The organism is Flavobacterium daejeonense DSM 17708 (genome assembly GCF_000425425.1).
GTDB lineage: Bacteria > Bacteroidota > Bacteroidia > Flavobacteriales > Flavobacteriaceae > Flavobacterium > Flavobacterium daejeonense.
The window spans coordinates 57,672-138,452 of sequence record NZ_AUDK01000010.1 but is presented as its reverse complement, the minus strand read 5'-3'; the positions used below and the strand labels follow the sequence as shown (position 1 = coordinate 138,452).

Here is an 80,781-nt window from a genome sequence, read left to right as displayed (position 1 = left end):
ATCTTTACTCATGCTGCTGGTGAAAACTTAGCTTATAGCGTAACGGATGCTAACGGATGTGCTGCCGCAACAGGGACTTTCTCTATTGTTCAGCCTGAAACTTTAACAGTCACAACAGCAACAATAGTTAACAACAACAACTGTGTAGGATGCAGTAATGGTTCTATAAATATCACTGTACAAGGTGGTACTGCACCTTATTCTTACACTTGGTCTAATGGAGCAATTACAGAGGATATTTCTGGTTTACCTAAAGGTCAATATAATGTAACAATAAGTGATAAAAATAGCTGTAGCGTTACTTACACTTATTATATAACTGAATCAGGAATTGAACTTCTTAAAGATGCAGTTTATGTAGATAGTAATAATGATGGAAAAACAAATATAGGAGACAATATTGTTTATAATTTTGTTGTAAAAAACACAGGAAATGTTACTTTAACAAATATTAGTATTACTGACAATAAAGCAACTGTTACAGGAGGACCAATAGCTACACTTGAAGCTGGTGCATCTGACAGCACTACATTTACTGCTACTCATGCAATCACTCAGGATGATATCAATAGAGGGGTGTTTTACAATTTAGCATTAGCTAATGCTAAAGATTCTGAAAACATTAATGTTAGCGATACTTCTTCAGATCCTACCCCTTGTACAACTTGTACTAAAGATCCTGAATGTACTGACTGTACAATTACCGTTTTACCTCAGACTCCAGAATTAACTGTTGACAAAACAGCCGTAGTTAATACACGTGATACAACCAGCGATGTTTATACTTTTGTTGGAGATGTTATTAACTACACCATAACGGTAACCAACACAGGTAATGTTAGTATTTACAATGTTGTAGTAAAAGATCCGCTAACTGGTTTAGATACAACAAATGAACCTTTTGTTTTAAATCCTGGAGAATCCAAAGAATTTACTCAAAGTCATACAATAACCCTGGCTGATTTGCAAGTAGATAGCATTACTAATATCGCTACTGCAAATGGTGTAACACTGGGCAACACTCCTGTTGAAGCTGAAGACAGTGTAATTGTTGAAAAAGCAGGAGTATTAGGCTGTGGAACTATCCTTGTTCACAATGCATTTACACCTAACAACGACGGAACTAATGAACTATTTAAAATTGATAACATTGATGACACACTTTGTTATCCTGAAAATTCTGTTGAAATCTACAACAGATGGGGAATATTAGTTTACGAAACTAAAGGATACAATAACGCAGACAAATCGTTCAAAGGTTTTTCTGAAGGAAGGGTTACTGTAGATAAATCTGCAGGATTACCGGACGGAACTTATTTCTATATTCTAAACTATACCTCTGTAGGTTTACAAGGTGAAATTACAGCTAACAAAAAACAAGGGTATTTATACCTAACTAGATAAGAACTCAAATCTAATTACCAGAGGTTTAACTACAAACCTCTGGTTATAAAAACCAAGTCAGATGAAAACAAAAATACTACTAATCGGTTTGATGTTTACAACATTAGTAAATTATGCACAGCAGGATGCACAATTTACCCAATACATGTACAACACTATAAATGTAAATCCCGCTTATGCCGGTTCCAGAGGTGCAATGAGTATCTTTGCCTTGCATCGTACGCAATGGGTTGGATTAGACGGAGCTCCAACTACTAATACTGTTTCCATTAACACACCTTTCAATAACAGCAGATTAGGTTTAGGTGTTTCATTAGTCAATGATAAAATAGGACCAACACACGAAAACACTTTTTCGACAGATTTGTCCTATACCATTCCTACATCTGAAACCATGAAACTTTCATTTGGTGTTAAAGCATCTCTAAACATGTTTGATTTAGATCCAAGCAGACTAAATCCTGATCAACAAGACCCTAAACTTTATGGATATAATAATGAAATTTCGCCAAATATTGGAGCAGGTATTTATCTACATTCAGACAAAGCTTATGTAGGTCTTTCTATTCCTAATTTCATTCAGTCTAACCGATACGATGATAACGATGTAAAAGTTTATAAAGAAAAAATAAGTTATTATTTAATTGCCGGTTATGTGATGGATTTGAATTACAATCTTAAATTCAAGCCTGCCCTGCTAACTAAAATGGTTCAGGGAGCACCTTTACAAGTGGATGTTTCAGGTAACTTTATGTTTTTTGACAAATTAACTGCCGGTATTGCTTACAGATGGAGCGCTTCGGTAAGTGCAATGGTAGGTTTTCAGGTATCTGATGCCTTATACATTGGATATGGATATGATTTAGAAACTACGAAATTGGATAATTACAATTCTGGTTCTCATGAAGTTTTCTTGAGATATGAAATATTCAAGAAAAATAATAAAATTACAACTCCAAGATTCTTCTAAATACTACTATTATGAAAAAAAATATACTCCTTTGCATAGCTGCGGTAAGTGTTTTTTCATTTAACATTTATTCCCAAAAAACCAAGTTGGCTAACGCCGATAAAAAGTATGACAACTATGCCTACATAGATGCCATTAAAACCTACGAAAAAGTCGCCGAAAAAGGATATAAATCAGCTCCTATGTTTGAAAAAATAGGAAATGCTTATTATTTCAATGGCGAGTTAGAAAAAGCAGTAAAATGGTATGCCGAACTTTTTGCCATGCCGGATACTACCATTGAAGCTCCTTATTACTATCGTTATGCACAATCTCTTCGCGCTATTGGTGATAACGATAAAGCGGATCAAATATTAAAAGAATTTGAAAAGATTTCTGCAAATGACAGCAGAGCAAAACTTTTCAAAGCCAACACCAATTATTTGGATGAAATTAAAGCCAATTCAGGAAGGTACAAAATAGAAAATGCGGCCATAAATTCACAATATTCTGATTATGGTTCCAGCTTTTATAACAACAAAATTGTCTTTACCTCTGCCAGAGATACCGGAAGTTTGGGACAAAGAAAACACACCTGGACCGATCAACACTTTACAAATTTATACAGTGCTGATTTAGGTGAAGATATGACCCCTTCAAATCCTGTAAAATTCAACAGAGATTTAAAATCTAAATTTAATGAAGCTACTCCTGTTTTTACCAAAGACGGAAAAACGGTTTACTTTACCAGAAACAATTACCTAAAAGGGAAAAAAGGTAAAAATGAAAACGGAATTACCTTAGTAAAACTATACAAAGCAACATTAGAAGGAGAAAACTGGACTAACATTCAGCCGCTTTCTTTTACAAGTGATAGTTTTAGTACCGCACATCCAACCTTAAGTCCGGACGAAAAAACCTTGTATTTTGCTTCTGATATGCCTGGCACATTAGGATTATCCGATATTTTTAAAGTACAAATTAACGAAGACGGCTCTTTTGGAACACCGGTTAATCTTGGCCCAACAATCAATACAGAAGGTCGTGAAACTTTCCCATTCGTAAGTCAGGAAAACGAACTCTACTTTGCCTCCGACGGACATCCGGGTGTAGGTGGTTTAGATATTTTTATGTCTAAAATTAATGATGATGGTTCATTAAACAGAGTACAAAATATCGGAATGGATGCCAATTCTCCTAAAGATGACTTTGCTTATATCATTGATACTAAATCCAGAAAAGGATTTTTGTCCTCAAACAGAGACGGAGGACAAGGTTATGATGACATCTATCAATTTTTAGAAACCAGAAAACTCATCTGCGAGCAGGAATTGTACGGAGAAATCACCGACTCAGAATCTAAAATGCCGCTTCCTAATGCCAAGGTTACTTTATTTGACAAAAGGATGAAAGTTTTAAAAACAGTTAATGCTGACGAAAAAGGGGCTTACAGTTTTATGGTAGAATGTAGTAATATGTACACCGTAAGAGCAGAAAAAGAAGATTACAACACTAATGAGAAACAAGTAAGCATTCCTTATGAAAATGGAAAAACATATTTACCTATTGCTTTAGAAAAAGACCAATGTAAAGTAACCATAGGAGATGATTTAGGAAAATGTTTTGGTATTAGAAACATTTATTTTGACCTGGATAAATCTAATATCCGAACTGAAGCAGCTTTGGATTTAGAAAAAATACTAGATGTTTTAAACCAATATCCTAACATGAAATTGGATATTCGCTCTCATACTGATAGCCGTGCTTCTTTCAAATACAATGAAGCTTTGTCTGACAGAAGAGCTAAATCTACAATTGACTGGTTAATTAAAAACGGCGTAAGTCCGGATCGTTTAACCGGAAAAGGTTATGGCGAAATCCAATTAGTAAACAGATGTGCTGATGGTGTTAAATGTACTGAAGAAGAACACCAAATGAACAGAAGAAGTGAATTTATAATTACAGCGCTTTAACTACTTTATTACCTAACCTCGGAAAATGTTTCCGAGGTTTTTTATCTCTCCAAAATTTAAACAAGTACCAACTTATAAAGTTGGAAAAAAAACAATTTCATTAGTAAATATAAAACTACAAAAACTTCTTTTGTAAGTACAATTGAGCCTAAAAATCAAAAAAAGACATTGATTTTGTGTAACATATACTTTTTTCTATTAAATTTAGCGACCATTTGTCAATAATTATTATCAATACGCAAATTTTAAAACAGAAAAAATTACATCTAAATAAAATAGTATGGTTAAATTTTATAAAAATGTAATATGAAAGTAGCCCCAATCTTCTTTTTCATGTTAGCAGCTTTATTCAATAAAGCAAATGCTCAAAATTCAAAAGTTTACATCACTGATAAAATCAGTGATAGTTATGCTTATGTAAATGTAACTAAGACCTACGAACGTGTTGCCGAAAAAGGATACAAATCGATTGATTTATTCCAAAAACTGGGAAATGCCTTTTATGCCGACAGAAATATGGAAAAAGCCGCCCGATGGTACGGAGAATTATTTGCAATGACAGCCGATTTAGAGGCTTTATATTACAACCAATATGCGAACTCTCTTTATGCCATTGGAGAAAATGAAAAAGCAAATTCCATTTTGGAAAGATTAAGTCAAAAGACAAGTCCTACCAGAAACAAATAGTTTTAACTAAAAACTACTTCTCTTTAAAAAAAAACACAAACCAAAATAAATTAACCAAACTTAAAAAGGCTATTTCTACTTTGAAATAGCCTTTTTAAATTATAAGTAACCTATTTTTTTTTCTTCAATCTGCATTTCTTTCTTTAAACTAAAAGAAAAAAAATCTGTAACTTGGGGAAATTACAGACTTTCTTTTTTAATACTTAAGAAGGATAGATTTGGGGCTTATCTTTCTTTTGCATTTTCAAACCAAAAAAACTAATCAATCTTTGCAAAAATATTAGTATAATACAGTTTTCCTGTTGCTGCATCTTTTCTAATAGAAATACCAAAATGAGTATAATTACCTTCAATATTTGCTTTATGAGCCGGACTGTTTAACCAGGCGTTTACAGCAGATTGAGGACTGCTAAAGTTATAAGCGATATTCTCTCCTACCGTTTTAGCACCTAATACTTTCATAATATTATTAGCACGATCAACAAAACCATCATGGCTTGGAGCTTTTTGATCTATCATATAATAATCGTGCTCTTCAGATTTATAAGAAATGTGATTGATTTTTTCTAAAGGATTCAAACCAATACTAATTCTGTAATCATTAATCAATTTCAATGTTTCTAACTCATTATCAGCGTAAGTGTAATTTTCAACAATTACAGAACTTGTAGAATCAGCAGTTTCTTCTGTTGTATCTGAAGAACAAGAATTCATTGTAAATATCACTGTCAATAGTAACATTAACTTGAGTAAATTTACTTTCATAAGCTAGTAGTTTAAGTTTAAAGTAGATGTGGGGCAAACACTTTAAATAAGTTAGTTTTTGTTTTATTTCTTACACAAACATACAACATTTTATCGTTAAACTACAAAAAAAATCGATGAAATACACTTTTTTTAATTAATCAAATTATTTTTCTTACATTATGGTGCTAATCTTTCGATTTTCCAGGAATAATCATTTTGGACAGAATATCGAATTCGATCATGCAAACGATTAGCTCTTCCCTGCCAAAATTCAACTACCACAGGGCGAACTAAATAGCCTCCCCAATGTTTTGGTCTTAGAATTTCTTTTTTATCATAAGCCGCTTCTAATTCCTTTAAATTATGCTCTAAAAATTCCCGGGAAGGAATCACCTCACTCTGATTAGAAACAATTGCACCCAGTTTACTTCCATCTGGTCGGGAATCAAAATAATTATCCGAAACCATATCTGAAGTTTTTTCGGCAATTCCTTTTATGATTACCTGACGCTCGGCAGTGTGCCAAAAAAAAGACAAACAAACATTTGGATTTTGTTCGATTGCCTTTCCTTTTTCCGAATTGTAATTGGTATAAAAAACAAAACCTTCTTCGGTGTATTTTTTAAGAAGCATTACCCTCGCCTTTGGAAATCCATCCAGTCCAAAAGTAGAAACAGTCATCGCGTTTACTTCATTATCACCTCCTAAGTCTTCCACTTCATGAAACCAACTATGAAAAAGATTGATCGGGTCTTCCGGAATATTCGATTCTAATAATTCACTTTTTTCATAAGATCTTCTGTAATTACTTAAATCTTCCATAATATTTCATTTTATACTATTTAATGCTAATTTATAAATCAAATGTTAGTCCGTCATCGGCTAACAGAACATTCGGAAAAACGGTTTCTGCTTCTTTTTTAAACAAATCAATCGAATCATAACGCGTGGAATAATGCCCTAAAATAAGCTGTTTCACTTGAGCTTTTTGAGCAATTGTAGCGGCTTCAATGGCAGTGGAATGCATGGTTTTGGACGCTAAATTTTCTTCCGATTGCAAAAACGTTGCTTCGTGATACAAAACATCTGCATTCTCAATTACAGGAAGCATTGTTTCGTTATAACTCGTATCCGAACAAAAAGCATAACTCTTTGGTTTTTCGGGGTCAAAAGTCAATTCTTCGTTTGGAATAAGCGTTCCGTCTTCTAAATAAATATCTTTTCCGTTTTTGATATTTTGATAATAACAGCGTTCAATTTCATATTCCTGTACGGCTGCAATATTTAATTTTCGTTCTTCTATTTTTTCCTGAAACAAAAAACCATTGGTATAAACGCGGTGTTTTAAAGGAATTGTTTTTACCAATACCTTATCGTCTTCATAAATAACTTCTGATTCTTTATTTTCTAATTCATGAAAATGCAATCCGAAATTTGGCCAGGAATTAGACAAACGCAATTGGAGTTTGATGATTTCTTTGATTCCTTTTGGACCATAAATATATAAATCATTATTTCGATTTAACAATGAAAAAGTAGAAATCAAACCTATTAAACCAAAAAAATGATCTCCATGTAAATGAGAAATAAAAATCTGGTTTATTTTAGAAAATTTGATTTTGTTTTTGCGAAGTTGTACCTGAGTACCTTCACCACAATCAATAAGGAAAAGACGATTTTTAATTTCTAATACCTGCGAAGTAGGATTGGTAAGTGCACGGGGAGTTGCGGCATAACAGCCCAGAATGGTTAATTTCAAAGTTTATTGAGTTAACGGGGTTATTTGCTTAATCGTTACCTGGAACATCATTCGATTAAACCCTAAACGAATAAACAATTAAACTATTTAAAAGCCTAAATCTCTTTCAATTTCTTCCATCTCAATGATGTCATGCGCTTCTAACAAAGAGGGAACAATAGTAAATTTTTCAGGCAATGCATTGTAATCAAAATCAGAAACCACTACCACAAATGATTTTTTGGCTTTTTTATGTTGTTTAGACAAAGGCAAAAACAATTTTAAATCATCTACTTCCAGTTCATTCCTGTAACCTAACAAATCAATAATAATATTATGATTTTCAAAACTTTTATATTGATCGGTAACTTTATTTAAAAAGGAAGTAAAATCACCCTGAGTATCTTTAATTGTAATAGTATGTTCTTTTTGATCTACTTTCATGTTGCCTAATTTTAAGATTACAAGAATCTAAAGTTACTAAGATTTTTTTACTTACTGAATTTTTGATGCCAAAAGATAAATCACCGCCATTCTAATGGCTACTCCGTTTTCCACCTGATTTAAAATTACCGATTGACCAGAATCAGCAACTTCAGAGGTAATTTCAACACCGCGGTTAATGGGCCCTGGATGCATGATGACAATTTCTTTATTCAAAGACTCCAATAATGCTTTATCTACACCATATTGTTGTGCATATTCTCTTGTTGATGGAAAATAGTTCACATCCATTCTTTCATTTTGTACACGCAACATATTAGCAACATCACACCATTCTAAAGCTTTGCGTAAATTAGGTTCTACTTTTACTCCTAATGATTCAATATGTTTTGGAATCAAAGTTTTAGGACCGCACACTTTTACTTCGGCTCCCTGCATTTGTAAAGCATAAATATTAGACAGCGCTACTCTGGAATGCAGAATATCACCCACAATAACCACTTTTTTCCCGGCAACATCGCCTAATTTTTCTCTAATCGAATAACTATCCAATAAAGCCTGTGTAGGATGTTCATGCGCACCATCACCAGCGTTTACAATACTTGCTTTTACATTTTGTGACAGGAAATGAGCCGCACCCGGATTAGAATGACGCATCACCACCATATCCACTTTCATCGAAAGAATATTATTTACAGTATCAATTAGCGTTTCCCCTTTTTTAACCGAAGATTGAGCTGCCGAAAAACTGATTACATCGGCTGAAAGTCGTTTTTGAGCTAATTCAAAAGAAAGTTTGGTTCGGGTACTATTTTCAAAAAATATATTGGCAATGGTAATATCGCGTAACGAAGGTACTTTCTTAATCGGACGATTAATAACTTCTTTAAAATGATCTGCAGTTTCAAAAATAAGGTCTATATCATTTTTGTTAATGTATTTGATACCTAATAAATGATTTACGCTTAATTCTTTCATTCTTTATTTTCTGTTTATTTGTTTATTTGTTTAATCGTTTATCTTTCCTTTTTACGATTAAACAATTAAACGACTTAACGATTAATCTATTAATTGGTAACTAAATATACCGCATCTTCTCCATCATTCTCTTTCCAACTCACCCTTACCTTTTCATCATTAATAGCATCCACCTGTCTTCCGCGATAATCCGGCTGGATAGGCAAATTACGACTAAAACGTCTGTCGATTAATACCAGTAATTCTATTTCTGATGGGCGACCAAAAGACTGTACCGCCGTTAAAGCCGCACGAATGCTTCTTCCGGTATATAACACATCATCAATAAAAATTACTTTTTTATTCTCTAAAATAAAATTAATATTGGTTTTATTAGCTTCTAAAGGTTTTTCGGTTCTTCTGAAATCGTCTCTGAAGAAAGTGATATCCAAATAGCCTAATTTAATCTCGGGAGTTTGATATTCTTTTTCTAAAACTTCTTTCAAACGTTCTGCTAAAAAGGTTCCTCTTGGCTGAATACCAATCAAAACAGTATCTTTAAAATCAAGGTGTTTTTCAATGAGTTGACAAGCCAAACGATGAAGAATGATATTGACTTCCTTGGAATTGAGCAAAACTTTTTGAGTCATAGTAAAGAATTAGGTTGGGTCATGCAAAAATAGCATTTTTTTTAAGCCGTTTTTTAATTCTGTTTAAAAAGCACAAAAAAACCGTCTCAAATTACTTTAAAACGGCTTGCATTATTGTTTGTCAATCAATTACAGATTGTACATTTTCTTTCTTTGTTCCTGGATTTTTTCATCATCCAAATATTCATCAAAAGTCATATAACGGTCAATCACTCCCTTAGGAGTCAGCTCCACTACTCTGTTACCTACCGTTTGTGCAAACTCGTGGTCATGAGTCGTAAAAATCACCGAACCTTTGAAGTTTTTCAAGGAATTATTGAAAGCCGTAATCGATTCCAAATCCAAGTGGTTTGTTGGTTCGTCCAACATCAAAACATTAGCGCGTTCCATCATCATTCTCGAAATCATACAACGTACTTTTTCTCCTCCTGATAAAACGTTACTTTTCTTCAAAGCTTCTTCACCTGAGAAAATCATTTTCCCAAGGAAACCTCTAATGAATACTTCGTCACGCTCTTCTTCTGTTTTAGCATATTGACGTAACCAATCTACCAATGATAAATCATTTTTAAAGAAATCATGATTTTCAGCCGGCAAATAGGCCTGATTGGTAGTAATACCCCAATCATAAGTTCCTGAATCTGCCTTTTGATTACCGTTGATGATTTCGTAGAAAGCTGTCGTAGCACGGGAATCTTTAGAGAATAATACAATTTTATCTCCTTTGGCCATATTCAAATCAATATCTTTAAATAAAAGCTCTCCTTCAATCGAAGCACTTAAATTTTGCACATTCAAAATCTGATCTCCGGCCTCACGCTCCTGATCAAAAATAATCGCAGGATAACGACGGCTCGATGGTTTGATTTCGGCAATATTCAATTTAGAAATCATTTTTTTACGGGAAGTAGCCTGTTTAGACTTCGCCACGTTAGCAGAGAAACGACGGATAAACTCCTCCAATTCCTGTTTCTTTTCTTCAGCCTTTTTGTTTTGTTGCGCTCTTTGTTTAGCCGCTAATTGACTGGATTCGTACCAGAATGTATAGTTTCCGGAATAATGGTTGATTTTTCCAAAATCAATATCCGAAATATGTGTACAAACCGCATCCAGGAAGTGACGGTCGTGCGATACCACAATTACCGTATTTTCATAATTTGCTAAGAAATTCTCTAACCAGGCAATCGTTTCAAAATCCAGGTCATTCGTAGGCTCATCCATAATCAATACATCAGGATTTCCAAAAAGTGCCTGCGCCAAAAGCACACGTACTTTCATCTTTCCTTCCATATCCGCCATCAAGGTATAATGCAATTCTTCGCCAATACCTAAATTCGATAATAATGAAGCCGCATCCGAATCGGCATTCCAACCGTTCATTTCTTCAAATTGCACCTGCAATTCTCCAATTCTGTCGGCATTTTTATCGTTATAGTCTAAATAGAGTTCGTCCATTTCTTTCTTAACAGCATACAGGACTTTGTTCCCCATAATTACCGTTTCCAGTACAGTATGCTCGTCAAACATATTGTGGTTTTGGTTTAAAACCGACATACGTTTTCCCGGTTCTAACTGTACGTGACCCGAAGTAGGATCCATATCTCCGGAAATGATTTTAAGAAATGTAGATTTTCCGGCACCGTTAGCCCCAATAACCCCATAAATATTACCGTGAGTAAAAGTAGTATTTACTTCGTCAAACAAAATGCGCTTACCAAACTGAACTGATAAATTATTTACTGTTAACATGAATAGTTTTTATAAAATTTGCTGCAAAAGTACAAAAAAATAGCTATTTATGAGAATGCTGTTTGAATGGATTTTGAAATTAGTTTTGCTTTATATTTGTAAGAATATTTTAATTATTTTTGAAAAAGATTTAAATATCTATTAAAAACAGAAAAATATTTTGGTTTACACTATATATTTAATAATTAAGAATAAGAAAGTAAAGTGTAATTGAATAAAAAAATAAATTATGAAATTTTAAATAATTATTATGGAAATAAAACCTGGAACATTTACTTTTTATGTTGGAATTTTAAGTTTAGTTGTATCCTTATTGTTGATTTATGTATTAATCTCTGGATGGCAAATTGATGAAAAAGGAGAATTTTTTAGTGTACTTGGTATGTTTATTTTTTTCTTCTTTTGTAGTATTTATTTACTAACTCATCATTATAATTATAGAATATTAATTCACGAAAAATATATGATTATAACGAATGAACGAAAAAAAAGAAAAGAAATCTACTGGAATGAAATAGAAAAAGTTGGATATAACAAATCTTTTAATATGTTTATCATATTCAGTAACGGAAAAAAAACAAGAATTAGTTCAATTTATCCTCATTTCTTAAATTTCATTGATAAATCGAAGTTTTCACCTAAGTTAAAAGAAGTATTAGTTGAAAATAAACCTGATAGCGCGGATTTATAATCCATACCCACAACAATGAGCAACTTTGTTGAATTACTGAATGAGATGCTTCCTTCATCGGAATGACAAGATTGTGGAATTTAGAATAGAAAAAACTGTTTATTTCACCAAAATTAACAACTAGTTTGTCATTCCTGTTGATCCTTAATAGTAAAATATAAAAAAATAAACAAAACAGTTTTGAAAACATTTTCTTATTTTTTACCACGAAAATTTATCTGAAAAACTAATTATTGCTCCTTTATGAAAATCATTTGTTCAAACTGCGAAAACGAAAATGAATCAACTTCTAAATATTGTTCTTTTTGTGGATTTCAATTACCTCTTCCCGAAAAAGAAAATCCACAAATTGAAATCAAACCGACAAAAACTGCTAAACCTAAAAGAAAAGTTGATTTAAAATTCGCAATTGCTTTTGCCGTTTCTTTTATTGTAATGTTTTTTATAACAAAATCTTTTTTTGAACCTTCTATTGATATTCAACTAAGTAAAATTGCAAATGAAATGAATAAGACTTGCCCGATGAATATTGATCAATTTACAATTTTAAATAACGTTGAAGCTTTACCTGACAATACTTTACAGTATAATTATACGATAAATAATATCACTAAAGAAGAAGTAAAACTAGATACTGTAAAAAAATATCTTTTTCCCAGCATTTTACAAAATGTAAAAACTAGTCCGGAAATGAAATCATTTAGAGACAACCAAGTCACTTTAAATTATCGTTATTCAGACAAAAACGGGTTATATATTACGACTTACATTGTAACACCTGAAATGTATGAAGAAGAATAAATCAAAAAACTCGTTTATCTGCAATTTTAGATAAACGAGTTTTTTTTTTAGAAAACAATTGAGTTACAATTCCGCCAACTTCTTCAAACTCTCATAAATGGCCAGTTCCACATCGGCGGAATTACGTTCGTTAAGCAGTTTTAGGTTTTCCTTAATCAGCGTTTTATTGAGCGCTTTTTTATTTTCAATGTTTGCCACTAATTCAACAGCAATGGTGCTTAACTGTTGCGCCATTGGTAAAAGCGGTTGAATCAAAGGTGCTTTTTTACTCATTACAATCAATTCATCATTCATAGTAATCCACTTTTTCAAATAATAAATAATCTCACTTTGCGACAGCTCATCTTTATAAATCAGATATCGATTAACCGCTTTATTAAACTCATAAGCGTCCGAAGCATCAGCATTACAGGCATCGGCAAATAAGGTTAATGGAGAATACATAAAATATTTCTTTCCACCACCATTTCGTTTATAAATTTTATAAGGTTCGCAAATATTGGTAAAATCTTTCAGCGCTTTGGTATCCTGATAATTACTGATATTTCGCAAAATCACTTCTTTATTTCTAATGTGCGTTAAACCAATTTCTTCCAGTCGAAACGAAATTTGTCTCAGCCTTTTGTGCATACTTTCTAAATTTGTCACTGTATCGTTAGACCACAGGCGTTCGGCAATGGCAGCTGTTCGGGGCCAAATTCTGGAATCTATCGTCAATGGCGTTACTAGTTCACTCCACATGGTTGCTTCGCCACCCAGAACTCTTGCTTTTTCTTCTGCGGTAAAATCAACATTTTTCGGCATCGGATCATTCAAATAATGATTATCTACGGAAAGCATTAAGTCGATATAATAACCATTAGACAAAACTGTTTTATAGCCATTTTTCACAGCTTTAACAACAGCCTCACCCGGCTTCATCCCTTCGTTTACGCCTCGCCAGGCATGAATAATCGCTTCTTTAGACATGTCTTGAGTCATGATTTCCTCCCATCCCATTACTTGCTTGCCATATTTTTTTAACATGGGAACTAATTTCATATTGAAATACGTTTGCAAATCATGATTGGTTTTTAAATGATTTTTCTTTTTAAATTCCTGAATTTTAGGATTGGCATCCCATTCTTTGCCATTATTTTCATCTCCACCAATGTGAAAATAAGCATTTGGAAACAACGGACAAACTTCATCAAAAATTTCGCTTAACAATTGATAGGTTTTAGGATTAGTAGGATCAAGCGTGGGATTATGAACTCCTGATTTTACCGAAACAGAATAAGCGGTTTGATTGTCTATTTTACTGCCTATTTCCGGGTAAGCCGTCAGTATTGCCGAAGCATGTCCCGGGACATCAATTTCAGGAATTACCATAATCCCTCTGTCAGCGGCATATTTTACAATGTTTGTAATTTCTTCCTGCGTATAAAAATCGCCATCGGAAGCCAATTCGGTCAATTTAGGATGTTTTTTAATTTCAATGCGCCAACCTTGATCATCGACTAAATGCCAATGAAAAACATTCATTTTCATCGCGGCCATTCCGTCCAGATTTCTTTTAATAACATCTACCGGCTGAAAATGTCTGGCTGCATCAATCATTAAACCACGCCATGCAAACCTAGGATTATCATTAATTTCAACCGAAGGAAAATAAAACTGAGTCCCATTATTATGAAGCAATTGACATAAAGTTTCTAAGGCGTGCATAGCCCCTAAATCGGTAGTTGCATTTATAGTGATTTTATTCGTATTAACTGCTAGTTGGTAACTTTCATTCTCCGTTATGCCTACTTTACCTTCACGTAAACAATTAATTTGCAAATTAGCTTCAGGAAATTCATTGGTTTTAGTGATAAATCCTTGATTGAAAAACAAGCCGGTTCGCTGGTCTAAACGCTTTAAAAACTGAGTAGCAGCTTTAAAAATTCTAGGATTAGGATTACCTGTAATATTGACTTTAAAGTCCTTATTGAGTAGAAAAACAGCATTTGAAATGTCTATTTTTTGAGGCCAGGGCATCAGATTTAATTGGTCTTTTTTTATTTGGGCATTGGAAATAAAAACAAATAATAAAAACGCGGGTAGGTATCTCATAATATTCTAAATTTTGACAATCGTAATTTAATCAAATCTTATCACTTCTTAAGATCAAAATTCAAAATCTCTCCATTGAATTTTTAAAGAAAGTAAAAACTTACTTTTATAAAAACAAAAACATGTACAAATCTGTCGAAAGTATGTACAATTATAACGTTTCGTCGAAAAAGCGGATTTTCAGGGGTAAAAAGGAAATCCAAGTTTTTGAAATGAAAAAATTTAAAAATACATTTACCTAAAAACTTCACATAATAAATAGCATTTAACTAAAAAAAACATCTTAAAAATTATGAATTCCGAAAATTCAAATACAAAATGGGGACAGTTTATTTCGCTGGTATCCGTGTTTTTCTTCTGGGGATTTGTTGGATCAGCCAATGACATTTTAATCCCGGTTTTCAAAAAGGTATTTACTTTATCACAGGTGCAATCGCAATTAGTCGCCTGGGCTTTTTATGCCGCCTATTTTGTGGGTTCGATTATCTTCTTTTTAATCTCATTAAAATCCGATGTTTTACAAAAATTTGGATACAAAAAAACATTAGCTGCCGGATTAACACTCTCAGCGTTTGGTTCCTTTTTATTTGTTCCTGCTGCCACAATGGAAAGTTTTACATTTTTCCTGACCGCCCTATTTACGGTTGGTCTGGGTTTTTCTATCCAACAAATCGTAGCCAATCCATTAGCAATTAAAATGGGAAGTCCCGCCACAGGAGCACACAGATTAACTCTGGCCGGTGGTGTCAATTCATTCGGAACTACTATTGGAGCTATTTTACTAGGAATTGCGTTATTCGGAATGGGAAATAACAAAAAAACAGCCCTTTCACTAGAAGACATTAAACTACCTTTTATCATTTTAGGCTGCGCTTTTATTGTTGTAGCACTTTTTATGCTTTTCTCCAAAATTGAAGATCCTGTAAAACAAGAAGAAGCTAAAATTGAACACGGACACAAAAACTTCAGCATCTTAGATTATCCGCAATTATATTTAGGGATGCTTGCCATTTTTATCTATGTAGGCACTGAAGTTACCATCATCAGCAACCTGCCTGCCTTATTGAAAACAAACGAATTTGGGAATATTTTGGAAGAAGCCATCCCTCCTTTTATTGCTTTGTATTGGGGAAGTTTGATGATTGGTCGCTGGAACGGAGGTGTAAACGTATTTGACACTTCCAAAACCACCAATATGTTGCTTAAATTTATAGTTCCTGCTATAGCTTTTGGCGTAATTATTTTTACCAATATTATTGCCGAACACGAAGTTTCTGCGTTTTATATTTACCCAATCTGGATTTTGTTTTTTATTCTGATGAGTTTTATTGGCGGAAAAAACGCCGGAAAAACACTGATGCTCTTTGGGTTTTCAGGTTTAGCAATGATGTTTATCGGATTAATTTATCCGGATAGGGAAATTGCCAAATTCTTTTTCATTTCCGGCGGATTATTTCTGTCAATCATGTGGCCATCCATTTTTGATTTGGCTATTGCCGGACTGGGAAAAAACACCGGAAAAGCTTCTTCTTTCTTAATTATGATGATTTTAGGCGGCGGGGTAATTCCGTTAATCCAGGGACGAATTTGTGATTTTGATCTCACTAGTCCGGAAGGTATTTTTGGAATTTCCTGGACACATTTCTCGTACATTATTCCACTTTTAGGCTTTGCCTATCTTGCTTTTTACGGTTTTTATTGCCCAAAAATCCTAAGAAAACAAGGAATCACACATATTGAAACCGAAGGTAGCTCACACTAACACGAACATGTTTCAACCAACAAAGCCGTCATTTTTGATGGCTTTGTTGTTTTTAGTTTCTATCGAATTTAACCGCAATTGTTTCAATAAATTAATTTTTAAAAATATATTTGTTCCAAATTAATAAAAATGAAAAAACAACTACCCCTACTCGCTCTCTTTTTCTTTATCCTTTCCTGCGGTGTCAAGCAAACCCGTAACCTACTCACTTCCGGGAATTATGATGAAGCCATCGATAACGCCATCAATAATTTACGCAGCAATAAAGACAAAAAAGGCAATCAGGAATATGTATATTTACTGGAAGAAGCCTTTTACAAAGCTAAAGAAAGAGATTTAAACCAGCTGAATTTATTGGAACAGGATAAAAATCCGGTTAATCTGGAAAGAATATACAATACTTATATTCAGCTAAATAATCGTCAGGAAAAAATCAAACCTTTGCTTCCTTTACAATTATTAAAAGAAGGCAAAAATGCCAAATTTTCTTTTGATAATTACAACAAACAAATCGTTGACAGCAAAAATACTCTTTCACAATATTTATACGAAAACAGTAAAGCACTTTTAAAATCAACCAATAAATTAGATTTCAGAAAAGCTTATGACGATTTGGAATATCTGAACCAAATTAATCCCAACTACCAAAACACTTTACAGCTACAGGAAGAAGCATTAAACAAGGGAAAATACTATGTAAATGTCGTTTTACGCAATCAAACTAACATGCTTATTCCGATGGATTTACAAAACGATTTACTCGATTTTAACACCTACGGAATGAATGACAAATGGACAGTATATCACAGTATTTTGCAAAAACAAATCAAATACGATTACCAAATTATCGTCAATTTTAGAGATATTATGATTAGTCCGGAACAAATTAAAGAGAAAGAATTTGTAAAAGAAAAACAAATCAAAGACGGACTGAAAGACCTTTTGGACAAAAACGGCAAACCTGTTAAAGACAGTTTAGGAAAAGTAATCAAAGTAGATAATTTAAAAACAATTGTGATCAGAATTCGGGAGTTTAACCAATATAAAGCCTGTCAAGTCGCTGCTAATGTGGATTATCTTGATTTTAAAAACAAACAACTTTTAAAATCTTTCCCCATCGCAAGTGAATCGGTTTTTAAAAATGATTATGCCACATACAAAGGCGATAAAAGAGCTACCGAAGAAGCTTATTACCCCTATTTTAGCCGAAAATTAATTCCGTTTCCAAGCAACGAACAGATGGTTTTTGACACCGGAGAAGATTTAAAAGCGAAATTAAAAGGAATTTTAACAAAAAACAGATTTTAATTTCAAATCAAAAACCTAACAATCAATATTTTAACTAAAAATCACAAAAGTTAAAATAAATCATAAAAGCTTACTCAGTTAAAAAAATATGTGTACTTTTGCATCAATGAATTACAAGAGTGCACATATTACCTTTTTGTCACGGTTAAACGGACCGATTACTTCACCCGAAGTACGGATACTATTCTAGTATCTAAAAATCATTCGTTTAATTATTCATTTTTATCAGTACCAAATTGAAATTAGAACCGTTATCCGTTGGATTAACTTATCCCGAAAACAAAAAATCACACATTTTATATTCCCACATTTTTTCTTGTTGGTTTTATTATGTTAATTTTGCAGTCAATTTCAAAAAAGGTTTAGTATTAAATTATCATTATTTCACATTTTTTAACCCAAAATTCATCTTTTGAAATGAATATCTCTATTGTTATAGCTCAGGAAGAACATTTTAAGTATGCACAAATTATTTGTGATACGATAGAAACTTCTGCCTTATTGAGAGGAACCGGAATAGCAAAAAGAACTCCTGAATATATCCAGAAAAAAATGACTAACAGAGATGCTGTTATCGCTTTGGATAAAAATGGGGATTTTGCAGGGTTCTGCTATATCGAAAGTTGGCAACACGGAAAATTTGTTGCACACTCAGGTTTGATTGTACATCCTGATTTTAGAAATCTTGGTTTAGCTAAAAAAATCAAAAGCTTTGTATTTGATTATTCCTTACAAAAATATCCGGGAGCTAAAGTTTTTGGAATTACCACAGGGCTGGCGGTTATGAAAATCAATTCGGAGTTGGGTTACAAACCGGTACCTTTTTCTGAATTGACCAGCGATCCTACTTTTTGGTCCGGTTGTAAAACCTGTACTAACTTTGAAATCCTAAAAAGTAAAGATTACAAAATGTGTTTGTGTACCGGAATGCTTTACGATCCGGCCGAAAAACCAAAAGACCCGCCAAAACATCCTTTTAATGTTAGGATTTGGAATAGATTAAAAAAAATCAAACAGGCTCTTTTTTTAGAAAACAAATAAAACGAACAAAAATAAATTATATAATCAGCTAAATGCGAAGTTCTGTCAAAGGAACCGTTAATAGCCCATAGATCCAGAAAAATGAAAAAAGTTGTATTAGCTTATAGTGGAGGTTTAGACACCTCATATTGCCTTAAATATTTAAAAAATGAAAAAGGATATGAAGTTCACACCGTATTAATTAATACAGGAGGTTTTGATGAAGAAGAATTAGCAGCAATTGAAAAAAGAGCTTACGAATTAGGAAGTGCTCAACATGCTAATTTGACCATTCTTGACAAATATTACGATAAAGCTATTAAATATTTGATTTATGGTAATGTTTTAAAAAACAACACCTACCCGCTTTCAGTAAGTGCTGAGCGTGTTTTTCAGGCTATCGAGGCTATCAAATATGCTAAATCGGTTGGTGCTAGTGCTATTGCTCACGGAAGTACCGGAGCAGGAAACGACCAAATACGTTTTGATTTAATTTTCCAAACCATCGCTCCCGAAATCGAAATCATCACTCCTATCCGTGACTTGAAATTATCAAGACAGGAAGAAGTAGATTATTTGATTAAAAACGGAGTGCACTATTCTTGGGAAAAGGCACAATATTCCATCAACAAAGGACTTTGGGGAACAAGTGTTGGAGGAAAAGAAACTTTGACTTCCAGCCAACCATTACCTGGCGAAGCATATCCTTCTCAATTAACAAAAGAAGGTGAAGAAAAAGTAACTTTAGAATTCAAAAAAGGAGAATTAGTTGCTGTAAACGGTGTAGCTGATAAACCTTCTAACAACATTGTTGTTTTAGAAAAATTAGCTAATGCTTACGCAATTGGTAGAGATATTCACGTAGGTGATACTATTATCGGAATCAAAGGAAGAGTTGGTTTTGAAGCTGCTGCTCCGCTAATCATCATCAAAGCACACCATTTATTAGAGAAACACACTCTTGGAAAATGGCAACAATACTGGAAAGAGCAGTTAGGAAACTGGTACGGAATGTTATTCCACGAAGGTCAGTTCTTAGATCCGGTAATGCGCAACATCGAAACTTTCTTAGAAGACACTCAAAAAACAGTGAACGGAAAAGTATTTGTTTCATTGAAACCTTACCACTTTTCATTAGACGGAATCGAATCTGAAAACGATTTAATGAACACTGGTTTTGGTCAATACGGAGAAATGAACAATGCCTGGACATCAGAAGATGCTAAAGGATTTATTAAAATATTAGGAAACGCTCAAAATATTTTCTCTTCAGTAAATAAGGAGACTTACGAGTAAAGGTTTTACCGCAATCCCGATAACTATCGGGACGCTAAGAAGACACAAAGCACACTAAGCTTTGTGAACTTTGAGCCTTCTTTGAGTTCTTAGCGGTTAATTTATTTACTATAAAAATATTAAGTAATTAAAAGACATTTAGCTTAATGAAACTTAATTTCTTAATGGTTTAAAATACAAAACAAACGATTATGATTACTATTGGAATAATAGGTGGTTCAGGATATACAGCAGGAGAATTAATAAGAATCCTGATGTTTCACCCGAACGCCAAATTAGATTTTGTCTACAGTACAACCAATGCCGGAAAACCACTTTCTATTGCGCATCAGGATTTAATGGGTGATATTGAAATGAATTTTACCGATACTGTAAATCCTAATGTGGATGTGCTTTTCTTGTGTTTAGGTCACGGAAAATCAATTTCGTTTTTAGAGAACAACAAATTCTCTGAAAACACCAAAATTATCGATTTAGGGAATGATTTCCGTTTGACAAAAGATAAAGAATTCGACGGAAAAACATTTGTTTACGGCTTACCTGAACTAAACAAAACCGATATTAAAAAAACCAATTATATCGCTAATCCGGGTTGTTTTGCAACAGCTATCCAATTAGCTTTATTGCCATTGGCAGCAGACGGAAAATTAACCGAAGATGTTCATATCAATGCCACAACAGGTAGTACCGGAGCCGGAGTAGGTTTGTCGGCTACTTCTCATTTTAGCTGGAGAAACAACAACTTCTCGCACTATAAAGCTTTTGAGCACCAACATTTGGGTGAAATCAACCAAAGCATTAATCAATTGCAGGCTTCTTACTCTGATGAATTGATTTTTATTCCAAACAGAGGTGATTTTCCAAGAGGAATTTTTGCAACCTTGTATACAAAATCGGAAGAGAGTTTAGAAGATTTGGTTACCAAATACGAAGCCTTTTATGCCGATCAGCCATTTGTAACCGTGACTACTACTAACATCAACATGAAACAGGTAGTACAAACGAACAAATGTATTATTAGTTTAATGAAAAAAGGAAACCGGGTTTTGATAACTTCAGTTATTGATAATTTACTCAAAGGCGCCTCTGGTCAGGCCGTTCAAAACATGAATTTAATGTTTGGATTGGATGAAACTACAGGATTGCATTTGAAACCGTGTGGATTTTAAAAATAGTTTATTTGTTTAATCGGTTATCTGTTTAATCGATTAAACGAATTAACAGATAACCGATTAAACATAAAAAAATGAACTTATTTGACGTTTACCCATTATACCCTATTACGCCGGTAAAAGCTGTGGACTGCACTATTTACGACGAAAAAGGAATCGAATATTTAGATTTATACTCTGGTCACGGAGTAATTTCAATTGGTCACACCCAGCCTGATTATGTGGCTAAAGTAAAACAACAATTGGATAATTTGAGTTTTTACTCAAATGCGATTCAGAATCCTTTACAGGTAGAATTAGCTAAAAAATTAGGTAAAGCATCAGGCTTAACTGATTTTAGCTTATTCTTATGTAGTTCAGGTGCAGAAGCCAATGAAAATGCTTTAAAATTAGCTTCCTTTCATACCGGAAAATCAAGAGTAATTGCTTTTGATAATTCTTTTCACGGAAGAACTTCTGCGGCTGTTGCAGTGACTGACAACAAAAAAATAGTTGCTCCTTTGAATGCACAACAAGTGGTTACTTTTCTGCCTTTAAACCAAATCGAATTGGTTGAAGCGGAATTGCAAAAAGGTGACGTTTGTGCGGTTATCATCGAACCTATTCAAGGCGTTGGTGGTTTAGATCAGGGAACAACTGAATTCTTTCAGGCTTTAGAACAAGCTTGTAAAGCTAACGATGTAATTTTGATTTTAGACGAAGTACAATCCGGTTACGGAAGAAGCGGAAAATTCTTTGCTTTTCAACACCACGGAATCAATCCGGATATTGTAACTACTGCTAAAGGAATGGGGAACGGTTTCCCTATTGGAGGGGTTTTGATTTCTCCTAAATTCCAGGCAAGTTATGGTTTATTAGGAACTACTTTTGGAGGAAGTCACTTAGCTTGTGCAGCCGGAATTGCCGTTTTGGATGTGATGGAAGACAAAAACTTGATCGAAAACACAAATAAAGTTTCTGAATATTTCTTTGAAGCAATCAAAGTTATTCCTGAAATCAAAAAGGTAAAAGGAAGAGGACTGATGTTAGGAGTTGAATTTGACTTTGACGTGAGTGCTTTGAGAAAGAAAATGATTATCGAAAAATATATTTTCACAGGTGGGGCTAATAATAAAAACTTATTAAGAATCCTTCCTCCGCTTACAATTACGACTGATGCTATCGATACGTTTATCAAAGCCTTACAGGAATCATTAGCTGAATTAAAATAATTATGAAATGTAAAACCAAGTTAACTCTTTTTTTGATAACCATTATTTTTGGTTGGATTTTAAGTGGATTTGGTTTTACAACAAAATTAGGTCATCCTACAAGTACAATTTGTTTTCTATCAGGTTTACTTATGATTCTATTTGGTGTTATATATTTTATTAAAACAAATAAAACAAAATGAATACATTATTATCCATAGACAAAAGAAACGCTGTATTGACCCGAATGGCGGAACTTTTAGAACAGGAAAGAGAAGCTTTGAAAGCCATCAATCAGCAGGATTTAGCCAATTATAACGGTGAAGATTTGGCTATGGAAAAACGCTTGCTTGTTGACGATGCTAAGGTGGACGGAATGATTCTTTCGGTGCAACAGTTGGCTAGTCAGCAAGATCCTGTGGGGCAGATTCGTTATGAATTTACTCATGACAACGGCATGAGAATTAGCAATAAAACGGCTGCTTTTGGAACGATTTTGATTATTTATGAATCCCGTCCGGACGTAACTGTTGAAGCGGGAGGAATTGCTTTTAAGTCTGGGAACAAAATTTTGTTGAAAGGTGGTAAAGAATCCTTACTTTCTAACCAAAAGATTGTAAGCCTTTGGCATCAGGCTTTGGCAGAAAACAGAGTTTCTACAGACTGGGTAGAATATTTGAATTATGACAGAGTGCAAACTCAGGCTTTCTTAGAAAAACCAACGCAAAGAGTGGATTTAATCGTACCACGCGGAGGTGAGAAACTCATCGAATTTACTAAAAAACACGCGAGTTGTCCGGTGATTGTAAGCGGTCGCGGAAACAATTTTTTATACATCAATTCCGACGCTGATTTAGACAAAGCAATGAATATTATCATCAACGGAAAAACCTCAAATATATCGGTTTGTAATGCTTTAGATAAAGTATTGATTGATGTGAATTTACCAAATTGGGAAGCTTTTACTAATGAATTAGTTACTAAATTAAAAAGTTATAACGTTACGGTTTTAGGCGACGAAGCTATTGCAAAAGCCACTCAAATTCCGGCCATTGAAAATGATTTGATTTGGTACGAAGAATTTTTAGATTACAAAATTGTCATCGGAACGGTAAATTCAAATCAGGAAGCTATTGAAATGATTAATAAATATTGTGGTGGACATTCGGCTTCGATTATTACAGAAGACAAAACCATTGCGCAGGAATTTATGGAAAACATTGATGCTTCTTCGGTTTATCACAATGCCTCTACCCGATTCACTGACGGTGGGCAATTTGGTTTAGGAGGCGAATTAGCAATCAGTACCGACAAATTACACCAACGCGGACCAATTGGTTTACAACATCTGGTAACTAACAAATGGTACATTTACGGAGAAGGACAGGTTAGATAGCAGTAATCAGTTGTCAGTTGTTAGTTCGAGCGCAGTCGAGAACTAAATTTGACACAAAACATAAAAAGAGCTTGTAAACTTAGTGCACTTTGCGAAAACTTTGTGAGCTTTGTGATTAAAAAAAGAAAACTTTGCGTTTAAAAAATGGCAAAAAAAAGAATTTTATTAAAATTAGGCAGTAATACCCTAACCAGAGAAACCAATCATATTTCGAGAGGAAAGATTGAGGATATTGGTATGCAAATCGCTGCTTTGAATGATAAATACGAATTTATCATTGTAAGTTCCGGTGCAATTGCAGCGGCCAAACAATTTGTAAAATTAGATAATAATGACAAAGATGTTTTTGTCAAACAGGCTTTGGCTTCTATTGGTCAGCCTCATTTGATGCGGATTTACAACGAAAACTTTAAGGATTTAGGCTTGAATACTTCACAATGTTTACTTTCTTATTCTGATTTTGAAAAAGAACAAACTAAGAAAAACATTGTGAATACTATTAATGTATTGGTCAAAAACAATTACATCCCTATTATCAACGAAAATGATACCGTAGCTACTGATGAAATTAAATTTGGAGATAACGATAAATTAGCGGCTTTAACCGCAGTTTTATTAAAAGTTGATATTCTGATTATAGCCACAAATACCGATGGTTTTTACACCAAAGAATCAATGAGTAATGGTTTTCCTAAAACTATTTTATCGGTAGAGAATCTAAAAGATTTAGAAAAAGAAATTGGTGATTCTAAATCTTCACATGGAACCGGAGGTATGCAGTCCAAAATAGAAGCTGCTGCCATTGCCAAAGAAGCCCAAATTGAAACCTGGGTGGTTAATGGTCTAAATGACAATTTCATTTTAAATGCTTTAGCAAATAAAATAGCATTTACAAAAATTGTCTAGCAGAATTAAACTAAAATTGATTTAAAAACGATAACATATAATCCGCTATAATTCACGTTTCTTTGCACAGCAAATTCGTTATTTAGCATTCAAATACACTCAAAAGATGAACTATATTTCAATTCAGGACATAGATAATTTGTCAGAATGGGTTCAAGATGCTCTTAAAATCAAGAGAAACCCACTTAAGAACAAGAAATTAGGAAAAAACAAAACATTAGGGATGTTGTTTTTCAATCCAAGTTTAAGGACCCGTTTGAGTACACAAAAAGCAGCCTTAAATTTAGGTATGAATGTGATGGTAATGAACTTTACCAGCGAAGGATGGACATTAGAATTTGAAGACGGTGCGATCATGAGTCAGGGCGCTTCGGAACACATTAAAGAAGCTGCCGAAGTAGTCTCTCAATATTGTGATATTATTGCCATCAGAGCTTTTGCCGGATTAATTGATAAAGAAAAAGACAATGCCGAAATGGTTTTGGCAGGTTTTTTAAAATACGCCACAGTACCGGTTGTAAATATGGAAGGCTGCACGGGTCACCCATTACAATCTTTGGCAGATGCCATCACCATGGAAGAATTCAAAACCCCACATAGACCAAAAGTGGTTCTAACCTGGGCTCCGCACCCTAAAGCATTACCACAGGCGGTTGCGAATTCTTTTGTAGAAATGATGCAAAAACAAAACGCTGATTTTGTAATCACACATCCGGAAGGTTACGAATTGAATCCGGAAATCACTAAGGATTCTAAAATTGAATACGATCAGAATAAAGCTTTTGAAAATGCCGATTTTATTTATGCCAAAAACTGGAGTAACTATATTGAATACGGACAAATTACTAATGCGGATACCAACTGGACTGTAACTGCTGAAAAAATGGCTTTGACTAATAATGCCAAATTCATGCACTGTTTACCTGTTCGTAGAAATGTAATTGTAACCGACGAAGTCATTGACAGCGAAAATTCTATTGTTATTCAACAGGCAAATAACAGAACCTATTCGGCTCAATTAGTATTAAAAAAAATATTAAAATCTATTTCTAAAAAGAAGGTAAACGAATAAATTGATTTTTTTAATACGCTTTATTTTTATACTTTTTCAAGCAATAACCCTATATCATGAAACAGCAACTTACAGTAATCAAAATAGGTGGAAACATCATCGACAATCCAACAGAACTGACTCAATTTCTTTCTGATTTTTCTAAAATCGAAGGCTATAAAGTATTAGTTCACGGTGGAGGAAAATCAGCGACTAAAATGGCACAAAGCGTAGGCTTAACACCAAAAATGGTTGACGGTCGAAGAATTACCGATGCACCTATGCTGGATATTGCAGTGATGATTTATGCGGGGCAAATCAATAAAAATGTGGTTGCCGAATTACAGGCAAACGAAACAAATGCCGTAGGGTTTACCGGTGCTGACGGAAATCTTATCCTTTCTGAAAAGAGAAATCACCCTACTATTGATTATGGATTTGTGGGCGATGTCAAAAAAATCAATACACCTTTATTACAAAAACTAATTGAATTAGATATTACTCCTGTGTTTTGTGCCATCACACACGATAAAAACGGACAATTATTAAACACCAATGCCGATACTATTGCCAGTGAATTAGCTATCGGATTATCGGAAGTTTTTGAAGTAACTCTAAATTATTGCTTCGAAAAACCGGGCGTTTTGTACGATGCCGAAGATGATTCTTCAGTAATTGCACAAATAGACTCTCCTTTGTATGCCAAATTAAAAAACGAAGGGGCTATCCATTCCGGAATGATTCCTAAATTAGATAATTGTTTTAACAGTTTGTCAAAAGGAGTTCAGAAAATTAAAATCGGACATCATAGAATGTTGAAAAATGCAGACGCCGTTTGCACCACCATTCAACTGTAAACCACATCATTTGATTGTAAATCAAAGTGATACCGTTTAAAAAAAAATTAGAAGAAAAACTTCTAAAAAAAACTCCAAAAAGCCAACAACTTATTGGAAAAAAAACAAAAAATGAAAAACATCGAAACACTTACTCAAGAAGCAATTAATTTATTAAAGAGCCTGATTGAAACGCCTTCCTTTTCCAGTGAAGAGCAACAAACAGCGCTTTTAATAGAAAATTGGTTTAACCAAAACGGAATACCTTTCAAGAGAGAGAATAACAATGTTTGGGCATTCAATAAAAATTTTGACGAAAACAAACCAACACTACTTTTAAATTCCCATCACGATACGGTAAGACCCAATCAGGCTTACACTAATGACCCTTTCAAAGCCATTGTAGAAGACGGAAAATTATACGGTTTGGGAAGTAATGATGCCGGAGGTTGTTTAGTTTCCCTGTTAGCAACTTTTACCCATTTTTATACCAGTGAAAATTTGCCTTACAACATCGTAATGGTGGCTTCGGCCGAAGAAGAAAGCAGTGGTAAAAACGGATTAAACAGCGTTTTAAAACACTTACCGGAATTAGAATGCGCTATCGTAGGCGAACCTACTTTAATGCAATTGGCCGTAGCCGAAAAAGGTTTACTGGTTTTAGACATAAAAGTAAAAGGTACTGCCAGCCACGCAGCACATAACAATCCGGATAATCCAATTTATAATACATTAGCAGCAATCGAATGGTTCAAAAACTACCAATTCGAAAAAATATCGGAAGTTTTAGGTCCTGTAAAAATGACCGTAACCCAAATCAATGCCGGAAAACAGCACAATGTAGTGCCTTCTGAATGTGATTTGGTTGTAGATATTCGGGTAAACGATTGTTACAACAACAAAGAAATTTTAGCCACAGTTCGTAAAAATGTAAATGCCGAAGTCAATCCCCGTTCGATGCACTTAAATGCTTCTTCTATCCCTGTTTCTCACGGATTAGTTCAGGCCGGAATTGCATTAGGAAGAACCACTTACGGCTCCCCTACACTTTCTGATCAGTCTGTTTTATACTGTAAATCATTGAAATTAGGACCTGGTGACAGTTTGCGCTCTCACTCGGCTGACGAATTTATTTACTCAAACGAAATCGAAGAAGGAATCGAATTGTATATCAAAATACTTTCTGATTTCTTTAAAAATATTTAGTAGCTAATCCCGCTATTCGCTGCAATCTTTTATTTTTTAAAGAAAAAAATAAAAGGATTTTCGCTGCTATCGGGGCTAAAAAATAACTTTGCGAATCTCTGGGTATTCTCTGAGAATCTTTGCGAAACAAAAACATAGAATTATGAAACTTTGGGAAAAAGGAATACCAACTGATAAACAAATCGACTTATTCACCGTAGGAAACGATAGAGAATTAGATTTGATTTTGGCAAAACATGATGTTACTGGAAATATTGCGCAGGCAAAAATGCTTGCAAAAATTGGCTTAATTACTAATCAGGAATGCGAAGATTTATTAGACGCATTGGCAGAAATTCAGGAAGATATTAAAGCCGGAAATTTTACCATCGAAGATTCATTTGAAGATGTACATTCCAAAGTGGAATATTTGCTTACGCAAAAAGTAGGTGATGCCGGAAAAAAAATCCACACTGCCCGTTCCCGTAATGATCAGGTTTTAGTGGATATGAACCTGTATTTAAAAGAAGAAGTACTGCAATTAAAACAACAGGTCAAAGCACTTTTTGATTTATTAATGGCTTCTGCTGAAAAATACCAAAACGTATTATTGCCGGGTTATACGCATTTGCAAATAGCGATGCCAAGTTCCTTCGGAATGTGGTTTTCGGCTTATGCTGAAAGCTTAATTGACGACATGAGTATGTTGAATGCGGCTTTAAAAGTAGTCGATCAAAACCCTTTAGGCTCGGCTGCGGGATACGGAAGCTCCTTCCCTATTGACCGTACTTTTACCACAAAAGAAATGGGTTTTAGTGCCTTAAAATACAATTCGGTTGCGGCACAAATGAGTCGGGGAAAATCAGAGAAGACAGTTGCTTTTGCTATGGCGAGTGTCGCGGGAACACTTGCTAAATTTGCCTATGACGTATGTTTATACATGAGTCAGAACTTTGATTTTATTGGGTTACCAGCCAATTTAACAACGGGTTCAAGCATCATGCCTCACAAAAAAAATCCGGATGTATTTGAATTAATTCGTGGAAAATGCAACAAAATTCAGGCATTACCTTATGAGTTAACATTAATCACCAACAACTTACCAAGCGGTTACCACAGAGATTTACAACTTTTAAAAGAAGGTGTTTTCCCTGCTATTCAAAACTTAAAAGCCTGTTTGGATATTGCTATTTTCTCCATTCCGGATATCAAGGTTAAAGAAAATATTTTAGAGGATAAAAAATACGATTATTTATTTACCGTTGATACCTTGAACGAAATGGTTACAGCCGGAATTCCATTTAGAGATGCTTACAAAGAAGTAGCTTTGCAAATTGAAGCCGGAAATTACCAATCGCCAAAAGCAACCAAACACACACACGAAGGAAGTATTAATAACCTTTGTTTGAATGAGATTAAAGAAAAAATGAATCAGGCTTTCTAAAACGAAAACGCATTTTATAAAAAGCCACGAATTCACGAATTATGATATTTTAATTCGTGAATTCGTGGCTTCTTATTTTTATTAATTTGATTACACTACTTCTGCAAGAACTGAAGCATCAATATCCGAATGCGAAGCATCGTAAACTGATTTTCCGTCTTTAATCACTAATATTTGCGGAGACTGATGTTCTACCTGAAAACGATTGGCAATTTCATTTGAAATTTCGCGATAGTTTAATAAATCCAAAAAATAAGGTGTAACTTTATCCTGTAAAGCAAATTCATTTTCAAATTGCTTCAGAGCCATTCTACTGATACTGCATCGGGTACTGTGTTTAAAAATGACCGCTGGTTTCTCATTCGAGTTAAACATAATTTCAGCTAACTGATTCAAATCGGTTAGATTTTCCCAGTTAATTTTAAATTCCTGTTGTTTCGGAGTTTCATCACTCCCGAAGATATTTTTAAAAAAATTCATATTTTGACTTGTTTTATGACTTTTTGGCATTAAAAACTGATAAAAATTATGGTTTTTATGTCTTTTTGTCTTTAAATTTGATATGGAATATAATTTGTCCCAACGCTTGCAAAGGTAAGTAATAAGTTTAAACCAAATCAATAAAACAATATGAACATTAATAAATTTACAATCAAATCGCAGGAAGCCATTCAGCATTCGCAACAATTAGCACAACGCTATGGCCAACAACAAATTGAAAACGAACATATTTTCAAAGCTATTTTTGAAGTAGACGAAAATGTGGCTCCTTTTATTTTGAAAAAACTCAATGTAAATGTGCCTTTATTTCTGCAAGTTTTAGATAGTACTATCCAAAACTTTCCTAAAGTTTCCGGAGGTGATATTATGCTTTCCAGAGAAGCCAATAAAGCCTTAACCGAAGCTGAAATTATTGCACAAAAAATGAACGATGAATATGTTTCTATCGAACATTTGATACTGGCTATTTTTGCATCCAAATCTAAGGTTGCCCAAATCTTAAAAGATCAGGGCGTTACCGAAAAAGGACTAAAATCAGCCATTGAAGAATTACGTAAAGGAGAGAGAGTAACTTCTGCTTCTGCCGAGGAAACTTACAATTCACTAAATAAATACGCTAAAAACCTGAACGAATTGGCTAGAAGCGGTAAACTGGATCCGGTTATTGGTCGTGACGAAGAAATTCGACGCGTATTGCAAATTTTAACCCGTAGAACCAAAAACAATCCAATGCTGGTGGGAGAACCCGGAGTGGGTAAAACAGCTATTGCCGAAGGTTTGGCACACCGAATTGTTGACGGTGACGTTCCTGAAAATCTAAAAGAAAAAATCGTGTACTCGCTTGATATGGGAGCTTTGATTGCGGGCGCAAAATACAAAGGAGAATTTGAAGAACGTTTGAAATCGGTGGTGAAAGAAGTAACATCAGCCGAAGGTGACATCGTTTTATTCATTGACGAAATTCACACCTTAGTAGGTGCCGGAGGTGGCGAAGGTGCTATGGATGCGGCTAATATTTTAAAACCGGCTTTGGCGCGTGGAGAACTGCGCGCTATTGGGGCAACTACTTTGGACGAATACCAAAAATATTTCGAAAAAGACAAAGCCCTTGAAAGACGTTTCCAAAAAGTACTGATTGATGAACCCGATACCGAAAGTGCGATTTCGATTTTGCGTGGTATTAAAGAAAAATACGAAACACACCATCAGGTACAAATCAAAGACGAAGCGATTATTGCGGCGGTTGAATTATCGCAACGTTACATTACCAACCGATTTTTACCGGACAAAGCCATCGATTTAATGGACGAAGCAGCTTCCAAAATCCGTATGGAAATCAATTCAAAACCGGAAGAACTGGATGTTTTGGATCGAAAAGTAATGCAGCTGGAAATCGAAATTGAAGCCATCAAACGTGAAAAAGACGAAGCCAAACTTAAAATTCTTGGTTTGGAATTGGCCAATTTAAAAGAAGAACGCAATAAGATTTTCGCCAAATGGAAATCAGAAAAAGACATTGTGGATAACATTCAGGCAGAGAAAGCACAAATTGAAAATCTAAAATACGAAGCCGAGCGTGCCGAGCGTGAAGGTGATTACGGAAAGGTTGCCGAAATCCGTTACGGTAAAATCAAGGAAGCTCAGGAACAATTGGATGCCTTGATGAAAGAATTACAGGAAAACCAACATGGTTCTTCGCTTATCAAAGAAGAAGTAAACCGAGAAGACATTGCTGAAGTGGTAGCCAAATGGACCGGGATTCCGGTGGTTAAAATGTTGCAGGGAGAAAGAGAAAAACTCCTGCATCTGGAAGAAGAACTACACCGTCGTGTGGTAGGTCAGGAAGAAGCTATCGAAGCCGTGAGTGATGCGGTTCGCCGTAGCCGTGCCGGATTACAAGATCTGAAAAAACCGGTTGGTACTTTCTTATTCCTTGGAACCACAGGTGTGGGTAAAACCGAATTAGCAAAAGCCCTGGCTGAATATCTGTTTGACGATGAAAACGCCATGACCCGTATCGATATGAGCGAATACCAGGAACGTCACGCTGTGAGCCGTTTGGTAGGTGCGCCTCCGGGCTATGTGGGTTATGATGAAGGTGGACAATTGACCGAAGCCGTGCGTAGAAAACCTTATTCAGTAATTTTGTTGGATGAGATTGAAAAAGCCCATCCGGACACCTTTAACATCCTGTTGCAGGTTTTGGACGAAGGACGTTTGACAGACAACAAAGGACGTTTGGCCGATTTTAAAAACTCTATCATCATCATGACTTCTAATATGGGAAGCCAGATTATTCAGGAGAAATTTGAGAATCTCAAAGGAGGCATCGAAGCCGCTACCGAAGCTGCAAAAACAGAAGTATTGGGATTATTGAAACAAACCGTTCGTCCGGAATTCATTAACCGTATTGATGAAATTGTGATGTTTACGCCTTTGACCAATGCGAATATCGCTCAAATTGTAGGTTTACAATTAAAAAGCGTGACTAAAATGCTGGCACAACAAGGTATTACGATGGATGCCACACCGGAAGCAATTGCCTATTTATCGGATAAAGGATTCGACCCGCAGTTTGGTGCTCGTCCCGTAAAACGTGTGATTCAAAGAGAAGTCTTGAATCAGTTGTCTAAAGAAATTCTGGCTGGTACAATCACAACCGACAGTATCATTCTTTTAGATGCCTTTGACGGTCAATTGGTTTTTAGAAATCAAAGCGAAAAAGCGGAAGTGTAAGCCATAGTCATTACGAGCGATAGCGAAGTAATCTCACTATTAAAGGTTAGTAGCTAAAAACTTAGTGAGATTGCTTCGTTCCTCGCAATGACTGACAAGAAATAATATAATTAGAACACCAGTCCTAACCGATTGGTGTTTTTTTTTTTAGAACTTAACAATAAATTAATTTTTTAAAACTTTATTTCTGTACAAGGATTATCTTTATCAATACCTAATATTCGTTTTACCAATAAAAAAACTGTTGTTGAAGATTCATTAATCGCTGGGTTTTTATGACTTTCTAATTTATTAAAAATTCTTTCTGCTCTTTCAATTGCATGACAAATTCTTCTTTTACCATTCTCACATGAAAGTAATACATCAAAAAAAGCATTAGATATTGATTTACCTCTTTTATCTGAATTATCATCATACTTCAATCCAAATGGCTTCAAAAATTTATTTAAAGCCTTTTTATAAAGATTTCTATTCATTGGCTCTCCTTGATAATCATTAAAATGAAGTAATAGCCAATACTCAAAAGCTTGATGAGAATAAGCCACTTTTATATTATTTTTATTCGCAAGAAAAATTGCTTGATCAAAATTCATCAATTGATTCGGGTTATCTGGCTTCGGATCAGCATCAAAAACACACCACACTTCTTCATAATATCCTGGTTCTTTTTGGTCTCTTAAAGCAATTGTTTTATTAACTAAAGACAACGTATTATCACCTAAACCAACAACCTTTAATTCCAAGCTTGATATTTTGAATTTACAGAAATAATCTTTTTCTGTATTTTTTCCTTCACAAGTTATTAACAGTTTTGGTTTTTCATCCCTTATATTAAAAGTTCTTTCTACAATTGGTTCTTCTTTCTTTCTTCTTTTAGCTTCCTGAAGCTGTTTTCTATGTTTTTCTCTACTTAATTCTTCTATAGATTTTTTGTTTTTCATTTTCATGCTTAAAATCTATTTAAGAATTAAATAAATTGGAAATATTTTCTAAAAATGGAATTCCACCATATCTACCATCCAAATATCTTTCTTCAAAATTTTCCCCTTTCCTAACTTTAAATTCTGCTAATGAAAATAATTTACCTTCCCCATATCTATTTTTTTGAGTAAACCAAACTTGATCTCTTCTAAATAAATTTTCATTTAACAAATTCGTATTATGGGTGTTAAAAATTAATTGAGCATTCTTAGGATTAGTTTCACTTGAATTAAAAAGTTTTATCAAATGTGAAACAATATTTGGATGCAATCTAGAATCTAATTCATCAATAAAAACAATATTCCCATTTACTAAAGAATCATAAATAGGACCTAAAACAGCTAAAAGTTTTTGTGTTCCTGCTGATTCCATATTTGAAAAATTAAAAACTTCATTATCTACATAATTATAATCATTATCATATTTTCTATGAACAGATTCTGTTTCAATAATAATAGTATCTTTATTTTTTTTAATAATTTCATCTATTTTATCTAGTAATTCTTTAGGAGATTTTATTCCATCAGAAGATTTAACCTCTCTTACATTAATATTTGAAATACCAATATCAAATCGTTTAATAGTTTCTATTATTTTTAAACCAATTTCTGTACTTTCAAAAATTTCATTTAAAGAAAAACTTTCATAATGATCTGGCTCATTACCTAATAAAAATCCAATTCTTCTAAAGTAGTTTGATATTTCTTTAGCCTCTTTTACCTTAAATTGATTAGACAGAGATAAAATAAGCGCATTATCTCTTAAAATGTCATCGCCATCTTTCGTAACCCTTTTCATTTTTTGAAATGATTTATGAAAATCTATTTCTAAACCTTCTCGATAAAAAAGCTCAACCTCTTTGGGTTTTAATGTTAATTTCTTTTGAAAAAGCCATTCCGACTTAATACTATTTTTGTCAGCTTCAAAACCATATCTATATTGACATTCATTAATTAAAAAAATAACTTCAAATTCAGAAGGAGCATTTTCTGTTTGTGTACTTAATTTAAAACTATCTACACTAATTTCATCCCCTTCTTGTGTTTTTGTAGAAGAATTAATAACAAACCATCTCATAAAAGCTAAAGCATCAATAAATTTAGTTTTGCCGCTTGCATTAGCTCCATAAACTACTGCACTTTTCAATAATCTATGAGAATAATTTTCTATATCAAAAACATTAGAACCTTCTAAATCAGATTTATCATAATTAGAAGCAACCATACTTAGAGTAACTTTATCCTTAAATGTTTTAAAGTTTTTTATTGAAAATTGTACTAACATTTTATTTAAATTTTAAACAAAGATATTTTTTTAATTAATATAAAAGGATTTTTTGTATACTTATTAACAAAAAATACTTTTATGCACTTAAAAAAAACCTAACCAGCCGCCATAGACATCCCCTAAATATTCTGTTAACGTTAAAACTGTTTACAAATGAAAGCAGAAAATATTAAATGTTTTAATTGCTAAATAGAATGCCCCCCAGACAGCACAAAAATGCTTTCCGTGCCTGCAACAGTATGCAAATAATATCAACCAGTCTAAATCCTGAGGAGATGCTTTCTTCGTTAGCAGGACAAGATTGAGGTAATTGATTAAGGTTTAGTCTGTATTTTTTAAAATTGATAAACAATAAACTTTTAAAATAATTACCTTTACTAAAAACTAAAAATTATGCTTACAGCCATCATTCCTAAATTACCTATGCGGAATAAGACCACAACCAAAAGTTATTACATAGACCAATTAGGTTTTACTCAAATTGGGGATTATGGTGACTATCTTTTACTCAAAAAAGACAACATCGAAATTCATTTTTTTGAATTCAAAAACCTGAATCCTAAAGAAAATTACGGTCAGGTATATATAAGAACTCATGCTATTGAAAGTTTATACCAATCTTTATTGGATAAAAAAGTGAGCATTCATCCAAATGCTCCTTTGCAAAACAAACCCTGGGGACAAAAAGAGTTTGCCCTACTCGATCCGGATAATAATTTATTGACCTTTGGGGAAAGTATAACTTAAAATTTTCATCTGCTATAATCTGCAACATCTGCGTGCCAACGAAACGTTTTTACAACAATTCAGCACTTTCCAGTTCCTAATAATTAGCTTAACTTTGCTGCTATTCAATTCGTAAAAACACCATCATGAATATTTTAGAATTAATTCAGAAAAGATATACTGCCAAACATTACCAATCCGACAAAGCAATTCCACAGGATAAGATAGAAGATTTAAAAGAAATTTTGCGCCTTACGCCTTCTTCTATCAACATTCAACCGTGGAAATTTACCTTTGTACAAAATCCGGAAATGAAAGCAAAACTGGCTTCGGTTTCGATGCACAATACCGAAAAAATCAATCAGGCGCATTTATTGGTAGTTTTTTCTGTGGCAGATGATTTAGATGCTTTTCAAAAAGTTATTGACGCCGAATTACCGGCTGCCCGAAGAGATTGGTACAATAAAATCAGAGCCAATACTCCGGAAGCCGAATTGAAAATCTGGCTGGCAAAGCAAGTTTATATTGCTCTGGGTGTAGGATTGACTGCCAGTATTGCTTTGGGATTGGATTCTACTGCTATGGAAGGAATTGAATCCGACAAATACAAATACATCTTAGAAATGAGTGATTACAAACCTTTATTTGCTATGGCAGTGGGTTATGGTGCGGAAGATGATTTTAACCGTATCGAAGTAACTCCTAAATCAAGAAGAGCTTTAGAAAGTGTAATTGACAGTATCTAATACTTTTACACCAACAACTAACAACTATAAACTAACAACTATTAAATGGCATCAGGATTTTTTGCATTATTAGATGATATTGCAGCTATTATGGACGATGTGGCCGTAATGAGTAAAGTGGCAGCCAAGAAAACTGCCGGAATTTTAGGAGATGATTTGGCGGTAAACGCCGAAAAAGCTTCCGGTTTTGCTTCATCCAGAGAATTACCTGTTTTGTGGGCAATTTCTAAAGGATCCCTTCTTAACAAAATAATTATACTTCCCATAGCCTTTTTACTCAGTGCCTTTTCTCCTATGGCAATTATTGTCATTTTGGTTTTGGGCGGACTCTATCTGGCTTATGAAGGTGCCGAAAAAATATACGAATTCTTTTTTCCTCATCATCACGACAAAATAGCCATCACTGATAAAACTTTTACCGAAGAAGAAATTTTAACTATTGAAAAAGACAAAATCAAATCGGCTATTATCACTGATTTTATTCTATCGGTCGAGATTGTCATTATTGCTTTAGGAACGGTCATTGAAGAATCTTTATCGAAACAAATAGTAGTGGTTTCTATTATTTCTTTATTAGCCACTGTGGGGGTTTACGGAATTGTTTCTTTGATTGTCCGCATGGATGAAGCGGGTTTAAAATTAATCCAATTGAGTTCCAAAGAACAAAGTTTTACAAAATCACTGGGAAATATACTCGTACAGGCTTTACCGAAAGTTATTAAAGCCCTAAGCGTTATCGGAACTATTGCTTTGATACTGGTTGCCGGAGGAATTTTTGTTCACAACATCGAATATTTACATCATTTAGCACCACAATTACCAGCTTTCATCAGAGAATTTGCCTTAGGACTTGTTATTGGATTTGTTGTTTTGGGACTAATAAATTTTTTCAAAAAAATTATAAAAAAATAATTTTACAAAATACATTTAATCAACTATTAAACAACACATTAAACTCCTATTTCAACACAACAGCCTTTATTTTTTTGTAACTTAGTACTTTCACAAAAACAAAAAAAAACAGTACGTTAATTCTAAATCTAAAAGCAATGCCTAAGTATGTTATTGAAAGAGAAATTCCGGAAGCCGGAAAATTAACTCCTGAACAGCTCAAAGCAATCTCACAAACCTCTTGTGGAGTATTGCTTAAAATGGGTTCTGAAATTCAATGGGTTCACAGTTATGTAACAGATAACAAAATCTATTGTGTTTACAACGCACCAAATGAGGAAATGATTCTTGAACATGCCAAACAAGGCGGATTTCCTGCCAATTCCATCAGTAAAGTTTCCACAATCATCGATCCCGTCACCGCAGAATAAAAGTAAAAACAAAAGGCTGTTTCTTAAAAAACAGCCTTTGCTTTTTTTTATCTTCCTGTATAATTAGGACAGCCAAAACATTTTTTATCCAAATTGAACTGATAGGTCAGCGACAATTCATACACTCCTCCTGTTCTACCAATTTTAGTGGTATTCATATCATAAGACAAGCCCAAACGCAAGTGATCGTATTGCAGGCCTGTAAAAAGATTAATAGATGTTAACAAATGACTATCAAGTCCGTTTTTAGCCGGATTAGTGACAGCGGTAACTCCAAAAAACATTTTCTCAAACAAAATAGAACTTCCAATATCCAATCGGTTGTAGCGCCCTTGTTGCATATAATTGGCAGTTACAAACATCTTTGTGGCATAAGGAAAAAACTGAACATCAATATAATCGGCAAGTAGAAATTCATATCCTGTACTCAATGAAAAAAAGGTATTCAAAGGAACATTTCCATCTTTGTTAAAAGCAATATTGGGTTTATTGAGATGTTTCATCGAAAGTCCAATCCATAAATCTTCGGTATTGAAGACCATCCCTGCTCCAATGTCAAAAAAACTTACTTTGTCATTTTGTAAAGCCTGATCAATCGAGGTAGCATTATTAATTCCGGTTCGAATATTAATTTGGTCTTCCAATAATAAATTTCGAAAAGCAAAAGACTTATATCCAAAGCCTACTTCTATAGCAGGTCTGAAATCCCATTCATCACTCACTCGTACCTGATAAGCATAATTAGCATTCAGTTGCGAAAAATTATAATTGGTTACATTTTCTCTTTGATTTAAAAAACTAACACCTAGTCCGGAATTCATATCTTCACTCCATGTATTTAAAAAAGCATAATCGGTAGCGATTTTCAAATTCAAATCCGGCCATTGTTCTCTATGAATAATTCCGGTATAAGTGGTTTCCATAAAGCCGGTAAAACCAGGATTTAAGGTTTCCGGCACTAAAAAATATTGGGTAAAAATAGGATCTTGTGCTTTAACATTCGAATAAAAGAAACACGAAATCAGGATAATAATTAATTTAATTCTCATTAGTTATGTACTTCTTTTATTTGATTAATGTTAAAGCGCCTTCCAGAACAACATCATGTTTGTAAAAAGTCTTACCAATCATTTTGTAATAATAATTTCCGTTTTCAGCGTCTAAACCTTTCACTTTTCCATTCCATCCTTTGATATTTTCTCCTTTTTCAGTGTATATTAAACTTCCCCAAGTATCATAAATATATAGGTTAACTTCAATAAAACCTAAGAATACCGGAGCAAAACTGTCATTAGTACCATCGTTATTAGGTGTAAATGCATTTGGCATTTCTACGCTGTAGCCTTTTTCAATTTTAATCGTTGTGGAATACACGTATTGACAACCAAAAGGATAAGTAACGGTTTGCTTTACGGTATAAGTTCCCACTCTGGTATAAATATGCAATGGATTTTCTTCATCTGAAAAATTGCCATCACCAAAATCCCATGAAATGTTGGTAAAATCACCTGTAGCTAAATTGGTAAACAAAATAGGATCGAAAATCGAATATAAATTATACACATCGTGACCATAAGAAGCATAATTAAAATTAGCTTCTCCTAAAAAGGGAGTATTCACATTAAAAGGGATACTAGCTTCACAACCAAAACTGTCTTTTACACTAAATACAATTAAACCGTTGTTGTTTGTATTCATAATTTGGTTATTACTACCACTAACCACTCCGTCTGACCAACTTAAGGTATAAGGCGGAATTCCTCCCTTAACATGTCCTACGAATGTTTGTTTAACATATTTAGTATCACAATCAAAATCAGTAATAGTTTCAACTGTAGGAGTCAATTGCTCAAAACGAATAATTTTCCAGGAATTAGTTGCTTTACAACCATTAGCATCTGTCACGTTTACGATATAATTATCCGGAGGCAAATTGGCTAAATCTTCTGTATTAGCCCCATTAGACCACACATAGGTAAAAGGCGGTGTTCCCCCTGTTACTACGAGATTAATAGCTCCCGTATTCACATCGTAACAACTCAACGGATTAGAAACATCAGCGTTTAACTCAATTGGTAAAGGCTCATTAATAATAAATTCCTCCTGAATGGTACAATTTTTTTTATCTGTAATTTTTACCGAATACTTCCCTGGTTCCAAATTATTTCGCTCCGTTCCTGCAGTCGAACCATCATTCCAAACTAAGCTTACCGGAGCAACTCCTCCTACTAAATTCAATCGGATATGACCATTTTTTTCACCATAACAGCTTACATCTTTTACATCAGGACTAATTGAAAACTCTGGAACATTGTCAATAGTAATTGGGAATACTTTAGGACAGCCCAGAGCATCTTCAATAGTAATAATATAAGTTCCTGCCGACAAATTATTTTGGACTCTTCCTGAACCTAAATTACTCCATTTGATAATATAAGGTTCTCCTGTTGCAAAAGGGACACCTCCACTAATGTTGGTAATCGTAATTGAAGCATCGCTATAATTATAACAGGCAATTTCGGTTTTGGTATATTCTAATTTAATTTCGGGATTCTGAGTCAACACAACCTCTAAGTCATCTGTACATCCTGAATTGTCTGTTACTCTCAAATGATAAATTCCTGCATAAAGATTTCGTAAATTTTTATTTGAACTTGTAAAACCATTTGGCCCAGTCCAAGAATAATTGTAATTAAAAACACCAGGACTTGTTTGTGTAGCACGTCCTCCTGTTACATCTACATTAATTTCTCCTGTAGCATAACCATAACAAAGTATGTTGGTTTGATTTGCCAAAGTAACATCAAGAACTGGCGGATTTATTATTGTATAATCTCCTTCGAGTATCTCACAATTATTAATTTCAGTAATAGTTACACGATAAACACCTTCAGATAAATTTTGAAGATTATTAGTTCCCGTAAACGGATTCCCATTTTTAGTCCAAACATAAGTATAAGGAGCTGTACCTCCGTTTACATTTAAATTAATTTGTCCGTCATTCAAATCATGACAGGAAATATCTGTTTTAAATCCAGAAAAAGCAAATTTAGCCGGTTGATTTACCTGATAAGTAGCTACAAATGGACAATTCCCATTATCAGTAATTTTCAAAGTATAACTTCCTGCAACTAAATTTGAAATATCCTCATCAGTACTGCTAAATCCGTCTGGCCCAGCCCAGCTAAATTGATATGGCGCTCCGGTTGAAAATGGAATTCCTCCTCTTACTGTAATGTTGATACTTCCATCATTAGCACCTAAACAACTGGTGTTTTTAATAATAGGATTGGTATTAATTAATGGATCTACGGTAACGGTTACAGTAAAATTAGCCCCGGGACAACTGCCCGCTATTGGTGAAACTGTATAAGTAACAGTAGCTCTATTTGAGGTAAGATTAGTTAATATTTGACTGATTTTCGTTTGAGGCAAAGATTGTGCAAATGCACCACTTATTGCTCCGGCAGGCGAAACTGTTGGTGTTGACCATGTGTATGTAGTTCCGGACGGTACATTATCTCCACCTCCTGTAGAAGGAATAACAGTAAAAGAACTTCCGCTGCATATTTGAGCTGTTTTGGGCGAAATGATTGGAGAAAGAACTGTATTTACTGAAAATGTTTGTACCGCTGAAACTGTACCACAGCTGTTAGTTACACTAAAAGTAGCCGTATAATTTCCGCTCCTTGTATAGTTAATTGGTCCGGGATTTAAGGAGTTAGAAGTTGAAGGTGTTCCTCCCGGAAAAGACCAAGAATAAGTTAGTTCAGAACCTGGTGCACAATTTTCTATTATTTTTCCAACCGGATTTATCGTAGCAGAATTACAATAATTAGAAATAGGATCTAAAGAAATAATCGGAGGCTTTTTGACTTCAATCATTTTAGTAATCTCCCGTTCGATACCACAAGAATTTATAGTTCTTAAACGCAGGTAATATGTTCCCGAAATCGTAAAATTAATCACAGGGTCTTTTGAAGTAGAACCTGTTCCGGCAGTAAAATACCAATTCCCTCTTTCATTTTCACAATACGGATCATAATAAGACGTAATTGACCAATAGTAACTCTGATTACCACAGGCAAATCTCGTGTCGGTTGTATTGCTAATCTGAGTATTCGAATTGACACAAGCTTTTGTATAAGTAAAATTGGGTTGTAAAACAGGTTCCACACAAATATCTCTTCTATATTCTACCCCCACACCACAAGGCGTTACAGCATTTAGTTTAATGGTATATGACCCTGGTGAAGTATAAACATGACTTGGATTAACCTGATTAAATACGGGTGTTCCATCACCAAAATCCCAGGTATATACTCCCACTGTACTACAATCATTTTTAAATCCGGCAACAGTGGTATTACTAAAATAAACTGACGAATTCACACAGGCTATACTTGGCGAATTAAAACTTACAGTAGGTTTATCCAAAATAATGATAGGCCCGGCAGATAAACTCGTACTTCCACAAGAATTACTAATAGTCAAAGTTACCGTACTTCCACCCGGACAATTAAATCGCGTAAAAGTATGCGGAATAAGAAATCCCTGTGAAGCAGAAGGATTTGAAGCATTATAATATGCTGAACTTTCTAATTGCGATTGTGTATAATTTTCAATTGTACCATCACCAAAATTCACAGTATATCGTGTATCTGAAGGATTTAATGCCCAGGAACCAATGGCAAAATTCATTGGAGCCACAGGAATACAAAAGTTGGTCGTATTCCCCGGAGCAATCAAAGCTCCTACAGGATTGTTTGAATTTTTTACGATGTACGAAATACTATTATTACAACCTGCACTTCCTACGGCAGTAATAACCATATTAAAAGAACCTAAACGTTGGTAGGTATGTGTCATAGGAAAACTAACATTCGTTTCAGTGCTTCCATCACCCCAATCTATATTGTACGAACTAATACAGGAGACCGAAGCAGAAGCATTACCTACTCTAATGGTATACGTTAAATTCGTATTATTATCACCGCAACGTTCAAAAACTGAAGTATTATCAGCATCTGGATTGACAAACTTTAAATCTGGTTTCTGTTTTACAGTAACAATTTTAGGAACAGAAGTAGTCGAAATACCGTTTCTGTCTTTCACCGTTAATTTTACGGAGAAAGTTTGAGTACCACAACCTAAGGCAGTAAAAGTATGCGTAGGATTACTATTAGTAGAAGTAGTTCCATCACCAAAATCCCACTCATAAGTAAAAGGTGCATCTCCGCTTACTTGAGGAACAAAAGTGATTGGTGTTCCCGAGCAACTGTTGTCATTATTAAAAGTAAAATCAACAACAGAAGCAGCTACCATTCTTTCATCCCCAAAAATTACAGGTTTAGCATTAGCTTGATTAAAGTTCCAAAAAACAAAGAAAACAAGAAAAAAACAGGAATATAGTAGACGTAAAATTTTCACCATAAATTAAAAAAATAATTTTCTGACAAAAATAAATATAAAATTGATTTAATCCACATTTATGTAAGATAAATGTAATAACTACAATTTTGTAACTTATCACTTTTCTAAATCCCAATATTCTTACTCTTCATAAAAATACCTATTTTTGCAGTCTAAAATTTTTAGCAATGCCAAATAAAAAATACAAAATAGCGGTTATTCAGTTAAACCTGAATGATGTAGCCGAAAACAATCTTAAAAAATGTATTAGTTGGGTAAGAGATGCCGTTGCACAAGGCGCTGAGGTTATTTCCCTTCCTGAATTATATAGCAGTCATTATTTTTGTCAAAGTGAAGATGTAAATAATTTTGCTTTGGCTGAACCATTATACAGTACTTCTTTTATCGCTTTTAGCGAATTGGCTAAAGAATTAGGCGTGGTAATTATCGTGCCTTTCTTCGAAAAAAGAATGGCTGGCATCTATCACAACAGTGCTTACATTATAGATACTGATGGAACAGAGGCAGGATTGTACCGCAAGATGCACATTCCGGATGATCCGGCATTTTACGAAAAATTCTATTTCACTCCGGGCGATTTAGGTTTCAAAAACAATCCTACTAAAAAAGGAAACATTGGAACTTTAATTTGTTGGGATCAATGGTATCCGGAAGCAGCTCGTTTAACAGCACTTAAAGGTTCTGAGGTATTGTTTTACCCAACTGCTATTGGATGGCATCCTCAAGAAAAAGAGCAATACGGTGCCAACCAATATGGTGCATGGATGAATGTAATGAAAGGTCACGCGGTAGCTAACGGTGTTTATGTAGCTGCAGCTAACCGAATTGGTCTGGAAAAATATTTACCGGATACTGCCGGAATTGAATTCTGGGGAGCTTCTTTTATTTGCGGACCGCAGGGAGAAATTTTAGCACAGGCTTCTCATGATAAAGAAGAAATCCTAATCGCTGAAGTAGATTTAGATTTACAGGAAAATGTACGTCAAAACTGGCCTTTCTTCAGAGACCGAAGAATTGATGCTTTTGGTGATATTACAAAAAGAGCGATTGATTAACCTCATTTTTGAATAATAAAAAAATGGACTAAGGGATACTTTAGTCCATTTTTTATTTAGTCCTTTTAAATTTACAATTACTAATCTTTTAAAATTATTTCGCTTTATACAATGTCATTTTTTTATTTTCAAGATTAATTTTCACATAACCACCTCTAATTGTAACAAATACATTTTTTCTATCAAGAACAACTACAGAAGTTGGATACAAACCGTCCCAAAATAAATCATCAAAAACGGTCTTTACTTGCCAATTTTTATCAATTGTATAAAACCCTTTATGACCAGCTATATATAAAACACCTTTATGAATATTCATTGCAGAAGGTGAATCTCCCAGTTTTATTCCTTTTGAAATTGAAAATGAATTATGAATACTTTTAAGTTTGAAGAGACTACCATAATTAGTTCCCATATGTGCAACTCCTCCCATAAAACAAATGGAATCATTAAATTTAAAAACAAAATTTGCATTTCCACTTTGGATAAGCTTAGAATCTTTTAACATTTTAGTTAATGGATCTTTATCTAACATCATTAAACCTCCAAAAAATCGGGGACGAATTTCATTGATGTTTTTTCCATTAACAAAAAATTGTTGAGTAGAATCTTTAGGTTTAAAATACAGACCTCCTCCAAACTCACCTCTATTAATTCCTATCAATTTTCCAATAGGAATATCTAAAATCACATTAGGATTGTATTTGTATTTTTCCACTTGAATTTTTCCATTTTTCAAAGTAAAAACAAACTCTTTATCTGATGCATGATTAAATTCATACCATTCTTTACTATCCATTTTTGGTATTGGACAAACTATAAAATCTTTCAATGAATAATTCTGAGCCAAACAAGATAGAGGTTGACTCAATATAATTAGAAGGAGAAATAAACGGAGTGTTTTCATTTTCTATTAAAATATTAAATCAAAGTATTATCAAATATAAACAACTTTCTCTCACAAAACATTTTTAAAAATTTATTTTTCCTACAAAAAAAACACTTCCCTAGCCCAGATCAAAGTGAAAAGCGTATGTCGGGAACGTCTCGTTTTTCTTGTGCCGGGAGAGCGACTAAAAAAAGCTCCTCCCGACACTTGGAAAAACAAGGCTTTCCCAAATACCTTGTAACGGAGAGCTGGAAATTGCTCCTTAAAAAACTATAAGTAATAATGGTCACTCATTTTTATAATCCTTACGAATACGTATATTTGCGGTCTCAAAATAATAAGCCTTTTTTTATGACAACTACTACAAGACGTTTTCCTGCTGAATGGGAAAAACAAGAGGGAATTTTACTTTGTTTTCCGCACAACGGAAACGATTGGCCGGGGAAATATGAAGCCATTCAATGGGCTTTTGTGGAGTTCATTAAAAAAGTGGCTACTTACGAAAAGGTTTTTTTGGTGGTTATTGACCAAAAACTGCAAGCAAAAGTAACAGACATGTTGGATCGTGCGAGAGTTGATTTAGATAAAATTACTTTTATCCAACAAAAAACAAACCGTAGCTGGATGCGTGATTCGGGGCCAATTGTTGTTTATAGAGATGGCAAAAGAGAAGCTTTGAATTTTAACTTTAACGGTTGGGCAAAATATAAAAACTATCAGTTAGACAAACATGTTCCTGCAAAAGTGGCTGATGCTTTACAAATACCATTAACTCAGGTTAGCTACAAAGGAAAGCCTGTAATTGTTGAGGGTGGCGCGATTGATGTAAACGGTCGTGGTACACTTTTAACCTCAGAAGAATGTTTGATGCACCCGAGTATTCAGGTGCGTAACGCCGGATTCACTAAAGAAGATTACGAAGCAGTTTTCAAAGAATATTTAGGCGTAACCAACGTGATTTGGTTAGGCGACGGAATTCAGGGCGATGACACGCACGGTCACATTGACGATTTAGCTCGTTTTATCAACGAAGACACGATTGTTACCATTGTAGAAACGGATAAAACAGATGCTAATTACGAGCCTTTACAGGAAAATTTAAAACGTTTGCAAAACGCCAAATTAGAAAACGGAAAATCGCCTGTAATCGTGACTTTACCAATGCCAAAACAATTGGATTTTGAAGATTTACGTTTGCCGGCAAGTTATGCCAACTTCTTAATTTTAAATAATTGTGTATTGGTTCCTACTTTCAACGATGCGAACGACAGAAAAGCTTTGAACATCCTGGCAGAATGTTTTCCAGACAGAGAAATAATCGGAATTAGTGCGATTGATTTGATTTGGGGATTCGGAACCTTACACTGTTTGAGTCAGCAAATTCCGGAGTAAGATTAATTCTTTCTTACCGGAAAATCTTTTTTCTTACCGCAAAGGGAAAAAGTTTACGCAAAGCTTCGCAAATTTTTTTAAAAGATTTAGCGAAGCTTTGATGTTTTAAATCTGCTGAATCTGCTAAATCTGAGTGCAAAATATAGCAATCAGATGTAGCAGATTTTTTCTTTGTAAACTCTGCAGAATAACTTTCAAAACTTTGCGGTTAAATAAAGCATCGATACAACATCGCACATAAAACCCCAAAACCGAAACTCAACAAAGTTCCTATCAAAATATATTCGGTCAAACGAACGTCTTTGGATTCTTTTAAATCTCCGAATCTAAAAATGGATTTAGCTGCCAACAAAAATCCGATTCCTTCCCAAAAATTGATTACTACAAAAAAGAAAATAAACAATCGCTCCAAAATCCCAATATATTTCCCGGCATTATTCGTTTTTCCGGCATCACTTTTCGTAATTTGAGCACTCCATTTCGACAATAATACTTTCAACACAATCGCACTTACATAAGTCACCAAAACTAATGAAGTAAGCAAAGCCAGACTTTGTTGAGAATACAAATTTTCAATAGGAATTTCATAAGGGAAATAATAATAAACCACCAAGACAATCATCATCAAATGCAGCAATTGATCCGCAAAAAACCATAATTTCTCCGTTTTCTTTTTCCCGAAATGCAATTTAGCACCGTCAATTATCAAATGACTCCAGGCTAAAAAAAGCACCCCTAACAAATACTCTTTATTGAATTGGGTAGCAATTAAAAGCAATCCCAAATGCACTCCGATATGGTAATACAAATATTTTGATTTGACTTTTTTCCGTTGTTTATCCCTAACCCAACTGGAAGGCTGTAACAAAAAATCGCCAACAAAATGTGCTAAAATCAGACTTAAAAATAATACTACCATTGTTTTTGAATTTGTTGTTTATAAAATGAAATCATGTTTTTCAGCTCTTCATAACCTGCTCTTTTCAGCGACGAACTAATAGAACTTTGACTTTTTCTGTTCAGGGATTCCGCTAATTGACTTTGATTAAACTCCGGATTTTCTATTGCTTTTTTCAAAATTTCAGCTGAAGTACTGGTCCAGTTATCGGCAATCATCAACATAAACGGAAAGACAACCGAAAAAGTTGCGTTCATCGGTTCCCAAGGCGTTTTAAGCCCTAAGGTTTGCTTTTTTAAATCTTCAAAACATTCACCCGAATTTATAAATGCCTCGCCATTGGATTCCGTGATTTTCTCCGCCAAATAATCTACAGCCCCCACTCCTATTGCCATTCGAACATCTATTTCTTTAAATTGCTTAATCGTCGCTTTTATACACAAAGCAATTTCGAGTGCCTCTTCGGCAGGAACAAGCAACTGAAAACTATCTCCCCGATAAATTTCCCAATCTTTAGGTTCGCTTCCATAATGACTTAAAACTGTTTTTAGTTCCGGCAACCAAATTGCCGATGCCAGTTTTCTGGAACCCATAATATCTCCTGTAATAACTGCTTTCATTTTTTATGATTTTAATGCAAGATACAAAAAATATCGCTAAATAAAACGATAATTTAAAATATCGTTAAATAAGACAATAATTAAAAATATCATCAAATACAGCGATACTTAAATTCAAAAGAATTTTCAAAATTCCCAATTAAAAACTATCTTCGTTTTTTGAAATTTAAAGATTAATCCTTTTGTCATTTTTTCATTGTCACCCTGAGCTTGTCGAAGGGTAAAATCTAAAATTCTAAATGTCTTCTAACAATCTCCTGCTTACTCCTATCGAATATCTAAAAGGCGTTGGTCCCAGTCGGGGCGAATTACTTCGTAAGGAATTGGGGATTCACAAATACGGCGATTTATTGAATTTATATCCCAATCGCTACATCGACCGAACGCGATATTACAAAATAAACCAACTGCAAAACAACATAGCCGAGGTACAAATTATCGGAAAAATTATCAATGTCAAAACTGTTGAATTTGCCAAAGGCAGAAAAAGACTCGTAGCTACTTTTGTGGACGAAACCGGACAAATGGAATTGGTTTGGTTTCAGGGACACAAATGGATTCGGGAATCTTTAAAAATAAACGAAGTAATTGTTGTTTTTGGCAAATGCTCTTCTTTTAACGGCGTGTACAACATGCCACATCCCGAAATTGAACTTTGGAGCGAACACCAACAAAGTTTGCGTTCGGCCATGCAGGCAGTGTATCCTTCAACAGAAACCTTAACCAATCGTGGGATTTCGAACAGAGTCATCAATAAAATGATGCAACAGTTATTTATTGAAACACAAGCCTTATTTTCAGAAACTTTACCCGATTACTTAATGCAGGAGTTAAAGTTAATTCCGAAGAATGCGGCCTTATTCAATATTCATTTTCCCAAAAGTGCCAATGCTTTAGCAAAGGCTCAATTTCGATTAAAATTTGAAGAATTATTTTTCATTCAGCTACAATTGATTATGAAAAATTTGATTCAAAAACATAAAATTAAAGGACATCCTTTTAGTAAAGTAGGCGCGCTTTTTAATGATTTTTACCAAAATCATCTGCCTTTTGAATTAACCAATGCGCAAAAAAGAGTTATCAAAGAAATCCGAACCGACATGGGAAGCAACGCCCAAATGAATCGTTTGTTGCAGGGAGATGTAGGTTCCGGAAAAACCATCGTGGCTTTCATGAGTATGTTACTGGCTATCGATAACGGCTTCCAAGCCTGTTTAATGGCTCCGACAGAAATCTTAGCGAATCAACATTTTTTAGGACTTTCGGAATTATCTAACAAACTGAATATAAACATAAAAATACTTACTGGTTCAACTAAAACTTCAGAACGAAAAATCATTCACAAAGAGCTTGAAAACGGGAATTTACAAATCCTGATTGGCACTCACGCTTTACTGGAAGACAAAGTAAAATTTCATAATATCGGATTAGCAATCATTGACGAACAACATCGTTTTGGTGTAGAACAACGCTCTAAATTATGGAAAAAGAATGCTATTCCGCCACATATTCTGGTGATGACCGCCACTCCTATTCCACGCACTTTGGCGATGAGTTTGTATGGCGATTTGGATATTTCTGTCATCGACGAATTGCCCCCCGGCCGAAAACCGATTCAAACCGTACATCGTTACGACAGTAATCGTTTGAAAATTTGGAAATTCATTCGGGACGAAATTGCCTTAGGTCGTCAAATCTACATTGTTTATCCTTTAATTCAGGAATCGGAAAAAATGGATTACAAAGATTTGATGGACGGTTACGAGAGTATTTCCAGAGATTTTCCATTGCCGCAATATGCGATTTCGATTGTACACGGCAAAATGAAACCAGCAGACAAAGACGCCGAAATGAAACGTTTTGCCGAAAGAAAAACCAATATTATGGTGGCTACTACGGTAATTGAAGTGGGCGTAAATGTCCCAAATGCTTCAGTAATGATTATCGAAAGCGCCGAACGTTTTGGACTTTCACAATTACACCAATTACGTGGTCGTGTAGGTCGTGGTGCCGAACAAAGTTATTGCATTCTAATTACCGATCATAAACTAAGTTCAGACAGTAAAACCAGAATGGAAACGATGGTTCGTACCAATGACGGTTTTGAAATTGCCGAAGTGGATCTAAAACTTCGCGGTCCCGGAAATTTCATGGGAACTCAACAAAGCGGTGTACTTAACCTTCAAATTGCTGATATTGTAAAAGACAAAGAAGTCCTTTCGGTGGCACGTGCTTATGCAATGCAAATTGTAAATTCAGATATGGGACTGCAAAAACCCGAACACGCCGTTTTAAAAGCTGTTTATATGGAATTGACTAAGAAAAAAAATATTTGGAATTATATCAGTTAAACAACTACCAGTAAACATTTTACATTTCAAAATTAGTCAGTTACGGTATTTTTATATTTTTTTCCAACAAAAGCAATAAACCTTTATAAAAAAAAGCAGTCCTAACGTACTACTGCATAAAGAATATTGGCAAATTGTTAAAAAACATCTAATTCTTAGTATTTATACGAACAAGCGTTAAATATGATTTAAATTGCAGTTTCTTAATTTCATACAGTTCCTGTAAATAATTTATTTCAAATTTTATTCTTTCATTGACTATGAAAATAAAAAACTTAGTTTACGCCTTACTTATTATTGGTTTTGGTTCTTTTGTAACTTACCGAATTATTGAAAACAAAAAAGATTCGGAAAATGGCAAAGACAAATCAGACAAAAAGAATCCTATTCAGGTGAATGGAATCATTGTAAAACCACAAACTTTTGACAACAACCTTTCCTTATCCGGTTCCATTGAAGCCAATGAGCAGGTGGAAATTCGTTCGGAAGTATCCGGAATTGTTGAAAGTATTAATTTTAAAGAAGGAAGTCAGGTTGTTAAAGGACAGCTTTTATTTAAAGTCAATGATTCGGAACTAAGAGCGCAATTAAGTCAGACTTCCACTAAAGAAAATCTGGCAGCTGAAAACGAAAGAAGAGCCAAACTTTTATTGCAAAAAGAAGCTATCAGTCAGGAAGAATACGATGTAGCCAGAGCCGAATATGCTTCCGCAAAAGCCCAAAGTCAGCTAATAAAAGCGCAATTAGCCAAAACCTCGGTTCGTGCTCCTTTTTCCGGCAAAATCGGATTACGAAATATTTCTGTTGGAACCTACATCACTCCGAGTATTTTAGTAACTAATCTGGTTAACCTTGGCAAACTTAAAATCACTTTTTCAATTCCGGAAAAATACGCTGGTCAGGTAACTGACAATACCGAATTTAATTTCTCTGTTTCGGGATCAAAAGAAAAATTTAAAGCAAAAATATATGCTATCGAGCCGGCGGTTGAAGTAGCCACCCGTACCCTGCAGGTACGCGCCATTACCGAAAATAAAGACCGTAAATTATTTCCGGGAACTTTTGCCGACGTCGAATTGCCGTTAGCTGTCATTAAAGATGCTATTGTAGTTCCTACCGAAGCGGTTATTCCGGTTCAAAACGGAAAAAAAGTTTTTATTTCAAACCAGGGAAAAGCCAAAGAAGTTATGGTAGAAACCGCCACCAGGACCGATGCTTCAGTTTTAATTCTGTCAGGATTAAATCCGGCCGATACCGTAATTACAAGTGGCGTAATGGCTTTAAAAAACGAAACTCCCATAAAGGTAAAGTTATAAGTTATCTATTGTAAGTTATAGCAAATACGTTTTATCCACAACTGACAACTCACAAGCCGCAACTCATAATTCACAATCCATAACTTCTAAAGCATAATGAGTTTATCCACTTTAAGCATAAAAAGACCCGTAATGACGATAGTTATGAATCTGGCTATCATCATTTTTGGAATTATCGGTTACACTTATCTGGGTGTTCGCGAATTTCCTTCTATTGATCCAGCGCAGGTTTCGATTAAAACCAGTTATACAGGTGCCAATGCCGATATTATTGAATCTCAAATCACTGAACCTTTAGAAAAAGCCATTAATTCCATTGACGGAATCCGCAATATCAGTTCGTCAAGTAATCAGGGAAGCAGCAATATTACCGTTGAATTTAATCTGGACAAAGATTTAGAAGAAGCGGCAAATGATGTTCGTGACAAGGTTTCGCAGGCGGTTAGAAAATTACCTCAGGATATTGATGCGCCTCCGGTAGTTTCCAAAGCCGATGCCGACAGCGATGCCATTATTTCGATGACCGTACAAAGTGATTCCAGAAATCAGCTTGAACTGAGCGATTATGCCGAAAATGTTATTTCGCAACGACTGGAAACTATTCCCGGCGTAAGTGGAGTTCAAATTTGGGGGCAAAAACGTTATGCTATGCGTATGTGGATTGATCCGGCAAAATTAGCTTCTTATGGTTGCACGGTAGCCGAAGTAAAATTGGCATTAGACAAACAAAATGTGGAATTACCATCGGGAAAATTAACCGGAAACAATACCGAATTGACGGTAAAAACCGTTGGAAATTTATCCACAGAAGAAGAATTCAATAATATTATCATTCGTTCAAATGGTGATAAAATTGTGCGTTTTAGCGACATTGGAACTGCCGTTTTGGATGCGGAAAATATTGAAACCAAACTTACCCAATCCGGTTTACCTTTGGTTGGAGTGGCCATAGTTCCGCAACCCGGAGCGAACTATTTGGATATTTCTAAAGAATTCTACAAACAATTCGAAATTTTAAAGAAAGATTTACCTAAAGATATTCATCTCAATATTGCTTTAGACAATACTATTTTTGTCAAAAAATCGGTGATGGAAGTTGCCGAGACCCTTGGGGTTTCAATCCTGCTGGTAATCCTGATTATCTATTTATTCTTTAGAGACTGGGCCATTGCATTCAGACCTTTAATTGATATTCCGGTTTCTTTGATAGCGACCTTTTTTATCATGTGGCTTTTTGGATTTTCCATTAACGTTTTAACGCTGTTAGCAATTGTTTTAGCTACGGGATTAGTAGTGGACGACGGAATTGTGGTTACCGAAAATATTTTTAAAAAAGTAGAAGAAGGTATGTCGCCAATTGAAGCAGCCGTCAAAGGTTCAAACGAAATTTTCTTTGCGGTAATTTCTATTTCCATCACATTGGCAGCGGTATTTTTACCGGTAATTTTCTTAGAAGGATTCGTTGGTCGATTATTCCGGGAATTTGGTGTGGTCATTGGAGCTGCGGTATTGGTTTCCGCTTTTGTTTCTTTGACCTTAACTCCTATGCTAAATGCCTATTTAATGAAAGGCGGCGAACAAAAAAAGTCTAAATTTTACCGTTTAACCGAACCTTATTTTGAAAAATTAAACAAATCTTACGCCAAGGCTCTGGATCGTTTTATGGCAAAAAAATGGATTAGTTTCCCCATTTTAATTGCCTGTTTCGGATTGATTTTTACGTTTTATAATTTGCTCAAAAAAGAAACCGCTCCTTATGATGACCGTAGTTCCCTGATTTTAAGAATGACCACACCGGAAGGCTCAAGTTTTGAATACACCGACCGTTTTATACAGGAAATCTCAAAACTTATAGACGATTCGATTCCTGAGAAAAAAGTGAGTCTTACTCTTGTGGCTCCTAATTCGGCGGCAGCAGCTGTCAACAGTGGTTTTGTCCGACTTTCATTAAACGATCCGGAAGAACGAAAAGAAACCCAGCATGATATTGCTGCCAAATTAAGCAAATGGGTAAAACGCTATCCTGATGCTAAAATTTCGGTTACGGAACAACCTACTATTGCCGTAAACCGACGCGCCGGGCAACCAATTCAGTACATTATTCAAAACCAGAATTTTGAAAAATTAGAAGAAAAAATTCCTTTGTTTATGGATGAAGTGGCTAACAATCCTACTTTTTCCATGAGCGATGTAAATTTAAAATTCAACAAACCTGAAATCAATATCAGCATTGACCGCGAAAAAGCTGAAAGTTTGGGCGTTTCAGTAATTGATATTGCGCAAACCCTACAACTTTCATTAAGTGGACAACGTTTTGGATATTTTATCAAAAAGGGAAAACAGTATCAGGTTATTGGACAATTCGATCAAAAAGATCGTTCGAGACCTTTAGATTTAACTTCGATGTATGTTAAAAACAATAAAGGCGAATTGATTCAAATGGACAATATTGTTCATGTGGTGGAACAAAGCAATCCTCCGCAATTGTATCACAACAACCGTTTCATGTCGGCAACTGTTTCAGCTGGTTTAGCTCCGGGCAAAAGTATTAGTGACGGAATTGAAGCCATGAACGAAATCAAAGCGAAAGTTCTTGACGATACTTTTACCACCGATTTAGGTGGAGAATCCAGAGATTTTGTCGAAAGTAGTTCCAATACAGCTTTTGCTTTTGGACTGGCATTATTACTTATCTTTTTAATATTGGCGGCACAATTTGAAAGTTTTGTAGATCCTTTTATTATCATTTTAACCGTTCCTATGGCCGTTGCCGGAGCTTTATTTTCGCTGTGGCTATTTGATCAAACCTGGAATATTTTCAGCCAGATTGGGACAGTGATGCTTATTGGACTGGTAACCAAAAACGGAATTTTAATTGTCGAATTTGCCAATCAGCTTCGGGAACAGGGAAAACCAAAAATGGAAGCCATCATGGAAGCCGCCGAAGCCCGTTTGCGTCCAATTTTAATGACTAGTTTGGCTATTTCTTTAGGAGCTTTGCCTATTGCCCTTTCGTTAGGAGCAGCCGCAACCAGCAGAATTGGTATGGGAGTCGTAATTGTGGGAGGTACTATTTTCTCATTAATACTTACCTTATTTATCATTCCGGCTCTTTATTTTATGTGGTCGAGAGCTAAAAAACATTATCCTGAATTTGAACATATTGAAGCATATGAAAAACAAAGTAACTAATATGAAATATTCAAATCAATGGTTTCTTTTATCGTTGCTGCTTTTCATTTGTACAATGAATACAAATGCGCAGCAAATTTTATCCATCGAAGAAGCTTTAAAAATAGCCTTAGAAAATAATTACGAAATCAAAATTGCCGCGAATGATTTGAAAATGGATCAAACCAATAACAGCATCGGAAACGCGGGAATGTTACCTAAACTTACCGCTTCGATAGTCGATAATAATAATTTACAAAACATATCCCAAACCCGTTCAGACGGCACTGTAAACAGCTTAAACAACGGTAAAAGCAATAGTTTGAATTACGGAGTGGGTTTAGATTGGACTGTTTTTGACGGCATGAAAATGTTTGCCAAAAAAGAACAACTTCAGGAACTTCAGAAACTGGGTGAATCAGAACTAAAATTAAGTATTCTAACCAAAATTGGAGACGTTTATGGTACTTATTATGATTTGGTACAGCAACAGCAACAACTGGCCGCTTTAGACTCTACCATTGTTATTTCAAAACAAAGACTCACTTTAGCTCAAAATCGTTTCAGTATTGGTAAAGCTTCTAAATTAGAAGTTTTAAATGCTCAGGTTGATTTAAATACCGACAAAGTAACTTTGCTAAAGCAAAAAGAATTGCTAAGTAATACTAAAATTTTGATGAATCAAATTCTGGCCAGAGCAACAAAAACCGATTTTAAAGTAACTGATATTTTTAAAGTAGATTCGAATTTAAAACTGACAGAATTAAGCGAATTAGCCCAAAAACAAAATCCACAACTCGAAGCAGAAATCATTAATAAAAGAATTGCCGAGTTACAGCTAAAACAAGTTAAAGCTTCCCGATATCCCACCGTAAAAGTCAATACAGGCTATAATTTTGTAGACACGCAATCGAGTTTGGGCTTTACCACTCAATCTTCGACCAAAGGAATCAACTATGGATTTAGCGCCTCTTTAAATTTATTTGACGGTTTGGCACAACGCCGAAATGAAAAAATAGCCAATTTAGCTGTTGAAAATGCTAAAATCCAAATTGAACAGCAAAATCTTAATTTGGAAACCCAATTAGCAACCGCTTACCAAACCTATTTAACAAATTTAGAATTGATTCAGTTAGAAGAAACCAATCAGGCCATTGCAAAGCAAAACTTAGCTATCACACTGGATAAATTTCACATCGGGACAATAACTACTTTAGAATTCAGAACCGCCCAACTGAACTTTGTAAACGCAACTGTTCGCTACAGTAATGCCCAATATCAGGCAAAATTATCGGAAATTGCTTTAAAAGAATTAGCCGGAAATCTCAATTTTTAATCTGTTTTTCAAAAATTTTAAAATAACAACACATTAAAGTTTCAGAAATTAAAGCTCAAAATCAACACATTAAAAAGAAATAGAATAACTTAGAATCCATTTATCAAAAAATATTGACGGCACTTTGCTTTAAATATTTTTTTATCAGGAAAAACATTCTATATTTGCACTCGCAATCACAAAATGATAGCGACATATTGGAGAAATGGCAGAGTGGTCGATTGCGGCAGTCTTGAAAACTGTTGACTGTAACAGGTCCGGGGGTTCGAATCCCTCTTTCTCCGCCAGTAAAAGTTTCAAAAGAAACTTTAAAAGTCAAAAGCCTTTAAATACTAGTATTTAAAGGCTTTTTTGCTTTTTACCTTATGTCAAAAAGCACATATATTATCAAAGAACGGTTACCCTATGAGTTACCCTGATTATTTTTGTCTATTCTGACAGGAAAAAGGGTAACTAAATCAGGATAATTCCCCGGGAATTCCCTGTAAACACTGGCTATTTACAAAGTTTTTAAGTCAATTTAAATTAATTTAAAAACTAGAAATCATGTTAAAAGTAATCTTCTACATTAAGACAGAAAAGGCCAATGCGCATGGTCTGTCTCCAATTATTGCTAAGATCTCATTTAAGCAGCAATCCATCACAATGTCTACAGGTAAATCAATCTCAAAAGAAAGATGGCAATTTACCAATAAACTCAGGGGCGTGCTTAAGCTCGAAAAAGAAAAAGTAATCAAACAATCACTGGATATATTTCAGATGAATATTGAGAAAAAATTTAATGAACTGGCTAAAATCGACTCCGATGTTTCACTGTCACTGCTCAAAAATGAGGTTAAAGGAAAAGTCATCATTAAATCAAAATCAATAAGCATCGTTGAAATAATACAAAAACACAATGCGTATTTTAAAAAAAAGGTGGATGCCGGAGAACGTGCTGAAGCCTCATTACAGAAATACGAAAGGGCTAAAGATCTTATAGTCCTATTTATGAAAAAACAGTATGGTATCAATAATATCGATGCGACTGAAATAAATAGTGCATTTGTATATAATCTGGAGGCTTATCTAAAATATGAAAGCAATTATAAAGGTAAAATCGGGATTAAAAATAATTCTGTGGTTAAGTACTTAAGAATTTATAAAACAGCCTGTAATTACTGCATAAAAATGGGAATTTTGGATAAAAATCCATTTATAGTCTATGATGGAAAGCTTAATATCAAAGATGCAGTGTTTTTGACCCAGCAAGAACTGTCCTCTATTGAAAATAAAGCTATTTTTAATGAACGTTTAAAAAAAGTTAGGGATATATTTCTATTCAGCTGTTATACTGGTTACGCGCCAGTAGATGCTTCAAATCTTACTAAAGAAAATCTATTCGAGGACACTAACAATGATTTGTGGATTTTAACAAATAGAGCAAAAACAGCAATTAAAGCAAATGTACCTCTTCTTCCTCCTGCACTTAAAATAATTAATAAATATAAGGATCTACAAGATGGCTTGATTCCGTCAATATCAAACCAAAAAATGAATGCCTACTTAAAGGAAATTGCTGATATATGTGGAATTAATAAAAACCTGACATGGTATGTCGCCAGGCATACTTTTGCTACTACTGTTACTCTTGGAAATGGCGTAAGAATCGAAAATCTCTCTGCAATGATGGGACATACCAATATCAGGCAAACCCAACACTACGCTAAAGTTTTAGATGTCAATGTGAAAGAAGATATGAAAAAATTAAAGGCACGTTTCTCTTGAATTTATAGAAAGTTAAATGCGGCAATTCAATTGTCGCATTTAACTTTATCCCCACTATGCTAAGGCTCATTTGCTTTTAGGATTTTTTCAATTTTTGCAGCTTCATATAAAAATATGTCACCTAGTTTGGTATAGGGAAGAATACCATTCAATCGGTATTTTATAATGGTATTATTAGACAATCCAAACATTTTCTTTAAATCTTCATTTCGGTAATACTTCAATGAAGATTTTGATTGCTGTATTTTTATCTTTGAATCTATTGCCTCTAGTTTTCCATACAAAGGAACAAGCATTTTTTCAAGTGCAATCAGGTATTCCTTTTTATATTGCTCACTACTCTCTGACATAATACCTATTTTATTTTATTACATTTCAAATTCTATTTTCTACTGTTAATTACATACTGGCAATTCGCTCTCTGCGTTCTTTAAATACTTCCAAAATCTTGTCCATAAATTTCAAATGTTTTGCTTTATAAGTAAACCCCTTGGCTTCAGAGAATTGCTTACTGATAGTTCTAATCGGCACCTGAATACCCGCATCTCCTATGTAAGTGAAGCTATCAATCATAAATTGCTGCATCATACCCCTATTAATGTTATCATTCTGCCTATCAAAAAACAAAATCTTTTCATCCATCAAAACATAAAATAACTGCGCTAAATCACTCTTGTTATAGTTAGAATGACATTTTCCTTTAACATGGCTTGGCAAGTTTCCGGAATCTAAACTCAGGTTTAACAGATTAAAATCTACTAACTTTTCAAAGTATTCCATTTTGCTGCGTAGTAGTATTACCTCTTTTTGCAGCTGTTCCACTATTAGATTACTCATTGCTACTGTGTTTTAGGAAGCTGACTCACTGATTTCCTTTCTTTTATCTCAATTATAAAATAACTATTTCAAATCAACTTTTTTATGCAATTTATGCTGTACATAGATCAATCAACGAAAATGTCTTCTTGTGTCACATAACGGAATTGTTTGTCCTAAAAAAGATCAAAAAAATTATTAAATGCCAGAACTTGTTAACTCGACTCACTGATTCTTAAGACTTTATTTAGAAATAATTCAACTGCATTTAAATAAAAGCTTTACCATCTCCTTGAACCATTTACGCAATGCCTCTTTCATCGTTTCCACTTCTCTTTTAATTCAAGAACCTGTATGCTTTATTTCATTTCAAGAGCAAAGGTATTTACGTGTTCTTAACGCAGGAACAAGTTCAAGCCCTACGGGTTTGTCAAAAAATCTCCACCCATTCGGGTTGTATTTGTTTGACAAAACCTTGTTCCTACTAAACACTAACCTTTTTATGCTCCTGAAACGAAACAAAGCATACTCCGACTCTTTAGACGAATAAAAAAAATGTCAATTATGGAAAACAAAAGCATTGAAAATGGTAATGAAACGAAACAGCTCCTCCTCTCATTGCCGAATAATAAATCAAATAAAATGTAACAGTAAAAATTAAAGATTATGAACATCATCGGAAGACTGACAAGGGATGCGGAAGTACGCACAACATCACAGGATAAAAAAGTAGTGAATTTTTCAGTAGCTACCAACGACAGCTATCGCAACAAACAGGGCGAACGCATAGAGCAAACAACTTATTTTGATTGCTCTTATTGGATAAGCCCAAATGTGGCGAAGATACTAACCAAAGGCACTTTGGTAGAACTTACAGGCAGAGTTAGCACAAGACCGTGGACAGCAAATGACGGCGAGTTAAGAGCAAGCCTAAACTTCCATACCTCAACTATCAAATTGCACGGAGGTACTAAGAAAACGGAAAACGCTCAGGTTAGTAACAAGCAAGAAAAAACGAAGACCACAAATCAAGAACCAAACGACGATTTACCATTCTAACACAATAAACTCATCTAATCTTTTTCAAATTTTAAAATTTCAATATCATGGGACATAATTTAAATTTCAACGAAAAAACAGAACTTTATTCATTCTTTAGCGTTCAGCAAAAAGCGTGGCATGGTTTAGGACAAATTGTACAAGACTATCCTACAAGTGCAGAAGCCATCCAACACGCAGGACTTGATTATGAAGTAGTCAAAACACCTCTTTACACTAAAAGTTCAGGGATAATAGATACTGCAAACAGCATCGAGATTCGCAATTACGAATTAAGCGTTCCTGACTATTTTTCTACCATCCGTACTGATAACAATACCGTTTTAGGCGTAGTAGGTAAAGACTATCATATTGTTCAGAATCGTGAGGCTTTTAGCTTTTTTGATGCTATCGTAGGGGGTACGGATGGAATATTATACGAGACCGCAGGAGCTTTAGGCAATGGAGAGCGTATTTTCATAACTGCAAAACTGCCTGATTATATCCGTGTGGGTAATGGTGATGATGTAACAGAAAAATATATTTTCCTTACCACTTCGCACGATGGTAGCGGAAGTATTACCGCAGCCTTTACCCCTGTTAGAATTGTATGCCAAAACACACTTAACGCATCACTCAAAAATATGAGCAACGTGGTACGCATCCGTCATACTTCGGGAGCAAAACAACGTTTAGACAATGCCCATAAAGTAATGGGATTAGCAAACGAGTTTAGCAACCAATTAGAATCTATTTTCAATAACTGGGCAAAAGTAAGAATAACTGATAAGGAGGTTGAAAAACTGATACAGTTGGCTCTTTGTCCCAATAAAGAGACCTTAGATCACATCAAAAAGGGTAATGACGACGAAATATCCACCGTGTTCAAAAATACGGTCGAAAGTGCTTTTGCTTATGCTATGACTAGTGATTCCCAACAAATGGAAACCACAAAAGGTACTTTGTTTGGAGCTTATAACGCTGTGACGGGCTACTTCCAAAATGTACGTAATTACAAAGATGATGAAGCCAAACTACAATCTATTGTATTGGGTGGTACAGCACAAATAAAATCTCAAAAGGCTTTTGAACTGTGTACCTCTTTTTCGAAAGTTGGTAGTGATATTCTCCATTTCAACTAACCAAAATCGCTAAAAAATGAAAGTAACAGACTTAAATGGTTGTCTGATTGAAGTTAGTAATCTTGATGAAGCCATTGAGATTACGAAACAATACACTGAATACCAACACGAAGACAAAAGCTTTTCTGATTTTGACAAAATACAAAAAGCCTATTGGAAGGATATGCACGAGAAACTGACAGCAATCAAAAGAGAATTAACAACACTTTAAAATTTTAGAAAGATGAGTACTAATTTTTTCAATCAAATAGCACAATTGGAAATCACAGGGAATTTACAATTAACGATTTCCAAAGGAGTAGAAAACAAACTAATTGTTTCCATATTACTTCAAAATGACCAATGTGGAGACCATGCAAAGCAACTGATAACACCTCTAAATCTTAGAGGTACAGCAGAAGAACTGGACGAGGGATTTTTTAAAAGCATCGCTGTTCCATTAGAAACCACCTCAGGTTTAATGGTCAATATGGAAGCCTATATGAAACAATTGGAAAATGCCCAAAAGCATTCGGCAATGGAAAAAGAAAAAACCGATAAGGAGAAAAAAGCCAAGGAAGAAAAAGAAAAAAAGTATCACGAAGCAATGGCAAAGGCTGACGAATTAGACAAAGAGGGCAAACACCGTGATGCCTGGATGAAAGTTCCCAATCCTAACGATTTTCCTGAATATGCCGAAGTCATAAACAAGCGCAAAAAAGAACTGTCCGACAAGTTTGCTTCTCCAAGCCTTTTTGCAACAGAGCAAGAAAATGTTTAACCTAAAACTTACGCAATTATGTTATTAGCAACGCAATTAGAAAGAGTTTTCATTCTGATCGATAAAGGTCAGGAAATCAAACTCTCTGACCCCGAACCAAAATGGAGTGTACAAGCGGTATTGAATTTCTATTCCAATACGTATCCCATACTCACAACCGCAAAAATTTCAGCTCCTGTAATAAAGGATGATACAGTACAATACCGATTTGAAAGTGCTATTGGAACGAAAGGTTAAACTCAAAACCATAAAAAGATGACTTATGCAACAACATACCATAGCGAATACGATACGCATACCCAAAGCCTCAAAACAAAAGCAATTACATCGGCAGTTAAACGAGTTCGCAAACTGGATGCAACGAACCAAGGATGCAAACGAAATTCACAAGGACAAACAGCAGTCTGTACCAATTCCGATTTTGCCGATGGTTTTCTAAGAACTTCATTTCTGCCTGTTTTGGCAGAAACAAAAATGACACAACCTTGTAAGAAAGATATAAAAATGGAAAGGGATTTTTACCAGTCCCTTTCCCAACTTGCTGAACATTATCAAATCAAACCTACCCAAACTCAAATTTATAATTATCCCTATAATATTGCACTGGCATTATGGGATACAAAAAAACAGTTAAAAAGTAAGATAAGGGATTGGGAAGAAATCAAACTCATACAAGATAATAGGAAAACCTTTTTTACAAGTGAAGAACGATACAATACAAATGCTACATTGTACTACATTCCAATAGTACCATTGTACAGATTGCTAAAAAACAGAAAACGAAAACACAATGCACAACTGTTACTATCGGTCTGTTGTTATCTCTATCACGGGGTAAACATCCCCTATTACAGACAGGAAAATAGTTTTCTCCATTGGCAATACGATATGTTGAAGGAATATTTAACGAATGACGACGAAGACGAAGACACATCGATTTATCAAAGTGAATTTGACCAAGCAGAATGGATTGGTGACCGAATGGAACAAAAGATTTTTAACCCTGCCAATTTAACCTATTTCAAAGAACGATTGAACCGTTTTCAATGCAAAGGTATTTTCGACTTTGATTGTTTGAAATTGGCTAAAGATGCCTATGCACTTTTAGAACAATATCCCAACGAAAATGTATTTCGAAATGCAAGACCCAACGAAGAAGCAGACGAAGACGAAACGGAAAACATTTTAACAATGGATTATTATGTTTCCTTTTATGCTGATGGCAAAGGTTGGTTACATGAAAATCTTATACAATGCGTCAATAATGAATTACAAGAATATGGAGAAATAGAAGAACCTTGTGTTCTTAAACGTTTTGACGGAAGTGACACAACCGAAAACAATCTTGATTTTGAGAATCGGTTATTTGCCCTTATTGAAGAATTAATATACATCCTGAATAACTTTTAAAATAATCGTTATGAAAGACATTACAGCGAATTTTGGAACGCTATATCATCCTATATCAGCATTGGTATTCTACCAGACTAAAGAAATGAACTCAGCTACTTATGTAGAACATTTTGATATGGACAAAAACGGAAATCCCATTAATGCCCACCCTTTGACTATACGAGAAGCAAATCAACTGGCAAAAGCATTGAAAACAGCAAAAGAACAAAAAGAACCTTGTTTGAAATCTGTGGGAATAATGAGCAATAGTATTTTACATATTGACAGCAGTAATAATAAAGTAATTTGGTTTACCAAAGCGATGCCAAGAGAACTGTATTTTACGGAAAATTTAGGAATTCCAAAAGGTATTGCTAATGTTCCGGCTATGTTATGGATTGCCAACAAAAATAGTCTTTCGGTTTTTGCTTTGGGAAGTAACCGAAGACCTAAGGAAAATACAAAACTATACAATGCACCTTTTTTTAATGTTTATGAAAATGGCAATGTGTGCATGGGTACTGTAGATATTCAAATAAAGAAAATTGCTTTATTGGAAGCGTTTACCAGCGCATGGGAACATTACTTTTTCAATAGTTATTTCAGCCATCTGATGCCCAATTATAATCCGATAAAAGGAAACTGTGTGACACTTTGGGAAAGTCTTATAAACACCGACAAAGTTTTCCCAAAAGAAGTATTAATAAACAGTAAGAAAACCATAAAAGATGTATTGCGATGAATCCAGAAAAAACAAAAGTCCATTTTACGGATAACTATTTGATAAATCCCACTAATCCCATTACGGTAAATCTTATCGGTGCGGGTGGAACAGGGTCAAAAGTACTAACTGCCTTACTTGAAATGAACCATAGCCTTATTACATTGGGGCACGCAGGTTTAAATGTTCGCCTTTGGGATGATGACATTATAACGGAAGCCAATTTAGGCAGACAACGATTTGCCGAATGTGAAACAAGATTATACAAATCAGTAGCCTTAATTAACAGAGCTAACCGTTGGTCAGGTACAAACTGGAAAGCGGAAACGATAAAATTTGAAAAAGACAGTTTAGACAGATTGCCCGAAAACGCTAGTGCAAGTATTTTTATTAGCTGTGTGGATAGTGTCAAAGCTCGTTTTGAAATTGCTGATATTTTGCAACGACTGAGCTACAGCAGGGCATATTCCAACCGTCCCCAGTATTGGATGGATTTTGGCAATAGTCAACATACTGGACAAGTGATATTATCTACCATTGGGAGAATAAAACAACCCAATTCCGAGAAATACGAAACGGTTGCTAATTTACCATTTGTGACCGAAGAATTTGATGAATTGTTGAAACAATCCGAAGCTATTGATGATACTCCAAGTTGTTCCCTTGCTGAAGCATTAGAAAAACAGGATTTATATATCAATTCCGCACTGGCACAAATGGGATGCTCTCTTTTATGGGGGTTGTTCCGTAACGGATTGACACAGTACAGAGGCTTTTTTCTCAACTTACAAGATTTTAGGTCGCAACCCATTCCTGTTAACTAACCCAACCCCGATAGTTATCGGGGCGGACTGCAAAAAGACACTCCCTTCCGATGGTCGGGAAAGTCTTTTTGCAGTAAAAAAAGAAGCAAGCACTTTGGTAAAATGTGAATCCTCCCATTTTATCAAAAAGCTCGCGGTATTTTTGCGTGAGGATATTTACTATCCTCCTTTTCGTTTTGTCCGACTTCTTTTCTTTCCACATCTGCGACCAAAGAAAAGAAGCAAAAGAACGCCGCTGTATTATTCATCGCATTGTTCTAAAACTTATATCAATTCATTAAGTCTGTAATTTATCCTGATTAACAATACAAATCAGAGCAAAAAGACACTCCCTTCCAAAGGTCGGGAAAGTCTTGTTGCTGTGAAAAAAGAAGCAAGCACTTCGGCAAAATGTGAATGTTCTCATTTTACTAAAAAGCTTGCGATATTTTTGCGTGAGGATATTCACTATCCTCCTTTTTGATTTTGTCCGACTTCTTTTCTTTCCAAATCAGCGACCAAAGAAAAGAAGCAAAAGAACGCCGCTGTATTATTGATGACATTGTTCTTAAAGCCTATCTCAATTCATTAAGTCTGTAATTTATCCTGATTAACAATACAAATCCAAGTAAAAAGACACTCCCTTCCAATGGTCGGGAAAGTCTTTTCACTATAAAAAAAGAAGCAAGCCCTTTGGCAAAATGTGAATCCTCCCATTTTACCAAAAAGCTTGCGGTATTTTTGCATGAGGATATTCACTATCCTCCTTTTTCGTTTTGTTATTTTAGATTTTGCATTTCAATTGGAACTTCTTTTTCTTTCTTTTGTCTTGAATAGCTCCAATAAAACAAAAGTCCAAAAATAATCAGGATATAAGCAATCCATTTTCCGGTACGCTCCAAAAAAGTAATGATAACCGACTTTTCATAACTCGAAAAACCTTCTGCTCCAATTGGACTTCTCCTGTAAAACTTTCTTCTGTTAATCCAATAACGAAGACCAAGACCACTTAGCAAAGCCAGAATACTTAAAACCAATGCTGGATTCATAATTTAATTTTTTATGTTTCACTCTTTAAATTTAAAACGGCACTCACCGCTAACTTATTGTTTTAAAACAGTTAAGAAATCAAAAACACTAAATACCAAGAGGCTGCTTCATAAATCATGAAACAACCTCCCTTACTTTTTTAAACCTATCTTCTACTTCATCTTTTTAATCAGTTTTGCTCTTACCAAATCGGAATTTTCTATTTTCAAGATCTGATGCCTGCTACCGTTCTTTTCATAAATACCTATCAATAGTATCTTGTCATCAGCAATGGTAAATTGATTCAGTAAAAATACATTTCGCTCTGTCGTATTGCCTACAATTTTATCTAATGGTTTGTAGATTCGCAATGGAGTCATTATTTTTTCCTGTATTACGGTTCGTTTGGCAACTTTTTTATCCACTACTTTGAAAGTAATAAAATCAATTTGAAACGGCACATCAGTAAAATTACGAAGTGCGGTATAAAAATAGAACTTGTCATCATGGATATAAATTCCTTTCAGCCTAAGCTGGATACCAAAACTTTTTTCTTCTAAATACTTTATATTTAATCTGTCTTTTTTATAAATCCTTTCCATTAATTCATCTACTAATGAAGGCGAATTCTTTCCCAGTTCCTCAAAAAGAACATCATTAGTATTCTGCCTATGTATTTCTTTTTGCATTTCTAAAAGATTATAATTCATGTTGGCAGGACAAGGATTGTAAAGCACATTGAAGTTATAAAAACGTCCATCTTCAGTAATAACCGAAAAGTTGGTTTCCTCTTTAAAATCAAGAACTGCGGCTTTTACTCGTAATACATTTTCTGCATCTTCCGCCTTGCCGGCAACCAGGCAATTACTTCCCAAATCCACGTATCGGATAGCAACCGGAAAAATCAAATGCGAAGTTTTGTTATAGGTTACTTCTATTTTGTACGGCTCTATCTTTCCCAAATTTAACTTTGTTGTATCCGGAGCTGTACATTGAATTTGAGAATTAACATCGTATCCTGCTATTAAAACTAATACTACCATTATGTTTTTTATTATTGTTTTCATCTTTTCTTTTATTGAGTTTTACAGAATTGAATTATTACTTTTTTGAAACAAGGAATACCTGATGACCTGCTTTCAACCTAACCTTTGGAGTTCGGACTTTTTTCGAAAAATAACCAGAAACACCTTGTACCACCCCGCGGCTTAAATCCCCCGCTATTTGTTGTCCGGCTGATCTTGTCATCATGATACTGCTTCCGGAAGTTTGACTCATATTGGCAGCCATTTCAGTCAGGGCATTCATTTCCGGAGAATAGGGAACAAAAAGACCTTCTTGTCCATCCAATCCAAAAACTGTAATATCTACTGGAAAGATATTATCCTCTAGCGCTATCGAAGTAATCTTCATTTGAAGGCGTCCTTGTTGCAATTTTGCATTTGCTGTTAAAATTGTTCCCTTCGGAATACTATAATTTGCAGTTTTGGCAGACTGTAACAAACGCAAACGAACACTACTTTCTCCTGTTACAATTTGTTCTTCTTGGATAACAGCACGAATACTGTTTTTGGGTTGTGCTTCCTGTTCGGTTCTCCCTACAGTATAAAAGCTACGATTTCGGTTTTCATTCCAATTGGCTAAAAATGTGCTATCTGTATTTTCTCTATACAAAGCAGAAACTACTTTTTTATGATTAAGCGTAACACCTACAAATGTTTCCTTTTGAGTTGATGAACCAGGAACTGGTACTATTTGTTGTTTGGACTGTTCTGTTGAAGCCATATTTGTTGGTAGATATTTTGCCGCCATCTGATAGGATTTCTCCATTAATTCCAGTTGGCTTTCTACAGGATCTACCGATACATTTTCCTTTTTAGAAAGCTGTTCTTTCAACTCTGTCAATTGTTTTTGCAATTGCAAAGTCTCCGAATTATCATTCTGATAAAAAGTACCTAAGGTATTTTGGGCATTACGATAACTGTTTAGTGAAGGATTATTTGAAGTCTCATTTTCACCTTCAGCAAGATCTTGATTTGTTTCAATGGTACTATCTTCATTCCAGTAGTCCGATAGCGATGTCAGCGCATTTTGTTTTTCCTGATTCTTTTGTTCTAATAATTCCTCTTCATAGGCTTTTTGTTTATCCGAATGTAAACCTATATCGGCAGCTTGTGGAACAGAATCATTGAGCCCTATGTTTTCTGTAGTTTTTTTGTCCTCGGATGGTTTGAATATTAAATACATACACCCCAGAAATACAATACCCATCAGGAAAAAAATGATTGGCTTTTTCAATTTTTCTAATTTGTTCGCTGTATTTTCCTGAAGCACGTCTGTAGCTTCTTTTGAACTACCATCCCAAACAAAGACTATATTCTTTTTGTTTTTATCTTCTTTCATGTTTTTTATTTTTTATAATTTTTAACAACGAATCTTGCAACGATATAGCGGATTCTTTTTTTCTAACGATAGGATTTTCTATGTGATTAATAGTTATACCAAGATTAGATTTCCCTACATCATAGCAGACCTTAACAACAACGCCTATAGTAAGCACCAAATACGCTGCAAAAAAGTACAAGGTGTATTCATGCTGTTTATCCATAGGAAGTTCTCGCCAAAGCCTATCTTTCTTGTCAAACCAAGTCTGAATCTTTACTCTTAAATTTTTCATCTTAGCCATTTTTTTAACGTTCAATCACCTCCAAGTCCCGGTTCTCAACCACCGCAAATTTTTCGATGTTGAAGCCCTGGGGATTGTTGTCGGAGCGAACGGAGTTTACGAGATAACAGGAAGTAATCAGATTCCGTTTGGTTACATTACTGGAGCGAATAATAAACTGCTTAGCATAAGTTTTTACAGCATAAGGATAGTTGTCGAAGTTGCAAACCACACTGTCTATTTCAAGACGTTGTTGCACATTGCCCGATATGATCCGATTGTAATATCCTTTTTCAGATAGGTCTTTGTAATAGTCAAAGGCACTTTTATCCGCCAGATTGAACGCTCTTTTCATATTGTTTTCTATAGCATTTTTATCCGGTGCCAGTGTAAAGAAAAGTTCATGAAAACGCCGAACATGCTCACGGGCTTCTACAGGACGATTAATAGACGCATCCTGAGCAAGTGCCAACATTAACGATTTTCCGTTGTCCAAAACATAGACCTTTTGACGTTGCTCTTCTGCAAAACGGTACGATTGCCATACACTATATCCCGTTACTCCAATACATAATGTGGCAAATACAATAGCATAAAGCCTGATTTGCCTGAAACTGTTTTCAATATTTCTTAATGTTTTAAATTCCATTTTTTTCAGCTATTAATTTTGTTATTTCATTAGTCTGCCACCAATATTGCCTGCCACAGCTCCTGTTCCGGCACCTATAATATTTCCAGTTTTGGTTGTCGTATGGTTTACATTTCGCATAAAGTTACCCGCTCCCCCAGCCTGTATAATCCAACCCGTCACCGTAGGAATTGTGAAGTAGCCAATGATGCCTATAATCATAAAGATGATGTACACCGTATTGGACGAATCAGGAATAAAATTGGGGTCAGACAAACTTTCTATATCTTTCTGTAGTATTAAAGATTGAATTTTTGACAACATTGCACTGAAAAGATCGGCAACAGGCAGCCAGAGATACACACTAATGTATCGGGTTAGCCACTGTGTGAGTGTGGACTGAAAACCATCCCAAACTGAAATAGCAAAAGCTATTGGTCCTAATATGGACAAGACAATCAAAAAGAAAGTGCGAATCGTATCAATGACCAGTGCCGCTGCCTGAAACAAGATTTCCAAAAACTCCCGAAAACTATCCCGAATGGCTTTTTGAACTCCGAACATTTCCCTTTCAACATACATACCCGACATGGTGACCAAATCCGATGGAGACCAACCTAGTTCATCCAATTTCTTATCAAATTCTTCATCCGAAACCAAATAAGCGGTTTCAGGATTTCGGAGCATGGCTTCTCTTTCCAATTGGTCTTTCTGTAGTTGTAGTGCATTCAAATCCAAAACCTGATTTTCTAATATACTATGCGTGCCGATGACCACTGGACTAAGCACTGCATTGAGCGTACCCAGCACCATAGTGGGAAAAAACATAATACAAAGTCCCAAAGCAAAAGGCCTCAATAGCGGATACACATCTATAGGTTCTGCGCTACTCAGTGCTTGCCAAACTTTTAATGCTACATAAAACAAAGCACCCAATCCTGCAAGACTTTTAGCCACAGCCGCCATATCAGCTGATAGTGGTATCATCTCATCATAGAGCGTGCGTAATACTTCGTGAAGATTACTGAATTCCATGATTACCAGTATTTTTGATTAGCTGTCCCATAAAGATCCAATACTCTTTTGCTATTATTGGCTTTCTTAGCTCGCAGATAGCTGACAGAAATATTTTTATTGGTGAAATAGCGAACCAAATTATGATACTCTTTAACCTCCTTATAAACACCGTCAATAATATCCATTCGTTCTTTGTCATTCAGCGATAAAGTAGAAGCATTCACAATTTGCTTTAATTCTTTCAGAAGGTTGGTACTTTCATTTAGCAAAATGGAATAACCATTGGCGATAGCCGTTAATTCTTGCTGATTGAAATTGGGATCGTTCAACATTTTTCCAAAATTCTTCACATAGATTTCAGAAACATCACCAACAAGCAAAACAGTCTGTTGTACTTTGCGGGCATCTTTTACCAAATTATTAACCGCTTTTAGCTTGTCATAATATTCCTTCCCTTGATTATACACTTTTTGCACTTCTTTAAAGTTGTTAATCATATTGGTAGCCGTGGTAGAAGTCTGTACAATCTGTCTGGCTGTATTGACAATCCCCTGAGCCAAATTAGAAGGATCTGTTACCACCCACTGGGCTTTTACTCTCGGTGTGACTGCAAATAGCATTACTACACACACCATTGACATCATTTTTCTCATTTTTCCGAATTTAAATTAATTACGAATTGTTTTCTTTTCTCTGAAGCGCTATCCGTTTGATAGCCTGTTCTACATTTCCACCGAGTTCCTCAGCAAGGCGCATCACTTCCATCTTTTCAGTTTCTTCTGTGGTATAGGCTAGATATTCTTCAACACTTACCTCGGTAGCATATACTGCCGAATGTGTTCCTCCTAATCCAATCCAAACTTCTTTATACAATCGTTTCGGGTCATTGTTCATATTAATGGAAAGTACCTGTGCTTTTTCTTTATCGGTGAGTCCCAGCATGGCTTGAATCTCATCAAATTTGTTCATGTATTTCCTCTGATCCAGTAGTATTTTACAATCAGAATTATTAATGATACTTTCCTTTACAATCGGAGATTGAATAATGTCATCTACTTCCTGAGTTACGACAATGGCTTCTCCAAAAAACTTTCTAACTGTTTTAAAAAGGTATTTGATGTATTCTGCCATTCCTTCTTTGGCTATCGCTTTCCAGGCTTCTTCAATCAAGATTAATTTTCGCACTCCTTTCAGGCGACGCATCTTATTGATAAAAACCTCCATGATGATGATGGTTACAATTGGGAAAAGAATTTTATGATCCTTGATAGCATCTATTTCAAACACAATAAATCGTTTAGAAAGTAAGTCGAGTTGCTTGTCGGAATTGAGTAAGTAATCGTATTCTCCTCCTTTGTAGTAAGGTTCTAATACATTCAGAAAATTGGCAAGGTCAAAGTCTTTTTCCCGTACCTGCTTTTCCTGCAATAATTTTTTATAATCCTCTTTTACATATTCATAAAACCCATTGAACGAAGGAAACTCATCATTTTGCTTTATTTTTTCAATGTATCCGCTCACTGCATTGGACAATGCCACTTCTTCGGAACGGGTTGGTGGTTCGTCATCCCTTTTCCACAAAGTCAATATCAAAGTTTTGATACTTTCCCTTTTTTCAATATCGAATACACCATCATCAGTATAAAAAGGATTAAAAGCAATGGGATTATCTTCTGTGTAAGTAAAATAAACGCCATCTTCTCCTTTGGTTTTTCCTTTGATGAGTTCGCACAATCCCTGATAAGAGTTACCAGTATCCACCAGCAACACATGCGCTCCTTGCTCATAATACTGACGAACCATGTGGTTGGTGAAAAATGACTTTCCTGAACCTGAAGGTCCTAGTATGAACTTGTTCCTGTTCGTGATAATCCCATGCTTCATCGGCAAATCAGAAATATCCAAATGAATCGGTTTTCCAGTAAGCCTGTCGACCATTTTGATTCCGAAAGGAGATGATGAACTTTGATAGTTAGTTTCCTCCGTAAAAAAACACAAAGCAGGTTCTATGAAAGTGTAAAAACTTTCTTCACTTGGAAAATCTCCAGCATTACCCGGCATTGCAGCCCAATAAAGCGTAGCTACATCTGTGGTATTGTGCCTTGGTTTGCATTCCATCAGTGCCAAAGCACTCCCAGTATCGTTCTTTAACTGTTTTAGCTCAACCGGATTATAAGACCAAGCCATTACATTGAAATGCGCCCGAATCGATGAATGTCCAAAAGAATGCGCTTCGTTCAGATAGCGTTCTATCCATTCCTTATTAATCTGATTGGCTCTACTGTAACGAGCCAACGAGTGCATGTTCCTTGCTGATTTCTCAAACTTACGCAGGTTTTCTTCGCTATTATCCAGAAATAGATACTGATTATAAATGTGGTTGCAACTTAGCAATAAACCGACCGGAGCAGCAAAGGATAACAAACAATCGCTTCTGTCTGTGGACAGTTTTTCATAACGGGTTTCTGCTGAAACTGTACTGGGTAAATCATCGGTGTCCGACAGTGTATGCAGGCAGAGTCTTTTATTTCCGATACGAACTTCCTCAGCTCCCAAAGCAATATCTTGCATAGGAGTTCCTTCCTCCCTTGAAAGTGTCAGGTATTGTTCCAGTAATCCTTGTTTATTATTTGTTCCAATGATATCCTCCTCACTTAATCGTTCCAATTTTACAAAACCAGAATCATTTACTATTCGTTCAAACTGGGCTACGGCTTCCATAAAACGATAGATGGATTCTTTATTCCTAATTTCTTTTGGAATAAGAACACCTTTACATAGCGAGGAGAAATTACTCTGCATTCGCATTCGTTCTTTGGTAGTTTTTGTTAAAAACAAATAGCAGTAGTGATTCAGAAACGGACGTTCGTTAAAATGTTGCTGGTAGGATTTAGCTAAAAAACTCAAATCTTCCTGAGCCATATCTGGAGCATAATTTTCTTTGATGTACCAATCCTGTTTGTGTATCACCGTAAAATCAGGTAAGGTCTTAACCGCCTTATGCCAGGCGGAATGAATGGCTTCATATTCAGCAGAAGCCACCGTAAAAAGCTCTGGAAGCTGCACCCGAAAACAAGCAGTAATATCAGCATCCTTTGAGATAATACAATTATTCTCTACCGCTAACAACGGAAACTTGCTTTCCAGCGTAGTCGCTTTTGATTTATTTCTCATAAGTTTTTGGATTTTAATTTGAAATAGCGATACACAGGCTTACGACAGATAATGTATCGTGGATGTCTTTTACGTGCGCCTATTTTCATCATGCCATATTCTCCATACTTTTGATTGAGAGAAAAAGTCTGCCATACAATGAGTGAACCACCACCAATACCGATGAACAAACAGACATAAGAATTAACTCCTGTCATATACAATACCATTACCAAAATGAGAATCCCAAGCAATCCTCCTGCAAAAAAGAACAGGTATTGTGCTTTCAGCCCTTTAAACTCTACTGTTCTTCCAATGCCTTTGTTGATGTGATAAGTATTCATCAGACAAAAGATTAAAGGAAGAAGGAACGCAAGATGGTCGCTGATACGATCAAAAAGATACAAGCTCCAAACCAACTCGCTGCGGTCTTACTGGTATCAGGATCACCGCTACTAAACTTATTATACACCTTTACTCCACCAATAAGACCTACTACCGCTCCAATAGCATAAATCAATTGCGTGGCAGGATCAAAATAGGAAGTTACCATTTGGGTCGCCTCATTAATTCCTGCAGCACCGTTTCCTTGTGCCATTACACCAAAAGCTGACAGTATACTTATAGCCGTCAGCAACACTTTTTTCCTTTGTTTTTCCATGATTGAATAAATTAATTTGTTCTGTATTCCTGCTCGTTGCAGGGTTTGAGAACAAATGTCTTATGGAAGTAGCAATACATTAACGAGATGTCTTTCAGTGGAGTGATTTGGCATAAGAAGACGTAATCATTTACTTTATGATAGTAAAACACAAATAAATTCTGTCGATATTGCATATTGCAATATGCAATAGCAAAGAAAAATTTCTAATGTTGGTAAATGCAACTACACAAATAATACTCTAAAAATAAACTGACATTTTTTTATTGATTGGTTCAATAAATGAATAGGTTTTAACGTCCAAAATATTTAGTTTTACAGGAATATTGAATTAATAAAAAAGAAAATTCAACTTCAATAAGTAATTAAATGGCAACTAATAAGCACGCACAAATTCGCTACAACACACTTGACAAGTGTTTTAGAAATCCTGGAAAAAGATTTGCTATTGAGGATTTAGTGTCTGCTTGTAATGAAGCTATTTACGAGTTTACAGGTAAAGAAGAAGGTATTAAGAAAAGACAATTGTATGACGATATCCGATTCATGGAAAGTGAACAAGGATGGTCAATTGAATTAGAGAAAATAAAAGATGGTAGAAAAGTGTATTATCGTTATGCAAATCCTCTTTTTTCTATATCAAATAAACCATTAAATGAAACCGAAGCGATTCAGCTAAAAGAAGCTTTACTCACTTTGAGTCGATTCAAAGGGATGCCCCAGTATGATTGGATTGATGAATTAGAAACACGATTAGATGCCGAGTTCAAATTAAATAAAAACTCAGAGAAAGTAATGAGTTTTGAAGAAAACGAGTACTTAGAAGGTAAACCCTTTATTTCGGAACTTTACAATGCAATCATTTACAAAAAAGTAGTTTCAATTGAATACAAAACGTTTAAAAATGAAAACTCTATTACTTATGAGTTAAGCCCTTATCATCTGAAGCAATACAACAAACGTTGGTTTTTATTTGGTAAATCTTCCAACTTTGAAACCCTAACCAACATAGCATTAGACCGAATAGTTTCCATTAAAGAAACCGACAAACTTTATGAAGACTGTATCGTTAATTTTAATGACTATTTTGATGATGTTATAGGTGTAACCATTCAAGATGCTTCTATAGAAACCATAAAAATTAAAATCGCTGAAACTTTAGTCCCTTACATAAAGACAAAACCGATACATCCATCACAAGCCTATAAGTTTGAAGACAACATAAACAGAATAATAATAAAAGTAATTCCAAATTATGAATTAGAATCGCTATTACTATCCTATGGTGAAAATTTACAAGTTTTAGAACCTGTTTCTTTTGTGGAAAAAATGAGAAGTAGAATTGAAAAAATGAAAAATAATTATTAGTGCAGATATAGCGCACAAATTAAAAATATATTTGCATAGTAATTAATTAAACAAATTTTCATGCCGGAAATAGTATATAAAAATCCTGTAGATGTATTATCATTTAAAATCATAGGAATTTTTGATGCGTTTAGAACGAATCCTAAATTAAATAATTTAGATAATTCCGTACAAATTGTCCTCTTATTAGTTTCATTATACAAAGACAGTGTAATTGATGAAAGATCTTTTACAAATGGGCTAGATATTGAAGCTCTAAAAAAGCAGGTTATAATATCAAAATTAAATAAGGAGAATCAGGAGACGTACTTGTCAATTATAGACATATTTACAGATTCTTTATCCAAGCTATTTAGCCAACCGCTCAATTATCTTTCTTTCCATCTTTTTCAAATTGAAGAAGAAATGCTTGCGGAACATTTCCCGAGCGTAGTCGATGATGTAATTTACAGGATTGCTCATACTCATGGGCGTTATGCCGGCGAATTTATTCAACCTGTGGAGTTAACTCGCTTAATGATTGGTCTGTCTGATTTAAATCTGGATGCAAAAGTGTACAATCCTTTTGCAGGACTAGCTTCCTTCGCTATCAATCTTCGCCAATCTCAAAACTACTTTAGTCAAGAACTTAGTCAAAAAACTTGGGCATTAGGAGCGTTAAGACTCATGGCGTACAGTAAGCCTGTGAATTCAGCATATCTTTGTGAAGATTCCATTTTAAACTGGCCTAACAGTTCTGAAAAGTATGATTTGATTATTTCCACTCCTCCTTTTGGTATTCGACTCGATAATCGTTATAAAGATATTGCTCCTCAGTATAGAACCATTGAACATTTCTTAATAGAAAAAGGGGAGCAGTCCTTAAAACAAGAGGGTAAATTGATTGCACTTCTACCACAAGGATTCTTGTTTAGAGGTGGTCGGGAGCAGCGATTAAGAGAGTTTCTAATTAAGAATGATTTAATTGATACTATTATTTCATTACCTGCAGGCCTGCTATTAAACACGGGCATTCCGTTAGCAATTCTAGTGATTAACAAGTCGAAAGCACAATCTGGTAAAGTTAAATTCGTTGATGCAACAAGATTTGTATCAAATTTCAACGCCAGACAAAAAATATTAGATGATAATAAGTTAATTACTTTTATTCAGGATAAAATAGTTGATGACAATGTCATTCGAATTATTGACAATGATCAAATTCGTCACAACGATTATAACTTGAGTGTTTCACGCTATTTTCAAGAAAATTATGAAGGGGTTAAACTGGGTGATATTATAAAACCTTTTAAAGGACAAAGAAGTAATTTGCCTGAAGTTGGTAAGTTAATCCGCATTCGTGACTTAAAAGCTGATAATGTAGATTTTTTATTGGATTTTGAAAATGTTGAAGAGACAAATTTAAATAGACATAATATCTATCAAATAGATGAATCTTGTCTATTGTTAGCTTTACGTTGGAAAACATTAAAACCAACATTTTTTGAATTTAAGGGTAATTCAATTTTCAAAAACCAGGATATATTTTCGGCTAAACTTAAAGAGTCAAAAGTTGATCAAGTAAATATTACATATTTAATCAACGAACTTCAGTCAGAATATGTTAAAAAGCAATTAGATTCATACCGGTTAGGTTCCACAATACCTTTTATTCGCCAAAGTGATTTATTAGAGGTGGTAATTAAACTACCCTCATTAGAAGAACAAAAGGCGAAAATCCAAGGTATTTATGAATTAGCAAATAAGATTAAAGTTCTTCAAGAAGAAAGAAATGAACTAGTTCACGGCAAGGCAATTAAAGATTTTAATGAATTTGCTTCCCTGAAACATACACTAGGAAGACCTAGACAAAACATTTTAGATTGGTCTGATAATTTGTTGGATTTTATAAGTAGAAATCAGTCTAGCTTTGAAGAGATGAATAAGGCTTTTGTTGAATTTTATGAGGTGGACATGGTTTCAGTTCTAAAAGAAATCAAACGAGATGTTAATTTTATTACCGAAGTTTTAGAAAAAGGTGAAAATGGCCTTGTTTTATCAGCATATGAAAAGCAACTTATTTCGCTTTCAGACATTAACAGTGTTATCAACGAGTTATCGAGTAATGGATTTAACTTTAAGATTAAAAAGTTACTTCTGAAGAGTGAAAACACAAAAGAGAGAGGAATCTTAGCAAACAAAACGCTATTGAAAACTTTACTCGATAATCTTTTAACAAATGCAAATAAGTATGCTTTTGGAAAAAAAGAAGTGGGAAATGAAATGGTTATTGAGCTAACCGAAGTAGATGATTTTCTTGTTGTTGAAATTAAAAACAACGGAAAGCCTTTTCCTAAAAATTTTGACAGGGAAAAGTTTATTGCTAAATACTCCACAGCAGATAAAAGCGCTGGTAGTGGTTTAGGAGGCTATGATATACACAGAATATCCTCTTATTTTGATAATCCGGATTGGGTATTAACTTTAAATGATGATCCACTCTATCCGGTAGAATTTAAATTTCAATTTCCAATCAAATTGATTAATTAAGTATGGAAGATATCGTATACAATATTTTATGGATAGATGATGAGCATGAAACTCTCACAGGTACTAAAGGTCGCGCAAAAAGAAACGGAATACAGTTAATTCCTTTCAAATCATTGAATGCCGGAATGAATGAGTTAGAACAAAACTATCCGTTCTACGATGGGGTATTATTAGATGCCAAGTTCTTTGAAAATGAAGAAGACATAAAAGGTTCAGAAGATACCGATAACGTCCACAGAGCGAAAGAACAATTATTGCAATTGAAGAAAAAGTTCGAAATTTTTGTTCTTACAGGTCAAGCAGAAGCTTATGAGGATAGTACTTTTAACAAAGCCTTTAAAAAGGTGTACAAAAAAGGGAGTGATGTAGATATTGAATGTTTGTTTGTAGACATAAAAAATGCAGCTGCTAATCAGGAAGATACTCAGCTTCGTCATTCGTACAAGCGCGTTTTTGATGTTTGCAATGAAAAGTATATAGGTGAAATGTCAGGACAAGATATTTTAAATCTCTTAAAAGTAACTGATGAAACTAATATTGACAATCATTTTAATACGATAAGAAAAATTACTGAAGATCTCTTTATGGCATTTGCCAAATTCAACTTGCTACCTAGTGAGTTCGTTATGCCAAGTGTTTCCTTAAATGAAGCTAGTAAATTTTTAGCTGGTAAGAGTCCTGACGGTACATTTTTTACAGAAAAAGGATATCAACATTTAGAAGAAACTCATTTACCAAAGCAAATTGCTTTTTACTTACGAAGTATCTTGTCAGTTACACAAGCCGGTTCACACCGATCTGAAATTGACATATTTGTGAAATCAGTAAAAACATCTTTTCTTTTTAAGAGTGTATTATTTCAATTGTTTGATGTAGTGGTTTGGTTCAAAATGTATGTAGATTCAAATCCTATATCACAAAATTGGACAATAGTTGAGCCAGATACAGCTAATAATATTACAGATGCTGATACCGTAATAGGTGGTATTGTAATTAATCTAAATACCCAAAAAGGCTTTGCTTTTTTTAAACCTAATGAAGGAGGAGATAATATTTTCATCCCTCCCCATTTAGTAGCAAATCATTCGCTTATTAACGATAAACCAATTGAAGTTGAAGTTGAAGAATACATTGATAATCGTACATTAGAGGCGAAAACTAGAGTTAATAAAATTATAATATAATACACCCCATGATAACAGGCGAATTAAAATCTCAAATTGACCGTATATGGAACGACTTTTGGACAGGAGGAATTTCCAACCCACTAACTGTAATCGAACAGTTTACCTATCTTATTTTCCTGAAACAATTGGACGACAAGCAAATTCTGATCGAGAAAGAAATTGCCTTGCTTGGAGGAACCACCAAGAAAATGATTTATGCCGAAAATCAAAAAGAATTGCGTTGGAGTTACTTCAAAGACAAAGATCCTGAAGTCATGTTTGATTTATTCAGAAAACCACAACGTCATTTGAAAGATTTAACGGCTTTCGATTTCATGAAAACCTTGGGAGCTGATGGCGGTAAGTTTACCGAATACATCAAGGGAGCTACCTTTATGATTGACACGCCTAAGTTGTTGGACAAAGTAGTGCAACAAATTGACAAACTACCGTTGAACAATCGCGATACCAAAGGCGATTTATACGAATACATGCTCGGCAAAATTGCGGAAGCCGGTACAAACGGCCAGTTCCGTACCCCTCGTCATATCATTCGCATGATGGTAGAACTAACCCAACCCAAGGCAGACGATACCATTTGTGACCCATCATTAGGGACAGCCGGTTTCCTGGTAGCGGCCGGGCAATACTTTCACGACAAACACGATAAGTTATTTTTAGACAAAAACTTCCGTGAGCATTATAATACAAATATGTTTAACGGACTGGAAATTGATCCTTCCATGATGCGTATTGCGTCTATGAACCTGCAATTGCACGGCATCGAATCTCCGCAATTAGTAGGTGGTTCTGCATTAGCGGAAAGTAACACCATTAACGGAAAATATTCATTGGTATTAGCCAATCCACCGTTCAAAGGAGCGTTGGATTATGATGAAGTAGAAAGCAGTTTACTGCAAATTACGAAAACCAAAAAGACCGAATTATTATTTTTGTCTTTGATATTACGCATGTTAAAATTAGGCGGAAGAGCAGCGGTGATTGTTCCGGATGGCGTATTATTTGGAAGCTCAGGAGCACACAAGAACATCCGAAAAGAATTGGTTGAAAACCAACAATTACAGGGTGTTATATCCTTACCAAGTGGCGTGTTTAAACCTTATGCCGGAGTAAGCACTGCTATTTTGTTGTTTACCAAAACCAACTCCAGTGCTACAGACAAGGTTTGGTTTTATGACATGCAGGCCGACGGCTTTAGCTTGGACGACAAACGCAATGCCCAAATTTCAGAAGAAGTTTTTGAACAATGTTTTACCAAGCCTGAAAGTGTATTGGAAGAGTTTAAAGGCAAATGCGACATCCCAAATATTTTGTTGGATTGGCAAACCCTTACTTCCCCTCCTCTGGAGGGGTGCCCGAAGGGCGGGGTGGATTTTTCAGACCGCACCCAAAAATCTTTCCTGATATCTAAAGCCGATATTGTAGCCAATGACTACGACCTCAGCATCAACCGATACAAAGAAATTATCTATGATGAAGTGATTTATGAAAAACCACAAACGTTGATTGCCGATATTAAAGCCATAGATCAAAAACGGATGGAAGCCATGTTAGATTTAGAAAAAATGTTGGGATAGTAATACGGAGAAAGAGGGATTCTCCACCCCGGATAAAAGTAAATTATAGTGGAGAAAACCGGATTCCTCACAGCCAGTAAAACTGCAATTGCAGAGAGAAAGGGATTCAATGCAAAACAATAACCTCAGGGTTATGAATCCTGCGCTCTTAAAAGTGACTGCGGAGGGGTTTGAACCTCAAACCCTCATTTATTAGTGAGTGACCTCGACTGGATTCAAAACAATGACCTTTGCAATTGCAGAAGGATTCGAAGCTAGAATCGACCGTACCGATTAAAATCGGGACACTCTAACTTCCTGTTCTTTAGTAGCAAGTGA

70 protein-coding genes and 1 tRNA gene are annotated in these 80,781 nt (G+C 34.8%); 43 read left to right on the top strand and 28 right to left on the bottom strand.

Annotated elements, in window-relative coordinates:
- From H599_RS0108930 to H599_RS0108915, 4 genes are all read left to right on the top strand, one after another.
- Positions 1–1,404, top strand: a 1,404-nt coding sequence (locus H599_RS0108930; protein WP_026713816.1) for a T9SS C-terminal target domain-containing protein, incomplete at its 5' end; no start/stop codon positions are given.
- A 61-nt stretch (positions 1,405–1,465) separates the two neighbouring features.
- Positions 1,466–2,374: a PorP/SprF family type IX secretion system membrane protein gene (locus H599_RS0108925; protein WP_026713815.1), complete on the top strand. Its 909-nt coding sequence runs from the start codon at positions 1,466–1,468 to the stop codon at positions 2,372–2,374.
- 11 nt (positions 2,375–2,385) lie between these two features.
- Entirely contained in the window at positions 2,386–4,326 is a 1,941-nt protein-coding gene (locus H599_RS0108920) for an OmpA family protein (RefSeq protein ID WP_026713814.1), read from the top strand.
- A 306-nt stretch (positions 4,327–4,632) separates the two neighbouring features.
- Positions 4,633–5,013 carry a tetratricopeptide repeat protein gene (locus H599_RS0108915; RefSeq protein ID WP_026713813.1) on the top strand — a complete coding sequence of 127 codons (381 nt, stop codon included), beginning with the start codon at positions 4,633–4,635 and terminating at the stop codon, positions 5,011–5,013.
- A 258-nt stretch (positions 5,014–5,271) separates the two neighbouring features.
- Here the strand turns inward: H599_RS0108915 and H599_RS0108910 are convergent, their stop codons facing one another.
- The 7 genes from H599_RS0108910 to H599_RS0108880 form a co-directional block, all read right to left on the bottom strand.
- Entirely contained in the window at positions 5,272–5,778 is a 507-nt protein-coding gene (locus H599_RS0108910) for a CAP domain-containing protein (protein WP_026713812.1), read from the bottom strand.
- A gap of 159 nt (positions 5,779–5,937) precedes the next feature.
- The gene (pdxH, locus tag H599_RS0108905) at positions 5,938–6,582 is read right to left on the bottom strand and encodes a pyridoxamine 5'-phosphate oxidase (protein WP_026713811.1); all 645 of its coding nucleotides are present in this window, start codon (positions 6,580–6,582) and stop codon (positions 5,938–5,940) included.
- A 31-nt stretch (positions 6,583–6,613) separates the two neighbouring features.
- Positions 6,614–7,519: a ribonuclease Z gene (locus H599_RS0108900; protein ID WP_026713810.1), complete on the bottom strand. Its 906-nt coding sequence runs from the start codon at positions 7,517–7,519 to the stop codon at positions 6,614–6,616.
- Between the two features lie 87 nt (positions 7,520–7,606).
- Complete coding sequence (locus H599_RS0108895; RefSeq protein WP_026713809.1) at positions 7,607–7,942, bottom strand: hypothetical protein; 336 nt, start codon at positions 7,940–7,942, stop codon at positions 7,607–7,609.
- Between the two features lie 51 nt (positions 7,943–7,993).
- On the bottom strand, positions 7,994–8,920 hold the full coding sequence (locus tag H599_RS0108890) for an aspartate carbamoyltransferase catalytic subunit (protein WP_026713808.1): 927 nt from the start codon (positions 8,918–8,920) through the stop codon (positions 7,994–7,996).
- An 89-nt stretch (positions 8,921–9,009) separates the two neighbouring features.
- Positions 9,010–9,549: a bifunctional pyr operon transcriptional regulator/uracil phosphoribosyltransferase PyrR gene (pyrR, locus tag H599_RS0108885; protein WP_026713807.1), complete on the bottom strand. Its 540-nt coding sequence runs from the start codon at positions 9,547–9,549 to the stop codon at positions 9,010–9,012.
- Between the two features lie 129 nt (positions 9,550–9,678).
- Positions 9,679–11,298: an ABC-F family ATP-binding cassette domain-containing protein gene (locus tag H599_RS0108880; RefSeq protein WP_026713806.1), complete on the bottom strand. Its 1,620-nt coding sequence runs from the start codon at positions 11,296–11,298 to the stop codon at positions 9,679–9,681.
- Positions 11,299–11,548: 250 nt separating this feature from the next.
- Between H599_RS0108880 and H599_RS0108870 the strand changes: the two genes are divergently transcribed.
- Both H599_RS0108870 and H599_RS0108865 read left to right on the top strand, forming a co-directional pair.
- Positions 11,549–11,989, top strand: a complete 441-nt coding sequence (locus H599_RS0108870) for a hypothetical protein (RefSeq protein ID WP_026713805.1) — start codon at positions 11,549–11,551, stop codon at positions 11,987–11,989.
- 243 nt (positions 11,990–12,232) lie between these two features.
- Positions 12,233–12,790, top strand: coding sequence for a zinc ribbon domain-containing protein (locus tag H599_RS0108865; protein WP_026713804.1), 558 nt, complete (start codon positions 12,233–12,235; stop codon positions 12,788–12,790).
- A 63-nt stretch (positions 12,791–12,853) separates the two neighbouring features.
- Here the strand turns inward: H599_RS0108865 and H599_RS0108860 are convergent, their stop codons facing one another.
- Positions 12,854–14,884 (bottom strand): beta-N-acetylhexosaminidase, encoded by a 2,031-nt coding sequence (locus tag H599_RS0108860; RefSeq protein ID WP_026713803.1) that lies wholly within the window; start codon positions 14,882–14,884, stop codon positions 12,854–12,856.
- 292 nt (positions 14,885–15,176) lie between these two features.
- On the opposite strand from H599_RS0108860, the gene H599_RS0108855 reads away from it, so the two are divergent.
- From H599_RS0108855 to argH, 12 genes are all read left to right on the top strand, one after another.
- Positions 15,177–16,646, top strand: coding sequence for an MFS transporter (locus tag H599_RS0108855; RefSeq protein WP_026713802.1), 1,470 nt, complete (start codon positions 15,177–15,179; stop codon positions 16,644–16,646).
- Positions 16,647–16,775: 129 nt separating this feature from the next.
- Positions 16,776–17,954, top strand: a complete 1,179-nt coding sequence (locus tag H599_RS0108850; protein WP_026713801.1) for a hypothetical protein — start codon at positions 16,776–16,778, stop codon at positions 17,952–17,954.
- Positions 17,955–18,371: 417 nt separating this feature from the next.
- Entirely contained in the window at positions 18,372–18,995 is a 624-nt protein-coding gene (locus H599_RS0108840) for a GNAT family N-acetyltransferase (RefSeq protein ID WP_026713799.1), read from the top strand.
- 81 nt (positions 18,996–19,076) lie between these two features.
- Positions 19,077–20,270 carry an argininosuccinate synthase gene (locus tag H599_RS0108835; RefSeq protein ID WP_026713798.1) on the top strand — a complete coding sequence of 398 codons (1,194 nt, stop codon included), beginning with the start codon at positions 19,077–19,079 and terminating at the stop codon, positions 20,268–20,270.
- 191 nt (positions 20,271–20,461) lie between these two features.
- Positions 20,462–21,439, top strand: a complete 978-nt coding sequence (argC, locus tag H599_RS0108830; protein WP_026713797.1) for an N-acetyl-gamma-glutamyl-phosphate reductase — start codon at positions 20,462–20,464, stop codon at positions 21,437–21,439.
- 77 nt (positions 21,440–21,516) lie between these two features.
- Positions 21,517–22,653 (top strand): aspartate aminotransferase family protein, encoded by a 1,137-nt coding sequence (locus tag H599_RS0108825; RefSeq protein WP_026713796.1) that lies wholly within the window; start codon positions 21,517–21,519, stop codon positions 22,651–22,653.
- A gap of 178 nt (positions 22,654–22,831) precedes the next feature.
- Positions 22,832–24,028, top strand: coding sequence for a glutamate-5-semialdehyde dehydrogenase (locus tag H599_RS0108815; RefSeq protein WP_026713794.1), 1,197 nt, complete (start codon positions 22,832–22,834; stop codon positions 24,026–24,028).
- Between the two features lie 144 nt (positions 24,029–24,172).
- The gene (proB, locus tag H599_RS0108810) at positions 24,173–24,934 is read left to right on the top strand and encodes a glutamate 5-kinase (RefSeq protein ID WP_026713793.1); all 762 of its coding nucleotides are present in this window, start codon (positions 24,173–24,175) and stop codon (positions 24,932–24,934) included.
- A gap of 106 nt (positions 24,935–25,040) precedes the next feature.
- Entirely contained in the window at positions 25,041–26,006 is a 966-nt protein-coding gene (locus tag H599_RS0108805) for an N-acetylornithine carbamoyltransferase (protein ID WP_026713792.1), read from the top strand.
- Positions 26,007–26,062: 56 nt separating this feature from the next.
- Positions 26,063–26,842, top strand: coding sequence for an acetylglutamate kinase (argB, locus tag H599_RS0108800; RefSeq protein ID WP_026713791.1), 780 nt, complete (start codon positions 26,063–26,065; stop codon positions 26,840–26,842).
- 111 nt (positions 26,843–26,953) lie between these two features.
- Entirely contained in the window at positions 26,954–28,027 is a 1,074-nt protein-coding gene (locus H599_RS0108795; protein ID WP_026713790.1) for a M20 family metallo-hydrolase, read from the top strand.
- A 142-nt stretch (positions 28,028–28,169) separates the two neighbouring features.
- Entirely contained in the window at positions 28,170–29,450 is a 1,281-nt protein-coding gene (gene argH, locus H599_RS0108785) for an argininosuccinate lyase (protein WP_026713789.1), read from the top strand.
- 90 nt (positions 29,451–29,540) lie between these two features.
- On the opposite strand, the gene ytxJ is transcribed toward argH, so the two are convergent.
- Positions 29,541–29,930: a bacillithiol system redox-active protein YtxJ gene (gene ytxJ / locus H599_RS0108780; RefSeq protein WP_026713788.1), complete on the bottom strand. Its 390-nt coding sequence runs from the start codon at positions 29,928–29,930 to the stop codon at positions 29,541–29,543.
- Between the two features lie 150 nt (positions 29,931–30,080).
- Here ytxJ and clpB point away from each other — a divergent pair, with 150 nt between their 5' ends.
- Entirely contained in the window at positions 30,081–32,687 is a 2,607-nt protein-coding gene (clpB, locus tag H599_RS0108775) for an ATP-dependent chaperone ClpB (RefSeq protein WP_026713787.1), read from the top strand.
- Positions 32,688–32,860: 173 nt separating this feature from the next.
- On the opposite strand, the gene H599_RS19410 is transcribed toward clpB, so the two are convergent.
- Together H599_RS19410 and H599_RS0108765 are read right to left on the bottom strand one after the other, a co-directional pair.
- Complete coding sequence (locus H599_RS19410; RefSeq protein ID WP_051590690.1) at positions 32,861–33,634, bottom strand: RloB family protein; 774 nt, start codon at positions 33,632–33,634, stop codon at positions 32,861–32,863.
- Between the two features lie 13 nt (positions 33,635–33,647).
- On the bottom strand, positions 33,648–34,952 hold the full coding sequence (locus H599_RS0108765; RefSeq protein ID WP_026713786.1) for an AAA family ATPase: 1,305 nt from the start codon (positions 34,950–34,952) through the stop codon (positions 33,648–33,650).
- A 396-nt stretch (positions 34,953–35,348) separates the two neighbouring features.
- Here H599_RS0108765 and H599_RS0108760 point away from each other — a divergent pair, with 396 nt between their 5' ends.
- The 4 genes from H599_RS0108760 to H599_RS0108745 all read left to right on the top strand — a co-directional run bounded on the left by H599_RS0108760 (position 35,349) and on the right by H599_RS0108745 (position 37,749).
- Positions 35,349–35,702, top strand: a complete 354-nt coding sequence (locus H599_RS0108760; protein ID WP_026713785.1) for a bleomycin resistance protein — start codon at positions 35,349–35,351, stop codon at positions 35,700–35,702.
- Between the two features lie 125 nt (positions 35,703–35,827).
- Positions 35,828–36,427, top strand: coding sequence for a nitroreductase family protein (locus H599_RS0108755; RefSeq protein WP_026713784.1), 600 nt, complete (start codon positions 35,828–35,830; stop codon positions 36,425–36,427).
- Positions 36,428–36,472: 45 nt separating this feature from the next.
- Positions 36,473–37,339 carry a DUF808 domain-containing protein gene (locus tag H599_RS0108750; protein ID WP_026713783.1) on the top strand — a complete coding sequence of 289 codons (867 nt, stop codon included), beginning with the start codon at positions 36,473–36,475 and terminating at the stop codon, positions 37,337–37,339.
- Between the two features lie 137 nt (positions 37,340–37,476).
- Positions 37,477–37,749 carry a DUF4242 domain-containing protein gene (locus tag H599_RS0108745; protein WP_026713782.1) on the top strand — a complete coding sequence of 91 codons (273 nt, stop codon included), beginning with the start codon at positions 37,477–37,479 and terminating at the stop codon, positions 37,747–37,749.
- A gap of 47 nt (positions 37,750–37,796) precedes the next feature.
- Here H599_RS0108745 and H599_RS0108740 read toward each other — a convergent pair whose 3' ends face one another.
- On the bottom strand, positions 37,797–38,798 hold the full coding sequence (locus H599_RS0108740) for a PorP/SprF family type IX secretion system membrane protein (RefSeq protein ID WP_026713781.1): 1,002 nt from the start codon (positions 38,796–38,798) through the stop codon (positions 37,797–37,799).
- Positions 38,799–38,814: 16 nt separating this feature from the next.
- Positions 38,815–43,074 carry a PKD domain-containing protein gene (locus H599_RS21365; RefSeq protein ID WP_211253745.1) on the bottom strand — a complete coding sequence of 1,420 codons (4,260 nt, stop codon included), beginning with the start codon at positions 43,072–43,074 and terminating at the stop codon, positions 38,815–38,817.
- 275 nt (positions 43,075–43,349) lie between these two features.
- On the opposite strand from H599_RS21365, the gene H599_RS0108730 reads away from it, so the two are divergent.
- Positions 43,350–44,237 (top strand): carbon-nitrogen hydrolase, encoded by an 888-nt coding sequence (locus H599_RS0108730; protein WP_026713780.1) that lies wholly within the window; start codon positions 43,350–43,352, stop codon positions 44,235–44,237.
- Positions 44,238–44,331: 94 nt separating this feature from the next.
- Here the strand turns inward: H599_RS0108730 and H599_RS0108725 are convergent, their stop codons facing one another.
- On the bottom strand, positions 44,332–45,036 hold the full coding sequence (locus H599_RS0108725) for a hypothetical protein (RefSeq protein ID WP_026713779.1): 705 nt from the start codon (positions 45,034–45,036) through the stop codon (positions 44,332–44,334).
- A gap of 441 nt (positions 45,037–45,477) precedes the next feature.
- On the opposite strand from H599_RS0108725, the gene H599_RS0108720 reads away from it, so the two are divergent.
- Positions 45,478–46,518: an agmatine deiminase family protein gene (locus H599_RS0108720; protein WP_026713778.1), complete on the top strand. Its 1,041-nt coding sequence runs from the start codon at positions 45,478–45,480 to the stop codon at positions 46,516–46,518.
- Between the two features lie 208 nt (positions 46,519–46,726).
- Here the strand turns inward: H599_RS0108720 and H599_RS0108715 are convergent, their stop codons facing one another.
- Together H599_RS0108715 and H599_RS0108710 are read right to left on the bottom strand one after the other, a co-directional pair.
- A complete protein-coding gene (locus H599_RS0108715) occupies positions 46,727–47,437 on the bottom strand; it encodes a DUF3307 domain-containing protein (protein ID WP_026713777.1) in 711 nt (236 codons plus the stop codon).
- Positions 47,431–48,036 (bottom strand): hypothetical protein, encoded by a 606-nt coding sequence (locus tag H599_RS0108710; protein ID WP_026713776.1) that lies wholly within the window; start codon positions 48,034–48,036, stop codon positions 47,431–47,433. The genes H599_RS0108715 and H599_RS0108710 overlap by 7 nt, the downstream gene beginning before the upstream one ends.
- A 239-nt stretch (positions 48,037–48,275) precedes the next feature.
- Here H599_RS0108710 and recG point away from each other — a divergent pair, with 239 nt between their 5' ends.
- From recG to H599_RS0108680, 6 genes are all read left to right on the top strand, one after another.
- Positions 48,276–50,387: an ATP-dependent DNA helicase RecG gene (gene recG, locus H599_RS0108705; protein WP_026713775.1), complete on the top strand. Its 2,112-nt coding sequence runs from the start codon at positions 48,276–48,278 to the stop codon at positions 50,385–50,387.
- Positions 50,388–50,647: 260 nt separating this feature from the next.
- Positions 50,648–51,703 carry an efflux RND transporter periplasmic adaptor subunit gene (locus H599_RS0108700; protein ID WP_026713774.1) on the top strand — a complete coding sequence of 352 codons (1,056 nt, stop codon included), beginning with the start codon at positions 50,648–50,650 and terminating at the stop codon, positions 51,701–51,703.
- A gap of 96 nt (positions 51,704–51,799) precedes the next feature.
- On the top strand, positions 51,800–54,895 hold the full coding sequence (locus H599_RS0108695) for an efflux RND transporter permease subunit (RefSeq protein WP_026713773.1): 3,096 nt from the start codon (positions 51,800–51,802) through the stop codon (positions 54,893–54,895).
- Between the two features lies 1 nt (position 54,896).
- Complete coding sequence (locus H599_RS0108690; RefSeq protein WP_026713772.1) at positions 54,897–56,210, top strand: TolC family protein; 1,314 nt, start codon at positions 54,897–54,899, stop codon at positions 56,208–56,210.
- Positions 56,211–56,409: 199 nt separating this feature from the next.
- Positions 56,410–56,497, top strand: a tRNA-Ser gene (locus tag H599_RS0108685).
- 259 nt (positions 56,498–56,756) lie between these two features.
- On the top strand, positions 56,757–57,977 hold the full coding sequence (locus tag H599_RS0108680; RefSeq protein ID WP_026713771.1) for a site-specific integrase: 1,221 nt from the start codon (positions 56,757–56,759) through the stop codon (positions 57,975–57,977).
- A 59-nt stretch (positions 57,978–58,036) separates the two neighbouring features.
- Here the strand turns inward: H599_RS0108680 and H599_RS0108675 are convergent, their stop codons facing one another.
- Together H599_RS0108675 and H599_RS0108670 are read right to left on the bottom strand one after the other, a co-directional pair.
- A complete protein-coding gene (locus H599_RS0108675; protein WP_026713770.1) occupies positions 58,037–58,327 on the bottom strand; it encodes a MerR family transcriptional regulator in 291 nt (96 codons plus the stop codon).
- Positions 58,328–58,376: 49 nt separating this feature from the next.
- Positions 58,377–58,814: a hypothetical protein gene (locus tag H599_RS0108670; protein WP_026713769.1), complete on the bottom strand. Its 438-nt coding sequence runs from the start codon at positions 58,812–58,814 to the stop codon at positions 58,377–58,379.
- A gap of 645 nt (positions 58,815–59,459) precedes the next feature.
- Between H599_RS0108670 and H599_RS0108665 the strand changes: the two genes are divergently transcribed.
- From H599_RS0108665 to H599_RS0108630, 8 genes are read left to right on the top strand one after another with little or no spacing between them, the layout of a single operon-like run.
- Complete coding sequence (locus H599_RS0108665) at positions 59,460–59,852, top strand: single-stranded DNA-binding protein (protein ID WP_026713768.1); 393 nt, start codon at positions 59,460–59,462, stop codon at positions 59,850–59,852.
- A gap of 47 nt (positions 59,853–59,899) precedes the next feature.
- Complete coding sequence (locus H599_RS0108660; RefSeq protein ID WP_026713767.1) at positions 59,900–60,973, top strand: DUF932 domain-containing protein; 1,074 nt, start codon at positions 59,900–59,902, stop codon at positions 60,971–60,973.
- 16 nt (positions 60,974–60,989) lie between these two features.
- The gene (locus H599_RS0108655; protein WP_026713766.1) at positions 60,990–61,184 is read left to right on the top strand and encodes a hypothetical protein; all 195 of its coding nucleotides are present in this window, start codon (positions 60,990–60,992) and stop codon (positions 61,182–61,184) included.
- Between the two features lie 12 nt (positions 61,185–61,196).
- Positions 61,197–61,733 carry a PRTRC system protein E gene (locus H599_RS0108650; protein ID WP_026713765.1) on the top strand — a complete coding sequence of 179 codons (537 nt, stop codon included), beginning with the start codon at positions 61,197–61,199 and terminating at the stop codon, positions 61,731–61,733.
- An 18-nt stretch (positions 61,734–61,751) separates the two neighbouring features.
- Positions 61,752–61,970, top strand: a complete 219-nt coding sequence (locus H599_RS0108645; protein WP_026713764.1) for a PRTRC system protein C — start codon at positions 61,752–61,754, stop codon at positions 61,968–61,970.
- An 18-nt stretch (positions 61,971–61,988) separates the two neighbouring features.
- Positions 61,989–63,143 (top strand): hypothetical protein, encoded by a 1,155-nt coding sequence (locus tag H599_RS0108640; protein ID WP_026713763.1) that lies wholly within the window; start codon positions 61,989–61,991, stop codon positions 63,141–63,143.
- A gap of 10 nt (positions 63,144–63,153) precedes the next feature.
- On the top strand, positions 63,154–63,867 hold the full coding sequence (locus H599_RS0108635) for a PRTRC system protein B (protein WP_026713762.1): 714 nt from the start codon (positions 63,154–63,156) through the stop codon (positions 63,865–63,867).
- Positions 63,864–64,670 (top strand): PRTRC system ThiF family protein, encoded by an 807-nt coding sequence (locus tag H599_RS0108630; RefSeq protein WP_026713761.1) that lies wholly within the window; start codon positions 63,864–63,866, stop codon positions 64,668–64,670. Before H599_RS0108635 ends, H599_RS0108630 begins: the two co-directional genes overlap by 4 nt.
- Positions 64,671–65,428: 758 nt before the next feature.
- Here H599_RS0108630 and H599_RS0108620 read toward each other — a convergent pair.
- The 10 genes from H599_RS0108620 to H599_RS0108575 form a co-directional block, all read right to left on the bottom strand.
- Positions 65,429–65,698 (bottom strand): hypothetical protein, encoded by a 270-nt coding sequence (locus tag H599_RS0108620; RefSeq protein ID WP_026713759.1) that lies wholly within the window; start codon positions 65,696–65,698, stop codon positions 65,429–65,431.
- A 153-nt stretch (positions 65,699–65,851) separates the two neighbouring features.
- The gene (traN, locus tag H599_RS0108615) at positions 65,852–66,745 is read right to left on the bottom strand and encodes a conjugative transposon protein TraN (RefSeq protein WP_026713758.1); all 894 of its coding nucleotides are present in this window, start codon (positions 66,743–66,745) and stop codon (positions 65,852–65,854) included.
- A gap of 34 nt (positions 66,746–66,779) precedes the next feature.
- Positions 66,780–68,081: a conjugative transposon protein TraM gene (gene traM / locus H599_RS0108610; protein ID WP_026713757.1), complete on the bottom strand. Its 1,302-nt coding sequence runs from the start codon at positions 68,079–68,081 to the stop codon at positions 66,780–66,782.
- Positions 68,068–68,355, bottom strand: a complete 288-nt coding sequence (locus H599_RS0108605; protein ID WP_026713756.1) for a nitrogen regulatory IIA protein — start codon at positions 68,353–68,355, stop codon at positions 68,068–68,070. The genes traM and H599_RS0108605 overlap by 14 nt, the downstream gene beginning before the upstream one ends.
- A gap of 13 nt (positions 68,356–68,368) precedes the next feature.
- Positions 68,369–68,992, bottom strand: a complete 624-nt coding sequence (gene traK, locus H599_RS0108600; RefSeq protein WP_026713755.1) for a conjugative transposon protein TraK — start codon at positions 68,990–68,992, stop codon at positions 68,369–68,371.
- A 21-nt stretch (positions 68,993–69,013) separates the two neighbouring features.
- Positions 69,014–70,006: a conjugative transposon protein TraJ gene (gene traJ / locus H599_RS0108595; RefSeq protein ID WP_026713754.1), complete on the bottom strand. Its 993-nt coding sequence runs from the start codon at positions 70,004–70,006 to the stop codon at positions 69,014–69,016.
- 2 nt (positions 70,007–70,008) lie between these two features.
- The gene (locus H599_RS0108590) at positions 70,009–70,641 is read right to left on the bottom strand and encodes a DUF4141 domain-containing protein (RefSeq protein WP_026713753.1); all 633 of its coding nucleotides are present in this window, start codon (positions 70,639–70,641) and stop codon (positions 70,009–70,011) included.
- Between the two features lie 19 nt (positions 70,642–70,660).
- Positions 70,661–73,162, bottom strand: coding sequence for a TraG family conjugative transposon ATPase (locus H599_RS0108585; protein WP_026713752.1), 2,502 nt, complete (start codon positions 73,160–73,162; stop codon positions 70,661–70,663).
- Entirely contained in the window at positions 73,159–73,485 is a 327-nt protein-coding gene (locus tag H599_RS0108580; protein ID WP_026713751.1) for a DUF4133 domain-containing protein, read from the bottom strand. Before H599_RS0108580 ends, H599_RS0108585 begins: the two co-directional genes overlap by 4 nt.
- Before the next feature lie 11 nt (positions 73,486–73,496).
- On the bottom strand, positions 73,497–73,802 hold the full coding sequence (locus H599_RS0108575; RefSeq protein WP_026713750.1) for a DUF4134 domain-containing protein: 306 nt from the start codon (positions 73,800–73,802) through the stop codon (positions 73,497–73,499).
- Between the two features lie 369 nt (positions 73,803–74,171).
- Here H599_RS0108575 and H599_RS0108570 point away from each other — a divergent pair, with 369 nt between their 5' ends.
- From H599_RS0108570 to H599_RS0108555, 4 genes are read left to right on the top strand one after another with little or no spacing between them, the layout of a single operon-like run.
- Positions 74,172–75,170, top strand: a complete 999-nt coding sequence (locus tag H599_RS0108570) for a helix-turn-helix transcriptional regulator (RefSeq protein ID WP_026713749.1) — start codon at positions 74,172–74,174, stop codon at positions 75,168–75,170.
- Between the two features lie 60 nt (positions 75,171–75,230).
- Positions 75,231–77,699 carry an N-6 DNA methylase gene (locus H599_RS0108565; RefSeq protein WP_026713748.1) on the top strand — a complete coding sequence of 823 codons (2,469 nt, stop codon included), beginning with the start codon at positions 75,231–75,233 and terminating at the stop codon, positions 77,697–77,699.
- Positions 77,700–77,701: 2 nt separating this feature from the next.
- A complete protein-coding gene (locus tag H599_RS0108560) occupies positions 77,702–78,883 on the top strand; it encodes a hypothetical protein (protein ID WP_026713747.1) in 1,182 nt (393 codons plus the stop codon).
- A gap of 8 nt (positions 78,884–78,891) precedes the next feature.
- Positions 78,892–80,463, top strand: coding sequence for a type I restriction-modification system subunit M (locus H599_RS0108555; protein WP_026713746.1), 1,572 nt, complete (start codon positions 78,892–78,894; stop codon positions 80,461–80,463).
- Positions 80,464–80,781: the final 318 nt, after the last annotated feature.

What these genes read in the sequence shown, in the direction of transcription:
- clpB (WP_026713787.1), top strand. Translation starts at nt 30,081, where the DNA reads ATGAACATTAATAAATTTACAATCAAATCGCAGGAAGCCATTCAGCAT.
- H599_RS0108825 (WP_026713796.1), top strand. Translation starts at nt 21,517, where the DNA reads ATGAACTTATTTGACGTTTACCCATTATACCCTATTACGCCGGTAAAA.
- H599_RS0108915 (WP_026713813.1), top strand. Translation starts at nt 4,633, where the DNA reads ATGAAAGTAGCCCCAATCTTCTTTTTCATGTTAGCAGCTTTATTCAAT.
- H599_RS0108870 (WP_026713805.1), top strand. Translation starts at nt 11,549, where the DNA reads ATGGAAATAAAACCTGGAACATTTACTTTTTATGTTGGAATTTTAAGT.
- H599_RS0108590 (WP_026713753.1), bottom strand. Translation starts at nt 70,641, where the DNA reads ATGAGAAAAATGATGTCAATGGTGTGTGTAGTAATGCTATTTGCAGTC.
- H599_RS19410 (WP_051590690.1), bottom strand. Translation starts at nt 33,634, where the DNA reads ATGAAAATGAAAAACAAAAAATCTATAGAAGAATTAAGTAGAGAAAAA.
- H599_RS0108855 (WP_026713802.1), top strand. Translation starts at nt 15,177, where the DNA reads ATGAATTCCGAAAATTCAAATACAAAATGGGGACAGTTTATTTCGCTG.
- H599_RS0108630 (WP_026713761.1), top strand. Translation starts at nt 63,864, where the DNA reads ATGAATCCAGAAAAAACAAAAGTCCATTTTACGGATAACTATTTGATA.
- H599_RS0108675 (WP_026713770.1), bottom strand. Translation starts at nt 58,327, where the DNA reads ATGTCAGAGAGTAGTGAGCAATATAAAAAGGAATACCTGATTGCACTT.
- H599_RS0108605 (WP_026713756.1), bottom strand. Translation starts at nt 68,355, where the DNA reads ATGAAAAATTTAAGAGTAAAGATTCAGACTTGGTTTGACAAGAAAGAT.
- H599_RS21365 (WP_211253745.1), bottom strand. Translation starts at nt 43,074, where the DNA reads ATGGTAGCTGCTTCTGTTGTTGATTTTACTTTTAATAATGACAACAGT.
- traM (WP_026713757.1), bottom strand. Translation starts at nt 68,081, where the DNA reads ATGAAAGAAGATAAAAACAAAAAGAATATAGTCTTTGTTTGGGATGGT.
- H599_RS0108635 (WP_026713762.1), top strand. Translation starts at nt 63,154, where the DNA reads ATGAAAGACATTACAGCGAATTTTGGAACGCTATATCATCCTATATCA.
- H599_RS0108670 (WP_026713769.1), bottom strand. Translation starts at nt 58,814, where the DNA reads ATGAGTAATCTAATAGTGGAACAGCTGCAAAAAGAGGTAATACTACTA.
- H599_RS0108710 (WP_026713776.1), bottom strand. Translation starts at nt 48,036, where the DNA reads ATGAAAGCAGTTATTACAGGAGATATTATGGGTTCCAGAAAACTGGCA.
- H599_RS0108755 (WP_026713784.1), top strand. Translation starts at nt 35,828, where the DNA reads ATGAATATTTTAGAATTAATTCAGAAAAGATATACTGCCAAACATTAC.
- H599_RS0108620 (WP_026713759.1), bottom strand. Translation starts at nt 65,698, where the DNA reads ATGAATCCAGCATTGGTTTTAAGTATTCTGGCTTTGCTAAGTGGTCTT.
- argB (WP_026713791.1), top strand. Translation starts at nt 26,063, where the DNA reads ATGAAACAGCAACTTACAGTAATCAAAATAGGTGGAAACATCATCGAC.
- traK (WP_026713755.1), bottom strand. Translation starts at nt 68,992, where the DNA reads ATGGAATTTAAAACATTAAGAAATATTGAAAACAGTTTCAGGCAAATC.
- H599_RS0108585 (WP_026713752.1), bottom strand. Translation starts at nt 73,162, where the DNA reads ATGAGAAATAAATCAAAAGCGACTACGCTGGAAAGCAAGTTTCCGTTG.
- H599_RS0108865 (WP_026713804.1), top strand. Translation starts at nt 12,233, where the DNA reads ATGAAAATCATTTGTTCAAACTGCGAAAACGAAAATGAATCAACTTCT.
- H599_RS0108665 (WP_026713768.1), top strand. Translation starts at nt 59,460, where the DNA reads ATGAACATCATCGGAAGACTGACAAGGGATGCGGAAGTACGCACAACA.
- H599_RS0108835 (WP_026713798.1), top strand. Translation starts at nt 19,077, where the DNA reads ATGAAAAAAGTTGTATTAGCTTATAGTGGAGGTTTAGACACCTCATAT.
- H599_RS0108850 (WP_026713801.1), top strand. Translation starts at nt 16,776, where the DNA reads ATGAAAAAACAACTACCCCTACTCGCTCTCTTTTTCTTTATCCTTTCC.
- H599_RS0108730 (WP_026713780.1), top strand. Translation starts at nt 43,350, where the DNA reads ATGCCAAATAAAAAATACAAAATAGCGGTTATTCAGTTAAACCTGAAT.
- H599_RS0108860 (WP_026713803.1), bottom strand. Translation starts at nt 14,884, where the DNA reads ATGAGATACCTACCCGCGTTTTTATTATTTGTTTTTATTTCCAATGCC.
- H599_RS0108700 (WP_026713774.1), top strand. Translation starts at nt 50,648, where the DNA reads ATGAAAATAAAAAACTTAGTTTACGCCTTACTTATTATTGGTTTTGGT.
- H599_RS0108740 (WP_026713781.1), bottom strand. Translation starts at nt 38,798, where the DNA reads ATGAGAATTAAATTAATTATTATCCTGATTTCGTGTTTCTTTTATTCG.
- H599_RS0108715 (WP_026713777.1), bottom strand. Translation starts at nt 47,437, where the DNA reads ATGGTAGTATTATTTTTAAGTCTGATTTTAGCACATTTTGTTGGCGAT.
- H599_RS0108565 (WP_026713748.1), top strand. Translation starts at nt 75,231, where the DNA reads ATGCCGGAAATAGTATATAAAAATCCTGTAGATGTATTATCATTTAAA.
- H599_RS0108815 (WP_026713794.1), top strand. Translation starts at nt 22,832, where the DNA reads ATGAATACATTATTATCCATAGACAAAAGAAACGCTGTATTGACCCGA.
- argC (WP_026713797.1), top strand. Translation starts at nt 20,462, where the DNA reads ATGATTACTATTGGAATAATAGGTGGTTCAGGATATACAGCAGGAGAA.
- argH (WP_026713789.1), top strand. Translation starts at nt 28,170, where the DNA reads ATGAAACTTTGGGAAAAAGGAATACCAACTGATAAACAAATCGACTTA.
- traJ (WP_026713754.1), bottom strand. Translation starts at nt 70,006, where the DNA reads ATGGAATTCAGTAATCTTCACGAAGTATTACGCACGCTCTATGATGAG.
- H599_RS0108920 (WP_026713814.1), top strand. Translation starts at nt 2,386, where the DNA reads ATGAAAAAAAATATACTCCTTTGCATAGCTGCGGTAAGTGTTTTTTCA.
- pyrR (WP_026713807.1), bottom strand. Translation starts at nt 9,549, where the DNA reads ATGACTCAAAAAGTTTTGCTCAATTCCAAGGAAGTCAATATCATTCTT.
- H599_RS0108655 (WP_026713766.1), top strand. Translation starts at nt 60,990, where the DNA reads ATGAAAGTAACAGACTTAAATGGTTGTCTGATTGAAGTTAGTAATCTT.
- H599_RS0108840 (WP_026713799.1), top strand. Translation starts at nt 18,372, where the DNA reads ATGAATATCTCTATTGTTATAGCTCAGGAAGAACATTTTAAGTATGCA.
- traN (WP_026713758.1), bottom strand. Translation starts at nt 66,745, where the DNA reads ATGAAAACAATAATAAAAAACATAATGGTAGTATTAGTTTTAATAGCA.
- H599_RS0108890 (WP_026713808.1), bottom strand. Translation starts at nt 8,920, where the DNA reads ATGAAAGAATTAAGCGTAAATCATTTATTAGGTATCAAATACATTAAC.
- H599_RS0108645 (WP_026713764.1), top strand. Translation starts at nt 61,752, where the DNA reads ATGTTATTAGCAACGCAATTAGAAAGAGTTTTCATTCTGATCGATAAA.
- H599_RS0108560 (WP_026713747.1), top strand. Translation starts at nt 77,702, where the DNA reads ATGGAAGATATCGTATACAATATTTTATGGATAGATGATGAGCATGAA.
- recG (WP_026713775.1), top strand. Translation starts at nt 48,276, where the DNA reads ATGTCTTCTAACAATCTCCTGCTTACTCCTATCGAATATCTAAAAGGC.
- H599_RS0108895 (WP_026713809.1), bottom strand. Translation starts at nt 7,942, where the DNA reads ATGAAAGTAGATCAAAAAGAACATACTATTACAATTAAAGATACTCAG.
- H599_RS0108660 (WP_026713767.1), top strand. Translation starts at nt 59,900, where the DNA reads ATGGGACATAATTTAAATTTCAACGAAAAAACAGAACTTTATTCATTC.
- H599_RS0108760 (WP_026713785.1), top strand. Translation starts at nt 35,349, where the DNA reads ATGCTTACAGCCATCATTCCTAAATTACCTATGCGGAATAAGACCACA.
- ytxJ (WP_026713788.1), bottom strand. Translation starts at nt 29,930, where the DNA reads ATGAATTTTTTTAAAAATATCTTCGGGAGTGATGAAACTCCGAAACAA.
- H599_RS0108650 (WP_026713765.1), top strand. Translation starts at nt 61,197, where the DNA reads ATGAGTACTAATTTTTTCAATCAAATAGCACAATTGGAAATCACAGGG.
- H599_RS0108690 (WP_026713772.1), top strand. Translation starts at nt 54,897, where the DNA reads ATGAAATATTCAAATCAATGGTTTCTTTTATCGTTGCTGCTTTTCATT.
- H599_RS0108925 (WP_026713815.1), top strand. Translation starts at nt 1,466, where the DNA reads ATGAAAACAAAAATACTACTAATCGGTTTGATGTTTACAACATTAGTA.
- H599_RS0108745 (WP_026713782.1), top strand. Translation starts at nt 37,477, where the DNA reads ATGCCTAAGTATGTTATTGAAAGAGAAATTCCGGAAGCCGGAAAATTA.
- H599_RS0108795 (WP_026713790.1), top strand. Translation starts at nt 26,954, where the DNA reads ATGAAAAACATCGAAACACTTACTCAAGAAGCAATTAATTTATTAAAG.
- H599_RS0108640 (WP_026713763.1), top strand. Translation starts at nt 61,989, where the DNA reads ATGACTTATGCAACAACATACCATAGCGAATACGATACGCATACCCAA.
- H599_RS0108580 (WP_026713751.1), bottom strand. Translation starts at nt 73,485, where the DNA reads ATGAATACTTATCACATCAACAAAGGCATTGGAAGAACAGTAGAGTTT.
- H599_RS0108805 (WP_026713792.1), top strand. Translation starts at nt 25,041, where the DNA reads ATGAACTATATTTCAATTCAGGACATAGATAATTTGTCAGAATGGGTT.
- H599_RS0108720 (WP_026713778.1), top strand. Translation starts at nt 45,478, where the DNA reads ATGACAACTACTACAAGACGTTTTCCTGCTGAATGGGAAAAACAAGAG.
- H599_RS0108765 (WP_026713786.1), bottom strand. Translation starts at nt 34,952, where the DNA reads ATGTTAGTACAATTTTCAATAAAAAACTTTAAAACATTTAAGGATAAA.
- H599_RS0108695 (WP_026713773.1), top strand. Translation starts at nt 51,800, where the DNA reads ATGAGTTTATCCACTTTAAGCATAAAAAGACCCGTAATGACGATAGTT.
- H599_RS0108880 (WP_026713806.1), bottom strand. Translation starts at nt 11,298, where the DNA reads ATGTTAACAGTAAATAATTTATCAGTTCAGTTTGGTAAGCGCATTTTG.
- pdxH (WP_026713811.1), bottom strand. Translation starts at nt 6,582, where the DNA reads ATGGAAGATTTAAGTAATTACAGAAGATCTTATGAAAAAAGTGAATTA.
- H599_RS0108750 (WP_026713783.1), top strand. Translation starts at nt 36,473, where the DNA reads ATGGCATCAGGATTTTTTGCATTATTAGATGATATTGCAGCTATTATG.
- H599_RS0108575 (WP_026713750.1), bottom strand. Translation starts at nt 73,802, where the DNA reads ATGGAAAAACAAAGGAAAAAAGTGTTGCTGACGGCTATAAGTATACTG.
- H599_RS0108555 (WP_026713746.1), top strand. Translation starts at nt 78,892, where the DNA reads ATGATAACAGGCGAATTAAAATCTCAAATTGACCGTATATGGAACGAC.
- H599_RS0108570 (WP_026713749.1), top strand. Translation starts at nt 74,172, where the DNA reads ATGGCAACTAATAAGCACGCACAAATTCGCTACAACACACTTGACAAG.
- proB (WP_026713793.1), top strand. Translation starts at nt 24,173, where the DNA reads ATGGCAAAAAAAAGAATTTTATTAAAATTAGGCAGTAATACCCTAACC.
- H599_RS0108680 (WP_026713771.1), top strand. Translation starts at nt 56,757, where the DNA reads ATGTTAAAAGTAATCTTCTACATTAAGACAGAAAAGGCCAATGCGCAT.
- H599_RS0108725 (WP_026713779.1), bottom strand. Translation starts at nt 45,036, where the DNA reads ATGGATAGTAAAGAATGGTATGAATTTAATCATGCATCAGATAAAGAG.
- H599_RS0108910 (WP_026713812.1), bottom strand. Translation starts at nt 5,778, where the DNA reads ATGAAAGTAAATTTACTCAAGTTAATGTTACTATTGACAGTGATATTT.